Origin of the sequence: Clostridium sp. 1001271st1 H5, from assembly GCF_005845215.1 — a bacterium.
GTDB lineage: Bacteria > Bacillota > Clostridia > Lachnospirales > Lachnospiraceae > Enterocloster.
On sequence record NZ_SPHO01000002.1, the window covers coordinates 173,014 to 288,356 of the forward strand.

General features: G+C 50.6%; 106 protein-coding genes (2 of these 106 only partly in view). 84 read left to right on the forward strand and 22 right to left on the reverse strand.

Annotated features, from left to right (window positions below):
- The 9 genes from FGS84_RS04050 to FGS84_RS04090 form a co-directional block, all read left to right on the forward strand.
- Window positions 1-1,663, forward strand: the 3' portion of a protein-coding gene (locus tag FGS84_RS04050) for a sigma 54-interacting transcriptional regulator (protein WP_138306396.1). Its footprint begins 218 nt before the window's first position; 1,663 of the gene's 1,881 nt are visible here — the last part of the coding sequence; its start codon lies beyond the left edge, outside the window; the stop codon is at window positions 1,661-1,663.
- Window positions 1,664-1,845: 182 nt separating this feature from the next.
- Window positions 1,846-3,036: a CoA transferase gene (locus FGS84_RS04055; protein ID WP_138306397.1), complete on the forward strand. Its 1,191-nt coding sequence runs from the start codon at window positions 1,846-1,848 to the stop codon at window positions 3,034-3,036.
- A gap of 14 nt (window positions 3,037-3,050) precedes the next feature.
- Entirely contained in the window at window positions 3,051-3,953 is a 903-nt protein-coding gene (locus tag FGS84_RS04060; RefSeq protein ID WP_138306398.1) for a hydroxymethylglutaryl-CoA lyase, read from the forward strand.
- A gap of 183 nt (window positions 3,954-4,136) precedes the next feature.
- On the forward strand, window positions 4,137-5,093 hold the full coding sequence (locus tag FGS84_RS04065) for a D-2-hydroxyacid dehydrogenase (RefSeq protein ID WP_138306399.1): 957 nt from the start codon (window positions 4,137-4,139) through the stop codon (window positions 5,091-5,093).
- Between the two features lie 68 nt (window positions 5,094-5,161).
- Complete coding sequence (locus FGS84_RS04070; RefSeq protein WP_171042535.1) at window positions 5,162-6,247, forward strand: DctP family TRAP transporter solute-binding subunit; 1,086 nt, start codon at window positions 5,162-5,164, stop codon at window positions 6,245-6,247.
- 19 nt (window positions 6,248-6,266) lie between these two features.
- The gene (locus FGS84_RS04075) at window positions 6,267-6,728 is read left to right on the forward strand and encodes a TRAP transporter small permease (protein WP_138306401.1); all 462 of its coding nucleotides are present in this window, start codon (window positions 6,267-6,269) and stop codon (window positions 6,726-6,728) included.
- A gap of 1 nt (window position 6,729) precedes the next feature.
- Window positions 6,730-8,019, forward strand: a complete 1,290-nt coding sequence (locus FGS84_RS04080; protein WP_138306402.1) for a TRAP transporter large permease — start codon at window positions 6,730-6,732, stop codon at window positions 8,017-8,019.
- Window positions 8,020-8,050: 31 nt separating this feature from the next.
- A complete protein-coding gene (locus FGS84_RS04085; RefSeq protein WP_138306403.1) occupies window positions 8,051-8,815 on the forward strand; it encodes an N-acyl homoserine lactonase family protein in 765 nt (254 codons plus the stop codon).
- Window positions 8,816-8,874: 59 nt separating this feature from the next.
- Entirely contained in the window at window positions 8,875-9,957 is a 1,083-nt protein-coding gene (locus FGS84_RS04090; protein WP_138306404.1) for an Ldh family oxidoreductase, read from the forward strand.
- 66 nt (window positions 9,958-10,023) lie between these two features.
- Here FGS84_RS04090 and FGS84_RS04095 read toward each other — a convergent pair whose 3' ends face one another.
- On the reverse strand, window positions 10,024-10,653 hold the full coding sequence (locus FGS84_RS04095) for a GntR family transcriptional regulator (protein WP_138306405.1): 630 nt from the start codon (window positions 10,651-10,653) through the stop codon (window positions 10,024-10,026).
- Between the two features lie 263 nt (window positions 10,654-10,916).
- Here FGS84_RS04095 and citD point away from each other — a divergent pair, with 263 nt between their 5' ends.
- Genes citD through citF form a run of 3 tightly spaced genes read left to right on the forward strand, consistent with a single transcriptional unit; the run spans window position 10,917 to window position 13,482 of the window.
- On the forward strand, window positions 10,917-11,204 hold the full coding sequence (gene citD, locus FGS84_RS04100) for a citrate lyase acyl carrier protein (RefSeq protein ID WP_138306406.1): 288 nt from the start codon (window positions 10,917-10,919) through the stop codon (window positions 11,202-11,204).
- Window positions 11,201-12,076 carry a CoA ester lyase gene (locus FGS84_RS04105; RefSeq protein WP_138306407.1) on the forward strand — a complete coding sequence of 292 codons (876 nt, stop codon included), beginning with the start codon at window positions 11,201-11,203 and terminating at the stop codon, window positions 12,074-12,076. Before citD ends, FGS84_RS04105 begins: the two co-directional genes overlap by 4 nt.
- Entirely contained in the window at window positions 12,073-13,482 is a 1,410-nt protein-coding gene (citF, locus tag FGS84_RS04110; protein ID WP_138306408.1) for a citrate lyase subunit alpha, read from the forward strand. The genes FGS84_RS04105 and citF overlap by 4 nt, the downstream gene beginning before the upstream one ends.
- An 84-nt stretch (window positions 13,483-13,566) precedes the next feature.
- Here citF and rpoN read toward each other — a convergent pair whose 3' ends face one another.
- Window positions 13,567-14,952: an RNA polymerase factor sigma-54 gene (gene rpoN, locus FGS84_RS04115; RefSeq protein ID WP_138306409.1), complete on the reverse strand. Its 1,386-nt coding sequence runs from the start codon at window positions 14,950-14,952 to the stop codon at window positions 13,567-13,569.
- 256 nt (window positions 14,953-15,208) lie between these two features.
- On the opposite strand from rpoN, the gene FGS84_RS04120 reads away from it, so the two are divergent.
- Window positions 15,209-16,615 (forward strand): MBOAT family O-acyltransferase, encoded by a 1,407-nt coding sequence (locus FGS84_RS04120; protein ID WP_347563782.1) that lies wholly within the window; start codon window positions 15,209-15,211, stop codon window positions 16,613-16,615.
- A gap of 14 nt (window positions 16,616-16,629) precedes the next feature.
- Window positions 16,630-17,832, forward strand: a complete 1,203-nt coding sequence (locus tag FGS84_RS04125; protein ID WP_138306411.1) for a hypothetical protein — start codon at window positions 16,630-16,632, stop codon at window positions 17,830-17,832.
- Here FGS84_RS04125 and FGS84_RS04130 read toward each other — a convergent pair.
- Window positions 17,829-18,692, reverse strand: coding sequence for a YitT family protein (locus tag FGS84_RS04130; protein WP_138306412.1), 864 nt, complete (start codon window positions 18,690-18,692; stop codon window positions 17,829-17,831). The genes FGS84_RS04125 and FGS84_RS04130 overlap by 4 nt on opposite strands.
- Window positions 18,693-19,027: 335 nt before the next feature.
- Here FGS84_RS04130 and FGS84_RS04135 point away from each other — a divergent pair, with 335 nt between their 5' ends.
- From FGS84_RS04135 to FGS84_RS04170, 8 genes are all read left to right on the forward strand, one after another.
- Complete coding sequence (locus FGS84_RS04135) at window positions 19,028-21,274, forward strand: ribonucleoside-diphosphate reductase subunit alpha (RefSeq protein WP_138306413.1); 2,247 nt, start codon at window positions 19,028-19,030, stop codon at window positions 21,272-21,274.
- 68 nt (window positions 21,275-21,342) lie between these two features.
- Window positions 21,343-22,386, forward strand: a complete 1,044-nt coding sequence (locus tag FGS84_RS04140) for a ribonucleotide-diphosphate reductase subunit beta (RefSeq protein WP_138306414.1) — start codon at window positions 21,343-21,345, stop codon at window positions 22,384-22,386.
- Window positions 22,387-22,478: 92 nt separating this feature from the next.
- Window positions 22,479-23,732, forward strand: a complete 1,254-nt coding sequence (locus FGS84_RS04145; RefSeq protein WP_347563783.1) for a M20 family metallopeptidase — start codon at window positions 22,479-22,481, stop codon at window positions 23,730-23,732.
- A 50-nt stretch (window positions 23,733-23,782) separates the two neighbouring features.
- Window positions 23,783-24,706 carry a sugar phosphate nucleotidyltransferase gene (locus FGS84_RS04150; RefSeq protein ID WP_138306416.1) on the forward strand — a complete coding sequence of 308 codons (924 nt, stop codon included), beginning with the start codon at window positions 23,783-23,785 and terminating at the stop codon, window positions 24,704-24,706.
- A gap of 237 nt (window positions 24,707-24,943) precedes the next feature.
- Window positions 24,944-25,543, forward strand: a complete 600-nt coding sequence (gene yyaC / locus FGS84_RS04155; protein ID WP_330641100.1) for a spore protease YyaC — start codon at window positions 24,944-24,946, stop codon at window positions 25,541-25,543.
- 59 nt (window positions 25,544-25,602) lie between these two features.
- Window positions 25,603-27,063: a LysM domain-containing protein gene (locus FGS84_RS04160; RefSeq protein ID WP_138306417.1), complete on the forward strand. Its 1,461-nt coding sequence runs from the start codon at window positions 25,603-25,605 to the stop codon at window positions 27,061-27,063.
- A gap of 103 nt (window positions 27,064-27,166) precedes the next feature.
- Entirely contained in the window at window positions 27,167-28,456 is a 1,290-nt protein-coding gene (locus tag FGS84_RS04165) for a DUF5711 family protein (protein ID WP_138306418.1), read from the forward strand.
- 33 nt (window positions 28,457-28,489) lie between these two features.
- Window positions 28,490-29,434 (forward strand): ROK family glucokinase, encoded by a 945-nt coding sequence (locus FGS84_RS04170; protein WP_138306419.1) that lies wholly within the window; start codon window positions 28,490-28,492, stop codon window positions 29,432-29,434.
- A gap of 156 nt (window positions 29,435-29,590) precedes the next feature.
- On the opposite strand, the gene FGS84_RS04175 is transcribed toward FGS84_RS04170, so the two are convergent.
- The 4 genes from FGS84_RS04175 to FGS84_RS04190 form a co-directional block, all read right to left on the reverse strand.
- A complete protein-coding gene (locus tag FGS84_RS04175; RefSeq protein ID WP_138306420.1) occupies window positions 29,591-30,634 on the reverse strand; it encodes a hypothetical protein in 1,044 nt (347 codons plus the stop codon).
- 147 nt (window positions 30,635-30,781) lie between these two features.
- Entirely contained in the window at window positions 30,782-32,188 is a 1,407-nt protein-coding gene (locus FGS84_RS04180; RefSeq protein ID WP_138306421.1) for a sensor histidine kinase, read from the reverse strand.
- A complete protein-coding gene (locus FGS84_RS04185; RefSeq protein WP_138306422.1) occupies window positions 32,185-32,895 on the reverse strand; it encodes a response regulator transcription factor in 711 nt (236 codons plus the stop codon). The genes FGS84_RS04180 and FGS84_RS04185 overlap by 4 nt, the downstream gene beginning before the upstream one ends.
- 27 nt (window positions 32,896-32,922) lie before the next feature.
- A complete protein-coding gene (locus FGS84_RS04190) occupies window positions 32,923-35,361 on the reverse strand; it encodes an endonuclease MutS2 (RefSeq protein WP_138306423.1) in 2,439 nt (812 codons plus the stop codon).
- Between the two features lie 189 nt (window positions 35,362-35,550).
- On the opposite strand from FGS84_RS04190, the gene FGS84_RS04195 reads away from it, so the two are divergent.
- The 7 genes from FGS84_RS04195 to FGS84_RS04230 all read left to right on the forward strand — a co-directional run bounded on the left by FGS84_RS04195 (window position 35,551) and on the right by FGS84_RS04230 (window position 42,286).
- Window positions 35,551-36,891 (forward strand): S1C family serine protease, encoded by a 1,341-nt coding sequence (locus tag FGS84_RS04195; RefSeq protein ID WP_138306424.1) that lies wholly within the window; start codon window positions 35,551-35,553, stop codon window positions 36,889-36,891.
- Window positions 36,892-37,088: 197 nt separating this feature from the next.
- Entirely contained in the window at window positions 37,089-38,033 is a 945-nt protein-coding gene (locus tag FGS84_RS04200; protein WP_138306425.1) for an HD domain-containing protein, read from the forward strand.
- Between the two features lie 230 nt (window positions 38,034-38,263).
- Window positions 38,264-39,688: a 23S rRNA (uracil(1939)-C(5))-methyltransferase RlmD gene (gene rlmD / locus FGS84_RS04205; RefSeq protein ID WP_138306426.1), complete on the forward strand. Its 1,425-nt coding sequence runs from the start codon at window positions 38,264-38,266 to the stop codon at window positions 39,686-39,688.
- Between the two features lie 191 nt (window positions 39,689-39,879).
- Complete coding sequence (locus tag FGS84_RS04210) at window positions 39,880-40,530, forward strand: hypothetical protein (RefSeq protein WP_138306427.1); 651 nt, start codon at window positions 39,880-39,882, stop codon at window positions 40,528-40,530.
- 126 nt (window positions 40,531-40,656) lie between these two features.
- On the forward strand, window positions 40,657-40,866 hold the full coding sequence (locus FGS84_RS04215; RefSeq protein WP_138306428.1) for a hypothetical protein: 210 nt from the start codon (window positions 40,657-40,659) through the stop codon (window positions 40,864-40,866).
- A 292-nt stretch (window positions 40,867-41,158) separates the two neighbouring features.
- Entirely contained in the window at window positions 41,159-41,902 is a 744-nt protein-coding gene (locus FGS84_RS04225; protein WP_138306429.1) for a Nif3-like dinuclear metal center hexameric protein, read from the forward strand.
- 39 nt (window positions 41,903-41,941) lie between these two features.
- Complete coding sequence (locus FGS84_RS04230) at window positions 41,942-42,286, forward strand: TIGR04076 family protein (RefSeq protein ID WP_138306430.1); 345 nt, start codon at window positions 41,942-41,944, stop codon at window positions 42,284-42,286.
- A 165-nt stretch (window positions 42,287-42,451) separates the two neighbouring features.
- Here the strand turns inward: FGS84_RS04230 and FGS84_RS04235 are convergent, their stop codons facing one another.
- Window positions 42,452-42,946 carry a DUF6512 family protein gene (locus FGS84_RS04235; protein WP_138306431.1) on the reverse strand — a complete coding sequence of 165 codons (495 nt, stop codon included), beginning with the start codon at window positions 42,944-42,946 and terminating at the stop codon, window positions 42,452-42,454.
- A 154-nt stretch (window positions 42,947-43,100) separates the two neighbouring features.
- Here FGS84_RS04235 and FGS84_RS04240 point away from each other — a divergent pair, with 154 nt between their 5' ends.
- The 7 genes from FGS84_RS04240 to FGS84_RS04270 all read left to right on the forward strand — a co-directional run bounded on the left by FGS84_RS04240 (window position 43,101) and on the right by FGS84_RS04270 (window position 50,366).
- Entirely contained in the window at window positions 43,101-43,730 is a 630-nt protein-coding gene (locus tag FGS84_RS04240) for a DUF3841 domain-containing protein (RefSeq protein WP_138306432.1), read from the forward strand.
- Window positions 43,711-44,424 carry a TetR/AcrR family transcriptional regulator gene (locus tag FGS84_RS04245; protein ID WP_138306433.1) on the forward strand — a complete coding sequence of 238 codons (714 nt, stop codon included), beginning with the start codon at window positions 43,711-43,713 and terminating at the stop codon, window positions 44,422-44,424. Before FGS84_RS04240 ends, FGS84_RS04245 begins: the two co-directional genes overlap by 20 nt.
- Before the next feature lie 211 nt (window positions 44,425-44,635).
- A complete protein-coding gene (locus FGS84_RS04250; RefSeq protein ID WP_138306434.1) occupies window positions 44,636-45,226 on the forward strand; it encodes a DUF3841 domain-containing protein in 591 nt (196 codons plus the stop codon).
- A gap of 150 nt (window positions 45,227-45,376) precedes the next feature.
- Entirely contained in the window at window positions 45,377-46,702 is a 1,326-nt protein-coding gene (locus FGS84_RS04255) for a glycine/sarcosine/betaine reductase component B subunit (protein WP_138306435.1), read from the forward strand.
- A gap of 26 nt (window positions 46,703-46,728) precedes the next feature.
- A complete protein-coding gene (locus FGS84_RS04260; RefSeq protein WP_138306436.1) occupies window positions 46,729-48,048 on the forward strand; it encodes a glycine/betaine/sarcosine/D-proline family reductase selenoprotein B in 1,320 nt (439 codons plus the stop codon).
- 174 nt (window positions 48,049-48,222) lie between these two features.
- Window positions 48,223-49,707, forward strand: a complete 1,485-nt coding sequence (locus tag FGS84_RS04265) for a BCCT family transporter (RefSeq protein ID WP_138306437.1) — start codon at window positions 48,223-48,225, stop codon at window positions 49,705-49,707.
- A 272-nt stretch (window positions 49,708-49,979) separates the two neighbouring features.
- Entirely contained in the window at window positions 49,980-50,366 is a 387-nt protein-coding gene (locus FGS84_RS04270; protein ID WP_138306438.1) for a heavy-metal-associated domain-containing protein, read from the forward strand.
- On the opposite strand, the gene citG is transcribed toward FGS84_RS04270, so the two are convergent.
- A complete protein-coding gene (gene citG, locus FGS84_RS04275; protein ID WP_138306439.1) occupies window positions 50,327-51,733 on the reverse strand; it encodes a triphosphoribosyl-dephospho-CoA synthase CitG in 1,407 nt (468 codons plus the stop codon). The two genes, FGS84_RS04270 and citG, sit on opposite strands and share 40 nt — an antisense overlap.
- 249 nt (window positions 51,734-51,982) lie before the next feature.
- Here citG and FGS84_RS04280 point away from each other — a divergent pair, with 249 nt between their 5' ends.
- The 10 genes from FGS84_RS04280 (at window position 51,983) to FGS84_RS04325 (ending at window position 62,416) form a co-directional block, all read left to right on the forward strand.
- Window positions 51,983-52,600 (forward strand): 5-formyltetrahydrofolate cyclo-ligase, encoded by a 618-nt coding sequence (locus tag FGS84_RS04280; protein WP_138306440.1) that lies wholly within the window; start codon window positions 51,983-51,985, stop codon window positions 52,598-52,600.
- A 142-nt stretch (window positions 52,601-52,742) separates the two neighbouring features.
- Window positions 52,743-53,177, forward strand: coding sequence for a DUF3788 domain-containing protein (locus tag FGS84_RS04285; RefSeq protein ID WP_138306441.1), 435 nt, complete (start codon window positions 52,743-52,745; stop codon window positions 53,175-53,177).
- 159 nt (window positions 53,178-53,336) lie between these two features.
- Window positions 53,337-54,548, forward strand: a complete 1,212-nt coding sequence (locus tag FGS84_RS04290) for an ROK family protein (protein ID WP_138306442.1) — start codon at window positions 53,337-53,339, stop codon at window positions 54,546-54,548.
- A 235-nt stretch (window positions 54,549-54,783) separates the two neighbouring features.
- Complete coding sequence (locus FGS84_RS04295) at window positions 54,784-55,833, forward strand: substrate-binding domain-containing protein (RefSeq protein WP_138306443.1); 1,050 nt, start codon at window positions 54,784-54,786, stop codon at window positions 55,831-55,833.
- Window positions 55,834-55,979: 146 nt separating this feature from the next.
- On the forward strand, window positions 55,980-57,455 hold the full coding sequence (locus tag FGS84_RS04300) for a sugar ABC transporter ATP-binding protein (RefSeq protein ID WP_347563784.1): 1,476 nt from the start codon (window positions 55,980-55,982) through the stop codon (window positions 57,453-57,455).
- A 20-nt stretch (window positions 57,456-57,475) separates the two neighbouring features.
- A complete protein-coding gene (locus FGS84_RS04305; RefSeq protein WP_138306444.1) occupies window positions 57,476-58,459 on the forward strand; it encodes an ABC transporter permease in 984 nt (327 codons plus the stop codon).
- A gap of 23 nt (window positions 58,460-58,482) precedes the next feature.
- A complete protein-coding gene (xylB, locus tag FGS84_RS04310; RefSeq protein WP_138306445.1) occupies window positions 58,483-59,964 on the forward strand; it encodes a xylulokinase in 1,482 nt (493 codons plus the stop codon).
- 35 nt (window positions 59,965-59,999) lie between these two features.
- Window positions 60,000-60,938 (forward strand): nucleoside hydrolase, encoded by a 939-nt coding sequence (locus FGS84_RS04315; protein ID WP_138306446.1) that lies wholly within the window; start codon window positions 60,000-60,002, stop codon window positions 60,936-60,938.
- A 15-nt stretch (window positions 60,939-60,953) separates the two neighbouring features.
- Window positions 60,954-61,829, forward strand: coding sequence for a sugar phosphate isomerase/epimerase family protein (locus tag FGS84_RS04320; RefSeq protein ID WP_138306447.1), 876 nt, complete (start codon window positions 60,954-60,956; stop codon window positions 61,827-61,829).
- A 62-nt stretch (window positions 61,830-61,891) separates the two neighbouring features.
- On the forward strand, window positions 61,892-62,416 hold the full coding sequence (locus FGS84_RS04325) for a GNAT family N-acetyltransferase (RefSeq protein ID WP_138306448.1): 525 nt from the start codon (window positions 61,892-61,894) through the stop codon (window positions 62,414-62,416).
- Here FGS84_RS04325 and FGS84_RS04330 read toward each other — a convergent pair.
- A complete protein-coding gene (locus FGS84_RS04330; RefSeq protein ID WP_138306449.1) occupies window positions 62,407-63,348 on the reverse strand; it encodes a LysR family transcriptional regulator in 942 nt (313 codons plus the stop codon). The genes FGS84_RS04325 and FGS84_RS04330 overlap by 10 nt on opposite strands.
- 19 nt (window positions 63,349-63,367) lie before the next feature.
- Entirely contained in the window at window positions 63,368-65,341 is a 1,974-nt protein-coding gene (gyrB, locus tag FGS84_RS04335) for a DNA topoisomerase (ATP-hydrolyzing) subunit B (RefSeq protein ID WP_138306450.1), read from the reverse strand.
- 95 nt (window positions 65,342-65,436) lie between these two features.
- On the opposite strand from gyrB, the gene FGS84_RS04340 reads away from it, so the two are divergent.
- Window positions 65,437-65,781 carry a hypothetical protein gene (locus tag FGS84_RS04340; protein ID WP_171042536.1) on the forward strand — a complete coding sequence of 115 codons (345 nt, stop codon included), beginning with the start codon at window positions 65,437-65,439 and terminating at the stop codon, window positions 65,779-65,781.
- Between the two features lie 60 nt (window positions 65,782-65,841).
- On the opposite strand, the gene FGS84_RS04345 is transcribed toward FGS84_RS04340, so the two are convergent.
- Window positions 65,842-66,549, reverse strand: coding sequence for a Crp/Fnr family transcriptional regulator (locus FGS84_RS04345; protein WP_138306452.1), 708 nt, complete (start codon window positions 66,547-66,549; stop codon window positions 65,842-65,844).
- Between the two features lie 211 nt (window positions 66,550-66,760).
- Here FGS84_RS04345 and FGS84_RS04350 point away from each other — a divergent pair, with 211 nt between their 5' ends.
- From FGS84_RS04350 to FGS84_RS04500, 32 genes are all read left to right on the forward strand, one after another.
- Window positions 66,761-67,630 carry a DUF3100 domain-containing protein gene (locus tag FGS84_RS04350; protein ID WP_138306453.1) on the forward strand — a complete coding sequence of 290 codons (870 nt, stop codon included), beginning with the start codon at window positions 66,761-66,763 and terminating at the stop codon, window positions 67,628-67,630.
- The gene (locus FGS84_RS04355; protein WP_138306454.1) at window positions 67,627-68,073 is read left to right on the forward strand and encodes a hypothetical protein; all 447 of its coding nucleotides are present in this window, start codon (window positions 67,627-67,629) and stop codon (window positions 68,071-68,073) included. The genes FGS84_RS04350 and FGS84_RS04355 overlap by 4 nt, the downstream gene beginning before the upstream one ends.
- Window positions 68,074-68,137: 64 nt before the next feature.
- On the forward strand, window positions 68,138-69,454 hold the full coding sequence (locus tag FGS84_RS04360; protein ID WP_138306455.1) for an amidohydrolase family protein: 1,317 nt from the start codon (window positions 68,138-68,140) through the stop codon (window positions 69,452-69,454).
- Window positions 69,455-69,493: 39 nt separating this feature from the next.
- Entirely contained in the window at window positions 69,494-70,246 is a 753-nt protein-coding gene (locus FGS84_RS04365) for a sulfite exporter TauE/SafE family protein (RefSeq protein WP_138306456.1), read from the forward strand.
- A gap of 35 nt (window positions 70,247-70,281) precedes the next feature.
- Complete coding sequence (gene xdhA / locus FGS84_RS04370) at window positions 70,282-72,612, forward strand: xanthine dehydrogenase subunit XdhA (protein ID WP_138306457.1); 2,331 nt, start codon at window positions 70,282-70,284, stop codon at window positions 72,610-72,612.
- A gap of 57 nt (window positions 72,613-72,669) precedes the next feature.
- Window positions 72,670-73,560 (forward strand): xanthine dehydrogenase subunit XdhB, encoded by an 891-nt coding sequence (xdhB, locus tag FGS84_RS04375; RefSeq protein WP_138306458.1) that lies wholly within the window; start codon window positions 72,670-72,672, stop codon window positions 73,558-73,560.
- Window positions 73,553-74,035, forward strand: a complete 483-nt coding sequence (xdhC, locus tag FGS84_RS04380; RefSeq protein WP_138306459.1) for a xanthine dehydrogenase subunit XdhC — start codon at window positions 73,553-73,555, stop codon at window positions 74,033-74,035. The genes xdhB and xdhC overlap by 8 nt, the downstream gene beginning before the upstream one ends.
- Before the next feature lie 562 nt (window positions 74,036-74,597).
- Window positions 74,598-74,822, forward strand: coding sequence for a hypothetical protein (locus FGS84_RS04385; protein WP_138306460.1), 225 nt, complete (start codon window positions 74,598-74,600; stop codon window positions 74,820-74,822).
- A 25-nt stretch (window positions 74,823-74,847) separates the two neighbouring features.
- Window positions 74,848-75,942: a BMP family ABC transporter substrate-binding protein gene (locus tag FGS84_RS04390; RefSeq protein WP_138306461.1), complete on the forward strand. Its 1,095-nt coding sequence runs from the start codon at window positions 74,848-74,850 to the stop codon at window positions 75,940-75,942.
- A gap of 44 nt (window positions 75,943-75,986) precedes the next feature.
- Window positions 75,987-77,507 carry an ABC transporter ATP-binding protein gene (locus FGS84_RS04395; protein WP_138306462.1) on the forward strand — a complete coding sequence of 507 codons (1,521 nt, stop codon included), beginning with the start codon at window positions 75,987-75,989 and terminating at the stop codon, window positions 77,505-77,507.
- Window positions 77,488-78,591 (forward strand): ABC transporter permease, encoded by a 1,104-nt coding sequence (locus FGS84_RS04400; RefSeq protein WP_138306463.1) that lies wholly within the window; start codon window positions 77,488-77,490, stop codon window positions 78,589-78,591. Before FGS84_RS04395 ends, FGS84_RS04400 begins: the two co-directional genes overlap by 20 nt.
- Before the next feature lie 3 nt (window positions 78,592-78,594).
- Window positions 78,595-79,500 carry an ABC transporter permease gene (locus FGS84_RS04405; protein ID WP_138306464.1) on the forward strand — a complete coding sequence of 302 codons (906 nt, stop codon included), beginning with the start codon at window positions 78,595-78,597 and terminating at the stop codon, window positions 79,498-79,500.
- Between the two features lie 70 nt (window positions 79,501-79,570).
- Window positions 79,571-80,338: a GntR family transcriptional regulator gene (locus FGS84_RS04410; RefSeq protein WP_138306465.1), complete on the forward strand. Its 768-nt coding sequence runs from the start codon at window positions 79,571-79,573 to the stop codon at window positions 80,336-80,338.
- 6 nt (window positions 80,339-80,344) lie between these two features.
- On the forward strand, window positions 80,345-81,124 hold the full coding sequence (deoD, locus tag FGS84_RS04415) for a purine-nucleoside phosphorylase (RefSeq protein ID WP_227147010.1): 780 nt from the start codon (window positions 80,345-80,347) through the stop codon (window positions 81,122-81,124).
- Window positions 81,125-81,146: 22 nt separating this feature from the next.
- Entirely contained in the window at window positions 81,147-82,100 is a 954-nt protein-coding gene (locus tag FGS84_RS04420) for a nucleoside hydrolase (RefSeq protein WP_138306466.1), read from the forward strand.
- A 283-nt stretch (window positions 82,101-82,383) separates the two neighbouring features.
- Entirely contained in the window at window positions 82,384-84,135 is a 1,752-nt protein-coding gene (gene kdpA, locus FGS84_RS04425; protein WP_138306467.1) for a potassium-transporting ATPase subunit KdpA, read from the forward strand.
- 15 nt (window positions 84,136-84,150) lie between these two features.
- Entirely contained in the window at window positions 84,151-86,223 is a 2,073-nt protein-coding gene (gene kdpB, locus FGS84_RS04430; RefSeq protein WP_138306468.1) for a potassium-transporting ATPase subunit KdpB, read from the forward strand.
- A 55-nt stretch (window positions 86,224-86,278) separates the two neighbouring features.
- Window positions 86,279-86,884, forward strand: coding sequence for a potassium-transporting ATPase subunit KdpC (gene kdpC / locus FGS84_RS04435; RefSeq protein WP_138306469.1), 606 nt, complete (start codon window positions 86,279-86,281; stop codon window positions 86,882-86,884).
- Window positions 86,885-86,987: 103 nt separating this feature from the next.
- Complete coding sequence (locus FGS84_RS04440) at window positions 86,988-88,979, forward strand: DUF4118 domain-containing protein (RefSeq protein ID WP_138306470.1); 1,992 nt, start codon at window positions 86,988-86,990, stop codon at window positions 88,977-88,979.
- A 109-nt stretch (window positions 88,980-89,088) separates the two neighbouring features.
- Complete coding sequence (locus FGS84_RS04445; RefSeq protein WP_138306471.1) at window positions 89,089-89,286, forward strand: hypothetical protein; 198 nt, start codon at window positions 89,089-89,091, stop codon at window positions 89,284-89,286.
- Between the two features lie 208 nt (window positions 89,287-89,494).
- Window positions 89,495-89,932, forward strand: a complete 438-nt coding sequence (locus FGS84_RS04450) for an NAD-binding protein (RefSeq protein WP_138306472.1) — start codon at window positions 89,495-89,497, stop codon at window positions 89,930-89,932.
- A 2-nt stretch (window positions 89,933-89,934) separates the two neighbouring features.
- Window positions 89,935-90,318, forward strand: coding sequence for an NAD-binding protein (locus tag FGS84_RS04455; protein WP_138306593.1), 384 nt, complete (start codon window positions 89,935-89,937; stop codon window positions 90,316-90,318).
- A gap of 62 nt (window positions 90,319-90,380) precedes the next feature.
- Window positions 90,381-91,862, forward strand: coding sequence for an ATP-binding protein (locus FGS84_RS04460; RefSeq protein ID WP_138306473.1), 1,482 nt, complete (start codon window positions 90,381-90,383; stop codon window positions 91,860-91,862).
- Window positions 91,855-92,544 carry a response regulator transcription factor gene (locus FGS84_RS04465; RefSeq protein ID WP_138306474.1) on the forward strand — a complete coding sequence of 230 codons (690 nt, stop codon included), beginning with the start codon at window positions 91,855-91,857 and terminating at the stop codon, window positions 92,542-92,544. Before FGS84_RS04460 ends, FGS84_RS04465 begins: the two co-directional genes overlap by 8 nt.
- A 10-nt stretch (window positions 92,545-92,554) precedes the next feature.
- Window positions 92,555-92,686 carry a hypothetical protein gene (locus FGS84_RS31760; protein ID WP_264469655.1) on the forward strand — a complete coding sequence of 44 codons (132 nt, stop codon included), beginning with the start codon at window positions 92,555-92,557 and terminating at the stop codon, window positions 92,684-92,686.
- Window positions 92,687-92,723: 37 nt separating this feature from the next.
- Entirely contained in the window at window positions 92,724-93,668 is a 945-nt protein-coding gene (locus tag FGS84_RS04470) for a leucine-rich repeat protein (RefSeq protein WP_138306475.1), read from the forward strand.
- Window positions 93,669-93,740: 72 nt separating this feature from the next.
- On the forward strand, window positions 93,741-95,135 hold the full coding sequence (locus tag FGS84_RS04475) for an aminopeptidase (protein ID WP_138306476.1): 1,395 nt from the start codon (window positions 93,741-93,743) through the stop codon (window positions 95,133-95,135).
- Window positions 95,136-95,303: 168 nt separating this feature from the next.
- Complete coding sequence (gene tig, locus FGS84_RS04480) at window positions 95,304-96,437, forward strand: trigger factor (RefSeq protein WP_138306477.1); 1,134 nt, start codon at window positions 95,304-95,306, stop codon at window positions 96,435-96,437.
- A 35-nt stretch (window positions 96,438-96,472) separates the two neighbouring features.
- The gene (locus tag FGS84_RS04485; protein WP_138306478.1) at window positions 96,473-97,057 is read left to right on the forward strand and encodes a xanthine phosphoribosyltransferase; all 585 of its coding nucleotides are present in this window, start codon (window positions 96,473-96,475) and stop codon (window positions 97,055-97,057) included.
- A complete protein-coding gene (locus FGS84_RS04490; RefSeq protein WP_347563791.1) occupies window positions 97,050-97,844 on the forward strand; it encodes an HAD-IIB family hydrolase in 795 nt (264 codons plus the stop codon). The genes FGS84_RS04485 and FGS84_RS04490 overlap by 8 nt, the downstream gene beginning before the upstream one ends.
- Window positions 97,845-97,878: 34 nt before the next feature.
- Window positions 97,879-99,447, forward strand: a complete 1,569-nt coding sequence (locus tag FGS84_RS04495) for a metallophosphoesterase (RefSeq protein WP_138306480.1) — start codon at window positions 97,879-97,881, stop codon at window positions 99,445-99,447.
- 101 nt (window positions 99,448-99,548) lie between these two features.
- Complete coding sequence (locus tag FGS84_RS04500) at window positions 99,549-101,573, forward strand: M3 family metallopeptidase (RefSeq protein ID WP_138306481.1); 2,025 nt, start codon at window positions 99,549-99,551, stop codon at window positions 101,571-101,573.
- A 117-nt stretch (window positions 101,574-101,690) separates the two neighbouring features.
- Here the strand turns inward: FGS84_RS04500 and FGS84_RS04505 are convergent, their stop codons facing one another.
- The gene (locus tag FGS84_RS04505) at window positions 101,691-103,802 is read right to left on the reverse strand and encodes a M13 family metallopeptidase (RefSeq protein WP_138306482.1); all 2,112 of its coding nucleotides are present in this window, start codon (window positions 103,800-103,802) and stop codon (window positions 101,691-101,693) included.
- 386 nt (window positions 103,803-104,188) lie between these two features.
- Here FGS84_RS04505 and FGS84_RS31940 point away from each other — a divergent pair, with 386 nt between their 5' ends.
- The 4 genes from FGS84_RS31940 to FGS84_RS31955 are packed head-to-tail and all read left to right on the forward strand — an operon-like array spanning window position 104,189 to window position 105,719.
- Window positions 104,189-104,587: an RtcB family protein gene (locus tag FGS84_RS31940; protein WP_347563785.1), complete on the forward strand. Its 399-nt coding sequence runs from the start codon at window positions 104,189-104,191 to the stop codon at window positions 104,585-104,587.
- Complete coding sequence (locus tag FGS84_RS31945) at window positions 104,571-105,251, forward strand: RtcB family protein (RefSeq protein ID WP_347563786.1); 681 nt, start codon at window positions 104,571-104,573, stop codon at window positions 105,249-105,251. Before FGS84_RS31940 ends, FGS84_RS31945 begins: the two co-directional genes overlap by 17 nt.
- Before the next feature lie 10 nt (window positions 105,252-105,261).
- A complete protein-coding gene (locus FGS84_RS31950; protein WP_347563787.1) occupies window positions 105,262-105,456 on the forward strand; it encodes a hypothetical protein in 195 nt (64 codons plus the stop codon).
- 5 nt (window positions 105,457-105,461) lie between these two features.
- Window positions 105,462-105,719 carry a peptide chain release factor-like protein gene (locus FGS84_RS31955; protein WP_330641089.1) on the forward strand — a complete coding sequence of 86 codons (258 nt, stop codon included), beginning with the start codon at window positions 105,462-105,464 and terminating at the stop codon, window positions 105,717-105,719.
- On the opposite strand, the gene FGS84_RS04520 is transcribed toward FGS84_RS31955, so the two are convergent.
- Genes FGS84_RS04520 through FGS84_RS04540 form a run of 5 tightly spaced genes read right to left on the reverse strand, consistent with a single transcriptional unit; the run spans window position 105,716 to window position 110,463 of the window.
- A complete protein-coding gene (locus tag FGS84_RS04520) occupies window positions 105,716-106,402 on the reverse strand; it encodes a class II aldolase/adducin family protein (protein WP_138306483.1) in 687 nt (228 codons plus the stop codon). The genes FGS84_RS31955 and FGS84_RS04520 overlap by 4 nt on opposite strands.
- A gap of 22 nt (window positions 106,403-106,424) precedes the next feature.
- Window positions 106,425-107,813 (reverse strand): GntP family permease, encoded by a 1,389-nt coding sequence (locus tag FGS84_RS04525; protein WP_138306484.1) that lies wholly within the window; start codon window positions 107,811-107,813, stop codon window positions 106,425-106,427.
- Window positions 107,814-107,825: 12 nt separating this feature from the next.
- The gene (locus FGS84_RS04530) at window positions 107,826-109,046 is read right to left on the reverse strand and encodes a Tm-1-like ATP-binding domain-containing protein (RefSeq protein ID WP_138306485.1); all 1,221 of its coding nucleotides are present in this window, start codon (window positions 109,044-109,046) and stop codon (window positions 107,826-107,828) included.
- Between the two features lie 10 nt (window positions 109,047-109,056).
- Window positions 109,057-109,854 (reverse strand): N-acyl homoserine lactonase family protein, encoded by a 798-nt coding sequence (locus FGS84_RS04535; protein WP_138306486.1) that lies wholly within the window; start codon window positions 109,852-109,854, stop codon window positions 109,057-109,059.
- A 12-nt stretch (window positions 109,855-109,866) separates the two neighbouring features.
- A complete protein-coding gene (locus tag FGS84_RS04540; RefSeq protein WP_138306487.1) occupies window positions 109,867-110,463 on the reverse strand; it encodes a class II aldolase/adducin family protein in 597 nt (198 codons plus the stop codon).
- A 236-nt stretch (window positions 110,464-110,699) separates the two neighbouring features.
- Here FGS84_RS04540 and FGS84_RS04545 point away from each other — a divergent pair, with 236 nt between their 5' ends.
- Window positions 110,700-111,416 carry a FadR/GntR family transcriptional regulator gene (locus FGS84_RS04545; RefSeq protein ID WP_138306488.1) on the forward strand — a complete coding sequence of 239 codons (717 nt, stop codon included), beginning with the start codon at window positions 110,700-110,702 and terminating at the stop codon, window positions 111,414-111,416.
- On the opposite strand, the gene FGS84_RS04550 is transcribed toward FGS84_RS04545, so the two are convergent.
- The 4 genes from FGS84_RS04550 to FGS84_RS04565 all read right to left on the reverse strand — a co-directional run.
- A complete protein-coding gene (locus tag FGS84_RS04550; RefSeq protein ID WP_138306489.1) occupies window positions 111,413-112,624 on the reverse strand; it encodes a DUF3810 domain-containing protein in 1,212 nt (403 codons plus the stop codon). The genes FGS84_RS04545 and FGS84_RS04550 overlap by 4 nt on opposite strands.
- Before the next feature lie 87 nt (window positions 112,625-112,711).
- Window positions 112,712-113,779 carry a sporulation integral membrane protein YtvI gene (gene ytvI, locus FGS84_RS04555; RefSeq protein ID WP_138306490.1) on the reverse strand — a complete coding sequence of 356 codons (1,068 nt, stop codon included), beginning with the start codon at window positions 113,777-113,779 and terminating at the stop codon, window positions 112,712-112,714.
- 137 nt (window positions 113,780-113,916) lie between these two features.
- Window positions 113,917-114,927 carry a LacI family DNA-binding transcriptional regulator gene (locus FGS84_RS04560; protein ID WP_138306491.1) on the reverse strand — a complete coding sequence of 337 codons (1,011 nt, stop codon included), beginning with the start codon at window positions 114,925-114,927 and terminating at the stop codon, window positions 113,917-113,919.
- A 98-nt stretch (window positions 114,928-115,025) separates the two neighbouring features.
- Window positions 115,026-115,343, reverse strand: partial view of a TRAP transporter large permease gene (locus FGS84_RS04565; protein WP_138306492.1) — the 3' portion only. Its footprint extends 975 nt past the window's final position; only the last 318 of its 1,293 coding nucleotides appear in the window; the start codon falls outside the window, past its right edge; it ends in the stop codon at window positions 115,026-115,028.

A 115,343-nucleotide genomic window follows, 5' to 3' on the forward strand; every position in this document is an offset into this window, starting at 1 on the left:
ATTGGAATATAAGGTGACGCCTCTGGATTATATTACAGCCATACATAAGGGATTTGGCTTAGACTGCAGAGTGTCCCTGGTTCACTATAAATTCCCTATGAATGAAAGAATGAGGGAATGCCTGCGCTATATGGGGATGGAGACAGAGGAAATTGTTTATGAGGACATGGAGGATTTGGAACAGAAAATGTCTTCCAGCGGCTGCAATGTCTTTGTAGGATATGCCCTGGCAGTGGATGTTGCGCGCAGGATGGGAAAAGAGGGTGTCTTGCTGTATTCCGGTGAGGACAGTATTTTGGATACAATTGAAGAGGCCAGAATCCTTATTAAAGAACTGCGCAAAGAAAAGGAAAAGAATGAATTTGTGAGAGCCACTATGGATTACAGTCCCAATGGCCTTATGTTTCTTGATACGGATAAAAATATCATTGACTGCAATCAGAGTATATTCAGTCTGGTTGAAAATTCAGGGGCGGTGCTTAGAGGCAGGAAACTATCGGAGGTATTGCCGCAATGCATGCCAATTCAACAGGAGGAAATAGAGTCTCTGGTTGTTGATATACATGGGCAGAAGCTGTTGGAGCGCTGGGTGCCAATCTGTTCCGGCACAGAGAATCAGACTGGGTATATGATTGTGCTCACCCCGTTTTCAGATTATAAAAAGGCAGAATTGGATTATCGCAAACGGAAATTGGAGCAGAGACAGGCGTGCGGATTTACTGCCAAGCATACGTTCAGGGATATTATTGGGAGTTCCTATAAAATGAAGGCATGTCTGGACGAGGCGGAGCTGTTTGCCCAGAGCAGTGCAGCAGTCTTATTGTCCGGAGAGACCGGGGTGGGAAAGGAGCTGTTTGCCCAGAGCATTCATAATGCAGGCCTGAGAAAGGACGGACCCTTTGTGGCAGTGAATTGTGCGGCTCTTCCCGCCAACCTCCTGGAGTCGGAATTATTTGGTTATGATGAGGGAGCCTTTACCGGAGGACGTAAAGGAGGCAAGAAGGGGCTTTTTGAGCTGGCAGATGGAGGCACACTGTTTTTAGATGAAATTGGAGAGATTTTGCCGGAACTGCAGGCCAGGCTGCTGCGTGCCATCCAGGAGAAAGAAATAATGCATGTGGGCGGCGGACGGGTTATACCCGTAGATGTCCGCATTATCACGGCAACAAACCGGAATTTAGAGCAGATGCAGAATCAGGAATTCAGGAAGGATTTATATTACCGCCTGAGCGTGCTGGAACTTCAAATCCCGCCGCTGAGGGACAGGGAAGATGATGTGATTGAGCTCTTTCTGTTTTATATTAAGAAGAACAGGGGAATTGACGCTTATGGATTCGACCTGACAGAGGATATCCGGGAAATACTTAGAAGATACAGCTGGCGGGGGAATATCCGGGAACTTCAAAATGTATGTGAACGGTTCTGCCTGTACATGGAACGAAGCATCAGATTTGAACCGCTCTACGCTAAGAGATGCATGATTAAATCCATTGGTGAAGAGCGTCTCATAGGGGACATAATGCAGCCTTATAATCAGGACAACAGGGAGCTGGCAGCAGGAGAATTAAAACGTTTGTTATCCTATAATAATGAACAGATAGCAAAGACACTGGGAATCAGCCGCACCACATTGTGGAGAATGATGGGGAATTCAAAAAAGTAAGCCTTATAAAAATGTTTCAGATTTCTATATATTAAGAAGTCTGAAACATTTTTTTTGTTTGGCAGGATTTGTGTATGGCCTGACGCCTAAGAAATGAAAGGATATTTAATCTGTGGGAGGTTGGCATGGTTTTTGCTTTATTAATATGTATCATTAAAAAATATTGGGAAAGGGTGCGGGAAATGAGCAAGGGATTACTGGATGGGGTTAAGGTATTGGACCTGACAAGGGTACTTGCAGGTCCATACTGCGGAATGCTGCTGGCTGATATGGGAGCAGAGGTTATCAAAATTGAGATGCCGGGAAGGGGGGATGACGCCAGAAGAAATGCACCGATTGTAAATGGGGAAAGCGCCTATTTTATGAATCTGAACCGCAACAAAAGAGGGATGACCCTGAACCTTAAAAAGGAAGAAGGAAGGGAGGTTTTCCGTAAGCTGGTTAAAAAAAGTGACATTGTGCTGGAAAATTACCGTCCGGGGGTAATGGAGAAATTAGGATTGGGGTATGAGGACCTGAGAAAGATAAACCCGGCTATTGTATATGGGGCCATATCGGGTTTTGGACATTATGGGCCATATTCGCAAAGAGCGGGGTACGACATTATAGGACAGGCCATGAGCGGTTTAATGAGTACAACAGGATGGCCCGGAGGAAAGCCCACCAGAACAGGGACAGCTATATCAGATGTGATGGGAGGCGTCAGCTGCTGCACCGGCGTGCTTGCGGCTTACATAAACCGTCTTAAAACCGGAGAGGGTGATAAGGTGGATGTATCTTTGGTGGATGCCATGGTGTCCTCACTGGAAATTATTAATATGATATATCTCTGTACGGGACGTATTCCGGACCGGATTGGCAACCGTTATGAAGCGATTTATCCATATGACACATTTGAGTCCTCGGATGGAATGGTGGTTATTGCCTGCGGCAACGACAAATTATACGGAATTTTAAAGAGCGTGCTACAAATTCCCGAACTGGAGAGGGAAGATTTTGACGGTAATATCAAAAGAGTGGAAAATCATGCTAAATTAAAACCTGTCATTGAGCAGTGGACAAAGCAGCATACCATTGACGAAGTGGTTGAGATTCTATTGGCAGCAGGAATCCCTGCCAGCCCTGTCAACACCATTGACCGCGTGGTTAAGGACCCTCACATAGCTGTGGCAAGAGAGATGTTTGTGGAATTGGAGCACCCTGTTGCCGGTAAAATGAAGGTAACCGGGAATCAGCTGAAGTTTACAAATCATAAGGTGCATATTGACAGGCCGTCTCCGCTCCTGGGACAACATACAGAGGAAATATTAAAGGAATATCTGGATATGAACCGGGATGACTATATGGCATTGGCTCAATCAGGCGCCTTTTAAAGGAGGGGATTGGAATGAAAGCAAAAGTGGTTGAAGTGGGACCAAGGGACGGGTTTCAGAATGTAAAATCATTCATTCCCACAGAAAATAAAATTAAGATTATAGATGGGCTGGTAAAAGCAGGGATTAAGAAAATACAGATAACATCCTTTGTCAGCGAAAAGGCAATTCCGCAGATGCGGGATGCCCCGCGGATAGCAGAGGCCGTACTGGGGGCTTATGAAGGCGTGGACTTTTTTGCCCTGGTACCAAACTTCTATGGGGCCAAAGCAGCTGTGGCTGCAGGACTTAAGGAGATATCCCCTGTTATATCCCTGAGCGAAAGCCATAATAAGGCAAATGTAAAAAGAACCAGGGATGAATCAATTGAGGAACTTAAAAGGATACGGCAGTCATTTCCGGATGTACGCATTACACAGGACATTGCATGTGTGTTTGGCTGTCCGTTTGAGGGCGAAATGCCCATACAGGATTTAGTGGATTTGGTTGGGAGGGTGAAGGAAACAGGAATTAATGCATTTACGCTTTGTGATACAGTTGGAATGGCGTATCCGTCACTGATAGAGCGGGTATTTTCAACTATGAAAAAGGAATATCCGGATACAGAGTTTAACGTCCACATTCATGACACCAGGAATATGGGGATTTTAAATAGCTACGTGGCCTTAAACTGTGGGGCCGACAGTGTGCAGACGTCCATCGGCGGGCTGGGAGGATGTCCCTTTGCCCCGGGGGCAACAGGCAACACATCCACCGAAGATTTGGTATATATGCTGAACCAGTGCGGGTATGATACGGGTATTGATTTTGATATATTGCTGGAAACAGCCAAGTATGAACTGTCTGTGATTGATGGAAATTACAGCGGACATCACATCCGTATAGCAGAGAATCCCTGTATGGTTGTGCAGGCGTAAAGGTCCAATATCTGCGTTTATGATATGGCAAATGTGCCAAAAATGAAATCAGAACATGATATGTATTGACAATATATACAAAAAAGTATATCCTTAATCATGTAATGTCAAATGTATCCATTTATACAATATCCAGTTGGACGAGGAAATGCGTAGTAAGAATGGCAGTAAGGAGGTAATGTCATGAAAATTGTAGTATTGGATGGTTACACTTTAAATCCAGGAGATTTAAGCTGGAATGGCCTTCATCAATTGGGGCAGTTAACCGTGTATGAGAGAACTTCAGAAGAAATGGTTTTAGAACGGATTGGTGATGCGGAGGCTGTATTTACCAATAAGACTCCGATTACCAGTAAGGTGATTGAAAATTCTCCCAACCTTAAATTTATCGGTGTACTGGCAACAGGGTACAATGTTGTGGATGTGAAGGCTGCGCGCAGTGCAGGTATCATAGTGTCCAATATTCCTACTTATGGGACAGATGCAGTTGCCCAATATACCATTGCTTTATTGCTGGAGATGTGCCATCATGTGGGAGCTCATGCTGACTGTGTAAAAAGAGGAGAGTGGACCTCCAGTCCTGACTGGTGTTTCTGGAAATTTCCTCTCATTGAGCTGGCAGGAAAAACAATGGGGATAATTGGTTTTGGAAAAATAGGACAGGGAACAGCTAAGATTGCACAGGCTTTGGGCATGAATATACTGGCATATGATGCCTTCAGAAGACCAGAGCTGGAATCAGGTACCTGTCATTATGCGGAGCTGGATGAACTTCTTTCTGAATCAGATGTCGTTGTTCTCCATTGCCCGCTGTTCCCTGACACACAGGGCATCATCAACCGTGACACCATATCTAAAATGAAAGATGGAGTGATGATTATTAATGACTCCAGGGGGCCTTTGATTGTAGAAGAAGATTTGCGGGATGCTCTGATTTCAGGCAAGGTAGCAGGGGCAGCAGTGGATGTTGTATCCGAAGAACCTATTAGCCTGGATAATCCCCTCCTCCATGCCCCCAATATGATTATTACACCTCACATGGCCTGGGCGCCGAAGGAGAGCCGCCAGAGACTGATGAATTTAGCAGTAGGAAACCTGAAAGCATTTTTGGGGGACGCACCAGTTAATGTTGTTAATTAATTTTGTAAAATTGTGAAATAGATTTATAACTGTGGGGAATTACATCAATATTTATGGAGGTATTTATTATGGGATTAAGGAAACAATTCATTGCACTTAGCGCAGTTCTTTCTTTGGCAGTGGGGTTATCAGGCTGCGGAAGCCTTCAGAGCCCGGGTACAGCAAATACAAGCGCGGCACAATCCGGCTCTGAGACAGCCGCGGAGTCAGCAGAGCCGTCCAAGGCCCAGGTGCTGACCTTGACGTTTGCATTGTCTGAAAATTCGGCACATTACGAAGCAGGCAAAAAATTTGCTGAGCTGGTAAACCAATATACAGACGGGGCATATGAAGTAGAGGTTTATCCCAATTCGTCATTGGCCAGCGGGAACCAGTTAGGAGCGATTGAGATGGTGCAGAAAGGAACTATTTCCTGCGGCTGGCTTTCACCATTGGTACAGTGCAGTATAGAACCAAATCTGAATGCTCTGTGCATACCATTTTTATGGAAGGACACGGATGCAATAGACGCTGCCTTAAGGCCCGGAACGGATGTGGATGCGGCACTGAACAAGATTTTAAAAGAAAAGGGATATATTGCAGTTGCATATGCTGAAAATGGGTACAGGGAGCTTACCAACAGCAAGAGGGAAATTAAAACCCCGGAAGATATGAAGGGCATAAAGTTCCGGGCCATTGGAAGCACCATGATTTTTGATGTATTCAAGGCAATGGGAGCAAATCCAATGGACCTGAATTTCAGCGAGCTCTTTACAGCGCTTCAGCAGAAGACAGTTGACGGGCAGGAAAACCCCATATCAACAGTTATTGTTCCGCAGAAGTATTATGAGGTACAGGATTATATGACTATCTGGAACTATGTTTACGAGCCTCATCCACTGATGTTTAACCTGGAGCTGTGGGAATCATTTAGTCCGGAAACACAGCAGGCAATTCAGAAGGCTGCAATTGAAGCATGCGACTACCAGAAGAAATTATCCAGGGATGCATTGGCAGAGAATGTTGAATTGATTAAACAGAGCGGAACAACGGTTACAGAACTTACACCTGAAGAAATCCAGGCATTTAAAGATGTTGCTGTTCCTGTTGTGGAAGGATATTATGCAGACTTTAATCCGGAGTTGATGGGTGCGCTGCAGGCAGCTAACCAGTAAGCAGGGGGGCGCATAGCATATGAAAAAGAAACTGATTCTAGAGGAACACATCATTGCGGGTACATTGCTGATTATGCTGTCAATCCAGGGTATTAACGTATTCTGCCGGTACATAACAGGATGGTCATTCTCCTTCTCAGAAGAGCTGGTTGTGTATTTATTCGCGGTGTCCTCGTTTATCGGGGCCTCCGCGGCCTGCGCCCGGGGCGCCAACATGGGCTTAAGCGCTCTGGTGGATTTATGTCCGCCCAATATTCAGAAGGTCTTTATTTTACTGTCAGCCATTGGCAGCATTCTATTATTCGCACTTTTATTTAAGCAGGGAATTGAAGCAGTCAGAATGATGTTGAAATATGGCCAGAGAACTCCCATATTAAGATGGCCGACATGGATGTTTGAGATTGCTTATCCCATTGGAGCTGTTTTGTATATTTTCAGGACAATCCAGTTTACAGTAAGAAAGCTAAAGGAGGTGGCTTAATTTGAATATTGAGATTGGGCTCATCCTTCTTATCTTATTCTTTCTGCTGGTACTGATGAATATACCGATTGCGGTTTCACTGGGGTTGTCTACCATCATTACTATGATATTATACGGCATTCCTTTAGGGATGTATCTGGACACCATTAATGCCGGCCTTTCAAAGTATACACTGTTAGCCGTGCCGTTTTTCATTTTAGCAGGTTTTATTATGGAAAAATCGGGGATATCCAAACGAATTATTGCATTTGCGCGGTTGTTGACCGGACCGGTTCCGGGAGGTCTTGGAATTATCTCCATTGTGGTTACCCTGTTTTGGGGAGCCATATCCGGTTCAGGTCCTGCTACCGTGGCAGCCCTTGGAAGTATACTTATACCTGCCATGATTGAGGACGGATACGACAAGGGATTTGCAGCGGCTCTCATAGCGGCCAGCAGCGCTGTTGCTGTTGTCATTCCTCCCAGTATTAATCTGGTGGTTTACGGAGTTATCTCCGGGGATTCGATTGGCACGCTGTTTATTTCGGGCATTATTCCGGGAATTTTAATGGGAATCTGTTTTATTGTATATGCATTTATCTACTCAATGAGACATGGATACAGGGGGGAGCGCTTCGGAACTGTCAAAGAGGTGCTTCATGGATTCAGGGAGGCCATCTGGGGCTTATTTTCTCCCATTATTATACTGGGCGGCATATACGGCGGTATCTTTACACCCACGGAAGCAGCAGTGGTTGCAGTAATCTACAGTCTCTTAATTGGTTTATTTGTTTACAAAGAATTTAATGTGAAAGATTTATGGCACATACTTGCGGATGCGGGAGTCAGCTCCGCCAGCATATTGATTATCATGGCAAACGCAGGGGCCATGACATGGTTAATCACATCCCAGGGTATTGCAACCAGGTTCGGGACAGCCCTTCTGGGGGTATCGGACCATCGTATCGTAATTCTTTTGCTGATTGACCTTATGGTTATTATTGCCGGTGTATTTATCGACGGTATTTCCATTGCATATATTTTTGTTCCGCTGTTTCTGCCGGTTGTAACACAGCTGGGAATGAGTTCCATATGGTTCGGCGTTGTATTGACAGTCGGCATTGCCATTGGATTCACAACCCCTCCGGTGGCAGTCAATCTGTATCCGGCCTGCCGCATTGCCAATATAACCTTAGGCAAGATATCAAAAGAAATTATAGGGTTTGTGGCGGCAGGTGTGGTTGCCCTGATACTCATAACAATATTCCCTGATATCGTATTACTGCTTCCAAAGACGTTGGGAATGATGTAAGGGAAGGCGAAAAGAGAGGTTGAATGATTTTATGGAGACATACAAGATATATCCCTTGAAATTAGGAGAGTTTCAGAAGCATGAAAAATCAACACTTTTATATTTGCAGGGGGCGGGTGAAAAACTGATAACACCCATCATCGCATATCTGATACAAGGGAATGGAAGAAATATATTAGTGGATACGGGATGCGGGGACCCGGAGTGGTCGAAGGTGCATCACCATCCCATTGTCCAGACAGAGGATATGCTGTTGTTAAATGTATTGAAGGGCCATGGAGTGTGTCCGGAAAATATTACCTGTGTGGTCAATACCCATCTCCATTGGGACCACTGCTGGAATAATGACCTTTTTCCGGGGAAGAAGATATATGTTCAGAAATCCGAGATGGATTTTGCCATGAAGCCGCTGCCCACACAGTGGGCGTATTATGAGTCGGAGGAGATTGGCTTAAAGCCTCCTTTTAAGAAAACAATGGACCAATACGAATTGGTGGACGGTGATGTGGATTTATATCCGGGGATTCAGCTTACTTTTATTCCCAGCCATACGCCTGGTTTTCAGGGCGTATTAGTTGATACGGATAATGGCCGTTATCTGATTGCCAGCGATTGCCTGGGAAGGTTTGATAATTGGGAAGGAAACGGAGTCATGAGGCATATTCCTTCAGCGATTCATGTGGATTTGAACCAGTGCTACAGGACGTATGATAAGATTGAGAAGATATGCGATTATATCCTTCCCGGACATGACGGCCGCGTATTTGAAGAGCGTGTCTATCCTCCGGAGAGATAAGAAAACTCATGGATATATGAGCCGGGGACAGGAATATCGCTTAGGGGGCAGAAATACCTATGTCTAGTTCAGATTATAAATTTAATGAAAAAAAGATAATTCCATTGCCGAAAGCAGAGGCTTTTGAAAGAGAGCTGTATATGGCGGCAGGTATGTCGGAAAAAGATGCTGCCTGTGTGGCTGAAAATCTGGTGGAGGCTGATGCCAGGGGGGTATATTCTCACGGGATTCAAAGGAACGCTCTATACCTGGCCCGTTTTGAGCAGGGAGGAACGGACCCTGCGGCGCAGCCGGAGACAGTCAGGCAGGTTGGAGCCACAGCTTTAATTGATGGCCATAATGCAATGGGAATGGTGGTGGGAACGTACAGTATGGAAACCGCCATCCATTTAGCCGGAAAATATGGAACCTCCGCAGTATCCGTAACAGGAAGCAATCACTTTGGTACCTGCGCCCATTTTATTGAGATGGCCACAAAGGCAGGCATGATTGGATTCTGCTGGACCATCAACTGTGTCAATATCATGGCGCCATGGGGAGGAACTGACCGGCAATTGGGAAATAATCCGTATGGGATAGGAGTACCATGTTTAGACAGGCCGGATGTTATTCTTGACATGGCTACAAGTGTGGCTGCAAGAGGTAAGATTGTGATGGCAAGAAAGACCCACGCGCCAATACCCGATACCTGGGCTTTGGATGTAAACGGAAAGCCGACCACAAACCCGGAAGCAGCGTATTGGGGAACGGTACAGCCGTTTGCAGGTTATAAAGGATACGGACAGACTTTCATGAATGCTGTCCTTGCAGCTGTATTAAATAATTCCAGCTTTGGGCCGGATATAATAGATTTATATGAGGAGCCCCAAAAAGTTCAGAATTCCGGACATCTGTTTCAGTGCATTGATATCAATGCGGTTGATGATATAAATAAATTCAAAAAAAGAATGGATGAGGCTGTTGGCTACATAAAAAGCGGAAAGAAAGTTGACGGGGTAGAGGAAATATATGTACCCGGAGAAATAGAAGCGCGGAACTATCAGAAAGCCCTTAAGGAGGGAATCGTGTATCCCTGTGAAGTAATAGAGGAGAACAATGAGATAGCGCGCAGATATCATCTTCCGGAACATGTTTTGCTCTAAAGGCTGCTCTGATTAAACGCTGTACCAGAACAAAAAGGCGGGGCCGTAAACTCCGCCTTTTACTGTTTAGGAAAGCCGTGCCATCATGCCTTCGTAGCTCCGGTTGAGATGATTGGCGATGGTCTCGCATCCGGTTTTTTCATCATGGTCTATAATGCTTTGAATAATAATTTTATGTTCTATATTCGACTGGATTGCAGACTCTTTGGCATAGTTATCCACATTCATGGTATGCCAGAGCTGGGACAGAAGCTGCTCTAATTTTATGTTATCCGCGCCATGCCAGATGAATTGGTGAATCATGCCGTTATATGTGTTAAACCGGCTGAAATCATTGAACTGAATCGCCTTCTCAGCCAGTTCATAGTATTCCCACAAAGGTGCCGGGTCAATTTCACGTTTGCAGATTCGGCAGATTGCTTCTTTTTCAAGCAAAAGACGTATTTCAAAAAAGTCCTTTAAAAACTTGCCGGATATCTCGTTAACAGTTGCAACTTTATTGGGCCTGACATGGACCAGACCTTCATTAGCCAATATCTGTAGTGCCTCACGTACAGGCATGCGCGATACATTTAATTCTTCGGCTATTTTATCCTGATAAAGTTCCTGATGGGGCTTAAGACTACCATATAGTATTTCACGCCGTAATTCAGCTACTATTTTGTCGCGGGTTAACAGACTGTCTATCTGACGCATAATTAATGACACTCCCTTCACATAACCGTTTTAATTTAGTATAAATGGAAAAGAATTTGATGTCAATGATATAAGTATAAATGGATAAAATGCAAATGGATATATTTGCACAAAAATATATGTCTTTTTTTATGAATAAACACAATTTTAAAAAAAGCAATTGGCAGCACTTGTATTGATTAAAAATATGAGTTATCATATAAATGTCAAATGGATACATTACAACATTAACACATTACGCAATAAATGGAAGGCGGTCTGGAATGGTTATAGAAAAAACGGCGGTTGCCGGTACATTAGAATCAAGCGATATTATGATTACCGTTGCGCCAAAAGAGGAAGGAATCAATATAAGACTAAATTCAACGGTTGAAAAGTATTATGGAAATAGTATTATCTCTTCCATTCAGGAAGAACTTGAGCGGTTAGGGGTTCGGGGGGCGGTGGTTGAGGCAGTTGACCATGGCGCTCTTGACTGTACAATCCGCGCCAGGCTTATTACCGCGGTCAAGAGGGCGTCCGTATCTGCAAATGAGGGGGGAATAGCATGAGGCGTACAATGTTGTTTTTGCCAGGCAACAGTCCTAACATGATTATGAACGGCGGACTCCTTGGAGCGGACAGTATTATCTTTGATTTGGAGGATGCGGTCGCCCCGGACCAGAAGGATGCCGCCAGGGAGCTGGTGAGCCATGCGTTAAGGCATCTGGACTTCGGTAAATGTGAAATCATTATACGTATTAATGCATTAGGCACTCCTTTCTGGGAAGAGGATTTAGAGGACATGATACCTTTGAAGCCGGATGTGATAATGCCCACAAAGGTCAGCGATGCATCATACATTAAAACACTGTCAGACCGAATGAGCGTCATAGAGGAGAAAAACGGACTCCAGTCAGGGTCCATAAAGCTAATCCCGCTGTTAGAAACAACATTAGGCATTGAGAATGCATATGAGATTGCAGCGGCAAGCAGAAGAATGGAGGCATTATATCTGGGGGCAGAGGATTTGACAGCGGACCTCAGATGCCCCAGGACAAAAGAGGGGGATGAGATTGCATATGCTAGGGGCAGAATGGTATGTGCTGCCAGGGCGGCAGGGATTGAAGCATATGATACACCATTTACAGATGTGGAGGATTTGGAAGGATTGGAAAGGGACGCCCGTCTTGCAAAGGGGATGGGATATACCGGAAAAGCAGTCATTTCACCGCGGCATATTGCATGCGTAAACAGAATATTCAGCCCAAGTCCTAAGGAGATTGCATATGCAAAGGATGTTTTTGAGGCAATCAGGCAGGCCAGGGAGCAAGGGAAAGGGGCTATTTCTTTAAGAGGTAAAATGATAGACGCTCCCATTGTGCAGAGAGCGCGGCTGGTATTGGAGGCAGCTTCTGAAATAGAGGGGGTGGATTATCGATGAGCAAACTTGCAGGGACAATTCGGGAAGCAATCCGCAGGTGCGGTTTAAAGGATGGAATGTGTATATCCTTCCATCATCATCTGAGGAGCGGCGATTATGTGCTGAACATGGTGATGGAAGAGATTGCCGCCATGGGAATCCGGGATATTAAAATCAATGCAAGTTCCATTCATGACGGACATGAGCCTTTGATTGGACATATCCGCAGCGGTGTGGTAACGGGTCTGGAGACGAACTATATCGGACCTGTTGTGGGACGGGCCATATCAGAGGGGATATTGGAGAAACCTGTTACATTCCGTACACATGGCGGAAGGCCCAGCGCCATAGAGCAGGGAGAGTCTAAAATTGATGTCGCGTTTATTGCTGCTCCTTCCTCGGACTCCATGGGGAACTGTTCAGGGAAGTATGGAAAGTCTGCATGCGGTTCACTGGGATATGCCTTTGCAGATGCAATGTGTGCTGACAAAGTAGTGGTGATAACAGACAATCTGGAAGAGTATCCGTTATGGGATTTTTCCATATCAGAGGATTATGTGGATTATGTTGTATGTGTGGAACAAATCGGTAATCCGGCCGGAATTGTATCCGGAACCACAAAGATGCCAAAAGACCCCATTGCATTAAGGATTGCCGAGTATGCAGCAAACGCAATTGCAGCCTCAGGGCTTCTGAAAGATGGGGTTTCATTTCAGACAGGAGCAGGAGGCGCCTCATTGGCAGTTGCTGGTTTTCTCAAAGATATCATGCTGGAAAGAAATATTAAGGGGAGCTATGCATTGGGCGGCATCACAGGATATATGGTAGATATGCTGGAAGCAGGATGCTTTCATGCAATTCAGGATGTGCAGTGCTTCGATTTAAAAGCAGTTGAATCCATTCGTATGAATCCAAGACACCGTGAAATCACAGCCAGCCATTATGCCAGTCCTACAGCTAAAAGCTCAGCGGCATCCTCCCTGGATGTGGTAGTATTGGGGGCGACGCAGATAGACAAAGGGTTTAATGTAAATGTACATACGGATTCGCAGGGATATATTATCGGCGGCTCCGGAGGGCATACGGATGTGGCGGAATGTGCCAAGCTAACCATTATAGTTGCGCCTTTAAGCAGGGCGAGAATGCCTGTTGTTGTAGATAAGGTAGTGTGTGTATCAACGCCCGGCAGCTCCGTCGATATGTTGGTAACACAATATGGAATTACAGTGAATCCGGTTCATAAAGGGCTGGCTGAGAAGATGGAAGATGCCGGGCTGCCCCTAAAGACCATGGAAGAGTTGGTGGAGCTGGCATATAAGATTAATGGAATTCCCAGCCTGTCTGAACGAAATAAGGGCAGGGTAGTCGCACAGGTACTGAACCGGGACGGTTCGCTTCTGGATGAGATATTTGAAGTGAGGGAGTGACAGGCCTATATCTGAGTATAAAAGGTGCTACAGAATTTTATGGTATTCTGCAGCACCTTTTCAGGTATGTGGCCATGAGATTATTTATACATACTCCTTACGCCCGCTGGCATCCGCAATTCCTTCCTCTTCCCTGTATTTGGCAACGGTCCGGCGGGAAATGGATATGCCGCGTTCCGCCAGCTTTTCTCCCAGAAGGCGGTCGCTGTAAGGCTTCTTTTTGTTCTCTTCCTCTATGATTTCACGAAGCACCCGCTTGATATCCGCGGCAGTCACGGACTGGGCGCCGCTTTCATTGCTTCTGCTTTCCTGGACAGCAACGCTGCGGGAGAAGAAGAAGTTCATGGGGTATACCCCCCAGGAGCACTGAAGGTATTTCTTGCTGACAGCCCTGCTGACAGTGGATTCGTGAATGTCCAGTTCCTGGGCAATATCCGCCAGCTTTAAGGGATTCAGATGGGCAGGACCGAAGGTGAAGAATTCCTCCTGGTGCTCAAGGATGGCCCTGGATACCTGCATCAGCGTCTTGCCGCGCTGGGTTACACACTGCTTCACCCACTCGGCCTGACGGATTTTATTGCCCAGGTATTCTTTTAATTCGGAGGATTCCGGATTCTGGTTCATCTGGCGGTAATAGCTGTTAAGCTCAATGGTAGGATACATGGATTCATTTAACAGAATGTCAAAATGGTCCTTGAATTTTACAATGGTCACATCCGGTATGATGTAGCGCAGCTGGTCCCTGCTGCTGAAGGATACGCCTGGCTTTGGATTCAGGGATTTGATTATCTGGCAGTAACCGGCGGTTTCAGTGGGGGAAAGGCGCAGTTTCCTGGCAATGGCCGGAATCTGGTTCTTGGCAACCATTTCAAGGCAGCTGTCAATGATGGATTCCAGTACCGGGGTCAGCATATCCCTGCGTTCCAGCTGCAGCTTAAGGCATTCCTCCAGAGTGCGGGCGCAGACTCCGGCCGGGTCCAGGGCCTGGAGGCCGGACAGGAGGTCTTCCACAATCTCTGCATTGGTTCCAAAATAGGAGGCAATGGTCTCGATACTCTCCTCCAGATAGCCCTTGTTGTCAAGACATTCCAGCATGAACTTAATGATTTCCGTTTCCTGGTCCGTGAAGTTTTCCGTGATGAGCTGGGACCACAGATAGTCCTGAAGGGTCTCGCCGTCGTCCGTATTGATATTCCAGCTGGACTTAAAGTCGTAGTCATCGTCATTATTCTGGCGCTGGTACAGATAGTAATTCTCTTCATTAAAGGAATTGAGCCATTCCTGCTGTTCAATGGACTCGCGCTGTTCCTCCGCCGTGGGAGGTTCTACGATGTCGATTACCGGGTTTTCCAATGCCAGTTCATTGATATAGGTATTCAGTTCCTGAGATGTCATCTGAAGAATCTCAGCTGACTGAATCATCCGCTGTGATAAAGTCTGGGTTTGCTTTACCTGTAATTTTAAATCCATAACACTTCCTTCTTTCGTGATATCTCATATAGCTTTTAATGCATGAGTGGGGAAAAATTTCAATTGAGATAATTATAACACAGATGGCCTTTTGGTACAATGATGCACTTGGGCATTTAGAGCGGTGAAAAGAACCGGAGTAAGTCATCCTTTAAAATCCCCCAAAGGCATGTTATAATATCGCCATGGTCCGGACCGCAGGGGCTGGCCGGAAAAATGAATTCAGGAAGGAAACCATTTCATGCTATTTAGTTCCATGATATTTTTATGGCTGTTTCTCCCCTTTGTGCTGGTCATCAATCTGATGCTGCCAATCAGGTTAAGCAACCTGTTTCTGCTGGCCATGAGCTTTATTTTTTATGCATGGGGCGAGCAGGAATATATATGGCTTCTCCTTTTGTCTCTGACGGTGAACTACGCAGGAGCCATGGGGATGGAGGCCATGCGGGGCAGAGGCAAAGAGGCTGCCGTTACTCCGAACAGGCTGCTCCTTGTCCTGCTGGTGGCGGTGAATCTGGTATTTCTGGGATATTTTAAGTACTTTGATTTCCTGGCAGGACTCGCCAATAAGCTGGCAGGAGGGACTGTGGCGGAGCCAAGGAATCTGCTTTTGCCGGTGGGTATATCCTTTTACACGTTTCAGATGATATCCTATGTGGCGGATGTGTACCGGGGAACCATTGCGGCTGAGCCAAATCCGCTGAACCTGGGGCTCTATATATCCTTTTTTCCCAAGATGATACAGGGTCCCATTGAGCGCTATCAGGGGATGGGGGCATGCATCAGGGACCGCCATGTGACGCCGGAGCTGTTTGCCTGCGGAGCCAGACGGTTTATCTACGGGCTGAGCAAGAAGCTGATACTTGCCAACCAGTTCGGCGGCGTGGTGGACAAGGTGCTTGCCAATCCCATGGACCAAATCAGCGGAGGCTTGGGCTGGTATGTGGGAATCCTGTATACACTGCAGATTTATTTTGATTTTTCCGGTTATTCGGATATGGCGGTGGGCCTTGGAAAGATGCTGGGCTTTGAACTGACTGAGAATTTTAATTATCCGTATCTGGCTAAGACAGTGGGAGAATTCTGGCGCAGGTGGCATATATCCCTCTCGGGCTGGTTTAAGGACTACCTCTATATCCCCCTTGGAGGAAGCAGAAAGGGGACACTGGTAACCTGCCGCAATCTGATGATTGTGTTTTTGTGCACCGGATTCTGGCATGGCGCGGGCCTGTCCTTCATTGCGTGGGGGCTGTATTACGGATGTCTGCAGGTGGCTGAGCGGCTGTTTTTAAAACGGCGGCTGGAGAGGCTGCCTGCCGCCGTCAGCTATGTTTATATGTTCCTGGTCACTGTGGCGGGCTGGACCATGTTCCGGGCGGATTCACTGACCAGGGGCATTATCCTGCTCAGGCAGATGTTTCTTCTGCGCCCGGGTATTTATGATACAGCCATGTATATGAACCATAAAACCACGGTGTATATGATAATAGGAATCATACTATGCGGCCCGCTGCAGGCCCTGGTTCCCTGTTTCAGGAAACATATGCAGGACGGCAGGAATATTTACCTGTCCGAATGCCTGGGACTTATACTGCTGTTTGCCTACTCCATTGTGATGGCTGTGGGCAGCACCTATAATCCATTTATTTATTTCCGGTTTTAGAGAGGAGGATGCAGGTGAGACAACGCACAAAAGCATATATATTTGCAGGCATGTTCCTGGGAATGATGATACTGCCAAGACTCCTGTTTATACCTCTTAAGGATTATGTGGATACGGAGAATTACGAAAACCGGGTTTACCAGGAAAAGCCGGTGCTGGATTTCAGAAATCCCGGGGACCTTAAAGCCTACCCGGGCCGGTATGACGCCTACTTTAATGACCATCTGGCCTTTAAGAACCCCATTGTGGCTTTTGGAAAGCTAACAGATATCCACGTGTTCGGGGAGGTTACATCCGATGCCGTGCTTATGGGAAGGGACGGATGGATGTTCTATAAGCTGAAAGGGGAAATGGAGGACAGCATTGCAGACTACCAGGGTACGAATCACTACAGTGAAGAGGAGCTGGAACGGTTCGCTACACTGCTTAAACAGGCGGATTCAAACCTGGCCTCCAAAGGGATGAGGTTGATTTTTTACATGGTTCCCAATAAGGAACAGGTGTACAGCGAGTACATGCCATGGTCCGTGAAGGTGGTTCATGAACAATCCAAGGCGGATTTGCTGTACGCATATCTGAGAGAGAACACGGACTGCGATGTGTATTATCCCCTGGATGAGTTCCGAAAGGCCAAGGATGACTGGTGCCAGATATACCGGAAGTATGATACCCACTGGAATGATATGGGGGCATTCATGGCGGCCCAGATGCTGATACAGGATATAGACGGGGAGGCATTCACGCCGGAGTCATACCGCGCCTATGACATTGACCAAAGGGGAACCTTCAGCGGGGACCTGGCAACCATGCTGAATCTCCAGAAGTATTATGACGACGACCCATTCCTTAAGGTATCAGGCTACAGGGAGGATGTGTCCTTTGAAATGGATTACCAGAACGAGCATGAGACTGTCACCCACTATTCCTCGGATGCAGCGAGAAAGGCGGGGAAAGTCCTTATTTGCAGGGATTCTTTTGGAGTGCACATGGCTGAGTACTTTGCCAGGAATTACCCGGATGTAACTCTGATGGATTACCGGACAGAGGACTGCGGGGCAGCCGCCCTGGAGATTCAGCCGGACGCAGTGGTGATTGAGGCGGCGGAACGGTATACGGACTATATGTTCGGTCTGCTGGAACGCCTGGGAACCGTTGGGGGCGGGGAAGGGATGCCTAAAGAGGATACCATTTTGGATGAGGGAAATGCCGGGATTTAGCCGGTCAGGAACCCCTTTCCGATGATTTCACTGGAATTGGATATCAGCATGAAGGCCGTGGGTTCAATGGTGCGGATATAGTTGCGCAGCTTTAATGCCTGGCTGCGTTTCATGGTGGTCATAATTACCGTTTTCTCATGATGGGTAAATGCCCCCTGTGCATGGTATACCGTGGCGCTGCGGTGCAGGGTGTTGATGATATAGTCGCAAATCGGCTCCGGATCATCGCATATGATGTTAAAGCATTTGCACAGGTTAAGGTTCTCAATCACATCATCGATAACCAGGGATTTGGCTGCCAGACCAATGGTGGAGAACAGCCCTGTCTCAGGTCCGAAGATGAAGAAGGAGGATGCCGCTGCAGCCACATCCACCAGCATAAGGACTGTTCCTATATTAAGGCTGGTATATTTCTTAAGTATCATGGCGATGATATCTGTACCGCCGCTGGAAGCTCCCAGATGAAAGAGGATGGCTGTGCCCACTGCAGGCAGGAAGATGGCGAACAGCAGTTCCAGCAAGGGCTCTGTTGTCAGGGGCCTGCTTAAAGGACAGACCCGTTCCAGCAGGGACAGGCTGATGGACATGACCATACTGGCGTAAACCGTCTTTATCCCAAAACCCTTTCCCAGGAAAATGAACCCTAATACCAGCAGGGAGGTGTTCACAATAAATGTGAAATCACTGGCAGACCACCGGCTGATTTCACTTACCACAGTGGAAAAGCCTGTGACGCCTCCGAATGCAAAGTGATTGGGGAATTTGAAAAAGTAGATTCCAACCACCATAATCCAGATGCTTACTGTAATGATGCCATATTCGGCTGCTGCGCGCCAAAATGGACTTTTTATCTCGTTCATAATCCATGCTTCCCTTACCTGCTCCGTGTGCCGGATATGCGGGAAGTTTACCCCCTTTGTGACCTGACTGTCACTTAATCATTGTTGTTCCATCCATATAATAGGCTGAAACCACTACAAGTGCAATCACATTTTTTGTTGAAACAGCCACAAGTATATAACTGTAGCCGGGAAAGCCTTGTGAATAAGGGAGAATACTGTATTTGGGGTGCTGGCGGCATAAAAACAGCTTGTAACCACTATATATATGGTTTATAATGGTGTGCGTGGCATCCGGAAAAGGAATAAACGGATGTCAGGAAACAGATGAGAACAGAGGAGAGTGCAGGGACATCATGGCGGATAGGAAAATAGAGATAGATTTGGAATATAAAGGTCTGGAATCATGCCTGGAAGGTATCGGAGCGGATTTCCAGGGGGAGGGATATGGGCTGGAGCGCCTGCTTGACAGGTACCGTTCCTTCCGCAAGCCGGGGATGAAGCCCGCAGAGGCCATGGAAGCGCTGATTCGCTCCGCGGCGGAACTGACTTCCAAGGAAGCGCCCCGGTGGGAATTTGCGGCGGCCAGGCTGCGGTACTGCCGTTTTGCCTGCGAGATGGAGGAACAGCTTAAGGGTCTGGGAATCAGCGGACTCTATGAAAAGATTTCATATCTGACAGACCAGGGGCTGTATGGTGATTATATCCTTAAGCACTACAGCCGGGAGGAAATAGAACAGGCGGAAGGATTTTTGGATGACGGAAGAAATAAGCTCTTTACCTATGCGGGACTGGATTTGCTCCTTAAGCGTTATGTTATCCAGGACCACAGCCACCGTCCGCTGGAAACACCGCAGGAAATGTACCTGGGCATCGCCCTGCACCTGGCCATGGAAGAAGGAAAGGAGTGCAGGATGGAGTGGGTCCGCCGGTTTTATGATATGCTCAGCCGGATGCAGGTAACCATGGCCACCCCCACCTTGTCCAATGCCAGGAAACCATATCACCAGCTATCCAGCTGTTTTATTGACACGGTGCCGGACAGCCTGGAAGGAATATACAGAAGCGTGGATAATTTTGCCCAGGTCAGCAAATTCGGCGGGGGCATGGGCCTGTATTTCGGAAAGGTCAGGGCAACGGGAAGCAGGATTCGGGGCTTCGAGGGGGCTGCAGGCGGCGTAATCCGCTGGATTAAGCTGGTGAACGATACGGCTGTGGCAGTGGACCAGCTGGGAATGCGCCAGGGCGCTGCTGCGGTATATCTGGATGCCTGGCACAAGGATTTGCCGGAGTTTCTTCAGCTTCGGACCAATAACGGGGACGACCGTATGAAGGCACATGATATTTTCCCGGCAGTCTGTTTCCCGGATTTGTTCTGGAGGATGGCCAAGGAGAACCTGGACCAGGACTGGTACCTGATGTGCCCCCATGAGATTCAGACCGTGAAGGGATACTGCCTGGAGGACTGTTATGGGGAGCAGTGGGAAGAACGGTATCTGGACTGTGTGAAGGATGACAGGATATCCAAACGCAGGGTATTGTTAAAGGATGTGGTGCGCCTGATTATCAAGTCGGCGGTGGAAACAGGCACGCCCTTTATCTTTAACCGGGATACCGTGAACAGGGCCAATCCCAACAGTCACCGGGGCATCATATACTGTTCCAACCTGTGCACGGAGATTGCCCAGAACATGTCGCCCATTGAACGTATATCCACCCGTGTGCTGGATGTGGACGGGGAGACTGCGGTGGTCCAGACCACCCGGCCAGGGGATTTTGTGGTTTGTAATCTGGCCAGCCTATGTCTGGGGTCCATTCATGTGGAGGATGCAGGTGAAGTGGAGGAGATTGTGGCAAGCGCCGTGAGAGCCCTGGATAATGTGATTGACCTGAATTTTTATCCCCTGGCCTACGCCGGAATCACCAACCGCAATTACAGGGGAATCGGTCTGGGAGTCAGCGGTTATCACCATATGCTGGCAAAACACGGAATCCGGTGGGAAAGTGAAGAACACCTGGCATTTGCCAATCAGGTATTTGAGCGGATTCATTACGCGGCTGTCAGGGCCAGCGCGGATTTGGCAGAGGAAAAGGGATGTTACCGGTATTTTGAGGGAAGTGAATGGCAGACCGGGGCATACTTTGAAAAGAGGGACCTTGTGAGCAGGGAGTGGAGGGAGCTGGCAGGAAGGGTGGCAGAGCATGGAATGCGCAACGCCTATCTTCTGGCTGTGGCGCCTACCAGCAGCACCAGCATACTCTCCGGCACAACAGCCGGCCTGGACCCTGTGATGAAACGGTTTTATCTGGAAGAGAAAAAGAACGCGATTCTGCCCAGGGTTGCCCCGGATTTGACACCGCGGACCTTCTGGCTGTATAAAAGCGGATATACCATGGACCAGACCTGGACGGTACGGGCGGCAGGCGTGCGCCAGAGGCATATTGACCAGGCCCAGAGCGTGAATCTGTACATTACCAACAATTATACCATGCGGCAGCTGCTGAACCTCTATGTACTGGCCTGGGAGAGCGGGGTCAAGACGCTCTACTATGTGCGCAGCAAGTCCCTGGAGGTGGAGGAATGCGAAAGCTGCTCCAGCTGACAGCTTATGCAGCGCGTTAAGACAGGGCCCATGACCATGGTATTCAGGATTTAGAAAGGATTTTCTTTATGAGCATACTGACAGCAAAACCCCTGTTTAACCCTCAGGGTGATACGGATATGAACAGCCGGAGGATGATTGGCGGAAACACTACCAACCTCAATGACTTTAATAATATGAAATATACCTGGGCCAGCAGCTGGTACCGCCAGGCCATGAACAATTTCTGGATTCCGGAGGAAATCAACCTCAGCGCGGATGTAAAGGATTATAAGAACCTGACTGCCCCGGAGCGCACTGCCTATGACAAGATTCTGAGTTTTCTGGTGTTTCTAGATTCCATCCAGACAGCCAACCTGCCATGTATTGCCCAGTATATCACTGCCAATGAGGTGAATCTGTGCCTCACCATACAGGGATTCCAGGAGGCGGTGCACAGCCAGAGCTACAGCTATATGCTGGATTCCATCTGCAGCCCGGTGGAGCGGGACCGGATATTGTACCAGTGGAAGGAGGATGAACACCTTCTGCGCCGCAATACCTTTATTGGAAATCTGTATAATGAATTCCAGGAGAAGAAAGACGATGTGACTCTTCTCAGGGTCATCATGGCCAATTATATTCTGGAGGGAATTTATTTCTACAGCGGCTTCATGTTCTTTTATAACCTGGGAAGGGGAGGCAAGATGCCCGGCAGCGTCCAGGAAATCCGCTACATCAACCGGGATGAGAACACCCATCTGTGGCTGTTCCGCAATATGATTGGGGAACTTAAGAAAGAGGAGCCCCGGTTATTTACGCCGGAGATGGTGAACATGCTTAAGTCCATGCTGGAGGAGGGGGTGGACCAGGAAATCCGGTGGGGATGCTATGTGATTGGCGACGATGTCCCGGGCCTGACCAGTGAAATGGTTACGGACTACATACGGTATCTGGGAAACCAGCGCTGGAGCGGACTGGGCTTTGGCACATTGTACGAGGGATATGGCCAGGAGCCGGAATCCATGAGATGGGTGAACCAGTATTCCAATGCAAATATGGTGAAAACAGACTTTTTTGAGGCAAAGAGCACGGCTTACGCAAAAAGTGCTGCCATTATTGATGATTTATAGATATGGGGGTATAATGGGGCAGGGATACGGGCGTGAACCGCAGCACCGGATGCCCGGTGCCCAATTATATGAGTAACAGGAGGAGCGAAAACGTGACAGGAGAAGAGGGGGACCGCAGGACCTGGGAGCTTGCAAGACAGCTGGTACAGATTGACAGCTCTGACCCGGGAGCCTATGAGGGCCAAATTGAACAGTGGATATATAAGTGGCTTGCAAATGAGATAGAGGAAAAGGCCGGAGGGCTTAAGAATCAGATTGAACTGGTTCAAAGGGAAGTGCTTCCGGGCCGCTTTAACCTTATGGCCCGCATACCGGGAAGGAAGGGTACAGCGGGAGGAGCAGCCGGAGAAACAGCCGGGGACTCTGCCCTTGTGTACATATGCCATATGGATACGGTGATGCTGGGAGAAGGATGGGAGGAAGAGACGCCTGCTCTGGGAGCAGTGGTAAAGGACGGCCGTATGTACGGAAGAGGGGCCTGCGACATGAAGTCGGGCCTGGCCTGCGCCCTGTCTGCGTTTTCGGCCATGGCTGAGCTGGCTGGAAGTACGGGGCAGCTTCCTGTGAGGCCCTTTGTATTCATTGGAACCGTGGATGAGGAGGATTTTATGCGGGGCGTGGAGTGCGCTGTCCGGGACGGCTGGGTGGGCCGGGAGGATTGGATTCTGGATACGGAGCCCACGGACGGCCAGATACAGGTGGCCCACAAGGGCCGGACATGGTTTGAGCTGACCATGGAAGGAATCACAGCCCATGCCAGCAATCCGTGGAAGGGAGCTGACGCCATTGCGGCCATGGCTGAGGCGGTCAGCTATATCAGGAAGGCCATTGGAAACTGTCCGGTCCATGAGGATTTGGGCATATCCACTGTGACCTTTGGACAGATAACAGGGGGATACCGACCCTATGTGGTGCCGGATTCCTGCAAGGTATGGATTGACATGCGTCTGGTTCCGCCCACAGATACCGCGGCAGCGAGGAATATAGTGGAGGAGGCTGTGAAGGCGGCAGAAGCTGAGATTGCGGGAGTCAGGGGCAGCTACCGCATCACGGGGGACCGTCCCTATGTGGAAAAGGACAGCAGCTCCCCGCTTCTGGCCAGCCTTAAGTCTGTCTGCGACCGCGTGACAGGGGCGGACACACATGTGGGGTCCTTTAACGGCTATACGGATACAGCGGTCATAGCCGGAACCCTGGGCAGCCATAACTGTATGTCCTATGGACCCGGCAGCCTGGAGCTGGCCCATAAGCCCAATGAGTATGTGCCGTATGAGGATGTATGCCGGTGCAGGCGTGTGCTTACCGAACTGGCACGGCAGGAGGCATTCTTTCCCTTTGCCTTTTAATGTCAAATGTGCTATAGTGTAACCAGTTTAAATCAAAGGAGAAATTGAGGATGAAAGATACTGCATTGGTAATCATGGCAGCCGGTATCGGAAGCCGTTTTGGCGGCGGAATCAAGCAGCTGGAGCCGGTGGGCCCGGGCGGTGAGATTATTATGGATTATTCAATCCACGATGCCATGGAAGCGGGATTTAATAAGGTCATATTCATTATTAGGAAAGACCTGGAAAAGGATTTTAAGGAAATCATAGGAAACAGGATAGAGAAGCTGATTCCTGTGGAGTATGCATACCAGGAACTGGAGGACCTTCCGGCCGGATATGAGGTGACACCCGGGAGGACCAAGCCATGGGGCACAGGCCAGGCAGTCCTGTCGGTAAAAGGGATGGTGGACGGCCCCTTCCTTGTGATTAATGCAGATGATTACTATGGGCGGGAAGGATTCCGCAAGATTCATGATTACATGGCAGAGCGTATGGACTCACAGTCCGATGTCTATGATATCTGCATGGGCGGTTTTGTGCTTTCAAACACACTGAGCGATAACGGCACGGTTACCAGAGGCGTGTGCCAGGTGGACGAACAGGGTATCCTGACCAATGTGACGGAGACCTATAACATCCAGATGAAGGAAGACGGACTGCATGCCACGGACGAGAGCGGCGCACCTGTGTCAATCAGCCCGTCCCAGCCGGTTTCCATGAACATGTGGGGGCTTCCTGCCGGCTTTGTCCAGGAGCTGGAGAATGGATTTCCTGCATTTTTAGACAGTCTGAAAGAAGGGGATATCAAGTCAGAATACCTTCTGCCTAAAATCATAGACAACCTGGTGCAGAATAAGAGGGCGAGAGTGACCGTCCTTGACACACCGGATAAATGGTTTGGGGTTACCTATAAGGAAGATAAGCAGGCCGTGACGGATGCCATCAGAGGTTTGATAGAAGCAGGGGTTTATAAGGAAAAGCTGTTTGAATAAGGAGATTTATAATCTGAAGATATAAATAATACAAAAGTAAATACAGCCCTACCGGAACATACCGGGAAGGCCCTGGTTTGGCTATAATATGGCGGCCAGGCTGGCAGGGACATGCGGATACTGTCAATCCGTGTGTCCTTTTTTCATGCATAATTTCAAATACCCAAGCCTATACTATAAAAACAGCCCACTTAAGCCGGGCGATGATTATAACATGTTTGGGTGGACAACTTAGCTATGAAATTATGGAAAACATTTAACGTACAGAGACGGGAAGACATATCTTATTATAATACATCAGAAGGTTTTGAGACAGAGGGTTTTGCCATGCATCTGGACCGGCTTATAAGGGAGGAGATGGCGGCCAAGGGAAAGGATGGAATCATGTTCCTTTGTATCGGCACAGACCGGTCCACCGGGGACAGCCTGGGCCCTCTGGTGGGACATATGCTGCGCAGCCGGAGGCTTAAGGGCGCAGCGGTCATCGGAACCCTTGATAAGCCGGTCCATGCCATGAACCTGGACCTGTATGCCAGATATATACGGCTTCATTATCCCGACTATGTGGTGGTGGCCATTGATGCTTCTGTGGGCAGTCTGGACCATGTGGGATATGCTACCCTGGGACGGGGAGCCCTTCAGCCCGGATTGGGCGTGTCCAAGGAACTGGAGGCCGTAGGCGACATAGCCATAACAGGAATCGTGGGCGGGGTGGGGAGCCGGGACCCGGTTATGCTCCAGAGCGTGCGCCTGTCCATGGTGATGAAGATGGCGGACTGCATTTGCGAAAGCATTTTTCTTGTCGAACGATTATGGGAAAATGCCGCCATAATATGACAAATTCTGCGCCGGGAATCTGCTATGCTTGTTTGGATTAAAAACAGCGGGGTGATTCTATGGGAGAATTATATGAACCCTTCCCTAAGCTGCCGAAGAACTTCCGGCAGATAGGTGAGAGGGACCAGGTTTTAAAATTGTATCTGGAAGATTATGTAAATACTTATTTAAAACGCCTCCAGCCGGCCAAGGGGGCTGATTTGCGTGTGGGGCTGCTTTTGGGAAGCAGGGAGACCCATGAAGACATACCTTTTGTTTTTGTGGACGGAGCCCTGGAGATGGATTCAGTCACCGAGGAAGGCGGTAAGGTGGTATTCACCGAGGACGCCTGGAAAAAGGCTTACCAGGATGTGGAGCAGATGTTTCCCAAGCGCACGGTCCAGGGATGGTTCCTATGCGCAGGGCCCGGCTGTACCTTAAGTCCCCTGACCTACTGGAAACAGCACAGCCAGTATTTTACGGGAAAGAACCAGCTTATGTATCTGAACTGCGGGCTGGAAGGTGAAGAAGCTGTTTACATAACATCCTCTGACGGATTTTATAAGCTGAGAGGATACAGCATATATTACGAGCGCAACCAGATGATGCAGGATTACATGATACTGCGCAAGGATGTGCCAAGGGCTGAGACAGGGGTGGATGATAAGGTCATCCAGAACTTTAAGCAGAAAATGGACGAGCGCAGAGTGGAGGCAGGGCGCCACCGGAGTACGGTGGGAGTGCTGTCAGGCCTGTGCAGCGTACTGGCGGTCACTGTACTGGCAGGCGGCGTGGCCATGTTCAACAACTACCAGAAAATGCACCAGATGGAAAGCGTCATTGCGTCCGTGGTGCCGGAAGGCAACATAAAGGACGGCCTGATGGCCTTTGCGGGAAAGGGCGGAGCCGAGAATCCCTCCGGAAAGGGCTGGTCCGCTGCGGACGAGCCTGATTATGTGATAGAGGAGGCGTCGGGAAAGGTATATCCCACCACGGCCCCGTCACCGGAAAACGGGAATGAGATGCCTGCCAAAGTGACTCCGGAGACACTGGCCCCGACACAGGGCAGTCCGGCGGGCTATGAAAATAACAGCCAGACGGGCGGAGCGGGCCAGGGAAGCAGCCAGACGGCCGGCACGGGCCAGGGAAGCAGCCAGGCGGGCGGAGCGGGCCAGGGAAGCAGCCAGGCGGGCGGCGCAGGCCAGGGCAGCGGACAGGCATCCGGCCAGGATGGATTCCAGCCTGAATCAGATTCAAAGGGCACTGGTCAGACTGAATCCGGCCAGAGCCAGGCAGCAGCGGAGACAAAGGCTCCGGCTGATGAGTCCACGCTTCCGCCGACAGGAGGAAGAGGGGACGGTGAGGACCAGACCGTGTCCGCGGCCAGCTATAAGGTCTATACTGTGGCGGACGGTGAGACATTGTATGGAATCTGTTTTAAACTGTATCATAACCTGCAGCATATAGATGAAATCTGCCGGGTCAACTCCCTGGCAGATGAAAATAATATATTTGCAGGTCAGAAGCTTCTGGTTCCGTAAGCACATGCCTGGAAACTTCTGGCGGAAAAAGATAATGCGTTTTATCCAAAATTGTTGTATACTATTGCATATACGCAAAAGACGAAATTTGGGAGAACGCAGGATGGGCAGTACCAGTTCAATGAGCCGTGAAAATAAAAAAAAGCAGCTGAAACGCCAGATTGTGCCTTCCGGCAGTCCCTTCCAGGACGAGGAGGACAGCCGGGAAATTGTCCATAAGGCGCACCGGCGCGTGGTCAGGAAGCGCCTGATTATCCTGGCTGTGTTCATTACCCTGGCAGCCATAGCAGCCCTGGTGCTGTTCCGGTATGACCGTTACCACACCTTTACGGACTACCAGACGGTCTGGGAACGGGACCTGGTGGCTGAAGCCCAGGAAGCAGCAGCCCAGGGTGAGGGAAGCTTCTGCGGGTACAGGGATTTCGGGGACGGAGTCCTTAAGTACACCAAGGACGGGGCAACCTATGTGGATGCCCAGGGCAAGGTGGTATGGATGCAGAGCTATGAGATGAAGTCCCCCGTTGTATCGGTTAACGGTGACTTTGTGGCAATCGGAGACCAGCAGGGCAACAGCATCTACATATGCGATAAAAGCGGGACCCAGGGACAGGCCACCACACTGCTGCCCATATTGAGGGTCACGGTGTCCGCCAAGGGCGTGGTGGCTGCCCTTCAGGAGGATTCAAAGGCAAGCTATATCTATCTATATAAAAGGGACGGAACCTCCCTGGACATCATGGTCAAGTCGCTTCTGTCCGGCGACGGGTATCCGGTGGACTTAAGCCTGTCGCCTAACGGGACACAGCTTATCACATCCTATATGTATCTGGACCAGGGTATGATAAAGTGCAAGGTGGTATTTTATAATTTCGGCCTGGGCAAGAATGACCCCAACCGTGTGGTCGGCATATTTTTCCCAAAGGACCTGGGGGACGCCATGGCGGGAAGGGTAAGGTTTCTGGATGAAAGTCATTCCGTTATATTTACGGATAAGGGAATCCAGTTCTTTTCCACCAGGGTGGAGACATCTCCGGAGCTGGTGAGCCAGATTCCCGTGGAGGAGAATATCCGCAGCATCAGTTATACTCAGGACAAGGTCGGCCTTGTCACGGATAACGTGGAAGGCGGCGACCCTTACAGGCTGAAGCTTTACGATAAAGAGGGAAACCAGATATTTGAAAAGTCCTTTAACTATCAGTACACTGGATTTGATATTGACGGTGATTTGGTTCTTTTGTATAATGACAGTTCCTGCAAGGTCTACAATATGACAGGTACGGAGAAATACAACGGAACATTCGACTTTACCGTCAGCAAGGTATCCGCAGGAAGGTTCCCGGGAACCCTTCTGGTCATGGGACCGCAGAAGATGACGGAAATTAAGCTGCAGTGATGCAGGAATAAAAGCGGAAAGGAAGTATATACCATGGGGATGAAATGTATCGGAGTAGATGTAGGAGGAACTTCGGTAAAAATCGGTCTTTTTGAGACCACAGGAGAACTTTTGGACAAGTGGGAAGTAAAGACCCGTAAGGAGGAAGGCGGAAGGTATATCCTTCCTGATGTGGCACAGTCCATCCGGGCAAAGATGGAGGAAAAGGGTCTGAGCCTTAAGACGGATTTGGCCGGAATCGGGCTGGGAGTGCCCGGGCCGGTTCTGCCGGATGGATTCGTGGAGGTATGCGTGAATCTGGGATGGCGCCAGATGAATCCCCAGGAGGAACTCAGCAGCCTGCTGGACGGAGTTACTGTAAAGAGCGGAAATGACGCCAACGTTGCTGCACTGGGAGAGATGTGGCAGGGCGGAGGCAAAGGATATAAGGATTTGGTTATGATTACCCTTGGGACCGGCGTGGGCGGCGGCGTTATCATTGATGAGAAAATCATTGCCGGCCGTCACGGTCTGGGCGGAGAGATTGGCCACATTCACGTAAGGGATGAGGAGTGGGAGCACTGCAACTGCGGCGGAGTGGGCTGTGTGGAGCAGATTGGTTCAGCCACCGGCATTGCCAGGGAAGCCAGGAGGAAGATGGAGGCCAGCCATAAGCCCTCTGCTCTGCGGGAATTCGGCGGGAATGTCACGGCAAAGAATGTGCTGGATGCAGCCAAGGCAGGAGATGAGCTGGCCAACGAGGTAATGGATGTGGTGGGACGCTATCTGGGACTGGCATTATCCATGGCTGTCATGATTGTTGACCCGGAAATTTTTGTCATAGGCGGAGGCGTGTCCAAGGCAGGTCAGTTCCTGATTGATGTCATCCAGAAGCATTATGACTATTTTACTCCAATATCCAAACATAAAGGTAAGCTGGGGCTTGCCACCCTGGGAAATGACGCGGGCATATACGGGGCGGCAAGACTGGTGCTGTAGGATGTGTTCAGGATACCTTCCGGTGCATGCACTGCCGGATGTTTATGTTCATTAAAAAGGAGCAGGCACTGTGCCTGCTCCCTCTTTATCTTTTTGCCTGCTGACGCAACAGTCTGTTAATTGTAAAATAGCAGTCTATCCTATCCAGTGAGCCAGCTACATACCGGGAATCCATACGCCGGATTCATCCACCCAGCAGTTGTCAGGTGTGCGCGTGTTGGCATACATGGCTCCTGTGGAGGTATCCAGGTAATAGTGCTTACCATCTAATTCAATCCATCCTGTGACCATATACCCCTCTGGGTCGAAGTAGTACCACTGGCCGTCAATCTGCTGCCAGCTGGATACGGGGTAGGAACCGTCCGCATTGCTGTACCACCAGCGCTGGCCGTCCGCTGCTCTCTGCCAGGAGCCGGCCGTAGGCTGAGAATTGTCTGTGACAGCGTTGCCCAGGGCAGCGATGTCTGCCTCGCTTACGGTCCATGAGCCGGATGTGTTCCAGCTGCTCTTGGCGCTGTTGCTGGACTTGACGGAGCGGACCTTAAACTGATAGGTGCCCGGTGCCGTAATCTGGTCCTTGAAATTATAGGAGGTATTGTAGATATCCTTGATTTCACCTATGGCAGCCCCGTTTTTAATCAGCTGGGTCTGATAGTACTTGGCGTTTGAAACATCGTTCCAGGAACCGTTTCCATTATGAGCGGAATCCCATTGAAGGTTGGATGGGGCAGTAGCTGAGCTGGTATCAGCATCCTTGTCAAATATGAGCTGGACTGTAAGTATCAGAGTGGCATTGCTGTCCCTGCGCTTTGCGTTTACGAACTTAATCTTATCAAAACGGTATTTGCTGGAGGAACCTAAGGTCAGCTTAAAGTTGCTGGCAGAGGTATTGGTAAAATAATACTCCTCCTCGTCCTCCACGCCCAGGGTAATGTCCACCTGAGGCGGCTTGGAACTGCTCCAGGTGTCTCCGTCATCATTGGTGACCTCCCAGGAGTCCACATAATAGAGACTGGTATTGTCTCCGGTAGCAGTGACCTCCACGTCTCCGCCGTCCCGTCCCGTACGTATATCGGAGTCAATGGTGAGGTAAATCTTTCCCACCTTCTTCTTGCTTGCTGCCATGGCCGCAGGAGCCAGGACGGAAGAAATAAGGGAAGCAACTAACAATGCGGTGCCCACTTTTTTCCATGTAATCATGTCTGCCTGTCCTTTCTTTTTCAAATCATTTTGGAATGAATCATGTGTCTCTCCACTTATAACTATAGCACAATTTCCTGGCAAATGTCTTACGATATTATGAAGCATTCCTGTATTGTAAAATATTGCCAGGCACGCAGATTTTTTTTAAAGACTGGTGGAACGGGGCAGCGAAAAAATGAACTCGGTTCCCACGCCTTCCGTGCTGACCACGTCAATGTTCTCGCCGTGGGCCTGTATGATTTCCTTTACAATGGACAGTCCCAGTCCGGTGCCTTTTTTATCCTTGCCCCGGGACAAATCAGTCTTATAAAAACGTTCCCAGATTTTCTTTAAGCTGTCCTTGGGAATACCGATTCCCGTGTCCTTTACTGAAATAAATATCTTTTCATACCGTCCCGATGCCTGGATGTAGATGGTGGAATCGTGATGGCTGAATTTGATGGCGTTGTCTATGAGATTGTACATGACCTGCTGTATTTTTCCCAGGTCGGCAAAAACCATCTGGATGTCATCTGAGAAGGTGAGCTCAAATCTTACATTCTTTGACTCGCAGGTGCCCTCAAAGGAGGCCGCCGTATCCTTTATCACACGGTTGATGTCGAAATTGGTCCTGGATAGATAGCCTTTTGCATCCAGGGAGTTGAGGGTGAGCATGCTTTCTGTCAGCTTATGAAGGCGCTCTGTCTCGGATATGACCCTGGACAGGTATTTTTCATACATATCAGCCGGTATGGTGCCGTCCAGGATGGCTTCCAGATATCCCTTGATGGAAGTCAGGGGAGAACGGAAATCATGGGATACATTGGCGATGAAATTTTTCTGGTATTCCTCCATTTTATTCAGCTCATCGGACATGTAATTCAGGGTATCGGAGAGATAGCCCATCTCATCGTGGGTCTTAACGTCAATCCGGTAATCCAGGTTTCCGGCCGCATATTCATTGGCGCCCACTGTAATCTTGCGCAGGGGCAGGTACACGGTCTGGGTAAACACCAGAAGGATAATGAGGGACAGGCCGAACAGGACTGCGGATGTGATGTAAAGTATGCTTAAGATGCCGTTCTGGGACTGGTTGATTTCGCTGATAGGAAGGTGAATCAGCACATAGCCGTAGGTGTTGTAATTTCCTGTAATGGGGGCTGATACGCTGAGTACATTCCCGTTAAACATCCCGTAGTAATCCCCTATGGTATAGGACCGGTTCCCAATGGACGCAGGGTCAAAGTCGCTGATGCTGGACTGGACCCGGGTACCGCCCAGACTGTCCATGACCACGGTGCCCTGGCGGTTGACCACCCATATCTCTGCCCTTAGGTAGTGGGACAGCGCCCGTATTTGGGTGGAAACCTCCTCGGAATCCAGGCGTTTCCCCTGATACATGGTGCTGCATGACGAGGCAATGATATTTGCCTCGTCATATAGGGCGTCCGCCTTACTCTGAACCAGATAGTCGCGGGTCATTTTGGATGAAAATGTGGCAATGGCGATAAAACCCAGAAGACCGAAAATCAGATATCCCAGTATGAATTTGGAATAAAGAGAACGGGTCATCGTTTCACCTCGAATTTATAGCCGATTCCCCAGACCGTGGTAATGGCCCAGCTGTTGTGGTCTTTTATCTTTTCCCGCAGACGTTTGATATGTACATCCACGGTGCGGGTATCCCCAATGTATTCATAGCCCCAGATATGGTCCAGAAGCTGTTCCCTGGTAAATACCTGGTTGGGGGAGGCCGCCAGGAAGTACAGAAGCTCCAGCTCCTTTGGCGGCATCTCCACGGAATGGCCCATGTAGATAACGGAATAATTGGTAAGGTTTACAATCAAATCCGGGTACTCCACGTATTCGCCCTGCTGCTCAGTGGACGATGGGGCCGGGGCCGGAGCTGCCTGGTAACGGCGCAGCACTGCCTTGACACGGGCTACCAGCTCCTTGGAATCAAAGGGTTTAATCATATAATCATCCGCCCCCAGTTCCAGTCCCAATACCTTGTCGAAAATCTCTCCCTTTGCGGACAACATGATGACCGGCACCTGGGAGGAAGCGCGAAGCTCCCTGCACACCTGATAACCGTCCATACCCGGAAGCATCAGGTCCAGCAGTACCAGGTTGGGCCTGAATTCCGGAAATACCTTAAGGGCTTCCTCGCCGTCCCCCACAATCATTGTCTCATAACACTCTTTCATCAGGTAGAGGGAGATTAATTCTGCAATATTTGCATCATCATCCACAATCAGAATCCTCTGCTTCTCTGCCATGCTTTTGTTCCTCCTTGCTGCTGGTTTCTACTTAAATGTCACAACGGTTACGCCTGAATCACCTTCTCCGAACTGGCCCAGGCGGAATTCCTTTACATATTTGAGCTGGCGCAGGCGCTTGTGACAGGCGTTTTTAAGCGCTCCGGTGCCCCGGCCGTGGACCACACGCACGGTCTGCAGATGGGCCAGATAGGCATCGTCCAGATATTTTTCCATGGCAGGCACTGCCTCGTCCACTGTCATTCCTATGAGGTTGACCTCGGCAGATATGGTAGAGGATTTGGACATCTTAATCTGGCTGCTTCCGCTGCCCTTGCTCTTGGCGGTCTTTCCGCCGTAGCTCAGGGAGCTTCCGTCTCCCAGGGTGGCGCTTATATCCTTCTCATTCAGAAGCTCCAAATCCCTGATGTTTACCAGGGAACGGAGAATACCCATCTGTACATACAAATCCCCCCTGGCATTGGGAAGGGTGCTTACGGTGCCTTTCAGGTTCATGGACAGCACCTTGACGCCGTCCCCTATTTTCAGTTTCTTGGGTGAAATGGGCTGGCTGGGTCCCTTGGGCTTCACGGCCAGCTTTTCATCTGTTTTCTTCAGCTGGTCCCTGAGCCTGGCCCGTTCAGCTTCCAGCTCCCTGCCCACGCCTGAACTGGCGGCCAGCCTGTTAATCTGCTTAATGGTCTGGTCCGCTGTCTCCTTGGCCTCCCGCAGGATGCGCTGGGCTTCCTCGGTGGCATTTTTAAGAATCTTATCCTTGCGCTCGTCCAGACGCTCTTCCTTCTGGGTCAGACGGTTCTTCAGGGAGGCTATTTCATCCTTATAGGCATTGATTTCAGCCTGCTCCTTCTCAATGGTCAGCCGGCTGGATTCCAGGCTGGTCAGCAGGTCCTCAAAGGATTCATCTTTGGCCTCCAGATGGGATTTTGCATCGTCAATGATATAGCCTGGGAGCCCCAGCTTCTGGGAAATGGCAAAAGCATTGCTCTTGCCGGGAATACCGATGAGTAACCGGTAAGTGGGCTGCAGGGTTTCCACATTGAATTCACAGCATGCGTTTTCCACTCCGGGCGTGCTGAGTGCAAATACCTTCAGTTCGCTGTAATGGGTGGTGGCCATGGTGCGGCACTTCATGTTGTGCAGGAAGGAGAGAATGGCAATGGCCAGGGCGGCTCCTTCTGTTGGGTCCGTACCCGCACCCAGCTCGTCAAAAAGACAGAGGGACCGGGAATCGGCTTCATTTAAAATGCGCACAATATTAGTCATATGGGCGGAAAAGGTACTTAAGCTCTGCTCAATGCTCTGTTCATCCCCAATGTCGGCAAATACTTCGTCGAACACAGCCAGCTCCGAGCCTTCCCATGCAGGGATGTGAAGCCCGGACTGCCCCATAAGGGTAAACAGGCCAACTGTTTTTAAGGACACGGTCTTGCCGCCTGTATTTGGGCCGGTGACAATCAGCAGGTCGAATTCCTTTCCCAGCCATACATTGGTAGGAACAACGGTCTGGGGATTCAAAAGGGGATGGCGTCCGTCCTTGATATGGATGTAGCCTCTGTTATTGAACACAGGGGCGCTGCACTTATAATGGCGGGCCAGTCCGGCCTTGGCAAATATAAAGTCCAGCTGTGCCAGAAGCTCCATGTCCATGCGCAGCTCTTCGGTATAGGGCGCTGCCTGGTTGCTTAAGGAGGCCAGGACTGCTTCGATTTCCTTTTGCTCCTGTATTTCCAGCTCACGCATCTCATTGTTCAGCTTGATGATGGCCATTGGCTCGATGAAAAGGGTGGAGCCTGTGGCGGACTGGTCATGGACCATGCCGGATACCTGGTTTTTGTACTCTGACTTAACCGGCAGGCAGTACCGCCCGTCCCTCATGGTGATGACCGCGTCCTGCAGATAGGAACGGTTGGAGTTGAGGATGGAGTTCAGCTGGGTGTGGATGCGGTCAGCGGTCACCTTCATGGAACGGCGCACATGGGATAATCCCGGACTGGCATCATCCGCCACCTCGTCCTCGGAAAGGATGCAGCGTTTGATTTCGCTGTTCAGGGGGGTCAGGGGTTCCAGCCCCGCAAACAGGGGCTCCAGGGAGTCAAAATCATCCTCCGCCTGGCCGTTTCCCCTTCCGTCCTCATCGCCGTCATGGCGTCCGTAGGCCTTGGCCCTGGCTGCCACGGTCAGGAGGGAGCTCATGGAGAGAAGCTCGGGTATGCTTAAGGAACTGCCGATATCCAGCCGCTTCAGGGAGTCTCCAATGTCCCTGATGCCGGAAAATGACACGGAACCCTTAAGACGGATTCGTGTCACTGCATCCGTGGTTTGCGCCTGCCAGGTGCGCACTTCTTCCAAATCAGAGGAAGGGGAGAGGTTCCGGCAGAGGGCCTTTCCAAGGGGAGAGGCCGCGTATTCGGTCAGCTGGTTTATGATTTTATCGTATTCTAAAGTTTTTAACGCTTTCTGATTCATTGATTTCACCTGTGTTTTTCGTAAAAATGCTGGATTTAAAAGGACTTTTTCCCAAAAGCCGACATTTAAATTATACCATAAAAATCGATATTTACTATCTTTTTTACTATCTTTTCATATATAAAATCTTGCATAATACTGGGAAGAAACGTATAATAGAGGGTAAGAGTCTTCGCAAGGAGGAGTACTATGGCGGATAAACGTGCTGACCAGCATAGAGATTTAGACCGGCAGGACCAGACTCCGGACAAGTCCCATCGCTTTATCAATGAGAAGATTGTCCGGCAGCCCATGACCCGGAGGCAGATTGCCCGGAAAATCCTGCTGACCATTTTTTGTGCCGTTCTGTTTGGCGTGTTGTCGGCCATCTGTTTTGTGGTGAGCAAACCCATGGCGGAAAGGATTTTAGGCCAGGAGACTCCTGAGGAGAGCAGCCAGATTACCATACCAAAGGATGAGCCGGAAACAACGGCTGCCGTGGCGGCGGAGACAGAGCCCACAGAGCCGGCCATGACCGAGGCAGTGGATGAGATGGTGCGCTCCGAGATGGAGAAATACCGCTATTCCATTGATGATTTAAATAAACTGTACAGCAACCTGCGCACCATTGCCAGCGACGCGGACGACAGTCTGGTGGTGGTCCATTCCATCCAGCATGAGAAGGACTGGTTTGACAATCCCATCGAGACATCGGGACAGTTCTCCGGGGTGGTTATAGCCAGGACACGCACCGAGATTCTGATTCTCACGCCGGACAAGGCCGTGGAGGCAGCTGATTCCATTGAGGTGGCATTCCCGGACGGAACCATGATGGCTGGAATTGTGAAGCAGAGCGATACCATTATGGGATTGTCCGTGGTCAGTGTGGACGCGGCCCAGATGGACAGCGAGCAGTTTAAAAAGGTGGAGGCCATCAAGCTGGGCAACTCTTATGGAGTGAAGCAGGGCGACATGGTGGTGGCCATCGGTGCGCCGGCCGGTATTGTCCATTCCAGCGATTACGGAAACATATCCTATGTGGTGCGCAATGTCCATACGGTGGACGGCAGTTCCAGGGTGTTCTATACCAGCGCCAGCGGTGATGCGGAGGCTGGAACCTTTCTCCTGAACACTTCAGGCGAGCTCATTGGATGGGTTACGGACAAGTACGACGAGGATGGTGTCTGTAGGATGACCACAGTGGTGGCTATATCAGATTATAAAGGCATATTGGAAATGATGAGCAACGGTATTCCGGCCCCGTACTTCGGCATCAAGGGCCAGGAAGTGAGCCAGGCCATGGCGGACAGCGGAATGCCTTCCGGTATCTATGTGATATCGGCAGTGACAGACGGCCCTGCGTACAACGCAGGCATACAGCCAGGGGACATCATCACCTGGATGAACGGCGAGAAGGTAGGAAGCCTGAAGGATTTCCAGAACCAGGTGGAAGGCTTACACGCAGGCGATAAGATTAAGGTGGCGGTTCTGAGAAACGGCAAGGATGAATATAAGGAAATTGAGTTTACAGTAACAGTTGGAGCCAGGTAGCGGCTGGAGGTCCGGAGAGATTGGGCCATGAGGCAATCAGAGCCAGGCGGCAATGGAAGCAGGGAAATGTATGAAGTCAGGCAAAGAGGCCAGGCAGCGTTGACGCCTGGCTGCGTTGTTGTCAGGGGCTTGATTGACAGTGTTATAAATGGGTTTATTAATAGGTTTATAAAATAGAAAGATGAGGAAAAAAGAGCATGAGATATATTGACACCTTCAGGGAAGGTATGCACATTGCAGATGTGTACCTGTGTAAAAACAAGCAGATTGCCCTGACTAAGAACGGCAAGGAATACGGCAATCTGGTGATGCAGGACAAGACAGGTACCATTGACGCCAAAATATGGGATTTGGGTTCCCCGGGAGTGGGGGAATTTGAGACCATGGATTACGTTCATGTGGAGGCGGACGTGACCCTGTTCCAGAATTCCTTCCAGTTGAATGTGCGCCGGATTCGCAGGGCCCAGGAGGGCGAGTATATGGAAGCAGATTACCTGCCGGTGTCAAAGAAGGATATAAAAAACATGTACGAGGAGCTTCTGGGCTACATAAAAAGTGTGAAGAATCCTTACCTTCAGAAGCTGCTGTGCAGTTACTTTGTGGAGGATGCGGCATTTGCAAAGGCATTCCAGTTTCATTCCGCGGCCAAGACCGTGCATCACGGATTTGTGGGCGGTTTGCTGGAACACACGCTCAGCGTAACAAAATTGTGCGATTACTACGCCGGATACTATCCGATGCTGAACCGTGATTTGCTGCTGACAGCAGCTATTTTCCACGATATCGGTAAGACCAGGGAACTTTCACGCTTCCCGGAGAATGACTATACTGACGATGGACAGCTTCTGGGCCATATCATCATCGGTACGGAGATGGTAGGAGAAAGCATCCGCTCCATACCAGGATTCCCGGAAAAGCTGTCCACAGAGCTTAAGCACTGTATACTGGCTCATCACGGGGAATTAGAGTACGGCTCACCCAAGAAGCCTGCGCTTTTGGAGGCACTGGCCCTTAATTTTGCCGATAATACGGATGCCAAGATGGAAACCATGATAGAGGCGCTGCAGTCCGGCGGTGAGAATAAAGGATGGCTGGGATATAACCGGTTGTTGGAGTCTAATATCAGGAAAACAACGGAATAGAACGTTGGCGCTGGTTGATAAAGAGAAATAACAGGACCGAATAAATAAGGCTGAAAACATTTAGTTTGGGTACGGGATTGCGGGATGTGTCCTTGACCAGTGTGTTTTCAGCCTTTTGTGATAATGGGGCGGGATGGAAGAACTATATTGGCGTGATGGGGCAGCGCAGAGCAGCAGCAGAGAGCAGCAGATTATAATAACAGATTGAATGACAGGACAGGTGAAAGGGTATGGAAAAGAATCAGGAATTTATTGTGACAATAGAGGATATGAATGAGGACGGAGCAGGCGTGGGGAAATTGGATGGCTACATCTGGTTTGTCAAGGACGCAGTGATTGGCGATGTGGTGCGGGCAAAGGCCATAAAGATGAAGAAATCCTATGGATTTGCCAGACTGATGGAGGTATTGGAGCCATCCGGGTCCCGAGTGGCACCTCCATGCCCGGTGGCAAGGCAATGCGGGGGCTGTCAGCTTCAGGCCATGAGCTATGAGGAGCAGTTGAAATTCAAAGAGCGCAAGGTGATGAATAATCTGATGCGTATTGGCGGATTTGCTGAGGATGAGATTCATATGCTGCCGATTATGGGGATGGAGGAACCGTGGAGATACAGGAATAAGGCTCAGTTCCCATTTGGAAGGGACAAGGACGGAAACGTGATTGCCGGCTTTTATGCCGGGCGGACCCATGCCATCATTGAGTCCGAAGACTGTTTGCTGGGAGTTGAGGAAAACAGGGACATTCTGAATATAGTAAAACGCTTTATGGAGGAAATGAAGATTGAACCTTATGATGAGACATCGCATAAGGGATTGGTGCGCCATGTCCTGATTCGGAAGGGTTTTAAAACGGGTGAGATAATGGTCTGTCTGGTAATCAACGGAAAGAAGCTGCCCGGAGGGAAACGCCTGGTGGAGATGCTGTGCGGGGGCGACAGGCGTGAGAGAAAAGGAGAGAAAGTAAAGAGGGAGGAAATACAGGGGCATGGGATAAAAGGCATGACCAGTATTTCTTATAGTGTAAATCAGGAGAGAACAAATATAATTATGGGGAAAGAGATAGTTAATCTCTATGGACCCGGGTTTATTACAGATTACATTGGAAATGTGAAATATCAGATTTCTCCCCTTTCCTTTTATCAGGTAAACCCTGTACAGACAGAACGGCTTTACGGCACAGCGCTGGAGTATGCCGGGCTTACAGGGGATGAGACTGTCTGGGATTTGTATTGTGGAATTGGCACCATTTCTCTGTTCCTGGCCCAAAAGGCGGGAAAGGTGTACGGCGTGGAAGTTGTGCCTCAGGCCATAGAGGACGCCAGGAGAAATGCGGAAATTAACGGCATAAATAATGCGGAATTTTTTGCGGGAAAGGCAGAAGAAGTACTGCCGGAACAGTTTGAGAAAAATAAGGTCCACGCGGATGTGATTGTGGTGGACCCCCCAAGAAAAGGATGCGATGCGGTCTGCCTGGATACCATACTTAAGATGAGGCCGGAACGGGTGGTTTATGTGAGCTGCGACTCAGCTACACTGGCCAGGGATTTAAGGTATTTGGCAGATGGGGGGTATGAGGTGGTGCGGGTTAGGTGTTGTGATATGTTTCCTGGGACGGTGCACGTGGAAACCGTCACGCTTCTCGTGCGCAAACCCTGATTCTAGGCGGGCTAGCGGGATTATTTAAAGAAAACAGAGTTGCGTTTTTAAAGGAATAGAGATAGATAAGTTCCCGCAGATAGGGGCACGGGGATAACGCCTGATAGTTCAAAAATGAAGGTTTTGTTATGTGAATTAAACTATGTAGACCTATATATGCAGGGCAACAGACTATACCCCGGGAGGACTGTATGAATCTTAAAGAATACCAGTACTTATGGCAGGAAGAAAGCATATACTATGCGGAGCGTGTCAGCCGGTACAGCTACGTCATTACAACCCGTCCTCAGGAGGCCGGAGAGGACCGCAAGGTACTAATTATAGAGGATGATGAAGTATATAAAGCAGTCATACAGAAAATGCTGGATGCGGGCCGTGCGGTTGACTGCGGACGATGGAAAGAGGATGAATGCGCAGAGTGTGCCCTGAGGGATGGGAAGAAGGACAAACTGCTTCTCTGTCCTGACTGTAATCAAAAGAGCCTGCACTATAAAGCCGTATTAGGCGAGGTAAGCTATCTGTGCGATTCCTGCGGGGCTGGGGTGGTAACCAGTTATTTTCCTCCATGTTATACGGACGGTGAGACATACCATCTGAAGGTGCTGAATCCCATGGAACTATCATTAAAACAAATCAGGGAGACAGGTAAGATATTCAGTAGCAGATATAATCTGATTTATAGCAATATACACGCAGAACAGCCAATAACCACTAGGGGAGGTCTGATGGAACTGGCGGAAATGGAATATGCCTTGGAGAAGAAAGGTATCGTCAGCAGGATTGAGCCTGAGCCGCCCTACCCCCTGTATCGGTGTTGCAGAGAAACGGTGTGGAAAGAATAATATCATTTAAAAGGTAATCGCTAATTGAAAGCAGCTTTTCATTATAAGGGAATTCCATGGAATCAGATTCGTAGTCCGCAGAGGAACTGGACCGGCATGCGGCAAAACTGAAAAGGCGGGAGTAAAATGAGTAAATACAATAATTTGTGGAAATATGTGCAGGAAAACGGAAGCCAGTCATTCAAGCTGACGTTTGATGAAATTGCTGAAATTGCAGGTATAGAAATTGACCACTCTTTTTTGAAATTCAAAAAAGAATTAACAGAGTACGGTTATGAAGTCGGTAAAATATCCATGAAAGAACAGACAGTTATTTTTAATAAAATAGATTGCTGAAATTTTGTTTGCAGTGTTGGCTTTTGTATGGTTTTGCATATATATGGTTCGGTTTTCCGCGGATGGAAGGACAGAAGAGGTGATTGTAAACAGAGACAAAGAACCGTATAAGGAATCTGATATTGAGCGGGATAAAATCCAGGTGATGAATCGGATTAATCGCTTATGCGGGCGCACAGGAAATGCAGAACTAATGTTAAAATACATAAAATCAGGGCAATAAAGGAAGCGGGAGGCAAGAGAAAAATACGAAAAAAGTTGATTAAACTCAGAGGGAGAAGTGGAAAAAATAATGGATTATAGACACCTGAAAGAGCGGTTGATAAATATGTTTGACCCCGAAAAACTGCGTTCTCTTCCGGAAGAATGGGGCTTTTATAATGAGACAGAAAGAGATATAAGGCGCATCGGATATGCCACCAATCTAACAAATGAAATCATAGAAAAAGCGGAGGAAGAAGAGGTGGATTTCCTTCTCACACACCATGATTCATGGGAATTCATATATGGACTTAAGGCGCAGTGCAACGAAATGCTTCAAACATCCGGTATCACCCATGCCTTTTTTCACGCACCATTAGATGATGCAGACTTTGGCACAAGTGCATCGCTGGCGAAAGCCTTGGGAATGAGAAATTGTAAAAAAGTAATGCCGTACAGGGAGTTGTATTATGGGGGAATTGTGGGTGAAATAATACCCATGGATTTTGATTCTTTTGCAGTAACGCTTACTGAGATATTGCAGGAAAGTGTGCGCTGCAATCGGAACAATGACAGGCCAATCCGGCGGATTGCTGTTGCTGCGGGCGGGGGAAACATGACCGGTGATATGAAGGCAGCGGTGGAGCTGGGATGTGATACATATGTCACAGGGGAATATGCTCTGTATTCACAGCAATATGCCAGGTTTTGCGGGATGAATCTCTTTGTAGGAAGCCATACCAACACAGAGATTTTAGGTGTGAAAAACATGGCGGAACAGCTGGCCGGCGGAAACCAGGTGGATTTAATCAGAATCAAGGAACCAAATGATTAGTTTTTAAACATAACCCATTGACAAAAGGAGGTTCAGAATATGAAGAAAGTAAAGATAACTGTTTTAAAAACCACCCTGGACAAAGAACTGGCCCTGGAATACGGGGCAGAGGGCCTGACAGCCTGTCCCATGATGAAAGCAGGACAGGTATTTTATGCGGACTATGCAAAGCCTGAAGGGCTTTGTGATGAGGCATGGAAGGCCATTTACCAATATGTGTTTGCCCTGGCCCATGGCGCTGGAAGTGAGCTGTTCTATTATGGTGATTGGATTAGAAAACCGGGAGTCGCCATATGCAGCTGCAATGATGGACTGCGGCCTGTTATATTCAAACTGGAGTCTACTGACCAGGAATCTGCTATGGATTACGAGCCGGTCCGGTAAGAAAACTGCAGCAGTTTAAACCGTTTAAAGGGTTCATATCAGAAGAACAATGCCCGCCCGCCATACTGTACTTAGAGATGATACAGCATGGCGGGACGGGCATTACTTTATGGAAATTTACTTATCTGCGCAGTATATCACACGTCAATCCGACTGTTCCTGCCATCATTTTTCCGGACTCTGAAAAATAGAAAAACCAGGAGGAAAATAGGTAAACAGCAGAAAACAAAGCAGCAGAAGGAACACGGCCATGGATGTTACGTGACTGTATTTTCCCAAAAGGCAGTTTCCCGACAGCCTGCGGTATATGAGAAATGCAGCAATCACGGAACTGTAAAATAAGGCTATATCCAACACAAGAAAGTTACGCCCCAGCAATTTTGTATAGGAGTAAAACAGGACTGGTATCAGGAGGGTTCCCATGAGCAGTCCGGCATGAAATGCAGATGTGCGGCAGGGGTCGGTCACACCCTTCAGGCTCCATAGTCCAAACAGGAGCATTGGGAAAAACAGCAGTTTCATATGTTCCCAAACAGATTCATTGACAGGGGAAATGAGGCCGATAAGGGAATTGCAGCCGGACCAGCGGTAGGTGAAATGGAGAAGCGTCCCCATCAGGGCTACGGACAGAATCCCGGCAGTTGTTAGTGAAGTATTCATATGCACCTCCTGTTACACTGTATGAAACCAGGTCATATGATAGAACATTGGACAAAGATTGGAAGGGCTTTCGTTTTCTTTTTGACAAATATTATAAAACAATGTACACTGAAAGTATAACTTTAAGTCATGAATATGCCTATGGAGGGATAATATGCTGAGGGATGGTATGGAAGACGGATTCAGCCCGGGTTCCATGCTGCATTTGTGGACAGCCCAGACAGATGCAGTCCTTGATTGTATCAGGGAGAATGGATTTTCACAGGTTAAAATGGAGTTTATTGACAAAAAGTATGAGGAGAGCGCCTGGGTGTTTAAGGAGGCGTACGGCTTTTTTAAACAGAGGGCCAGGCTCATGGTGGAACCGCCTGATGGAGCGGAGTCTCCTGTCTGGCTTTTTTTTGACCCGAACTGGGTATATTTGTCCCAGGACAGTTATCTGCTGGAGCTGTCCGTTCCCAGGGAGCGGGTTGTTCTGTTTGACCGTGAAAAGTGGCAGAAGGTACTGAATCTTTCCTATGTGGGTAAGAGTCAGGAGGACGAAGCCAGGTTTGAACAGAAAATGAACCGGATGGGAGTGTCTACATACTGGGAAGTTTTTCAGTCGGCCTTTTATCCGTACCTGAAGTCGGAAATCAGGAAGAGCTGGGACCGCATATTTGATATAGACAATACGGAACAAATCAATCTGGGAGCTGCTGTGTGGCAGCTCAGGCAGGAGGATGTGGTGGGGATAAATTCTCATTCAGCTTCAGAAGAAAGGGATGGTTTTAGTGGAAAATGAACGAGTGAGGAGAAAATATTTTAAGGATTTAAACCGAAAAGTTTACATAGAAAGGGCTTTGGAAATCATCCGGGATGAGGGGACCGAGGCCATTTCCATACGAAGGATGGCCAAGGAATTCCAGTGCAGTACCACCAGCATGTACCGGTATTTTGAGAATGTGGAGGAGCTGCTTTATTATGCCAACCTGGGGTATCTGGACGAGTACCTGGAGGAGCTGAACATCCACGAAAAGGAGTGGCATGATATCTGGGACATGCACATTGGCATATGGGAATGCTACTGCCGCATTGCCTTCCGCTATCCCCAGGCCTTTGATATCATTTTTTTCAGTTCCGCCAGCCGGAACCTGACCACGGCCATCCGTGAGTATTATGACATGTTTCCGGAGCGAATCAACATAGTCAGCCCCTATCTTCAGGTTATGCTTCAATCCACGGACCTGTTTGAGCGTGATATGGTCATGGCGGAGCGCTGCGCGCAGGCAGGCGTGATTACGGAGGAGAATGCCGTGAAGATGAACCGTATGGTCTGCCTTTTGTATAAGGGGTACCTGAAGGACATCCTGGATTATGGCCTGGAGCCGGAAGCGATTGAGGATAAGGTCCAGGAGTTTAAGCGCGATGTGGAAGTTATTGTAGGCATATATGCCAGCGACACCCTGGGCCATGATTATATGGCAAATGCCAGATAGAAAACCACCAGAAATAAAATGAATTGCCGCGGCCGTCAGAAGTGATTTCCGCGGCTCATTTTTTATGGAGCCGGAGCGTGTTCAAAATTTATTTCTGCCCGGATGTTGGAACGTGATTTTCAGATGCACTCAGAAGAATGTAATTTTCAGACGCACTCAGAAGCTTCATGAGAAAATAGTAAATATAAAATGCCAAACAGGAGGGATTGATATGAGCAAAAAAACAGAGAACGGTTTTTACACGGTTTACACCAGGCAGTCCGGAAAGGTCCTGGAGGAATTGGAGAAAACAGGGTCCTACCGGGTGAAGGAGGAATATATCAGGATGAAGAATGACTCTATTTCAGAGTACTACCTGAAACTTTACCGGTGGTTTGCTGAACGGTGCAGGGAGAGGATTGATGTTCCGGAGGGCTGCTCATTTCCCATATGGCTGTCCATGCATGACGAATACAGATTGAGGAACACGGAGGACACCGTGTGCTTCACGCTCAGGATACCGGAGGACAAGGTCCGCGTCATCTCCGAGTATGCCTGGGGGTTCCGGGTCAATTATATGTATGTGCCGTTAAATCTGGAGGACGAGCGCGCCTTTAACGAGGAGCTGAAGCGGTATGGGATTGAGAATGAAATGGCCCTTGTGACAGAGGCGTTGGGCAACTATTATCCCATGCTGAAAAAGAGAATCATAGCCAGCTGGGACCGGGTGTTTGAGCTGGAGCCCAACTCCCCGGCGGACGAATTAGGGGTATGTTTTGAGATTAAACAGGAATGGATTCAGACAATTGAGACTCTTACATGATGCATAAAGTTACCATGGTATTATCCAACAATGTTCTGAAAATCGTCAAAATGCACAAAAAGGCTTGCAAACCGGGCAGTTAATGTTAAAATATTAACTGTTAATAGCCGGAACTATAGAAAATTTCTATAAGAAAGGAGCAGTTCATTTATGAAACTGGAACTCGGTAATTTTTATGTAAAGGATATCGTTTTTGGTGACAAGACCAAGTATGAGAATGGTGTCCTTACGGTAGACAAAGAGGATTGCCTTGCCTTTGTCAAGAAAGACCCGCACATTACGGAGGCAGATTTAAGAATTGTAAAGCCTGGCGATATGGTGAGGCTGGTACCTGTTAAAGAGGCAGTGGAGTGCAGGGTAAAGGTAAACGGGGACGCATTGTTCCCAGGTTATACAGGACCGCTGTCACAGGCTGGAAATGGAAGGACACACTGTCTGAAGGATATGAGCCTTTTGGCTGTGGGCAGACACTGGGGAGGTTTCCAGGACGGGCTCATTGACATGGGAGGGGAAGGCGCTAAATATACATATTTCTCCCAACTTAAGAATCTGGTGCTGGTTGCGGATACAGATGAGGATTTTGAGAAACGGGAGCAGCAGAAGAAGAACAGGGCCATCAGGGAAGCTGTTCACAAACTTGCTGAATACATTGGTTCCTGCGTAAAGGATATGGAGCCGGAAGAGGTTGAAAGCTACGAGCTGGAGCCGGTCATTAAGAGGGCGCCTGAGACTGAGAAGCTTCCATCCGTTGTATACGTGATGCAGCCGCAGTCCCAGATGGAGGAGATGGGCTACAACGACCTCTGCTATGGATGGGACTGCAACCACATGCTTCCCACCTTTATGAATCCCAATGAGGTATTGGACGGAGCCATGATATCCGGAAGCTTTATGCCATGCTCTTCCAAGTGGGCTACCTATGATTTCCAGAACTGTCCTGTCATCAAGAGACTGTACAAGGAACACGGCAAAACCCTTAATTTCCTGGGCGTTATCATGTCAAACCTGAATGTTGCCCTGGAGCAGAAGGAGCGTTCCGCATTATTTGTGGCACAGATTGCAAAATCCCTGGGAGCAGACGCAGCCCTGGTGACAGAGGAAGGCTACGGCAATCCGGATGCTGACTTTACAGGCTGCATCGTTGCGCTGGAAGATGCCGGCGTTAAGACCGTAGGTCTTACAAACGAGTGTACAGGCCGTGACGGCAAGTCCGACCCGCTGGTTTCCATGGATGAGAAGGAAGATGCCATTGTATCTACCGGTAATGTTTCTGAATTGATTGAACTTCCGCCAATGCCTGAGGTAATCGGCGAGCTGGAAGCCCTTGCCAGGGACGGCCTGTCAGGCGGCTGGGCCGGGGATGAGATTTTAGGACCGTCAGTGAGACCGGATGGCTCCATCATCATGGAAAATAACGCCATGTTCTGCGGAGACCAGATTATCGGCTGGTCCACCAAGACTGTCAGGGAATTTTAAGGAAAATCAGTGAAAGGAGTTTCGTTATGAAGAACGTTATCTGTTATATCAACCAGTTCTTCGCAGGCATTGGCGGCGAAGACAAGGCTGATTTTGAACCGGAAATCAGAGACGGCGTCATGGGACCTACAGCAGCTATCAACCAGATGCTGGCAGAGCTTGACGCCCAGGTCACCACAACCATCATCTGCGGTGACAACTTTATGAGCACACACAGGGATGAAGCCATTGAAAGGATTCTGACTGCATTAGAGGGCAGGGAGTTTGACCTTTTCCTGGCCGGACCAGCCTTCCAGGCCGGCCGTTACGGCGTTGCCTGCGGCGAGATTGGAAAGGCGGTTGCCGCCAAGTTCGGCGTACCGGTTATCACATCCATGCACGCAGAGAACCCTGGTGTTGAGATGTTTAAGAAAGAAATGTATGTCATGATAGGAAGCCATTCTGCAGCCAGCATGAAGAAGGATGCAGGCGCTATGGTAAAGCTGGCGGATAAGCTGTTAAAGGGCCAGGCACCGGAAGGACCGGATGCAGATGGATATTATGCAAGAGGCATCCGCCATCAGGTATGGCGCGGGGACGGCGTGACTGCTGCTGACCGTGCAGTGGATATGCTGATTGCCAAGGCATCCGGACAGCCGTACCAGTCTGAGCTGATTATTCCCAAGAAGGATTTGGTTCCCATTGCACCGGCTCTTAAGGATTTAAAACATGCCAGGATTGCGCTGGCCAACACCGGCGGTATTGTTCCTGTGGACAATCCGGACAGGATTCAGTCCGCGTCCGCAACACGCTGGGGCAGATATGACATCTCCAAGATGGACCGCTTAGAGAGCGGCGAGTTTAAGACAATCCACGCCGGCTTTGACCCGGCTGCTGCCAATGCAGACCCCAATGTCATCATGCCTGTGGATGTTATGAAAGAATTCCTGAATGAAGGCAAATATGGTTCTCTCCACGACTATTTCTATTCAACCGTAGGAACCGGAACCACACAGGGAGAAGCCAGAAGAATGGCTAAGGAAATCATACCGCTTCTGAAGGAGGACCATGTGGATGCCGTTATCATGGTCTCCACCTGAGGGACCTGTACTCGTTGCGGGTCAACGATGGTAAAAGAATTTGAGCGCGCAGGATTCCCTGTTGTACTTATGTGTAACCTTCTTCCGGTTGCCCAGACGGTTGGCGTAAACCGTATGGTTCCAACCATATCCATTCCATATCCTCTTGGAAATCCGTCAACCTCCAAGGAGGAACAGCATCTGCTCCGCCGCTCCAGAGTGGAAGCAGCACTGGATGCGCTGGCTACGGATATTAAAAAGCAGACCATTTTCAAAGTAGGAATCTAGGATACAGGCCGGTACGAAATAGGGTTCTGTATGCCATGAGTGATGAGTGGCTTTGTGTGCCGCCTGACAGGGGGGCCTGTCAGGCGGCAATTTGTTTGCTTGAAGCTTTTGTCTGGCTGTCCAGAATCATTTTGCCGGCTGTCCGCATGCTTTTAGGAGAAGGAGAGGGCCTATATGAAAGACAAAAATCAGGTATTCGTGGTTTCATTAGTGATAACCATTATCATGGCAATATGGGCGGTTGCCTTTAATGCCAATTTTACAGTTGTATCAAATGCTGCATATTCATTTCTGACCAATAACTTTGGCTGGCTTTATCTCATGGCCATGACCGCATTTGTTATTTTCTCCATTGCCATTGCGTTCAGCAAATGGGGAAAGATTAAACTTGGACCAGATGATTCCAAGCCTGAATATTCCACCATATCCTGGTTTGCCATGTTGTTTGGCGCCGGTATGGGTGTGGGACTGGTATTCTGGGGAATCTCTGAACCGCTGGCACATTTTTCAAATCCCATTCCGGGAATAGAGGCTGGTACGGAAGCAGCCGCAAATTTTGCCATACGGTCCAGCTACATGCACTGGGGGCTGCATCCGTGGGCTAACTATTGTATCATCGGACTGGGTCTTGCCTATTTCCAGTTCCGCAAGGGAAAACCAGGACTTATCAGCTCCATTTTTGAACCCCTTATCGGTGAAAAGGGAATCAACGGATGGGTTGGAAAGACCATCGACGTACTGGCAGTGTTCGCCACGGTAGCAGGCGTTGTTACCTCCCTTGGACTGGGCGTTATGCAGATTAATGCAGGCCTTAATTACCTGTTCGGCATTCCTACGACCCTGGTGATTCAAATCATTATCATAGCGGTAATAAGCGTTATCTATATATGGTCTGCTGTTGACGGCATCAGCCGCGGCATCAAGATTATTTCCGACGCTAACTTATATATTGCCATTGGCCTGATTATCGTTACATTCCTGGTAGGGCCAAAGCTTGAGATTCTTAACAACCTGACAAACGGGCTGGGACAGTATCTGCAGAACTTCTTTGGAGACAGCCTTATGATTAACAATTACGGCGACAATACCTGGGTGGGAGCATGGAGAGTGTTCTACTGGGCATGGTGGATTGCATGGGCTCCATTTGTGGGTTCCTTCATTGCACGTATCTCCAAGGGCAGGACCATTCGGGAATTCATCGCAGGCGTGGTGCTGGCACCGGCCCTGGGTTCCATTCTCTGGTTTGCCATTATGGGAAGCCTGGGACTGCATCTGGGTATGGACGGCACACTTTCCGTTGCACAGATTGCGGATATCGCAAGCAAGCCTGAGACAGGACTGTTCATTGTTATGGGCAAGTACCCTCTGGGAATGATTCTGTGCGTGGTATCTCTAGTGCTGTTATGCACATTTTTCATTACCTCGGCAAACTCCGGTACCTTTGTGCTTGCCATGTTCTCATCCAAGGGTGACCTGAATCCGAAGAATGGAAGAAAGGTGCTGTGGGGCGTGGTACAGTCTCTTCTGGCTGTTGGCCTTCTGATTGCAGGAGGTTTGAAACCCCTTCAGACCATTTCCCTTGCAGCGGCATTCCCCTTTATATTCATCATGCTGTTTGCAGGGGCTGCCCTTGTAAAGGCCCTGATGAAAGAAAAATAGTCAGAAAACAGTTATGTGTTAGGAAAAACAGATAAGGAATATGCGGGTGCAGAGCCCGCAGAGTAAAATTGGATGTCCTGAAAGCAGCCTTATAATAAAAGGCAGGCTTTCAGGGCATTTTTGTTTTCGGGGGTGAAGGACTTCAGAAGCATTGGTAGAATATTAAATAAGGAAGGAATTGACATTTTGGTTAGTGGATGCTAATCTTATCATATAAACAGATAAATGGGTACAATGGTAATAATGCAGATGAGTAAAAGGGAGATGAAATTATGTCAACAGCCATTATATGTACAGTCCTGATTGTCATTGCAATCATCGGAATCAAGAGCTACACCAAAAAACTTACCTCCGGGTGCTGCGGCTCTTCTTCCCAGCCATCGGTGAAAAAAATCAAGGTAAAGGATAAGGATAAATCCCACTATCCTTATACCCGGATTCTCAAGGTGGACGGTATGTCCTGCGGCAATTGCGCCAGCCATGTGGAAAATGCCCTCAACAGCCTGGAGGGAGTATGGGCCCAGGCGGACCTGGAAAAAGGCGAGGCCCTGGTGCGGATGAAGCAGGAATATGAAAACAATGAGCTTAAACAGGCTGTTAAGGACGCGGGATATGTGGTCTATAAAATAGAAGAAAGTCCTGTGTGTTCAAACAGGTAAATGAAGAAGGTAAGGGCCAGCAGGTCGGCGCTGCCTCCGGGGCTTATGTTGGATTTTATAAATTCCGCATCCAGTGATTCGATATAAGGAATCGGGTCTGCGTCTGCAAATGCCGGGTCGTTTAGCTTGCCGCGAAGGGCGGCCTGTATTTCCTTCATGGCCTCATAGGAGGAACGGTTGACAATATTGGTGTCCTCAGAATAGGCCATGATGTACAACAGGGTCATGGCTCCCGCATCGTTGAGGGAGAGTCCCCTGCCCACATGGTGCTTCAGTACGGGAAGCGCTACCTTAAGTACGGTATGGTAACCGGACAGGGCCTCGCCCCTTGCGCCTTTCATACCGTACAGGGCGTATAGCCGTTCTCCGTTTGTACGGGCGTTTTCAGCAGTCACATGATTAAAATCCTCAAGCACGTCCGCCACCAGCTTCTGGTTTATCTCCAGAAGGGCATCCGGGGAGTATGGAATATGGTTGGCATACATGTATCCCAGGGAGCCGTTCATGATGGCCAGGGAAAATATAAGTCCCTTATGTGTGTTTACCTGGTTGGTGGCCCGGAACATGGTTTCCTCGGCCTGGATTCCCAGGGAACGGAGTCTGGAAAAGATGCGGGAAAATGGTTCGTGTCCGTTTTCAATGCCGCACAGGGCAAATTTTTCAAAGTAGTGATTCAGAGAAACAGCGCTGGCCTCAAAGGTAAAGATGTCCATATCCTTATGGGCTCCCGTATTGTTCCGGTCCACCAGCCCTGGCTTGGGAGTGACACTGACTTCATATAAAAGAGCCTGCATGGACAGGGAGGACAGCCTCTTGGCATGCTGTTCAGCAAAATAGCTGCTCATAATCCTGCATTCCTGTTCCAGAAGCTCCTTTACGGAGTGGGTTCTGGCACGGCTGCACACAAATGCATCCTGGTTGCAGATAAGACATTTCCGGCCGGAAAAACCCAGGTCTGTCCTGGATATTTTCATACCGTCTGTCTGAATCACATCAATGTCAAACAGCCTGCCAAAAGCAACAGAGTCTTCTAACAAACAGAGGATTTCTTTCACAAACCGTACATCCCCGTCTACCACCCAGAAATACTCATGCCCTGTATGGGATGTGACGGTATGGGTTGCAAGGATGGGGATTTTCCATGCATGGCACTGGGTTTCTATGAGACGGATGCCCTCATGAAAGGTCCGCAGAGCCAGGGGAAAAACCTTGACGGGTCCTACTATGTTCAGGGTAAAGGAGATTACAGGCAGGTGATATTGGGACAGAAGCATTCTCTGGATATCCTGCCGGTGTTCCCTGGCGTCCAGCATGTCTTCAAGTGAAACCTCCCTGCCTGTGACCAGGGTTGAAAGATTGATGTTCATGTGCAGCCTCCTGTGATTGGTATGTCGGTTTGATACCATTGTATCCGGTAATAGGAAAAAACACAAGGCAGGGAGGACGGTTGTTTCCCGGGACGTTTTTCAGGCTGTTTTCCGGGCGGCGGCTTTCATGGTGGTTGTCTTAACATCCGGGGAAGTGTATAATGGGGGAAATAATGACAATGAAGGATATAATGGCATTGAGGGATATAATGGCAATGAGGAAAATAACGACAGGGAGGGGAAACATCCATGGCTTCAGAAGCGTTTAAAACACCGGAGGACCAGAAGAAAGCACTGCGTCATGAAATAAAAGAGGCGGTTGCAGCACTGGATGAGGGTTATACAAGGGAGGCGGACACCAGGATATTCCGGTATGTGACCGGTCTGCCGGAATTTGAGCAGGCGGGAACCCTGTTCTGCTTTGTGGGAACCAGCGGGGAGATAGATACAGCCCCCATATTGGAGGAGGCTTTAAGACTGGGGAAACGGGTGGGTGTTCCACGGTGCATTGCCAGAGGCGTCATGGAGGTGGGGGAAATCAGAAGCCTTCAGGATTTGGAGCCGGGAAAGTACGGCATCCTGGAACCGGGGGTCCATGCCCCGGTCATACAGCCGGAGGAAATCAGCCTGGCTATTGTGCCGTGCATGTCATGCAGCCATGACGGCAGGCGTCTGGGGTACGGCGGCGGTTACTATGACCGCTATCTGGACAGGACCCGGGCCGCGAAGGCTGTCATATGCAGGGAACGGGTCATGCGCCACGATATACCGGTGGAGCCCCACGACCAGATAATGGATATGGTGATATCCGAAGATGGAGTCAGGCGCCTGGGGTCAGATGCCTGCCGGACCCTGACAGAGTCATAGGCGTATCTGCCGGATGCCGGAAAACATGACATGCAGATGTCATGTTATAGATGGTATAATCCTGGAATGACAGTTGTGTGATACAGCGGTATACCGCACCGGGCAGGCAGAGGCGCGGGCGTGATGAAAAGGAGGTACGGCAATGACGTGGATGGAGGTGTACCCAGCTCACAGGCAGCCGGATATGGAGCAAATCGGAGAGTATATAGCCAATCCCTGCTGGCAGCAGCTTTTGGACTGGCTGGAGGAAACCTTTCATCTCTCCCCCAGGATTGAATACAGCAGATGTTCCATGCAGGGCGGATGGAATGTAAAGTATAAGAAGGGGTCCAGGGCGGTTTGTACATTGTATCCGGAAGAAGGGTATTTTATCTGCATGGTTTCCATTGGGGCAAAGGAAGCCCCGGAGGCGGAGCTGGCGCTGAATGGCTGTACTGCGTATGTCCGTCAGTTGTATCATGATACCACTCCGTTTAATGGGGGAAGGTGGCTGATGATTGAGGTAAGGGACAGGGATGTGCTGGAGGATGTGAAGGAACTGATTGGAATCCGGATGAGGAAGAAGCGGGCTGTTTAAAAATCATCTGCAGCAGCAACGGCTGCAACAGCAGGAAGAGGAGGGACATAAATCCCCCCTCTTCCTTATTTTTGTCTTGACAATCCGTTCATTGCAACGTATGATGAATATATTAATTGGATTAATTCATTAAAATCAATTAATGAATAGGGAGAGTGTATGAACAGAAGCATAAGGGGTTTTAATCAGGAGAATATACAGGACATGAACCGGACGCTGCTCCTTAACCTTCTCAGGAAGGAAGGAATTTGTGCAAGAGCCCATCTGGCCAATCTGTCCCAGTTAAAACAGGCAACAGTGACTAACATTGTCAGCGATTTTATTGACTGGGGACTGGTGAAGGAGGTCGGCTTTTTAGTTGGGAATAAGGGACGCAGGTCCATAGGCATTTCCATTAATAACGATGATTTTGGGGTTTTGGCCATAAGGCTGGCCAGAAAAAATTATACGGTAGGAATTTTCAACCTGTCCGGGAATCTGCTGGATAAGAAGCGGGTGGAGCTGGATGTGAACCAGCCTCCAAGGATAACCTTTGAGGCCATAATCGATGCAGCCGGAAAGCTCATCAGGTCGCCTGAACCAAGGAAAATCATAGCCATAGGCATGGCCATACCAGGCCCTTACAGTGAGAAAAGAGGGCGTATTGAACTGATGACAGGCGTCCTTGGATGGAATGAGATTCCGATTCAGGAAAAGCTTCGGGACATTTTCAGAATACCGGTATTTCTGGAGCAGGATGCAAATGCAGGCGCCCTGGCCCAGTACTGGCATAATGATGAGGACTATAAAAACGGAGTTGTGGTATATATTGCAGTCGGCCAGGGCGTGGGCGCCGGTATCATCAACAACGGTGAACTGCTCAAGGGCTGCATCGGGGTTGCAGGGGAGGTGGGGCACACCTCGGTCTGCTACAATGGTCCCAGATGCGCATGCGGCAACTACGGGTGTCTGGAGAATTACTGCTCTTCCATTGCCTTTACCAAGGAGGTTAACCGCGTACTAAAGCCTGAGACGGAATATAATTTCCGGCAGGTGTCCCAGCTCTTAAAGGACGGCAGCCAGGAGGTTATGGAGATTTTCCTGGATGCCTGTGATAAACTTTCCGTTGGAATCGTAAATATTATCAACAGTTTCAATCCATCGGTCATTGTAATAGGAGATGAGATGTCCCATATCCTTCCGTCGGTTATGCTGGAAAGGGTTAAAAGCAGGGTAAAGGAGAGGGTGCTGCCGGAGATTTATGCCAACATGGATATAACCATGAGTGTGGTGAGCAATGATTCCATGGCCCATGGGGCGGCCATTGTGGCGATAAATGATATTTTCAATCATCCCTTAACCTATTTTGAGAGCAGACAAAAGAACGATTGAGACAGGTATAAGAAGGCAATACAAAAGAAAGTCATATTTACAAGGCTGTGGTTTGTCAAAGTGCACAAACCACAGCCTTGTTTTTGTGCAAAATATCAAATAATGAAAATGAAATACTGCATTTTTAAAAACTTATTGACAAAACATTCAATTTGTTGTAATATAAAGTCAACTTATTAATTAATCCAATTAATGAATATATTCAAAAAATGATTATCTTGGAGGAGGAAAAGTCATGAAGAAAACATTAGCAGTTGTTCTTGCAGCCATGATGGCAGCCAGCCTGACAGCATGCGGAGGTTCTGCAGCCAAGGATACCACGGCTGCCGCCGCAGAAGCTCCGGCAGCAGAAAGCACAGCAGAAAAAACCAGTGAGGACGCAGGGGCGGCCGAAACGGAAAAAACAGCAGAAAAGGCAGAGAAAAAGCAATATAAATTTGGCTTTACGGAGATGAGCGCCGGTTCTTTCTTTGATGCCTGTTACGGCGGCGTTGAGGAAGTGGTCAAGGCCAACGGGGACGAGGTTGTCCATGTGGAAGGAAAAGCCGACAGTGCTTACCAGCTGGGCGTAATCGAAGATTTTATTTCGCAGGGATGCGACCTGGTGTTCTACAACCCGTCAGATGCAGCGGCATCGGCAGCAGCAGTGAAGGCCCTTAATGATGCGGGTATTCCCATTGTAAACTTCGACTCAGCTGTCAGCGACCTTTCCAAGGTGAACTGCTTTGTGGTAAGCGACAGCTATTCCTGCGGTCAGATTGCAGGCGAGGAATTGGTTAAGAATCATCCTGAAGGCGGAAAAGTGGCTGTATTGGATTTCCCTGCATCGGCAGCAGCAGCGGACAGGGCCAAGGGATTTGTGGACACAGTGACAGCCGACGGTTTATTCGAGGTAGTGGCCCAGATGGATGCAGGGGCAAAGCCTGAGAAAGGCCTGACCGTGATGCAGGATTTACTGCAGGCCCACAGTGACCTGACGGCCGTGTTCTGTATTAATGACGAGTGTGCCCAGGGCGCCTATTCTGCCATCACAACAGCAGGCGACAAGATTGAGATTTATAGTGTCAATGCAGGACCTGAGGCAAAGGCAGCCATGACAAAAGACGGCGTGGACGGCATTTGGAAGTGTACTGCTGCCCAGAGCCCAATCGGCATAGGACAAAAGAGTGCAGAGGTTGCGTATCAGATTTTAAATGGCGAATCTTATGAGTCTGAGATTAAGATTCCATCCTTTGCTGTAACACCTGAGAATATTGAGCAGTATAACAAGACGGACTGGCAGTAAGCAGGAGGAGGCATTAGATGCTGTATTGGCAGGAACGTGACAGTACAGCATCGGCCCGGAGCGTTCTGAGGAGCGCTTCGGGCCGGCCTCCCTTTATTTTATAGTACGAAGAGAGCGGGGTGCCAATGGTGAGCGCGGTTTTGGAAATGAAACACATAGCAAAGAGTTTTTCCGGCAACAAGGTGCTGCTGGACGTGGACCTGACGGTAGAGGAAGGGGAGGTCCATGCTCTTCTGGGAGAGAACGGTGCCGGAAAGTCAACTCTCATGAAAATTCTTGGCGGAATTTACACCAAGGATGCCGGCAGTATTTTCATAAATGGCAGGGAAGTCCAGATACACAGCGTGGCAGATGCCCGTGCTAACGGCATCAGTATCATCCACCAGGAGCTGATGCTGGCCAGACATATGACCATAGCGGAAAATATATTCATGGGCAGGGAACAGAAAAAAGCCGGAGGGTTTGTGGACCTGGCCAGGCAGGAAACTGAGACTCAGAGATTCCTGGACCAGTACGGCATAAAGTTAAAGGCTGATACAAGGCTGGACCGTCTGACCATTGCCCAGCAGCAGATGGTGGAAATCATACGGGCCGTGTCCTTCGGTTCAAGGATAATCGTAATGGATGAGCCCACTTCCTCGCTGTCAGACGCAGAGGTGGATATTCTCTACGGTATGATTGGCATATTAAAGGAACAAAAGGTATCTATCATATACATATCCCACAGGCTGAATGAACTCTATGACATTGCTGACAGGACCACGGTGCTCCGGGACGGGGAACATGTGGGAACAGTCAGGATGAAGGATACGGAGAGGTCTGAGCTTATCGCCATGATGGTGGGACGGGATTTGGCCAGCTATTATACGAAGAATGACAATGCAGAGGATGAGGTGGTCCTGGAGGTAAAGGATTTGTCTGACGGCAAACGGGTGAAAAAGGTAAGCTTTGACCTGCACAAGGGCGAAATCCTGGGAGTGTCCGGCCTGGTGGGGGCGGGAAGAAGCGAGACAGTGGAATGCCTCTTCGGAATCAGAAGAAAGGTCCGGGGGACCGTCCGGTTTAAAGGCAGGGAAGTGGATTTCAGGAATCCCAGGGAGGCCATGGCCAATGGATTCGGACTGGTTCCGGAGAGCAGGAAGGAACAGGGGTTATTCCTGCAGTCCGGTGTCAGGTTTAACACCACCATCAACGTTATTCCCAGATTCCTCAAGCATTTTATCTGGAACAGGCAGGCGGAAGACGACATCGTTGAAGGCAAAATAAATGACATGCACATTCGGGTCACTGGGCCGGAACAGGTAGTGGGTAAGCTCAGCGGCGGTAACCAGCAAAAGGTTTTAATCGGAAGATGGCTGTGCTCCACCAAGTCCGTGCTTATACTGGATGAACCTACCAGAGGTGTTGACGTAAAGACAAAATCTGAGATATATGCACTTATCGACCAGCTGGCTGCCGGCGGAATGTCAATTATCATGGTATCCTCGGAGCTCCCGGAGATTATCAATATGAGCGACAGGGTACTGGTCATGTGCAACGGATACAGTACAGGCATACTAAACAGGGATGAACTGACCCAGGAGCGGATTATGACTCTGGCTACCACAGAAATAGGCGCTTAAGTTCGAAACAGGAGGATAAAATGGAAGCAAAGAAAAATGACAGCATTTTGCCTGGCTTTGGCAGGAATGTGGTTTCAACAGTTAAATATAACGGCGGAATTATTATTGGCCTTTTCATCATTTGTCTGTTGCTCAGTGTTATGACGGACTCATTTTGTACGGTGAGGAACCTTTCCAATATCATGCGGCAGATATCCATCAATGTGATTCTGGCATGCGGAATGACCATGGTAATTATACTGGGCGGAATCGACCTTTCGGTTGGGTCGGTCATAGCAGTATCCGGGTGCCTTTGCTGCGGACTGATTACCAATGTGGGCATTCCATCCATCATAGCCATCCCTGTTTCCATCTGCGCAGGGACCCTGGTGGGCGTGTTTAACGGATTTGTTATATCCAGAACCACCATTCCTCCCTTTATTGTGACCCTGGCCATGATGAACATAGGAAGGGGGTTTGCCCGTATATATACCAAGGCAACCACAATATTAGTGGATGACCCATTGTTTACTTTTATTGGAAGTGGTAAAATTCTGGGAGGGGTGCCTATCCAGTTTGTGTATATGCTGGTAGTAATTGTCATTTCAGGTCTTATACTCAACCGGACAAAATTCGGAAGGAATATCTATGCAGTAGGGGATAACCGGCAGGCAGCCTCCTATTCAGGCATTAATTCCAGAAGAGTAACCATGATGGTATTTGTGATTATGGGAATCTTTGCGTCCTGTGCGGGAATCCTGAGTTCCGCCCGTACTTTTTCCGCACAGTTCAATGTGGGAGAAGGCTCGGAGATGGATGCCATATCAGCCGTTGTATTGGGAGGCACCAGCATGAGCGGAGGCGTTGGCCGCCTTAGCGGGACCATTATCGGCTGTATTGTAATCGGAGTATTGAACAACGGTATGAATATCCTGGGAATCGATTCCTCCTGGCAGTATGTGGTAAAAGGTGTGGTGGTCCTCATAGCTGTATTTATTGACTATATCAAGAAGATGAAAGATTAATGTTTCACCGGAAAGGATGAAGTATGTCAGTTATTCTGGGAATTGATTTGGGGACATCAAGTATAAAGGCAATGCTCCTGGACAGCGGCAGGGGTGTAATATCAGTGGAGAGCAGCCCTTATGAGGTATCCATACCATTGGAGGGATATGCGGAGCAGAATCCGGAGACATGGTGGCTGGAGACAAAGCGGGTCCTGGGACGTCTGAGGGATAAAAACAGACAGGAATTCAATGAGATTCAGGCAGTGGGTTTTTCAGGCCAGATGCATGGAATCGTTGTGGTGGACCGTAACGGGCAGCCCCTCCGCCCTGCCATCCTCTGGCTGGACCAGCGTTCCAGGAAAGAGCTGGAGTCCATTAATCATGTGCTGGGCTTCAGGGAGATGGGAGAGGTATTCAGGAACAGGGCATTTACCGGTTTTGCGTTCCCCTCCCTTATGTGGCTGAAGGAGCATGAGCCGGATGTGCTTTTAAAAGCCGGGGCAGTGCTGATGCCAAAGGATTATATCCGTTTCAGGATGACCGGCAGGCTTGCTTCGGATGTGACGGATGCTTCGGCCACTGCTTTGTTTGATACAGCTAACAGAAACTGGGCCTTTGGCATCATTGAGAAATTCGGACTTCCCAGGGAGATATTTCCGGCCTGCGGGGAGTCCATGGAGGTGGCCGGGACAGTCACCGGGCATTGCCATGAGGAATGCGGGCTTAAGGAAGGCATTCCGGTTGTATACGGCAGCGGGGACCAGATGGCGCAGAGCATTGGCAATGGCGTGTTCAGGGAAGGGGAGGTCATTTCCAACATAGGTACCGGCGGTCAGATTTCAGCCTATATAAAGGAACCAAAGTATGACAGGAAGCTGAGGACCCATACCTTTTGCCATGCTCTGGATAAGGCATATACCATATACGGGGCCACCCTGTGCAGCGGTATGTCCTTAAACTGGCTGAAGAATAAAATCCTGGATATAGAGGACTTCAACCGCATGAGCTATATGGCCCGTGAGATAGAACCAGGCTGCAAGGGCCTGATATTCCTCCCGTACCTGTCCGGGGAAAGGACTCCGCATATGAATCCCAGCGCAAAAGGAATGTTCTTTGGGCTGAGCTTATGCCAGGACAGACGCTATCTGACCCGGGCCGTCATGGAGGGAGTAACCTTTAGTCTCAGGGATTCACTGACTATTTTTGAGGAACTGGGAATTCAGTGCGAAACAGTCATTGCCTCGGGCGGAGGCTCCCACAGCGATGTGTGGCTGCAGATTCAGGCGGATGTATTTAACAAAAAAGTAAAAGTATGCGAGGTGGACGAGCAGGCCTGCCTGGGCGCATGTATTCTGGCAGGCACGGGATGCGGGATATTCGGCAGTGTGGAGGAGGCGGCCCGCAGGTTTGTCAGTTTCCGTGAAAAGGTATATGCGCCAATTCCGGAACATGTGGATATTTATGAAAAACAGTACAGGATATTCAGGGAACTGTATATAGCCAATAAGCGGTTCATGATTTGATACATGCGGGTTCGGGAAGCATAAGGAGAATACATATGGGAAGAGAAAAGATATTACTGGACACAGATATCGGCACGGAGGTGGATGATGCCATTACTCTGGCATATCTTCTGGCCAATCCGGATGCGGAAATCATGGGAATCACCACGGTTACCGGAGAAGCGGCGGAGCGGGCAAGGCTGGCAAGCGTATTGTGCCGCATAGCAGGGAGGGCGGATATACCCATTTATCCGGGATGTGAAACGCCTGTTTTTGTTCCCCAGATTGAGCTGTATGCGCCTCAGAAAAAGGTACTCAGCAGATGGGAGCATCAAAAAGAGTTTCCGGCCAACCGGGCGGTTGCATTCATGCAGGATGTAATACGGAGAAATCCAGGGGAGATTACGCTGGTATGCATTGCACCCCTCACCAATGTGGGATTGCTTTTTGCAATGGACCCTGAAGCTGCACTGCTGCTTAAGCGTATTGTGCTTATGTGCGGCTCGCCTACGTATACCAGATACGACAATACAGGAGAAACAATGAGCGCAATGGAAAAAAGCGATGTCATTGTTTTGGGAAGCAAGGGCGTAATTGAAAATAATGCGTTGATTGACCCCCATGCGACAAAAATTGTCTATGGGGCGGATGTGCGGGAACATATTACATGCGGTTTAAATGTAACCAGTCAGCTGATAATGAAACCTGAGGAGGCGGAAGGGCTGTTCCGCCACCCCCTTCTGGAACCTGTATTGGACATAGCCAGGGAGTGGTTTAAGGACGAAGAGAGGGTGACATTCCACGACCCATTGGCAGCCGTTTCGCTGTTTCACGATGATGTGTGCGTGTTTGAGCAGGGAGACTTGTCCATAGAGACAGACAGTCCTTTGCTCTCCGGATTTACGTACTGGAAGAAAAATGCCGGCGGGCGCCATAAGGTGGCCATGAAGGTTGATAAAGAGATGTTTTTTAAACATTTGTTTGAGGTATTTTAAAGAGGAGGTAATGGGATGAAATACGGTATTTATTTTGCTTATTGGACAAAAGAATGGTTTGCTGACTATAAGAAGTACATGGATAAGGTATCTGCATTGGGGTTTGATGTGCTGGAAATCTCCTGCGCAGCGCTCAGGGATGTATACACAACCAGGGAGCAGCTGATTGAACTGCGGGAATATGCCAGGGAAAAGGGACTGATTCTCACGGCCGGCTACGGACCTACCAAAGCGGAAAACCTGTGTTCTGAAGATCCTGAGGCAGTGAGGCGCGCCATGACATTTTTTAAGGACCTGCTTCCAAAGCTGCAGCTGATGGATATCCATATTCTGGGAGGCGGACTGTACTCCTACTGGCCGGTGGATTTTACCATCAATAATGACAAGCAGGGAGACCGGGCAAGGGCTGTCAGAAATCTGAAGGAACTGGCTAAGACAGCAGAGGAATGTGATGTGGTTCTCGGCATGGAGGTGCTGAACCGCTACGAGGGTTATATTCTCAATACATGTGAAGAGGCGGTTGACTTCGTGGATGAGATTGGAAGCAGCCATGTAAAGATTATGCTGGATACCTTCCATATGAATATCGAAGAGACCAATATGGCCGATGCAATCCGCAGAGCAGGTGACAGGCTGGGACATCTTCATCTGGGAGAACAGAACCGTCTGGTGCCGGGGAAAGGCAGCCTGCCATGGGCGGAGATAGGACAGGCGCTCCGGGATATAAATTATCAGGGAGCTGCTGTTATGGAGCCGTTTGTTATGCAGGGAGGAACCATTGGCTCTGAGATAAAGGTATGGAGAGATATGGTACCGGACCTTTCAGAGGAAGCACTGGACAGGGATGCAAAGGGTGCGCTGGAATTTTGCAGACATGTATTCGGCATTTAGTACTGTACCGGGACGGGGCTGAATGAACGGGTAAACCATTTGGTGAAAGAAGGCGGACAAACATGAAGTTAAGAAAATACCGCAGTTTTGACTGCCCGGAAATGGCCCGGCTGTTTTACGATACAATCCACTCAGTAAACAGTCGGGACTACACGCAAGCACAGTTAAACGCCTGGGCAGACGGAAATGTGGACATAGAGGCCTGGAACCGGTCGTTTACGGAGCATGAGACCATTGTGGCTGTGGACGGAGAGAGAATCGTGGGTTTCGGCGATATGGACGGAAACGGCTACCTGGACCGTCTGTATGTGCACCGGGATTACCAGGGGCAGGGAGTGGCCACCGCCATATGTGATTGTCTGGAACAGTGGGAGAAGGACCAATGGATGCAAAACCAGAAGCATATGGCTGGCGGCGGGGAACCGTTTCCTTCCCCGCTGCGGTTCACAGTCCACGCCTCCATCACGGCCCGTCCCTTTTTTGAGAAAAGGGGATATAAGGCAGTGAGGGAGCAGCAGGCGGAGCGGAAGGGACAGAAACTTGTAAACTATGTGATGGTAAAGACTGTGGAGAACAGCTATGATTGAATTGCCGCAGCCTGTTTCCTGTGGAGATACTCCTTCAGAAGTTCTGTAAAGAGAGTCATGTTTTCCAGCGATATTCTGGAAGGAGAATTGTGTTTCAGCATATAGAGCGTGCGCCGGGGCGGCGCAGGTGACAGAGGCAGTATCCGTATGGGATACTGCCTTTTTAATCCGATGGCAGTGGTGGAGGGCATGATGGTCCAATAATCCTCTGCCTCCAGAAAATCATTGAGAATGGAAATACTGGTGGCTGTCACAAGGGGACGGCTGCCGGGCCTGATATACCGGTCATGCCACAGCTTGAACTGGGGGCCCCATCCAATGTTGCTGTTGGCGGGAGAACCGGTCAGCAGCTCTCTGTGGGGCGGAAGTGAGGAAGGGTGAACCGGTGATGCAGGGGAAATATCCGGAGGCACCAGCCCGGAGCTTTCTGGAATGACCAGCACCATGTCATCCTCTGACAGAGGCGCTGCATTTACATGGGGGGTGCTGATGTCATAGAGGGCAAATCCCACATCGGCCTGTTTGCTGCTGACAAGGGAATAAATCATATCCGCGGGATAACACTTAATATCCAGTGAAAAGCCGTGGAGGGAAATAAGTTCCCTGTAAAATGGCGTCAGGTTGTAGTCCAGGAAGCTGTCTACCGTGGCAATGGTCAGGCAGGGGGAATCGCTCATGCCTCCTATCTGGTCCGCTTCATTCCAAAGGGCCAGCATCTGGGCTGCAACATGGGAAAAGGCCAGCCCCCTGGATGTGGGAAGGGCGGACCTGACTCCCTTTCTGCGTTCAAAAAGCGGGTAGCCAAGCTCCTCCTCCATGGCCCTCAGCCTGGACCCGGCTGTAGAGGGAGAGAGATAGAGCTGCTCCGCTGCCTTTATAAGGTTATTTTCTTCCAATATGGTCATAAAAAGCTGCAAATCATCCCGGTTCAAAGCAAAATATCCCCCTTTATCAGATATCCAGCATGGAAATGTACTGCGCATGTTCCAAAATGAAATTTTTCCGGGGCTCCACTTCATCGCCCATAAGGATGGAGAAGGTCTGGCAGGTTTCATCGTACATATCCATGTCATCAATGGTGACACGCAGGAGCGTACGCCTGGAAGGGTCCATGGTGGTTTCCCATAGCTGTCCGGCATCCATTTCACCCAGGCCTTTGTAGCGCTGTATTTTGCAGGTGCCGTCCCGCTGGATGTCGTTTAAGGTCTGCGCCAGCTCGCTGTCACTATAAGCATACCAGAGTTTCTTTCCTTTTTCTACCCGGTAAAGAGGGGGCCTGGCCAAAAATACGTGTCCCTCCTCAATAAGCTTTGGCATGAAACGGAAGAGGAATGTCAGCAAAAGGGTGGTGATATGGGCTCCGTCCACATCTGCATCCGTCATAAGGATGATTTTGCTGTACCGCAGGTTTTCAAGGGAGAAGGTGTCCAGCACGCCTGTGCCGAAGGCGGAAATCATGGCCTTGATTTCTGCATTGGTACTGATTCTGTCCAGGGATGCCTTCTCCACGTTGAGTATCTTGCCCCGGAGAGGGAGCACTGCCTGGTTTTCGCGGCATCTGGCCAGCTTGGCGGAACCGCCGGCTGAGTCGCCTTCCACAATGAACAGCTCGCATTCACCGGGATTTTTGCTGGAACAGTCCGCCAGCTTGCCGGGAAGGGAGAGTCCGGACAATGCGGTTTTACGGCGGGCCATCTCCCTGGCAGTCCTGGCAGCGGTTCTGGCCTTCCTGGCTAAAAGCGCCTTGTCACAGATGGCTTTGGCCGCTGCGGGATTCTGTTCCAGGAACAGGGTGAGGCGCGTATACACCATTTGCTCCACCACCGGGCGTACATGGCTGCTTCCCAGCTTTTGTTTTGTCTGGCCTTCAAACTGGGCGTCCTGAAGGCGGACGCTTAGGACAGCGGTCAGCCCCTCGGAGAGCTCATCACGGCTCAGGGAAGAATCCGTGTCTTTCAGAAGCTTTGCATTCCTGGCATAGTCATTGACCGCCCTGGACAGTGCCTGGCGGAATCCTGTTACGTGGGTGCCGCCTTCGGGTGTGGAAATGTTATTGGCAAAGCTTAAGAGCTGTTCCCCGTAAGAGGAATTGTGTACCAGGGCAAATTCTGCCTGCACGCTGTCTGTCTCATGATGGCCGGAAATGATTCCCGTATAAAGGGGGTCATCATCCTGGCTCAGCCAGGATACAAAGTCCTTAAGTCCGTTCTGGAAGCAGAAGGTGCAGGACCAGGGGGATTTTGGATTTGATGCCCCGCTGCCGGAATCCGGCCGCAAATCATACAGGGATATTTCCAGGCCCTGGGTCAGGAAGGCAGTTTCGCGCAGCCTTTCCTCCAGAACATCCCTGTCCCAGGCAATGGATGGGAAAATATCCTGGTCCGGCATAAATGTCACCGTGGTGCCATGACTCCGGGGACTGCACGGGCCCAGTTGTTTTACCGGGGTTACGGGTATGCCCTGTTCATAAGACTGGGAGTATGAGAAACCATCCTGGTCCACCTGTACATGCAGCTGGGAGGAAAGCGCATTGACCACAGAAGCACCGACACCGTGAAGGCCGCCTGATACCTTATAGCTGCTGTCATCAAATTTTCCGCCGGCATGGAGAACCGTGAATACCACCTGGATGGCGGAAAGACCGGTTTTGGTCTGGATTCCTGCCGGAATACCCCGTCCATTGTCACGGACGGTTACGGAACCGTCCGCGTTCAGGTACACCTGGATGGAGGTACAGTGGCCTGCCAGGGCCTCATCAACGGCATTGTCCACGATTTCGTAAACCATGTGGTGAAGCCCCTGGGAAGAGGTGCTGCCGATGTACATGCTGGGGCGTTTGCGCACTGCCTCCAGCCCCTCCAGTATCTGTATCTGGGCAGCGCCATAGTCTTCTGTTACCGGGGATAGGGATGATGTCTGATTCATAAGGCAATTCTCCTGAACTTAGTTAGAGTATCAGTAACATTCTGCCATTATATCAGAAAGAGACGGGGAAACATTGGTTGATTTCCTGGGATTATATGGCGGGAAAACCGGCATTGCATTATGAAATAGACCCACAAACAGGAAAACCAGAGAGAATATTGAAAAAAGAGAAGAAGTGCGGTCTTATCGTAACCATGAATGTGTCAGAAGAATATGCTCATAATGGTTATGGAAATACGATGGAGTCAATCGCTGGTTCTATGGGCATGGTACTTGGCGGCTGTGAGATTTTATACTCCTGCGATACCTACCAGTTTAAGGACTATTCCAAGTATTATGCTGGAATGTGGGACGAACGCCAAAAGGCAGAACACAGAGAGCAGCAGTTCCCTGTTGATATGAAAAATGCCTACGAACTTGGAAAAAGACTTGTTATGTAAGAATGATACACAGGGGACTTGGATTTTTCAAATCCCCTATTACGTTTGTCAGCCGCCCCATTATTTATCCTTCGCCGCCTCCAGCCATTCCATGGCCATCCCATACTGTTCCCTGGTAAAGGTTATCTTCCCCTTGCACAATGAAAAAAATCCCTCCTCCTTCAGCTGCCGTATGGTCCGGTTCAGGGTCTTTACGTTGACGCCGATTTCTTCCTGCAGCATCTGGCGGGTGCGCAGCACGGTGATGGTCTTTGGGGGCCGGGATGACTCCATGCCGCTCTGGCGGCCGTACTTCACCATATAATCCAGCAGAAGATAAGAGGGCGGGTAAAACAGCTTGGCCCCGTTGTTATAAGAAGAACGGTAGAGCTTGAATGCGGTGTGGCGGGCAGTCAGGTGCAGTATGTTCATGTCGGAGGCCAGCCAGCGCTCGGCGTCCTTGCGGCTTATGTAGGCCACAACGTTGTCGGTTACGGCCTCTATGGTTACGGAGGTGCGGCTCATTCCGGCCAGAATCGTGACCTCACCGATGAAATCAATGGCCTTGTTGCTCTCAATCATATAGACATTTCCATTTTCAAATTCATTGATGACGCGGTTTTCACCCTTTGCCACAATTCCGAAATACCCCAATTCCATATTTTTCTGGTGGATAATGGAGCCTGCTGCATGGGTCCTTACGGTACAGCGGCTCCGGATATCCTCCGGCATATTCTTTGTATATTCTTTCAGAGCGGGCACGGCCGCTTCCAGTTCTGTCAGTGTCATTTGTATTCTCCGCTTCAATCAGTCTTATTTTATCAATTGTAAGTATATCATCTTACATTTCTTAAAATCAATGGATTTTCTTGTTAAAAGTGCTCATTTGTCCTTTTTTAATCATAAGATTTTGTCTAAAATATTCAATACAAGGTGATTGTAACAGCCGGCTGGGGTAAAAATAAATGAAAATAAAGCCGGCTGGAAAGGAGGGGCTCTTATGAGCGGCAAGAAAGAAACATATGTGTATGGTTCCCTTAGGGAACGGTTTGCGCTGGAATGGAAGATTTACGCCCTGGCATTTGGATTTATCCTCATAGCGGATAATATCGGGCAGATTAAGATTCCGGTAGGGAAAGGAATGTTTATCCTGTTCCCGATTTTCTATGCAATTATTCTGGGGGTATTAAGCGGGCCGCAGGTACTTAAAATCGTGGATAACAGACACGTAAAGGCGGCTTCAAAACTGGTGGTGGTGGGTATATGCCCCTTTATCGCCAAACTGGGGATTACGGCAGGTGCGAACATCGACACCATTCTTCAGTCCGGTCCGGTTCTTCTGCTCCATGGGTTTGGGAATCTCCTGGGGCCGCTCCTGGCACTGCCCGTTGCAATCCTTCTGGGCATGAAGCGGGAAGCCATCGGCTCCTGCCATTCCATCAACAGGGAGTACCACATGGCATTGATTAACAACATCTACGGCCCTGATTCGGCAGAGGCAAGAGGAAGCCTTTCCATCTACATCGTGGGCGGTATGGTGGGCACCATCTACTTTGGGCTTATGGCCTCGGTGGTGGGAATGACGGGGTGGTTCCATCCGCAGGCATTGGGACTGGGGTCCGGCGTGGGCGCCGGCATTATGATGGCCAGCTCAAGCGCCAGCCTGTGCGCCATTTACCCGGAATGGACCGATACCATTTCAGCCATGGCCAGTGTGGGTGAAACCATTGCCGGAATCACAGGTATGTATATCACCATGTTTATAGCAATACCAATGACAGACAAATTATATACGATTCTGGAACCAAAGCTGGGACGTTTTGCCCTAAAGAACAAAGAGGGCAGGGATATTAAGGAGGAGACGGTATGAGATACATAGAATGGCTTGTATTGTTTGTATTGGCGGCATGCGGAACGGGCCTTGCCAATCTGATTGGCTACGGGGTAGGAATCACGGATTCCCTTCCCGGACTGGCGGTACTGATTGCAATATCCATGGTGGCGGTGTTCCTTACAAAGGTGCTCCCCCTGAAGCTTCCCATTGTGGCTTACTGCTCCATCATAGGACTGCTGTCCGCGTCCCCCATTTCACCGGTCAGGGACTTTGTGATTCAGGCAGCCTCCAACATCAATTTTACAGCTCCTTTTACCATGGTTGGAGCATTTGCCGGCCTGGCCATCAGCGACCAATTAAAGACATTTATCAGCCAGGGCTGGAAGATACTGATAGTGGGTATTTTCGTCATGACAGGTACGTTTCTTGGCTCCTGCCTCTGGGACCAGATGCTTCTTAGCCTGGCAGGCGTTATCTGACAGCATGAAGAGACGGCGGGTTTTGATACCCGGCAGGCCGTCCAATTGAAAAGGAGAAGATAAGATGCAGACATGTGATTTGTTAATAAAAGACGGTTCCCTGTTGATAAAGCATGACCAATTGGAGGAGCATGTGGATATGGCGGTTTCAGGGGGAAGGATACTGGAAACCGGCAGGGAGCTGTGGAAAAAGTATCAGGCCGCCGAGACAATCAGCGGAAAAGGCAAGCTGTTCATGCCGGGTCTGATTGACAGCCATATGCATACAGGACAGCAGCTGTTAAAGGGGCTGGTGCTGGATGCAAAGCCCATTATCTGGACCAGAATCATGCTGCCCTTTGAGAGTACGCTGACCCCGGATAAGATGCGTCTCTGCGCCCAGGCAGCTGCCCTGGAGATGATAAAATGCGGTACCGCGGGATTCGTTGACGCAGGCAGCTACCATATGGAGACAGCGGCGTCCGTCTATGAGGAAAGTGGCCTTCGCGGGGCCCTGTCCTACTCCACCATGGATGAGGAGGGACTTCCCCAGTCCATTGCCATGGATGCAGAGGAGGCGGTAAAACGCACGGATTCCCTCTACGACAGGTTTCATGGAAAGGGAAACCTTAAGGTCTACTATTCCCTCCGCGCACTGAATTCCTGTTCCGGCCGGCTGGTAGAGCTGGAAGCAGAGAGGGCCAGGGAGCGGGGAACCATGCTTCAGGCCCATATGAACGAGTACATGGGCGAAATCAACGGTATTGTGGACCGTGAGGGAATGCGCCCCTATGAATATCTGGAAAAAATGCATGTGCTGGGAAGCAACTTCCTGGGGGCACACAGCCTGATACTTTCTGAGCAGGAAAAATCCCTGGTAATGGAGCGGGGCGTAAAGACCTGCCACTGTCCTTTCAGCAACTGCGGCAAGGCAGTGCCGGATACACCCCAGCTTCTGGAAATGGGAATCCCGGTGGGCCTGGGCTCGGACGGAGCAGCCCACGGTGGCTTAAGCCTTTGGAATGAGATGAAGATATTCCGCTCTGTCATGAATATATACCACGGTGTTCCCAATGGAAATCCCAAGGTGATGCCGGCTGAGACAATCCTTAAAATTGTTCTGGAAGGCGGGGCGGCAGCTCTGAATGAGGAAGGAAACCTGGGCCGTCTGGAGGCCGGATACAAGGCTGATATCATCAGCATCAATATGGACCAGCCCCATCTGTGCCCAACCGGAAACAAGCTTCACACACTGTTTGAATGTGTAAATGCCGGTGATGTGGAGGATATGATTGTAGGCGGCCGGATTCTCATGAAGGACAGGGAGGTCCTGTCACTGGATGAGGAGCGGATTATGTACGAGTCCAGGAAGTATATGGAAGACAATGCAGTCACATTATAAATGATTATATAAAGATATTTCAAGGAGGAAAACTGGTTCATGGTATTCTGGATGATTGTTATGGCAGCGAACCTGGTAGTTGGCGCGTTTGTAGGACTTACGGGGGTGGCGGGTTTCCTGCTTCCCATTGTGTATACAGGTCCCCTGGGAATGGGTGTGACGGAGGGGCTGGCCCTGAGCTTTGCGGCATTCATTGTGTCAGGAGCGCTGGGCTCTGTGAATTATAACAAGGCGGGAAACCTGGATGTCCCATTCGGCATCCGTCTCAGCCTGGGGAGCCTTGCAGGCGCTGTCCTGGGAGTGAAGTTAAACCTCATCATTCCGGAATCCACTGTAAAGATTATCCTGTATGTGGTGGTCCTCCTGTCCGGTATTTCCATTCTGCTTCGCAAGGATAAGAGCCAGGAGGCAGGGAATAAGGGATATGTTATCTCAGAGCATCTGGCAGCCACCCTGATTCTTGGATTTGCAACCGGTGCAGTGTGCTCCCTGTCAGGAGCAGGAGGGCCGGTGCTGGTCATGCCCCTTTTGGTGGTCCTGGGTATCGGTATCAGGACCGCGGTGGGGGTGGCCCTCTTTAACTCGGTGTTTATCGGCATACCTGCCTGCATCGGATACATGATGCAGTGTTCCATAACCGACATCCTGCCTGTGATGGGGGCGGCCCTTGTGTTCCACGGCATAGGAGTTGTATTCGGAAGCAGGAATGCGGTTAAGATTAATCAGATTCTTCTGAAAAAAGGCATTGCTGTATTTTCTATATTGATAGCTATATGGAAGCTGGCCCTCTAAAGAGGCAGGAAAATGGAAAAGAGGACGGATTTGTGATGAATAATATAGTAGGAAAAGGCGTTGCCCGTGTTGACGCCTATGGAAAGGTCACAGGAGAGGCAAAGTATACATCGGATTTGGAACCCAGGGACTGCCTGTGCGCCAGGGTGGTCCATTCCACCATTGCCAATGGACTGGTTAAGAGGTTTGACCTTGAGGACGCCCTTAAGGTGCCGGGAGTCGTTAAGATAGTCACCTGTTTTGATGTGCCGGATTACCAGTTTCCCACAGCAGGCCATCCGTGGAGCGTGGAGGCTGCCCACCAGGATATCGGGGACAGAAAGCTTCTGAACCAGCGGGTCAGGCTCTATGGGGATGATATTGCGGCGGTTATTGCCATAGATGATGTGGCCTGCCAGCAGGCGGTCCGTCTCATCAAAGTGGAATACGAGGAATACAGGCCAATGGTCACAGTGGAGCAGGCCATGGCAGAGGATGCCACGCCCCTGCACCCTGACCTGAGAAAGGATAATGTAATTGTCCATTCCCACCTCACCATGGGACCAAAGGATTTTACCTTTGAGGAAGGACTCCGGGCGGCGGAGGAAACGTACGGAAAGGAGAATCTGGTGGTCCTGGACCGGGAGTACCACACTCCGCGCATTTCCCACTGCCACATTGAACTGCCCGTATCCTGGGCATACCAGGAGCCGGGCGGCAAGGTAACAGTCACATCCTCCACCCAGATTCCCCATATTGTCCGCAGGGTTATTTCCCAGGCCCTGGGTATGCCCATTGGAAAGATAAGGGTTATCAAGCCCTATATCGGCGGCGGCTTCGGCAATAAGCAGGATGTGCTTTATGAGCCCTTAAATGCCTATCTGACCACCGTGGTGGGAGGACGTCCGGTCCGCCTGGAAATCAGCAGGGAGGAAACCATCTACGGGACCAGGACCCGCCATGCCATTGACGGAAAGTGCAGGGCCCTTGCCACAAAGGACGGGAGGATGCTTGCCAGGAAGCTGGAGGCCTATGCCAATAACGGCGGCTATGCTTCCCATGGCCACGCCATTTGTGCCAACTGCGGCAATGTTTTCAAGGATATTTACCAGGACCTGCTGGGAGCGGAAATTGACTGCTACACGGTATGGACTTCCACTGCCACCGCCGGGGCCATGAGGGGATACGGCATTCCGCAGGCAGCCTTTTTATCGGAATGCCTGACCGATGATGTGTGCCGGGCTATCGGCGCAGACCCTCTGGACTTCCGCATGAAGAACTGCATGGGAGAAGGATTCGTGGACCCGGCCAATGGCATTACCTTCCATTCCTACGGGCTTAAGAAGTGTATGGAGGAAGGAGCGAAGTACATTGGCTGGGAGGAGAAGCGCAGGGCTTATGCCAACCAGACAGGTCCCGTGAGACGGGGAGTGGGAATGGCAATCTTCTGTTATAAGACAGGCGTATACCCCATTTCCCTGGAGACTGCCTCCGCAAGGATGATACTGAACCAGGACGGTTCCATGCAGCTGCAGCTGGGGGCCACGGAAATAGGGCAGGGCGCAGACACTGTGTTCAGCCAGATGGCGGCAGAGACAACGGGAATCTCCTTTGAGAAGGTATATATTGTATCCACCCAGGATACGGATACAGCGCCCTTTGACACAGGCGCATATGCATCCCGCCAGACCTATGTGACCGGCATGGCTGTTAAAAAGTGTGCCCGGCAGCTGAAGGCCCGGATTCTGGATTATGCCAGCTTTATGCTGGAGGGCCGCCCTGCAAAAGAACTGGATGTGGTCCGCGACCATATAGTGGAAAAAGCCACGGGAAAAGAGCTTCTGGACATGGAGACTCTGGCGCTTACCGCCTTTTACTCCCTGGAGCGCTCTGAGCATATTACAGCAGAGGTTACAAACCAGTGCAGGGACAATTCATTTTCATCCGGCTGCTGCTTTGTGGAGGTGGAAGTGGATATGCCCTTGGGACAGGTGACGGTAAAGGACATTGTGAATGTCCATGATTCCGGTATGCTGATTAATCCTAAATTGGCGGAAGCGCAGGTACACGGCGGCATGTCCATGGGCCTGGGATACGGCCTGTCGGAGGAATTCCTATATAATGACGCAGGCAGGCCCCTGAACGACAACCTGCTGGATTATAAGATTCCCACAGCCATGGATACGCCGGACCTGCATGTGAAGTTCATCCAGCTGGAGGACCCAACCGGCCCTTATGGAAATAAGTCCCTGGGCGAACCGCCGGCCATCCCGGTGGCGCCTGCCCTGCGCAATGCAGTGCTCCATGCCACGGGAGCTGCCATGGATACCATTCCCATGACGCCTCAGAGGCTCATAGAGGCATTTCAGGCAAAGGGCCTGATATAGAGCTGGCTTGGACAGCGGCTGATATAGTACGGCAGGTAAGGATAAAGGAGAGTCATCATGTTTGATATCAAGTCATTTTACGAAGCAAATTCAGTGGAGGATGCCATTGCTGCCCTCACTGCGGACCCCCAGTCCCAGGTTATCAGCGGCGGAACGGATGTGCTCATACGGGTCAGAGAGGGAAAGGATGCGGGCAGGAGTCTGGTATCCATCCACAATATACCGGAATTAAAGGGCGTCAGCCTGGAGGAGGACGGGACCATCATCATTCGGCCGGCAACCTCCTTTTCACATCTGACCAATGACCCCATTATAAAGAAGCACCTGAACATGCTGGGAGAGGCGGTAGACCAGGTGGGCGGTCCGCAGGTAAGGAATACGGCCACCATTGGAGGGAATATCTGCAACGGAGCCACCTCTGCGGACTCTGCCTCCACCATGTGCGCCCTCAATGCCATAGTGGTGTTAAAGGGGCCCAAGGGGGTACGGGAGTTGCCGGTGACGGAATTTTATACAGGTCCCGGACGTACGGTCAGGAAACAGAATGAAATCTGCACTGCATTTAAGATAACCAGGGAAAATTATGAGGGATGGGAAGGTCATTATATTAAATACGGCAAGCGCAAAGCCATGGAAATCGCAACCCTTGGATGTGCGGTAAGGGTGAAGCTGTCCCCTGACAAAACAGTTCTGGAGGATGTGCGGCTGGCTTACGGCGTGGCGGCCCCCACTCCGGTGCGCTGCCATGAGGCGGAGGAGGCCCTTCGGGGTAAACAGGTGTCAGATGCATCCATCTATGACCTGTTTGTCAAAAAGGCCCTGGCCCAGGTAAATCCGCGTACATCCTGGAGGGCCAGCAGGGAGTTCCGTCTTCAGCTTATAGGAGAGCTGGCCAGGCGCGCCCTTAAGACATCCATCACACTGGCAGGAGGTAAGACAGATGCTTAAAGTAATCAGGCTTAAGATTAATGGAAAAGAACAGGAGACAGCTGTGGACGACAGGGAATCCCTTCTGGATACCCTTCGCCGCCTTGGCTTTACATCCGTAAAAAAGGGATGTGAGGTAGGTGAATGCGGGGCATGCACGGTCCTTGTAAACGGGGAAGCCATTGATTCCTGTATTTATTTGTCCATGTGGGTGGACGGCAAGAGCATTATGACCGTGGAAGGCCTGAAGGGGCCGGACGGCGAACTGAGTCCCATCCAGAAAGCCTTCATAGAGGAGGCAGCCGTGCAGTGCGGATTCTGTACTCCCGGACTTATCATGTCCGCGGTGGAGATTGTGGGTACGGGCAGGAAGTACAACCGGGAGGAACTGAAAAAGCTGATATCCGGACACCTCTGCCGCTGTACCGGCTATGAGAATATTCTCAATGCCATGGAGCGCATTGTGGAGGAGACTTACAGGGTAGTGGGAGAGTAGGATGCAGAAAGCAGTTAACGGATAGTGTATAGATTTATCAAACTGTCATGAAAAAACTAAAAATTTATACAATATATACGAAATAAACTATTAAAATCAAAATAAATTCAAAAAAGTATTGACAAATGACCTCCTTTTGAGTATACTAAAACTATCAAAAAGAACGAAATACAAAGAAGGAGGTACAGACCACCAGAAAGTGTTTTTTAGTTTTCATATAATCAGATGATTATATAGAAAACAAAGAATAAGTAATCTGCCTGATGAAATGTTCATAAAGGAAACTGATACAATACGAATCCGGTTATATTTTCAAATACCAAGTAGATTATCAAGGAACGGGAACATTTATAATGATATGACGAGAAAGTATCATTAAAATGTACTTGATAATGAAAGGTGAAAATAAACAGAACGTATATGTAAAGGAAATCCAAAAGAACAGAGTAAAGAGAGCAGAAAAACAAAAAGCAGGTATCGGGGAAGAGAAATATGAACCGGTACCTGTTTTTTGTCTGTATGGACATTACATATATTCCATCAGCCGGCCGGATGGTTCTCAATGGATGAGAACCATCCGGTTTTCTGCGTTGTGCAGCATAAAAAGCTAAAAAGTAAGAAACAGGAAAAACATATAGGAAATATAGACAGAAACAATCAGTTGATTTTGGCAAAATCTAACGATTCTATAGGCAAACATGAAATTGGGATTTACAAATATAATAAAACATGCTACATTTTAGATAACTTGTTAAACAAGTTAAGAAACATATACATACTAAAATAAAACAGGTATAAAAGTGGAGGGGAACATGATGAAGAAAAGAATCAGACAGTGGGCAGCATTATGTGTGGCAGCGGGAATTGCAGGCACTACAGTGATGGGGTGCGGTTCATCTGCTGAAACGTCAGACGCAGGAAAGAGACAGACTTCCCAGGAGGCCAAAGCAGCAGATGGCGCTGGAAATGCTTCCGGAGGAGGCGCCCACATAGGAATCATTTTCACGGAAGCGGGACTGGGCGGAAACTCATTTAACGACCTGGCCCTGGAAGGTGTAAAGAAGGCTGCCGCGGATTACGGAATCACCTACGACGAAGTGGAGCCAAAGTCTGTGTCAGATGAGGAAATCATCCAGGATGAGATGGCTGCATCCGGGGATTACGATTTAATCATCTGTGTGGGAGCGGAGCAGGTGGACGCCCTGACCAATGTGGCCTCCACATATCCGGAGCAGCGGTTTGCCCTGTTAGACGCCACGTCCGACCTCTCCAATGTGGCCTCCTATTCCTGTAAGGAGCAGGAGGGTGCATTTCTTGCAGGCGCCCTGGCAGCCCTGGCAAAACAGGAAAAGACAGACGGCAAGGTGGGGGACGGAAAGACCATCGGATTCATCGGCGGCGTGGATAATCCCCTTATCAACCGCTTCGCAGCAGGCTACAAGGCAGGAGCCGAGTATGTTGAACCGGAGATGAAGGTACTTGTGGATTATGCAGGCGGCTTCAATGACCCCACCACCGCCAAGACCATTGCCAATACCTTTGTGGAGAAGGGGGCCGACGTTATCTTCCACGCAGCCGGTGCTTCGGGAATGGGCATGTTCCAGGCTGCTGAGGAAAAAGGATTTGTTGCCATGGGCGTGAATTTAAACCAGAACAGCATTGCACCGGACTACATCATGGCAAGCATGCTTAAGAAGCTGGATTCCTGTGCATACCATGCAATTACCAGTATTGTGGAGGATACCTACACAGGAGAGAACCAGATGCTGGGACTCAGCGACGGAGGCGTGGACGTGACGGTGGAGGGCAGCAATATCAAGGTCTCAGACGATATCCTGGCGCAGCTTGATGAGCTGAAGCAGAAGGTCATATCAGGAGAGATTCAGGTTCCCTCTGAGCTTAACTAATCTGGACCGGGCTAATCTGAGCTGAATGAATATAGGAGGAAGATATGGACGCAATCAGAATGATTGGAATCGTCAAATGTTTTGGGCCGGTACGGGCCAATGACGGGATTGACCTCATTGTGGGGCAGCAGGAAATCCACTGTCTCCTGGGAGAGAACGGAACTGGAAAGAGCACACTGATGAACATTCTCTTCGGCCTGTACCATCCGGATGCAGGAGAGATATTCATCAATGAGAAAAAGGCAGCCATAGCCAATCCAAATGATGCCTATGCCCTGGGAATCGGAATGGTCCATCAGCACTTCATGCTGGTGAACCAGCTGACGGTCCTTGAGAACATCATTTTGGGAAAGGAGTCCGGCGGCTTGTTCCTCAACCGGAAGGAAAGCCGGAAAAAGGTGGAGGAACTGGTGGAACGGTTCGGATTCAGGATTGACCTTGAGGAGAAGGTGGTGAACCTGTCCGTGGGCATGAAGCAGCGGGTGGAAATACTTAAGACTCTGTACCGGGGAGCTGACATCATCATACTGGATGAACCAACCGCAGTTCTTACGCCCCAGGAGGTGGATGAGCTGTTCAAGATACTGCGCCAGTTAAGGGCAAACGGCAAGACCATCATATTCATCACCCATAAGCTGAACGAGACCATGTCCCTGTCTGACCGGATTACTGTTATCAGGAAGGGAAAGGTGGTGTTCCGGTGCGACACCGGCTCCACCAGCGAAAAAGAACTGGCCACCCAGATGGTGGGCAGGCAGGTGGAGAGCATTGTGGCAAAGAGAGGGCAGCAGACCGGTGAGGCCGTGCTGGAGCTGAAAGGCGTGCGGCTTCACGAGAGAGCAGGGGAAACCGTCAGTCTGAAGGTCCGGGCCGGAGAAATCCTGGGCATTGCCGGGGTGGATGGAAACGGGCAGCAGGAGCTGGAGGAAATGATTGTGGGAAACCGCAGGGTAAAGGAAGGCGAGATTCTTATCAATGGAATTCCGGTCAGGAACATGGCTGTCAAGGACAGGAAGGCCATGGGCCTGGGATACATCCCGTCGGACCGTCACAAGAATGCAATGATACCCAGCTTTTCCATTACAGAGAATTTTCTTCTGGGTTATCAGGAAACGCCTGAGTATTGCAGGAAGGGATTTATTGATTATGAGAAACTGAGGCAGGATGCCAGGAAACAGGTGGAGGAGTTTGAAATCAAGGTAGCGGGCGTGGACCAGGAGATTGGACAGCTTTCAGGCGGCAACCAGCAGAAGGTAATCCTGGGAAGGGAAATCAGCCATGACCCCAGTCTTGTGCTGGTGGCCCAGCCTGTAAGGGGACTGGATATCGGAGCCATTGAGCGGGTACATAAGACACTGCTGCAGCTGAAGGAGCAGGGGAAGGCAATCCTGCTTATATCGGCAGAGCTTTCAGAGGTCATGAACCTGAGCGACCGCATTGCCGTCTTCTACGAGGGAGAGGTCAGCGCTCAGTTTGACAACGGGGAATATACAAAAGAAGAAATCGGACTGTTCATGGCAGGAAAAAAACAGGAGGTGCGGGCTCATGAAATGGAACAGCAGTAAAAAAGCCCAGGCAGACGGAAACGCCCAGGCAGGCAAAACGGCCGGGGCAGATGAAAAAAGCCGCAGCAGCAGACACACGGCGGAAATAGGCAAATCCTTGGCATCCATAGGGCTTGCGCTTCTTATAGGAGCCCTTTTCATCCTCCTGGCAGGTGAATCGCCTGTTAAAGCCTATGGTTCCCTGATTCAAGGGGCACTGGGAACACCGCAGTCCCTGGCCAATACAATCAGCAAGAGCATTCCCCTGGCCTTCACGGGCCTGGCCGTGGCAATGGGGTCCAGGTGCGGCATGTTAAACATCGGAGCAGAGGGACAGCTCCATGCGGGCGCCATGGCCAGCGTCATCACGGCCCTTTGCTTCCGTTCCCTTCCCGCGCCCCTGCTGCTTGTAATCAGTATTCTGGCAGGAATCGCGGCAGGCATGATTGTGGGCAGTGTGCCCGGCATTTTTAAGGCCAGGTTCAGCACCAATGAAGTAATCGTGGCCATTATGCTCAACTATATCTGCACACTTTTTACATCCTGGCTGGTAAACGGGCCCTTTAAGACAGAGGGCTCCACGGCCCAGACAGAGCTTATAGCCGAAGGAATCTGGTTCGGCAAGCTGCTGCCCAGGACCCAGCTCACCTATGCCCTGTTCCTGCTGCTCTTTGTGGCGGCAGCCATGTACATATTCCTGTGGAAGACTTCGGTAGGGTATCAGCTGAGGGCGGTGGGAGCCAATCCCTTTGCCTCCGGAACAGCCGGCATCCGTGTCAATATGTTCCTCATTATGTCCATGACCATCAGCGGCGGAATCGCTGCTCTTGCAGGCATCACAGAGGTGTTTGGGAAATACCACCGCTTTATAGAGGGATTTTCCCCGTCCTTTGGCTTTACGGGAATCGCCGTGGCCATATTGGGAAGGAACCATCCGGCGGGCGTGCTTTTGACTGCGCTGCTTTTTGGAATCATGGATATGGGGTCGCTGCGTATGAGCCGTGAAACCATGGTAAGCACCAACATGGTGACGGTGATACAGAGCCTGGTGATACTTCTGGTAGCAGCTCCGGAACTGATTAAGTGGAGCAGAAAGAGAGGATGACATATGGACATGATTAATAATTTTATCGGACTAACCCTGCAGCTTTCAGTACCCATCATACTGGGCGCCCTGTGCGGCACCATTGCCGAGCGCGGAGGCATCATACTCCTGGGCGTGGAGGGAATCATGCTGATAGGCGCATTTGCCGGGGCAGCCGGGTCCTACGCCGCAGGCTCAGCCATGGCAGGGGTGCTTCTGTCCGTGGTCCTGGGCGGTATGATTGGCTGGTTCTATGCCCTCTTCTGCCTGAAATGGAAGGCTCACCAGTCCGTGGTGGGCGTGGGCATCAATCTCTTTGCCAGCGGCATCACGGCCGTGATGCTTAAGGCAATCTGGCAGACGGAAGGAATGTCGGAATCCGTTCCATCCATTTCCAATCTGACCATACCCGGCCTTTCCGGTATTCCGGTTATTGGAGCCCTGTTTAAGGACCAGTCCCCCTATCTCTATGCCATGTTCCTAATTGTGGCCGGGGTGTGGATTGTGTTTTATAAGACCAAGTTCGGCCTCAGGTACCGGGCCATCGGGGACCAGCCCTATGCGGTACAGACAGCCGGTGTGCAGGTGAACCGTTACCGTTACATTGCCATGATAGCGGCGGGAAGCATCGCCGGGCTGGCCGGTTCCTACCTGTCCATATCCCAGAACAACCTGTTCGTGTCGGATATGACGGCCGGAAGGGGATTTATGGGACTGGCGGCCAATATCTTCGGCGGCTGGCAGCCTCTGGGGTCCATGGGAGCCGGAATGATATTTGCAGTGGCCCAGGCCGCCAGGTTCTATCTGACGGACGCATCCATCCCATCCCAGTTTGTCCAGATGCTCCCCTATGGGGTGACGCTGCTGGTACTGCTGTTTGTGGGAAAGCGGGTGAAAGGTCCGGAGGCACTTGGCAAATTGGTGGATTAGTTCTATACTAATCTATAGTGAGCTATAGTGAGAGCAGCCCGCCGGGCGCACGAAAGGAGCAAGCAGACCTGTGAAGGACAATGTGATAAATGAGAAGAATGTAAAAATACCGTTGTATGTGACTGCCTATGAGACCATCAGCCAATGGCTGAAAGAGGGAAAGTACAAGGCTGGGGATAAGCTGCCCGGAGAGAACATCCTGGCAGAACAGCTTGCAGTCAGCAGAGGCACATTGCGGCAGGCCATGCTGCTTCTTCAGGAAGATGGTTTAATCATAAATCATCAGGGAAAGGGCAATATTGTGCTTTCCAACCAGGATATGAGCAAAAGCGGGCTGGAGAAGGTGGGAAACCCCATTGTGGATTTCTGCAGCCGGCCCATTGATAAAGTAGTGACCACCATAGGGTTTCAGCCGGCAACACAAAAGCACCAGCAGGTGCTTAAGCTGCGGCCCTCCAGTGTGGTGGCAGTTATTGACATAACCTATTACTGCGGCGATACGCCGGCTGGATTTGCCATGGTGTATATGCCCCATGAGGTGCTGGACAACAGCGATGTGGACCTGGAGAATACGGATACAGTATACCAGTACTATACCGGACTGCTGTCCGAGGGCGGCCTTTACAGCGATACTAAAATCCGCCTGGGGCAGGCCAGGGAGCGCCTGGCCAATATACTGAACATGCAGGAGGGGGACCCGATTCTGATACTGGAAGAGGTGCTGTACTCCGAGTATGATACGCCGGTGCTGTCACAGAAGCTGTTCTTTGGTTCCGAGCAGCATGAGCTGAGCATACGCAGGAAGAATGACAGGAATATAATAAAGAAAACGGAGTAATCAAATATGAAAACCTTCCATAATGAAGCGGGACCAGGGCAGATTGGCAAGGCTGTCCTGATGCCGGGTGACCCTTTGCGCGCAAAATACATTGCAGAGACCTATCTGACCGATGTATTCTGCTACAACCGGGTAAGGGGCATGAACGGATATACGGGTTATTATAAAGGCAGTAAGATATCGGTCCAGGGCAGCGGAATGGGTATTCCCTCCATGGGTATCTATGCGTACGAGCTTTACCACAATTATGATGTGGATACAATCATCCGGGTGGGGACTGCCGGCGCGGTTCACCGCGATGTGGAGGTGGGAGAACTGGTGCTGGCCATGGGATGCTGCACCAACTCGAATTTTCCGTCCCAGTACCATCTTCCGGGAACCTTTGCGCCCATAGCGGATTTCGGGCTTCTGGAAGCAGCAGCAGCCCAGGCCAGGAGCAGCCGTACGCCCTTCCGGGTAGGCAATGTATACAGCTCGGATGTGTTCTATGAGGACAGCCTGGGAGAAAAGGGGCAGTGGGAAAAAATGGGAGTGCTGGTCCAGGAGATGGAGACATTGTCCCTCTATTGTACGGCTGCCAGGGCAGGCAGAAGAGCCCTTGGCATGCTGACCGTGGGAAGCAGCATCCACCATGACAGGGCCCTTACCAATGAGGAAAGGGAGCAGAGCCTGGACAGCATGATACGGTGCGCCCTGGAACTGGCGGCAGAGTGCGCCGGGGAAGGGGGAACAGCCGGGAGGGCAGAGGATGAGTGCCCGGCGCAGGAGCAGGGATGTTCTGCATGATGCATTGGAAAAGGAGAGACAGATGAAGGTTTTACTGGATGTGGATACAGGGGTGGATGATTCCATCGCCCTTCTGTACGCGCTTTTTAATCCTGAAATAGACATAGTGGGCATATCAACGGTGTGCGGCAATGTGGAAGCGTGGCTGGCAGCGGAGAATACCATGAAGATACTGGACCTGGCAGGCGCGCCCGACATACCGGTGGCAGTGGGGGAGGAGAAGCCCTCATGCCGGGAGTGGGACGGCCGGGTTGCCTTTATACACGGCGCCAACGGGCTGGGGAATGTGGAACTGCCTCCCAGCCGCCGCAGGGCAAGGGATGTGGACGTGAGCCGGTTCCACATGGAGCTGGCAGAACAGTATGAGGGGGAGCTGGTGGTCATCACCCTTGGCCCGCTGACCAACATAGCCCGTACGCTCAGGGAATATCCCGGATTTGCCAAAAAGGTAAAAAGACTTGTAATGATGGGCGGAACCCTGAACATGGGCGGAAATGTATCTCCTGTGTCAGAGGCCAATGTGGCCTGCGATCCCCGGGCCTGCGATGAAGTGTTTGTCTCAGGCATGGATATCACGGCAGTGGGGCTGGATGTCACCATGAGGACCAGGCTTAAGATGGAGCATCTGGACTGGCTGGCCGGCTGCTGCAGGCCCGCCTGCCGTCCGGCAGTGGATTATATGAGGCAGGCCATGGTCCATTATCTTAAGGGGAACCAGACCCAGAATTACTGTATGGGTGACTGTCCTCTCCATGACCCTCTGGCCGTGATGTGCGCTGCGGTGCCCAGTCTGGTCCGGACCGAGAGCAGGAAGGCCAGGGTGGAGTGCGGCGGCACCTACTGCCGCGGCATGATTGTGACGGACCTGAGGGAACATCCTTTCCAGGCAGAGTATGTGCGCTTTGCAGTGGAGGTGGACAGCGGAAGGGCTGTCAGGGAGCTTATGTCCGTGTTTTGGGAGTCACAGAGTCTGTGATACCGCTGTATAACGGTTGGAAAAGTCATAGTATGAATACCCCTGTCTTTGGAGATTCTCCGGGGACAGGGGTATTCTTTTTGTGATTCTGCCAGCCTTAATACTATTTTTATACCGGACCGCCAGCTCTTATATAGAATCTTTATTACCATATGTGATACCATACCCCTATCTTGAAAAGAGGAGGAAAATAATCCATGCTGTTGCTGTTAGGTATCATAGGAATAACCGCAGTTGTCATACTGGCTTACCTGGTAATCATTCTATTGAGAGGTGACAAACAATGATGAATGTAGCATTGCAGATGATTGTTTACTGTGTCATACTGGTAGTATTGGCAATACCCCTTGGGGCCTACATGGGAAAGGTGATGAACGGGGAGAGGGTGTTCCTTTCAAGGCTTCTGCTTCCCGTGGAAAACCTGATATACAGGGTTCTGAGGATTGATAAAGAGGAGGAGATGGACTGGAAAAAGTATTCCGTGTGCACGGCCGTGTTCAGTGTGCTGAGCCTGGCGGTGCTCTGGTCCATCCTCTGTTTCCAGAACCTGCTTCCCCTTAATCCCCAGGGAATGGACGGAATGAGCTGGCATCTGGGCTTTAATACGGCATCCAGCTTTGCCACCAACACAAACTGGCAGGCATATTCAGGAGAGTCAAGTTTGAGTTATTTCAGCCAGATGATTGGACTGAATTTCCAGAACTTCGTGTCTGCTGCGGTGGGAATTGTGGTATTGTTCGCATTAATCCGCGGATTCGTCCGCGTGAAGGAGAGGGGACTGGGAAACTTCTACGCCGACATGACAAGGACGGTTCTTTACATACTGCTGCCGTTGTCTGTGGTGGTATCTCTTGCCATCGCCTCCCAGGGCGTTCCGCAGACCTTCAGGCAGTATGACGAAGTTCAGCTGGTGGAACCGGTGGTCGTGGAACAGGAGGACGGAACTGCCGCAGAGGTCACAAAGGGAGTCGTTCCTCTGGGGCCGGCTGCCAGCCAGATTGCCATTAAGCAGCTGGGAACCAACGGCGGCGGTTTCTGGGGCAACAACTCGGCGCATCCATTTGAGAACCCCACTCCGTTATCCAACTTATTTGAAATGATTTCCCTGCTTCTCATACCGGCGGGCCTGTGCTTTACCTTTGGAAGGAATGTGAAGGACAGGAGACAGGGCATTGCGGTGTTCCTGGCCATGTTCATCATGCTGGCGGCAGCACTGGCCATCGTGGGCTGCAGTGAGCAGGCCGGTACTCCGCAGATGGCCCAGGACGGCGCAGTCTATATGGGGACTGAGGGGCAGGCAGGCGGTAATATGGAAGGCAAGGAAACCAGATTCGGCATAGCCACATCCGGTACATGGGCTGTATTTACCACGGCTGCTTCCAATGGCTCGGTCAATTCCATGCACGACAGCTACACTCCTTTTGGCGGCCTTGTGCCCATGCTGCTGATGCAGCTGGGAGAGGTGGTATTCGGCGGTACGGGCTGCGGGCTCTACGGCATGATTGGGTTTGCCATCCTTACTGTGTTTATAGCGGGACTGATGGTGGGGCGTACGCCGGAGTACCTGTGCAAAAAGATAGAACCCTTTGAGATGAAAATGGCTGTTTTGGTCTGCCTGGCAACCCCTGTGGCTATTCTGGCGGGCAGCGGTATCGCCGCACTGCTTCCTTCCACCCATGACAGCCTGAATAATCCGGGAGCCCACGGACTTTCAGAAGTCCTGTACGCCTATTCATCCGCAGGCGGCAACAATGGCTCCGCATTTGCAGGATTTAACGCAAATACGCCATTCCTGAATGTGAGCATCGGACTGGTTATGCTGTTTGTAAGGTTCCTGCCCATGTTTGCCACACTGGCCATTGCAGGCAGTCTGGCGGCAAAGAAAAAGGTAGCGGTCAGCTCCGGCACCCTTCCCACCCATAATGCCATGTTCATCTTCCTTTTGATTTTCGTGGTACTGCTGGTAGGGGCTCTCAGCTTTTTCCCGGCCCTGTCCCTTGGACCGGTGGCTGAGTTTTTCCAGATGATAGCATAGGGAGGTCAATGAGACATGAATGAACCAAAAAAGAATATATTTTCCAATCATGAGATTATGAGCAGGGCCCTTAAGGATTCCTTCATTAAACTGAATCCGGGGACCCAGATAAAGAATCCGGTCATGTTCATGGTTTTTGTATCCGCAATACTGACCTTTGTGATGTTTCTGTTTTCCCTGGCAGGCGTCAGGGACGCGCAGCCGGGCTACATACTGGCCATATCCGTTATCCTCTGGTTTACGGTTCTGTTCGGCAACTTTGCAGAGGCCATAGCGGAGGGCAGGGGAAAGGCCCAGGCAGATGCCCTGCGCGCAGGCAGAAAGGATACCATGGCGTCCAGGATTCCATCGGCTGACCGCAAGAGCGAGGTCACAAGAGTGAAATCCACTGAATTAAAAAAAGGCGACCTTGTCTACATTGAGGCGGGGGAGCAGATACCGGCAGACGGCGATGTGGTGGAGGGCGCTGCGTCAGTGGATGAGAGCGCCATTACCGGCGAGTCCGCCCCTGTAATCCGGGAAAGCGGCGGCGACAGATGCGCTGTCACCGGAGGCACCACGGTCATATCCGACTGGATGGTGGTGAGGGTCAGCAGCAATCCGGGCGAGGGCTTTATGGATAAGATGATTGCAATGGTGGAAGGGGCTTCCCGAAAAAAGACGCCAAACGAGCTGGCACTGCAGATTTTTCTGGTAGCATTGTCCATTATATTTGTCCTCGTGACCATGTCGCTGTACTCCTACTCCGTGTTCTCCTCCGTGGAAGCAGGGACAGCCAACCCCACATCCGTCACCAACCTGGTGGCCCTCTTAATCTGTCTGGCACCCACCACCATTGGCGCCCTCCTGTCCGCCATTGGCATTGCGGGAATGAGCCGGCTGAACCAGGCCAATGTGCTGGCCATGAGCGGCAGGGCCATTGAGGCAGCCGGGGATGTGGATACCCTTTTGCTGGATAAGACAGGTACCATAACACTGGGAAACCGCCAGGCAGACGCGTTTATTCCGGTGGACGGCAACAAGGAAATGGAGCTGGCTGATGCGGCCCAGCTGTCATCCCTGGCGGACGAAACGCCTGAGGGGCGCAGCATCGTGGTCCTGGCAAAGGAGCGTTTCGGCATACGCGGAAGAAATATGGAGGAGCTTCAGGCAACCTTCGTGCCCTTCACTGCCAAGACAAGGATGAGCGGCATTGACTACAAGGGAAATGAGATTAGAAAGGGCGCGGCAGACGCCATTAAAGCTTATGTGGCCCAGCGTGGAGGCACGTTCAGCAGGGAATGCGGGGACATCGTAAAGAGGATTGCAAACCAGGGCGGAACGCCTCTGGTAGTGGCAAAGAACGGCCGTGTCATGGGTGTGGTGGAGCTTAAGGACATTGTGAAGCAGGGCGTGAAGGAAAAGTTTGCGGATTTAAGGAAAATGGGAATCAGGACCATTATGATTACGGGCGATAATCCGCTGACAGCCGCCTCCATTGCAGCGGAGGCTGGTGTGGACGATTTCCTGGCAGAGGCAACACCGGAGGCAAAGTTAGATATGATACGGGATTACCAGGCCAGAGGCCATCTGGTAGCCATGACAGGAGACGGTACCAATGATGCGCCGGCCCTGGCCCAGGCAGATGTGGCGGTGGCCATGAATACAGGCACACAGGCAGCCAAGGAAGCCGGCAACATGGTGGACCTGGATTCCTCGCCCACCAAGCTGATTGAGATAGTGAAGATAGGCAAGCAGCTTCTCATGACAAGAGGGTCCCTGACCACCTTCAGCATTGCCAATGACGTTGCCAAGTATTTTGCAATTATTCCGGCACTTTTCATGGGACTCTATCCCGGGCTGTCGGCTCTCAACATCATGGGACTTCACAGCGCAAACAGCGCCGTGTTTTCAGCCATCCTATACAACGCCCTGATTATCGTGGCCCTGATTCCCCTGGCGTTAAAGGGGGTCAGATACAGGGAGGTTTCCGCGGCCAGAATGCTTTCCGGGAATCTGCTGGTCTATGGTCTGGGAGGAATCATTATCCCGTTCATAGCAATCAAGGCAATCGACGTGCTGATTACAGCCACAGGGCTGGTGGCGTAATGTGTGAAGGAAACCGGGACAGGCGGCACAATCAGTCAAAGTGAGGAGAATGTTCATGAATACAGTAAAAGCAGTATTACCAAAAATGGTTGGTTTTTTCCTGGTCATGTTAATCATAACCAGCGTGATTTACCCGGCAGCCATCACGGCTGCCGCCAATGTGGCATTTGGCTATGAGGCCAATGGTTCGGTCATTGTGGGCAGGGACGGCACAAAATACGGAAGCGCCCTGCTGGCCCAGGAGTTTACCGGAAACCAGTATCTGTGGGGCAGAATCATGAATGTGGATACAGGAACATTTACAGATGAACATGGAGAGCCTCTGGCATATGCCGGGGCCTCCAATAAAACACCGGCAGGCAGCGAGCTTGAAGCCATGATAGCTGACCGGGTGGAGAAAATCAGGGCAGCCCATCCGGAAAAGGGGGAGGAGCCCATTCCTGTGGACCTTGTAACCTGTTCGGGAAGCGGGCTGGACCCGGAAATCTCTCCGGCGGCAGCTGCTTACCAGGCGGAACGGATTGCCAGGGAACGGAATATGACAACGGAGGATGTGGAGGCAGTCATAAACAGATATACCACGGGCAGGTTCATGGGAATCCTGGGAGAGCCAAGGGTAAATGTGCTGAAGGTGAATCTGGCGCTGGATGGGTTGATTTGAAAATGATTGGAACCAGGACTGCATTGTATACAGGGTTGCCGCATTTTGCGGCAGCTCTACCGTTGTTTTCAGGACCGGGATATATGGAAAGGAGGAATGGCTTATGGGCGGGGAAAGGGACGAGAGGCCGGACCCGGAGCAGCTTTTAAAACAGAATTTTCCCAGGGACAATGACAATGGAAGGGGAAAGCTGAAGATATTTTTCGGATATGCGGCCGGAGTGGGGAAAACATACGCCATGCTGGAGGCTGCCCGCCAGGAAATGGTAGCGGGCCGGGATGTGGTGGCCGGATACATAGAGCCCCACGACAGGCCGGAGACAATGGAGCTCCTGGCCGGAATGGAGCTGCTGACCCCGATGTCGGTAAAATATAAGGGAATCACCCTGAAGGAATTTGACCTGGATGCCGCCCTTATGAGGAATCCGGACCTGGTGCTGGTGGATGAGCTGGCCCACACCAATGCCCAGGGCTGCCGCCACAGGAAGCGCTACCAGGACGTGATTGAGCTGCTGGATGGGGGAATCAATGTGTACACCACGGTTAATGTCCAGCATCTGGAGAGCCTTCATGACATCGTTGCTTCTATCACCCATGTGCGGGTCAATGAGCGCATTCCGGATGATATATTTGATGATGCCAGCCAGGTGGAACTGGTGGACATTGCCCCGGAGGAATTGAGGCAGCGGCTGGAGGACGGCAAGATTTACCATAAGGACCAGGCGGATAAGGCGTGTGTCCGTTTTTTCACAGCGGAAAACCTGTCCGCCCTTCGTGAGATTGCCTTAAGACGCACCGCGGACCGGGTCAACCGGGAGGTGGTCAGGGAACGGGATGCGGCGGGCAAGGACTATTATACGGGTGAGCATGTGCTGGTCTGCCTGTCCCCATCCCCCACCAATGCAAGGGTAATCAGGACAGCAGCCAGGATGGCGGGGGCGTTCCACGCGGATTTCACGGCTGTTCTGGTGGAGACAGCGGACATGAAAAGGAACCATGCAAAAATCAGCAGGAGCATGGAGGCCAATATTAATCTGGCCAAGCAGTTCAGGGCCAATGTAATTACCCTTTACGGGGATGACATTGTACAGCAGATTGCAGGCTATGCCAGAAGGAACGGCATTTCCAAGATAGTCATAGGCAGGACCGTGAGGCAACACAGTGTCCTGCACGTAAAGCCCACCATCATTGACCGTCTCATCAAGGCAGTCCCCAATATGGATGTTTATGTGATACCGGACGCAGGAGCCAGGGAGAGCAGGAAGGGCAGGAAACCGGAAAACAGAAGAAAATACGGCATGGATATCCTGAAGACAGCCCTTATCATGGCCGGATGCACCCTGCTTTCCCTGGCACTGGACCATTACAGCCTGGGCATTATCAATGTGGCCATGATTTATATGCTGGGGACCATGCTGGCAGCCTATGTTACCAGGGCCGGGCTATACGGTTTTCTGGCCTCCGTGGCCTCGGTGCTTCTGTTTAACTTCTTTTTTACGGCTCCCCGCTATACTTTCCAGGCGGACGGCAGGATTTATCCCTTTACCTTTGCAGCCATGCTGGCCTGCGCTCTGGTTACCAGCTCTATGGCAGCCAGGCTGAAGCGGGAGGCAGAGAAAAGCGAGGCAGAGTCAGGGTATATGCAGATACTGTTCAATATCAACCGGAATCTGAGAAAGGGAGGCACCGGGGAAGAGATACTGGATATATGCGGAAGGCTGGTGCAGAGCCTTTTAAAACGCAACATTGTTATCTATGACATGCTGGATGGGAAAATGGACCGGATGAAGATATATCCTGCCTCGGAGGCAGAGGATGCATCCCGGCTTACGGCCCTGTTTAAGAGCCCTGACGAGATGGCTGTGGCGGCCTGGGTCTATAAGAACCGTCATAAGGCCGGGGCTTCTACGGATACACTGCCGGGGGCCAGGGCCAGGTACACGCCGGTATATAAGGACGATACGGTTTATGCGGTCATAGGCGTGGAGATGAGGGGAGGGGATATCATTAAGGCCAATGACAAGAATGTCCTGAATATCATTGCCGAGGAGACATCCTACCGTTTAAAGGATATGGGAGGAAGGGCGGTGACATAAGCCCCCCTTAACCATGTATTCGCAAATAATTTATACAATTGCCCCAACCATGGATGGAATCTTTACGGCAGCAGGCAGTATCCTTTAAGCAGGAAGAGAGGGAACTGTCATGATGGCTAAAATAATAGTCAGGTTAAAAAGTCCGGTGGGACAGAAAATAGATGATGCGTGTGAACGTTTTCCGCTGATTTCCAGCGTGGTTCTGCAGCTGGCGGCAGCTATATTCATGGTGGGGGTGGTAACCTCCGTGGGACTCATAGGCGGGACAGTCATATGGCTCTTTTATAAGGCATTTGGAGTCATGTAGGAAAAATGAACGGATATCATGACTGGGAGCAGCCCTGCAGGTTTGGTTTGACACAGCCCCCATTCATGGTATAGTATTTAGTATAAAGAGGGGGATGAAGATATCTTTATAGAATCTTTATGCCCTCTTTATACATTTTCTCTAGTTTCTTTATATGGTTCTCTTTTACAATAGAATTGGGAACATATAGATGGAAGGAGGAGATAGTATGTTATTCCATAAGAACAATCGTATTGTAATCGCAGGCTGCGGGCCTTTAGGGGCAGCGCTGGCAAAGTCATTATATCATAAAGGCCACAGAGTCGTTGTGCTGGATAAGGACAGGGAGAGTTTCCGTTATCTGCCGGAGGAGTTTAGGGGGTATGAGATGGAAGGGGACCCAACGGACCCGCAGGTGCTGAAGGCGGCGGGGATTGAGGATGCCGGCCTGTTCATCGCATCTACCCAGGATGACAATACCAACCTCCTGCTGGCCCAGATTGCCAGCTGTATTTTCCATGTGGGCCAGGTATATGCCCGTCTGGATGACACAGGAAGGCATCAGCTGGTCACGGACCTGCCTGTCAAACCCATCAGTCTCTATGATTTGTCGGCAGATGACTACGGACGCCTGGCAGAGACTGTAAGTCAGGAGGTGGCTGTGTGAGCATGAAGATAGCAGTGGCGCGGGGAGGGGAGTATGCGGATTTCCTTATCAGCCTGCTGATGGATAAAAAGTATAAGGTAACTGTGATAGACCCGGATGAGGCGTTTTGCGAACATCTCTCTGCTTCCTACAATGTGAATGCAGTGCTGGGAGACCCGTGCAGCCAGTTTATCCTGGAGGAAGCGGGCATCCGCAATTACGATGTAATCATGGCCCTGGGCCGGGAGGACACGGATAATTTTGAGATATGCCAGATGGGCAGGAAGGTGCTGGGAATCAAACGCTCCGTGTGCCTGGTGCACAACCCCAGGAACGCGGCTCTGTTTGAGGAGCTGGGAGTGGACCGGGCGGTAAACCTGCCCATGATACTTGCACAGGCCATTTAGAGCGTGCTGCTGGTCCGTGTACAGACAGCACAGAGACAGGAAGAGGGAGCGTAAGAGGATTTATGTCATATAGTTGGGACTGGGTGCTGGATTTTGTAAAGGCCTGCGCAAAGATGGCTGTCATATGGGTGATATCCACCATACTGGCCATTGTTCTGGACAGCTGCGGAATCAGGGCGGAGAACCTGCTTTTGGTATATTTGCTGGGAGTGCTCATCAGCATACTGGCCACCAGCAGCCTGGCATGGGCCCTGTGCGCTGCCATTGTTTTTACATTTACATTCAATTATCTGTTTACGGAGCCAAAGCTTACGTTCCATATGGATGATGTGAACTACGTGGTGTCGTCCATTATCTTTGTGGCAGCGGCTTCCATTGTGGCCACCCTGGTGGTGAAGCTGCAGAAACAGATGCAGATTGCCAACAAGAAGAGAGAGATTACAGCCAGGATGAATGAGATAGGAAGCGGATTCCTGAACCTGTCCGGCTACCAGCAGATTAAGGAGTACAGCGAGGAAAGCCTGTCTAATCTGACGGGGAAGCCGGTGAGCGTCCTTTTGAAGGAGGACGAGAAGGAAGAATTTTCTGATTATATGGCTGAGTGGTGCTGCCGCCAGTCCATTCCGTGCGGCCATGGTGAATGCCAGTTTCCGGATGACAATGGCCTGTACGTCCCCATCCGCAACCGGGAAAAGACCTACGGCGTGATTATATTTGACTGTGAGGGCTGGACCCTGAGCGAGGAAGAAAAAATATATGTGGATACGGTCATTTCCCAGCTTACGCTGGTCATTGAGCGGGAACTGCTCAGCCGTGAGAAGGAAAACACCAGGATTCAGGTGGAGCGGGAACGGTTAAAGAGCACTCTTTTAAGAAGTATTTCCCACGACCTGCGCACGCCCCTTACGGGAATCACTGGCAGCGCCGGCTTCCTTTTGGATAATCTGGGAATCATGGATGAGGCCACCATTAAAAGCATGCTGAAGGATATATGCTCGGACTCCGAATGGCTCAGCACCATGGTGGAAAACCTGCTGAACCTGACGCGAATCCAGGAGGGACGTCTGGATATCAATAAGAAGAAGGAAGTGGTGGATGACCTTGTGTCCTCCGCCGTGCGGCTGGTGTCCAACCGGGTGGGAAACCACACCCTGAGGATGGAGACGCCGGAGGACATCCTGCTGGTAGCGGTGGACGGAAGACTGTTTATCCAGGTTCTGGTCAATCTCCTGGACAATGCGTTCCGCCATTCCGGGGCCAATACCACAGTGACCCTCAGCGTGAGGCAGGATGGAAATTGTCTTAAGTTTGTGGTGGCGGATAATGGGATAGGACTTCCGGACGGTAAGATAGATAAGATTTTTGATAATTTTTTTACCACGGCCTATGAAAACGGCGATAAGCAGCGGGGCGTGGGACTGGGGCTTACCATATGCAAGGCCATGGTGGAGGCCCAGGGCGGGACCATCCGGGCTTACAACAGCCCCAAGGGGGGCGCTGTATTCGAGGTATCAATGCCAATGGAGGACAAGAAGGATGAATGAGACAACAATCCTTGTCATTGAGGATGACAAGAGCATACAGAATTTTATGAAAATATCCCTGAAAACAAGGGGATACTCCTATATACTGGCTGATAACGGACTGTCCGGCATATCCCTCTTTTATGCGGACCATCCGGACCTGATACTTCTGGATTTGGGATTGCCGGATATTGACGGCATGGAGGTGCTGCGGCAAATCCGGCAGAAGTCCGATGTGCCTGTTATCGTGGTTTCCGCCAGGGGGCAGGAACGGGAGAAAATCAATGCCCTGGACCAGGGAGCGGACGACTATGTGACCAAGCCCTTCAGTGCGGAGGAGCTGCTGGCCAGAATCCGCGTGGGGCTGCGCCATAAGAGTTCCTCGGTAAACCGCCAGGAACAGGAATTCTGCCTGGATTATTTCCGGCTGGATTTTGAAAAGCGCAAACTGTACGTCCATGACCAGGAGGTGCATCTGACTCCCCTGGAATACAAGATGGTGGTCCTTCTGGTAAACAACAGCGGCAAGGTGCTGACCCACCACTATATCCAGCAGGAGGTGTGGGGATATGACACAACGGACGATTACCAGTCGCTGCGGGTGTTTATGGCCAATATACGGAGAAAGATTGAGGATAACACAGCCAATCCCAGGTTCATACTCACAGAGGTGGGCGTGGGGTACCGGTTTGTGGATGAATAGGAGGGCCCGAATGGGACGAATCGGGCCGGGCATGGCGGAATACTGTTTCCGTACATGTTCCGGGATATACCGGGAAGCAGGCATCGGAAGAGGCAGGCGTCCCGGTATATTTTTTGGAATATTTTTTCTGGAAGTAAAATAGTCTTGAAAAAATCCCCTAAACTGATTAAACTGATACCATGAGATTATTATATGAAAAGACGCTGGATGGGGTCTGCCTCCAGCGTTGTTATGGTTTGGACAAGATTCTGGAGATTCCGGACACAGCGGGAGGACTGCCGGTGACAGAGCTGGCAGGGTACATTTTTTCGGATACGGTCCGCAGGCGGGAACCGCCGCCCGGTGAGTACCGGGGAGAGCCGGAGCTTTGCGGCAGCCAGGTAGAGGAAATCAGCCTGCCGGATACCGTCAGGAAGGTGGGGGCTTATGGCTTCTACAACTGCTGCGGGCTCAGGAAGCTATCCTGCAGCAGTGCGGTGGAGGACTGGGGAGCCGGGGTGTTTACAGGCTGTACGGGCCTGGAATACCTGGATATCCGCATTGCAGAGGGCCGGAAGTCCTGCTTTAAGGACATTCTGTCGGAGCTTCACCAGACCCTGATTGTGAATTACAGGGACAGTTCCGGGACGCTTCTGGCAAAGCTTATATTTCCGGAATTTTTTGAGGAGTCGGTGGAAAATACGCCGGCCCGCATCATTATGAGGGAGATGCACGGCTGCGGCCACATGTACCGGTACTGTTTTGAGGGAGGGGATTTCCGCTTCGATGAGTATGACAGGCTGTTTCCCAATGTAAAGGTCCAGGAAAAGCCGGAGCTGTCCGTGCGCCTGGCCCTGTACCGCCTGTACTGGCCCTATGGTTTAAGGGAACATGCAGAGAATGAGTACTGGGAGTATGTGAGGCTTCATGCCGGGGAAGGCGCAGAGGGACTGATTCAGCGCGGGGAGCGGGATATTCTGGGCTTCATGGCCCGGTCGTCCCGGCTGGGAGACGCTGAGATGAAGAAAATGGTAGACGCGGCTGCCAGGGCCGGGGACGCCCAGTCCTCCGCCCTTTTGCTGGATGCGAGGCACGGCGGCAGTCCGGGCCGGGGCCCAGGGCGCAGGCGCACATTTGAGTTATAGACAGAGGAAGGGTCATAATATAAGTCAGCAAAGCATCAGATTATATAAATAAAGTATACCAGGAGGATAATAATGGCTAAGAAGACAAAAGGACAGGAATTACAGGAACAGCTATCATGGGCGTTCCCTCATATTGGAAAGGATAAACCGGAGCAGACGGAAAAGGCGTTTAAATACTGCGAGGGTTATAAGGCGTTTCTGGATGCAGGAAAGACAGAGCGGGAGTGTGTAAAGGAAGCGGTAAAAATGCTTAAGAAGGCTGGCTATAAGCCCTTTGACTCCGGTGAATCCTATGAGCCGGGAGACAAGGTGTATTATGTGAACCGCGGCAAGTCTCTGATTGCCACCACATTTGGCAAAAAACCTCTGGACCAGGGGCTGAGAATCAACGGAGCCCATATTGATTCCCCCAGACTGGATTTAAAGCCCAATCCCCTTTATGAAAAGGAGGATATTGCGTATTTTAAGACCCATTATTACGGCGGCATCCGCAAATACCAGTGGGGAACCATTCCGCTGGCTATGCACGGCGTGGTGGTGAAGAAAAACGGAGAGATTCAAGAGGTTTCCATAGGAGAGGATGAGAAGGAGCCTGTGTTCTGCGTAACGGACCTGCTTCCCCATCTGGCCGCCAAGCAGAACGAGCGCCCGTTAAAAGACGGGCTTAAGGGCGAGGAGCTGAATATTGTGGTTGGCTCTCTGCCGTTCCAGGATGAGGAGGTAAAGGAGCCCGTGAAGCTGATGGCCTTAAGCCTTCTGAATGAGAAATACGGCATCACGGAAAAGGACTTTTTCCGGGCTGAGATTGAAATGGTTCCCGCTGTAAAGGCCAGGGACGTTGGGTTTGATACCAGCATGATAGGCGCTTACGGCCAGGACGACAGGGTATGCGCGTACACGGCCCTGACAGCTGAGATAGATGCAAAGAAGCCGGCCCATACAACAGTGACCATTCTGGCTGACAAGGAGGAAATCGGCTCCACCGGCAACACGGGCCTGAATTCGGATTTTGTGCTTCATTACATAGAGGATTTGTCGGAACAGGCAGGCGTCAGCCCAAGGGAGGTGCTGCGCAAATCCCTGTGCCTTTCCTCGGATGTGAACGCTGCGTTTGATCCCGGTTTCCCGGATGTGTACGAAGGCCGCAATACCAGCTATATCAACAAAGGCTGTGTGCTGACCAAGTATACGGGGGCCAGGGGAAAATCCGGTTCCAACGACGCCAGCGCCGAGACCATGGCAAAGGTCATTGCCATTATGGAGGAGGAGGGCGTGTACTGGCAGGCCGGTGAGCTGGGAGCCGTGGATGTGGGCGGCGGCGGAACCATTGCCCAGTTCGTGGCCCACATGGATGTGGATACCGTGGATTTGGGAGTGCCCATCCTGTCCATGCATTCTCCGTTTGAGCTGGCTTCCAAACTGGATGTCTATAATACGTATAAGGCCTTTAGGGCGTTCTATAAATAGCCTTCATAAAGCGGTACTTAAATTTTCATGAAATTGGTGGAAAGTCTTTTTTTTCACGGACAGGTATGATATAACTATGTACAGCGCACGCTTTTTGGGGATGACTGGAAAAATAAGGATAATTTGACGCCCTGCGTGTGAAATCAGGATAGAAAAGGGATATGTAAAATGAAAAAATTAGCACTCATATGTTTATGCGGACTGGTTGCAGCCTCCATCATGACAGGCTGCGGGGCCGGCCAGACAGAAGGAAAGGAAAACCTGGGCACAGTCGAGCTGGCAGAGTATAAGGGCGTGAAAGTCAATGTACCGGCTGTCATGGTAACCGATGCAGAGGTGGAGTCAAGAATCAACCAGGTGCTCAGCCAGAATCCGAACATTGTGGAAGTGGACAGGCCGGCGGCGGAAGGCGACATTGTCAATATTGATTATGTGGGAAAACAGGACGGAGTGGAATTTGCAGGCGGCACCGGCCAGGGACAGGACCTGACTCTTGGCTCCGGCAGGATGATTGCCGGATTTGAGGACGGACTGGTTGGCACAAAGAAGGGCGATAAGAAGGAACTGAACCTGACATTCCCGGAGGATTACAGTGAGAAAGCCCTGGCAGGCCAGGCGGTTGTATTTGAGGTTACTGTGAATTCAGTGAAGGAAAAGCAGTCAGCTGTACTGGATGATGCATTTGTACAGAGTGTATCTGATTTTAAGACCGTGGACGAGTACAGGGCCAGCATTAAGGAAGACCTTTTAAAACAGAAGCAGCAGTCCGCAGACCTTCAGATTCAGCAGTTTGTACTTAAGAACGTGGTTGAAAATTCCAAGTTCAAGCTGAACAAGAATACTCTTTCCAGACGCTATAATGACCGTATTAAGCAGTATGAAGAGCAGGCCAAGATGTATGGAACCAACCTGGCCGGTATGGCTAAGGCCAACGGCATGGATGTGCCGGGATTACAGGAAGCTGTCTATGCATCCGTGAAAGACGATGTGAAAAACCAGCTGGTCATCCTTAAGGTTGCCGAGCTGGAGGGCATCACCCTGGAGGATGCGGACCGTCAGGCGTTTGCTGAGATGAACGGACAGACCCTGGAGTCAGCTGTGGAATATTTCGGCCAGGAGACCCTGGATGAGATGGCCCTGAACCAGAAGGTTATGAAGTTCATGGCAGACAACGCGGTCAATGAAGCCCAGGATACATCTGCGCCCGCAGAGGAGACAGCTGCCGCAGAGGAAACCACAACCGCAGAGGAGACAACGGCTCCGGAAGAAACAACAGCTGCAGAGACATCTGCCGCACAGTAAAGAAGGATTGCCAAAAGAAGAAGGAGGACTCGTACATGCAGATTTTAAAGGACAGGATACGCAGGGATGGCAAGATAAAAGCCGGAAACGTTCTGAAGGTGGACAGTTTCTTGAACCATCAGATGGATATTAAGCTTTTTGGAGAGATTGGAAAAGAATTTAAGCGCAGGTTTGCTGATGTGGAGGTCACGAAGATTCTTACCATCGAGGCCTCCGGAATCGGAATTGCATGTATTGTGGCCCAGTATTTTGATGTACCGGTTGTATTTGCCAAGAAGACCCAGACCAAGAATATTGCAGGTGAAGTTTATACCACCAAGGTGGAGTCCTACACCCACGGCAGGGTCTATGACATCATCGTGTCAAGGGAGTTTCTGGGAGCCGGCGACAAGGTGCTGCTTATCGATGACTTCCTTGCCAATGGAAAGGCCCTGGAAGGCCTGGCTGCCCTGGTACGGGATTCCGGCGCAGAGCTGGTGGGAGCGGGCATTGTGATTGAGAAGGGATTCCAGGTAGGCGGAGATTTGCTCCGTTCAGAGGGTATCCGGCTGGAGTCACTGGCAATCGTGGAAAGCATGGATGAGGAGAAACAGACCATTGTGTTCAGAGATGATGAATAAAAGAACAAAGGCTTTATTTTACGATATTGACGGAACCCTCCTGTCTGAGAAGACGCGGAGGGTTCCTGAGAGTGCGGTACAGGCGCTGAAGGAGGCACGGAGACAGGGACATCTGGTGTTTATCAATACGGGCCGCGTATATGCCCACCTGGGCGATATTAAGGACCTGGTGGAGGCGGATGGTTATCTGTGCGGCTGCGGGACCTATATACTTGCAGAGGGCCGGGTGATGTACAGCTACCACATTCCCCATGAGAGAGGGCTGGAAATCAAGAGGCATATTGATGAATGCGGACTGGACGGAGCCCTTGAGGCATGGGATGGAATTCATGTCCACAGGTCCCTGTCGCCCATTCCAAGGGTGGAGGAGCTGAAGAACGCTCTCAGGAAATCGGACTGTCTGTCCGAATATGACTGGGAAGACGATGGTTATGATTTTGATAAATTCTATCTTCTTTCAGGTGAAAACAGCAGGCCCAAGGAACTGTTTGGACGGCTCAGGGATATGGAAATCATAGACCGCGGCGGCGGGGAATATGAATGTGTGCCCAGAGGCCATTCCAAGGCAACGGCCATTGATTTGGTATTAAAACATTACGGCATCTCCCTGGATGACGCGTATGTGTTCGGTGACAGCGGCAATGACCTTGCCATGTTTCGCTACGCCAGGAACTGTATCCTGATGGGAAAGCATGACGAAGTGCTGGAGCCCTACGCAACGTTTGAGACAAAGGATGTGGATGAGGACGGAATCGCGTATGCCATGAAGGAACTGGGCATAATATAACACAGCAAGACTTGATACGAAAAGAGCAGACTGCATGAAGAGAAAGACCTGGATGATAAGTGCCCTGATGTATGCCATGGTATTCATGGCATGCTTCGGGGTACTGCACGTTTTAAAGACATTAATGGAGCCTTCGGGGCCTGTACCGGTTGAGAGCAGGGAACGCGCAGAGGTGCCTGAGAGCACCGGAGGAGGGGGAAACGGAGAGGAACAGGGGGAACAGGCCGGGCCGGCAGTTGCTACGGATTCCCAGGCCCGGGAACCCCAGGATGAGGTAATCAGGCAGGAGGGCTATAAAGAGTGGAAGAGGACATTCCCCGGCATGTGGACTCCGCCGGAGGCGCCGGAGGAACCCTACATACCGCCCAAGCTAATCCTGGCAACAGACTTACACTACCAAAGTGCCTCGGCGGGAGACGGCGGGGAAGCCTTCCGGCTGTTTGTGGAGCGGAGTGACGGAAAGGTGGTGCAGTATCTGCCCGAGCTTCTGGAAGCATTTCTGGATGAGGTCATCCGGGAGCAGCCGTCCGCCCTGGTTCTCAGCGGGGACATTACCATGAACGGGGAGCGCATAAACCATGAGGAACTGGCGGCAAGGCTTAAGAGGGTCCAGGATGCCGGTATACAGGTCCTGGTGATTCCGGGAAACCATGATATCAATAACCATAATGCCGCGGTTTACTACGGCGCCCAGAAGGAGCCTGCTCCCTATATTGACGGACCTGAATTTTACGAGATTTACCATGAATACGGTTATGACCAGGCGCTGAGCCGGGACAGCGGTTCGCTGAGCTACGTCTATGCCCTGGATGACAGGAACTGGCTCCTGATGCTGGACTCCTGCCAGTATGAGCCGGATAACAAGGTGGAGGGAAGGCTGAAGGACAGCACCATGGCATGGGCCGATGAACAGCTGGCCAGAGCAGAGGAGGAGGGCGTGTTTGTGATACCCATTGCCCATCATAACCTGTTGGCCCAGAGCAGGATGTATACCACCCAGTGTGCCATGGACAACAACGCGGAGGTGATTTCCCTCCTCCAAAAGCACCGGCTTCCCCTGTTTTTCAGCGGACATCTGCATGTGCAGCGTATCCGCAAGCATAAGAGCGAACCAGGAGTGCCGGATGGGGATTACGGCATACAGGAAATAGTGACGGACGCCCTCAGCATACCTCCCTGCCAGTACGGAGAGGTGTTATGGGAGGAGGACGGAAGCATTTCGTATGCAACCAGGTCCGTGGATGTATCGGCATGGGCCGGGAAAAACGGAAGCGCTAATCCGGACCTGCTGGATTTTGAGGACTGGTCCTACCGGTACATACAGAAGCTCATTAGCGACCAGATAAGGGGCGTTGTGAAGAACCTTGGTGCGGATGTGGAACATTCCATGGCAGCCACCTATGCGGGTGTGTACATTGATTACTATGCTGGGCGGGAGATTGACACCAGGGGTATAAAGAGCACTAAGGGATACCGGTTCTGGGAGAGGAACATGCCGGACAGCTACCTGATTCGGGAACTGGATGCCATGATTGCCGACTCGGACAGGGATAACAACTATTTCCTGCTTCCTGAGGAGGAAGGCTGGCTGACCGGGGATTAGGCGGCTGTAATGAATGGCCAAACATACTTATATTCACCTGGCGGTAAAGCGCCGGGGATGTTACAATAGACATATACCATAATATGTAAGGAGGGCCTGCTGTGAGTAAAGAGAAGTGGAAACGGAATATAAGGCGCTGGCCAGCACTGGCCCTGACATTGGTGATGACACTGTCCATTGCCGCCTGCGGCGCTGCCCGGGGAAGTCTGGCAGGTCAGGCAGCCGGCCGCTGCTCAGACAATCTCTATGGCCCGGCAGCTTCTTTTGGAGACAGCGGGAAGGTCCATGAAGGTGTTCCCTATTCCGAAAGGCCGTATGAGCACTATGACCCGGCTGTGATGGAACAGGCCATGGCTGATTTTGAACAGGCCTGCGCCGTGGACGGGCAGGACGAGGAGGTGCTGAGGCTCTATGATGCCATTGTGGATGAGTACGACCGTCTGGCTACCCTGACCTATATGGCCCAGCTGAAATACGACAGGGATGTATCGGATGAAGCTGCCGCTGCAGAGCAGGCATATACCACGGACATTTACTCAGAGATGGGGGATAAGGCCGCGGCCTGCCTTAAGAAGGGAATGAACTCCTCCTATAAGAAAATCCTGGCGGATAGGATGGGGATTGAAAATGCGCCTTACATCGAATATTACAGGGAAAATTCCGGTGAACTGACTGAGCTGAACCGGAAGGAGCAGGAGCTTCTAAGGGAGTATGACAAACTGGCTGCCGGTGACTTTACAGTGGAGCTTGAGGACGGACAATGGAGCTACAGCCGTCTGGAACGGGAAACAGACCTGGACACCAGCCGGTACTCAGAGGTGGAGGATGCGCTGGTCAGGGAAAAGAACCGGGTGCTGGGCACCAAGTTCAGGGAGCTGGTTCAGGTGCGCCGCCAGATAGCCGGGCTTAAGGGCTATGATAACTATGCCCAGTATTCCTTTGAGGCTGTCTATGGAAGAGACTATACCCTTCAGGATGCGGAAGGGCTTTGTTCAGATGTGAAGACCAGTATTGTCCCGCTGAATAATGACATCTGGTATAAGGATGTGGCCCAGGAATCCTATGATTCCCTGGACCTTCTGGAAGAGAGCTCTGCGGAGGACATACTCAATGCAGTTGGCACGGCTATGGGGTCCGTGAGTCCTGAACTGGGTGATATTTTTCAGTACATGAAGGAAAATGAGCTGTATGACATCCAGTCCGGGGAAGACGGCCAGGACCGGGTGGACAATAATTATACCGTAGGGCTTCCAAGCTATGGTGACGCATTTATTTTCATTAACAGAACCCATACATTTACGGATTACCAGTCCCTGATTCATGAGTTCGGGCACTTCAGCGCCTATTATTATAATTCGGTGCCTGAATTGTTCCAGGGATACAGTGTGGATGTGTGCGAGGTCCAGTCCCAGGGGCTGGAAATGCTGGCCAACCAGTATGCAGCGGATATGCTGGGGCAGGGGGCGGAGGCTTTTGAGTTTGAGTCCGTTACGGATATGCTGTATGTGACAATCATGTCCTGTATGCTGCAGGAATTTGAGGAAGCTGTTTACAGGGAGCCGGACATGAGTCTGGAGGACATGAACCGCACCTTTAAGGAGATACAGGACTCCTATCATGGATGGTATTATGATGTCTACGATGATGGTGTGTGCTATGACTGGGTGGATGTGTCTCATCTGTTTTACAGTCCCCTGTACTATATGGGATATGGAACCTCGGCCCTGTCAGCCCTTGACCTGTGGTCCATGTCCCGGAGGGACTGGGATAGCGCTGTGGACACCTACATGGCACTGTTGAATGAAGGACTGGATGCCTCCTACCGCGATACCATGTACCGCTCGGGGCTGCGGGATGTGTTTGACAGCAGGGACCTGGAATCCCTGGCAGGGGACGTGCGCAGGCTCCAGGGACTGGAGCAGGACGGCCAGGGCGCCGATGCCCTGCCGCAGGGGGAGACGGGCCGGGAAGAGAGGAAGCCCGGGGAGAGCTCTGACAGCGGTTTAAGGGCGGTGGGTCTTCTGGTACTGGGAGGCATTTGTGTCATCCTTGTTGTTCAGGTCATGATTTTATGTACCGGGTTTGTAATTATCTGGCTGATTGTCAGGAAGAAGAAAGAAGAGTGAAGAGGATAACAGAGGACCGGAAGGCAGCCGCCTTCCGGTCCGTGATATTTATGGGTGTATTTACGGGAATATCTGCAGGTACATTTACAGGCATATGGACAGGCCCATAAAATTTTCCTACCAGATGTGAGGCCGGTCCTCCGGCCTGCGGTACATGCCGTCACCCTCCTTTACGCCAAAGGCAGCATAAAAGCCGTCGGTGGCGGACAGCACGGCGTTTACCCTGGTGATGCCCGGTGAATGGGTATCGTTGGTCATGATATAGGAAAGGTATTCATCCCTGTATTTGGTGGCCCATATGACACCGTAGGCGTGATACAGCTCCTTCAGGTCATAGCCCTTTTCCCGGGCTATTTCAGTGATGCAGGAAACGCCGCCCAGGTCAGCGATATTCTCCGTGACGCTCAGGGAGCCGTTTACTTTGATGCCGTTTACTTCCATGGTATCATAGTAGTCAATGACCTTTTGGGCCAGCTCCCTGAAACGCTGTTTATCCTGGGCGGTCCACCAATCCCGCAGGTTGCCCTTTTCATCATACTGGGAACCGCTTGTGTCAAAGGCATGGGTTATTTCATGGCCGATAACAGCTCCGATGCCTCCCAGATTAGTGACCGGCGCAGCCTCCGGGTCATAAAACGGGGCCTGAAGGATTCCGGCCGGAAATACGATTTCGTTGTTTCCGGGGTTGTAATAGGCGTTGACTGTCTGGGGAGTCATGCCCCATTCTTCCCGGTCCACCGGGTCATGCCGGGTCTTAAAGGCGTAATCCTGGGATGCCTTTAAAATATCCATGATATTGTCAATGTAGACCCCGCCCTCATCCGGTGTTTTCAGAGCAAGGCTGTACTTGTCCTGGGGCCATTCGTCGGGATACCCCACCTTGACCGTGATGGCCCTCAGCTTCTTCCTTGCCTCCTGGCGGGTGGATTCGGTCATCCAATCCATATGGGCAAGGCGGTTGTCATATACATCTATGATTTGCCGGATGATGGAGGCCGCATCCTGTTTGGCCTCCTCGTTAAAATAGGCATCACAAAATACACGGCCGCACTGGAAACCCAGTTTTTCCTGGACTGTTTCAGACACTGTCCGCTCAACCCCCTTTTTCTTTTTAATGCCTCCTGCTGCGGTCTGGTACTCCTGGGCAGCGGCCAGAGAGGCGGTGTCTGTTATCATGGACAGGTCTGAATAGAGACAGGTTTTCACATATTCTTTCAGCAGGGGAAGATTTTCTTCCCTGAGATAGCTTCCAAGCTTTATGCAGGCATCCGGCTGGGACACAACTGTTTTTTCATCTTCCTGTATGCCGAATATACTGTCCAGCAGGCTGAAGGGAAGGGCGCCGGAATACAGGTCCGCCGCCTGGGCGGCTGTGTACACATTGTATGTTTTTTCCGCATCATAGACTTCTTCTATTTTAAGGGCGGAGGATGCCAGCTCCTTCATCATATCCGTTACCCGGGCAACGGTTTCCTTTGCCTCATCAGGGCTCAGGCCGTTGATTTCATGGAGCTTTGCCAGATATTTTTTGTATTCCTCCACCCGCTTCTGGTTGGATGCATCTTCGGAAAACCAGACTTCCCTCCTGAGACCGGAATCCGGCTGTGCAAGACAGAGAACCTTTACTGCGGAGTCCCCGCTGTCACCGCCATAATACCAGCCCATAAGACTGGACAGACCCGTATCCCTCTGGAACCGGAGGCATGCGTTCAGAAGCTCCGCCACAGAGCCCGCTGCATCCACTTCCTTTCGAAAGGCTCCGGCAGTCCGGCCGTATCCCTCCCTGTCCCTGGTTTCCCTGTCAAGGCCGGTCAGGTTCAGAGCGCGTATGTTGTACAGGTCGCTGCCTGTCTCCTGCCCTGCCTGCCCTGCTGTGGATGAGGCCTGGCTTATCAGGTCATTTACCTTTATATAATTGTCCTCCCGCGCTTTCCTGAACCAGCTCATATCAGCCTGTTCATCCGGTATTTCCCAGCTTTCCAGGGTGGTATGGTTTACCGCGTCATAGAAATTATCCGTATAGTCTGCCGGACCTTCAGAGATTTGTCCGCTGTCAGGCTGCTTCTGGTTTTCCTGCTGATGGCCGGCCGGTCCGGCCGTGATTTGGGCCGGGCTTTCCGTCTCTGTTTGTGTCTGTCCCGGGCCGGAGCATCCGGTGATGGTTACGGCGGATGCCAAAGTAAGGGCCGTTAAGGCTATGGCTGTGCGGCATTTTCCTCTTCTCTTCATAAATTCCTCCTTGCTTATTTGCGTTTCATACACAGCATTTAATATACCCTGGTATGTGCAATGATATAAAATATCGTTTTCAACGTCTTCCGGCAGGAATGGCTGGGCCTGTGAATATGGGATTGACATTTTGCCGGGTTACGATTATAGTATAATACAGAATACGGGGGAAGCAAATCCTTCATAAGAAAAGGAGTGGTTGTTATGTTGGCAGAGCGTAATGGCAGAACAGAGGTAAAAACAGTATAACAGAACCATAGGACAGGAAGCGGCATACTATGTTTTTTTGATGCGCACGGCTTGTTGTCGTGTTTTTTTGTACCCTTTTTTAGGGAAAATGACAGACGTATAAGGCCGCGCTGTCAGCTTATGAAGGAGAATTTAATTTGGAAAAAGAAAAATGCATATTAATCAGCAGCAGCAGGAATTGGGTGGAGCAGGCGGCAAAGGACCAGCTTTTGGCGGTGAGCCGGCTTCCGGGCGTGGTGAAGGCAGTGGGACTTCCGGACCTGCACCCCGGACGGATACCTGTGGGAACCGCTGTCCTGACCAGGGGAATCTTATATCCCCATCTCCTGGGAAATGATATTGGCTGCGGTATGAGTCTCTTTGACACAGGGATAAAGGAAAAGAAGTTCAGACAGGAAAAATGGGTATCCAGACTGGAGGCCATCCGGGAGCTGGAGGACATTCCATTTCCCAATCCATATGGGGAGGAGTGCCCCATACGGGATTTAGGGACCAAATCACTTTGCAGAGTTTCAATGTGTGGAGCGGATTTATGATAAAGACGCGGCAGGGGACCTGGGACTTTGCACAGGCCGGATTCTGCTGCTAATCCATTGCGGCTCCAGGGGATACGGCCAGGATATCCTGTCGCGTTTCTTTGAGCCCGCGGGGCTGGAGGATGGCTCTGTTCGGGCGGAGGAGTATATGGCAGAGCATGACCGGGCTTTCATGTGGGCAGAGCGGAACCGGATGTCAGTGGCGGAAAAGCTGCTGACATGGCTGGGAAGCTCCTCTGAGCCGGGTCTGCTTATGGACAGCTGCCACAATTATCTGGAAAGGACGGAGGCCGGTCTTCTGCACAGGAAGGGCAGTGTATCGGCCCGTAAGGGGGCTGTGGTGATTCCGGGGTCCAGGGGGAGCCTGGCTTATGTATGTATCCCAAGGGAGGACACGGCTGTGTCATTAGATTCCTTATCCCATGGCGCAGGAAGAAAATGGGCCAGGAGTATCTGTAAAAGCCGTATAGACCAAAAGTACGACAGGTATTCCATCCGCTGCACAGGACTTAAGAGCCGGGTGGTCTGCCACGATACCAATCTGCTGTTTGCGGAGGCGCCGGAGGCATATAAAAATGTGGAACAGGTTATGGGAGTATTGCAGGAGTACGGACTGATAGATATAGCAGCCACCCTGCGCCCCCTGATTACCTTTAAGGGATAGGAGGGTGCCCATGAGAGTACAGATTAGTTCCGGCCAGGGGCCGGCGGAATGCGAGCTGGCCGCTGCCATGCTCTATGAAGAACTGAGAAGGGAAGCAGGGGATGTGCGCCTTGTGAGCTGTGTGCCCGGTAAGAAACCAGGATGCATGGCCTCTGTGGTGTTTGAGACGGACCGGGATTTAAGGGGGCTGGCGGGCAGCATGTAAATAAGGTGGAGACAGGGGTTCGGGCCATACACATACCCACGGGCACGGCCGTGGTGTCAACCCAGGCCAGGAGCCAGCATATGAATAAACAGATTGCCATGAACCGGCTGTGCTGCATACTGGCGGAGATGAACGCCCGGAACCGGCAGAAGGAAAAAAGCCTTGCGCGGATGGAACACGCAAGGCTGGAACGGGGGAATCCGGTCCGTGTCTATGAGGGGATGCGGTTTGTGAGGCGGTTTGAACATAGCCGGAACAATTAATTCTCCGGGGTTCCCCCTGTATGGATTCCCATTCCTTCCCGGATTTGCACCAGGCCGTCCAGGGCTTCCCCGGAGAGATACGGAACTTCGCGGCCCGTGATATGGGCCAGGATAAGAGAGCGGAACAGGATGCCGGCCTGGTGTTCCAGGGCCTCCATGCGGTAAAGGGCCTGGTAAAGGTCCTTTCCCCAGCTCAGGGCGCCGTGGTTGGCCAGCAGGACAGCGTTGTAGCGGCTGATAAAAGGCGCGATGCTGTCTGGTACGCCGTAGGTTCCGGGCTTGGCGTAAGGTGCAATCAGGATGTTGCCTGTTACCAGCACGGCTTCTGCCACAACCGGCTTTTTCATCTCCATTCCCATGACGGAAAAGCTGGTGGCAGCTGCCGGGTGAGCGTGGACCACGCCTGTTATATCGGGATTTTCCTGATAGACCCGCAGATGCATCTTTACTTCTGAGGATGGTTTTCCTCCGTCCAGGACCGTTCCGTCCAGATTCATTTTTACCAGTGCATCCGGATGCATGAACCCTTTGGAAACACCTGTGGGCGTCACCAGGATAGTGTTGTCATTGATTCTGCAGCTGATATTGCCGTCATTGGCAGCCACATAGCCTCTGTCATAGATACGTTTTCCCACATCCAGGACAGCCCTTCGGGCCTCCTGTTCAGATAAATAGTTATTCATTGTCATTTCCTCCGGATACGGTCTAACATCTCAGGCCCAGTGTTGCCAGAGCCACGATGACCAGTGCGGTGGCAATGGGAATAATCACGGAGGTCACAAACATATCCAGGTATCCCTCTTTATGGGTAATGCCGCACAGGGACAGGGTGGTCACAGTGGCCCCGTTGTGGGGAAGTGAGTCCAGGCCGCCGGAAGAGATGGAGGCAATCCTGTGCAGTACCTGGGGCCCGATTCCTATGCGGGCGCCCTGTTCCAGGAATGTGGGGGCAAGGGCTTCCAGGGTGGCGCCCAGTCCGCCGGAGGCAGATGCCGTCATGCCGCATAGCAGATTCACTGCCAGAACCTCAGTAATCAGAGGATTGGCTGATATGGAGAGAATGAAGGCCTGTACAATGGCAAAGATGGCCAGTCCCTTGATTACAGAGCCAAAGCCCACAACGGCACAGGAGTTAATAAGCGGCATCAGGGAATTGCCGGCAGCTGATTTCAGGTTGTCCTTCAATGCCTTAAAGCGGGGCAGGCCGGTTATAACCAGGTAAATAATGGCCACAAGCAGGGCGATGAGGACAGACCAGTTGCCGGAAACAGCACTGATTTTCGTGTTGTACTGCTCCAGATAAGCTGTGTTCACCCGGGGGTATATGACTTTGGAGCATAATAGGTTAACCGCTACAATCAGGAGGAAGGCAATGACCGGGTGGACAATGCCGGGAAGGTCGGATTCCGATATCTCCTTTTTTTCATCGTTATGGTCCCCGTAGCCCTCTTTTGCCTGTTTCGCCTTTTTGGCCCTGTAGTTAAGCCAGACCATGCCAAGAGAGAACATCATGACGGCTGCGATAATGCCCAGAACAGGGGCTGCAAACGCATCTGTACCAAAGTAGGTCATGGGGATGGTATTCTGCACCTGCGGAGACCCGGGAAGGGCTGTCATGGTAAAGGTAAATGCACCAAGGGCAATGGAGCCGGGAATCAGCCGCTTGGGAATGTCGGCTGCCCTGAAAAGGGAGATGGCTATGGGAAGGACCACGAAGGTCACTACAAAGAGGGAAACGCCTCCATATGTAAGCACTGCGCAGCAAAGCACAACTGCCAGTATGGCTCTGTCCTTTCCAAGTTTGCTGGCGATAAGGTGGGAGATGGCGTCTGCATATCCGCTGACCTCCATTAATTTTGCAAAGACTGCCCCGAATAAATACAAGGGAAAATAATTCCTTGCGTAGTTCGCAAAACCTGTCATGTAAACTTCGGTATAATTTGCCATGAGATGGGAATCAAAGCCAGCAGAAAAAATTACAGCTACCATGGCAACAATTGGTGCGATGATTATTACACTGTGTCCCTTAAAGGCCAGGTAAACCAGCAGGAACAGAGCAAGGAACAAACCGGCAACGCTTATGGTTGTAGTCATAAATCCACCCTCCTATACAAGATTCATTATAGCTGCGGCAACCGCGCTCTGGCAGTTGTCTGAATTGATATTGCCCTCCACATCAATGATTGTTATATGCTGGTCCAGCAATGGTTTTATGGTGCTTATAAACGCCTTATCCACCTCCGGGTCATACATGGGGCCGCCCCTGGCCGCTGCCTCGCAGAAGCCTTCATCCGGCAGTATAAGGGTTACCGGGGCAGTGGTCTTGTTCAGGCGTTCAGCCAGAATACGGGCCAGCCTTACCGCCTCGTCCCTGTAAATTTTAGTGTGGGCAATACTTGAATTGTGATAGACCTTCTTTCGCCGGTCAATGTCATCCGGCAGCCCCCGCCCGTCCTCATCAATGAAAAAGTCAAGCATATCCAGGGCGCCGGGTACAACAACCATGGGAATATGGTGCTCAATGGCTGCCTGCAGCCGGTTATTTGCCCCGGTGCAGTATCCGCCCAGGACCTCGCAGGTCAGCTCATGAAGCGTCATGTCTGCAATCAGGTCAAAAGCGCCTTCCGAAATCAGCTTTTCCATGCAGCGTCCCCCTACGCCGTTTGCATGGAAGCAGGTTTTCTCATAGGTGTCGTCAGGCAGCAGGCGCAGCGCGCCCTCCACGCCTTTGGATGTGATGCCCAGCATTGTGGCGGCAATCTTTTTCCGGGTGTCGGGGACCACCTGCTTCTGATAATGAAGCATGCCCAGGGCGGCGTGGCAGACATTGTGAATCACGGTTTTTGTGGTATAATTGAGTCCGGAAATATCGGCAACCGTGTGGACAACCATGATATCCTTGTCCCCCACATACTGTTCCATGGTCCGTTTGCCGCAGGCCAGCGAGGAGGCTACGATTTTAGGAACCCCAAAGGGCAGGGATTTCATGGCGGCAGCGGCCATCCGGGCATTCTGGCCGCCTCCGATGGAGATGACGGCATCAAACAGCCCTTCCTCATACAAAGCCGGCATGGCGGCTGTCAGTGCCCTGGACATGGTTTCGATGCTCTGGGCCTTATCCAGGGGCCCGAATTCTTCCCAGGTCATCCCGCAGCGGGCCAGGATATCGGCAGGCCCCACCGCAGCGTCTGCGTCCACCAGGGTTTTGGTGCTGATGTCAATTATGATTCCGCGGCCGCCCCATGACTCAATTTCATGTTTGGCATATAAGGTTTCCGGCAGCTTGGTGTCAAGGGAGGCGATGAGGGCAATTCTGTTATGTTCCATGGGACCTCCTTTATCTACCGTACACTCTGTTGGATTCCACGATTTCAATCATCTCAGGAGCGTGTGTGGGAAGGATGAACTCCTGGCTTTTCGCCCGTTTCTTCAGTTCCACAATGCTGTTCCATTCATCCACAATATCTAAGAAACGTCCTGGCGGTGTGATGTCATAATGCATTTCCGGTACAGGCTTCAGGTTGTCATAGGTGAAGATAAGGTCGCCGCAGCAGTGGTACTGTCCCTCGCTGGTATTGACAACAACAGTCTGGTGGCCCACGGAATGGCCTGGCGTGGGATATACGCTGATACCGTCGAAAATCTCAGCCTCCCCGTCATAAAGTTTAAAATTCCTGCCGTCAAACTGGGGTTTGAGTCCCAGCACAGGATACTCATAGGATTTATAGTAGAGGGGAATGGGATTAACGGCAAACTCATATTCGGTTCTCTGGACATGAAGGGAGGCATTTACAAAACGGTCCAGATAATAGACATGGTCCCAGTGGAGATGGGTAAAGATAATGTCTGTTATCCCGCTGCACCTGACACCCAGCCGTTCCAGCTGTTCATAAACAGCATGGCCCTCGGGCTGTACGGAACCGGGATGATGGTATTTTCCTGCAATCTCCGTGTCAGACATTCCTGTGTCAATCATGATGTTTCTCCCCCCACCCTGCACCAGGAAAACGGTGACGGGAAGCTTTACAAAGCCCTCCACATCATAAAATTTGTGTACGCTGTGGTGATATAAATACTGTCCCTTGCTTGTATTGGTGAATCCTGTATTAATGGGTGTAATGGTATAGTTTGTCATAGCGGTTCTCCTTTATTTTCTGAGTTTTTTCTGCTCCCACGCAATCATGGCGGTTTCTTCAATCAGCTCTGCAATCTGCCCTGCCTTCACTGCGCTGGAGGATATGGCAACAATGCCGTGTCCCTTTAAGATAATGGCCGCTGTCTCCGGTTCTGAATCCAGCACCTTAAATACCTTGGGAAGTTCCTCCCGGGTTACGGCCTGTGTGGCAACGTCCACTATCCTGACCGGTTTTTTCAGCTTGAGCTGGGAATGGAGGGTGATTAACTCAAGCTGTCTGTCATTCAGTGATATAAGGATGGAATAGGGGCTGTGGGTATGGACAATGCCCCCTATTTTAGGGTATCTGGCATACAGACTGCCGTGAAGGGTGGACTCCCTGGTGGGTTTATACAGACCCTCCTGCAGGTCGCCCTGGAAGTCGGTTATGGTTATGTTTCCCTCGCTGCACTGCCCGTAGGAAAAACCGCTGGGCTTGACAATCATCAGGTCAGTGCCCGGAATCCTGACACTCAGGTTTCCGCCGGTTCCGGTTTGAATCCCGCTCTCATAGGTGCGGGAAGCGGCAGCTAGGAAATCATCTTTTGCTTTTAAAAATTCCCTGTACATCGTATCTCCTTTTCATATGGTTTCGCGCGCTTTTTATACCAAAAGCATATATATTTTTGTATAAAAAATCAATATAATAAAGATAAAAAGACCAGAAAATATATAAGTTATACAAAATAAGATGGAATATTGGTATAAAATTTAAAAATTGGTATGAAAATTAGGGAAGGGGTGGTATAATATATACCAAAATACACCGATGCGGGATGGAGAACATACCGGGAGGGGAGGAAAAGATGGCAAGACAAAAACTGAGTGAGGTTATATTAGAGGATTTAAAGAAGAAAATATTGACTGGAGAGTACCGGACGAATCAGAAGCTGCCCACGGAGCGGGAGCTGGCAGAATATTATGATACCAGCCGTATTCCGGTGAGGGAAGCCTTAAGGCAGCTGGCAGATGCCGGGATTGTGAGGACATCAGCGGGTTCCGGGACAGTGGTGATATCCTCCGGCAGCACCCTGTCCGATACTTCCTATGGAACGCCCTTTATGGAAAATGTTACGGTATTAAAGGAGACTATAATTTTAAGAAGACTGATTGAGTCCCAGGCGGCCAGAGAGGCGGCCCTGAACCGGTCGGCGGATGACATAAAAGAGCTGCAGAATGCACTGTTTGACAGCATTAACCAGATACGCAAGCTGAAGGCAAAGGAGAACAATTCATTTTTTGAGGCAGACGCCTGGTTTCATAAGGCCATAGCAAAGGCATCCCACAACCGGTTTCTTGTGGAATGCCTGGACGCCATTCCCTATATCACCGCCAACCATCAGTTTCTTTCCCTTAAATACACGACTCCCAGGGATGAGGTGGTATCATACCATACACAGATATATGAGAATATTCTGGATATGAATGGAGAGCGCGCCTATGAATCCATGTACAACCATCTGTACCGGGTGGAGACGCTGATGATGAACCATAAAGAGGAAGTGGGGGAGGATTTGTCCTAATCCTCCCTCAGCTGTTCCTTGTAATATGCCAGCATCAGGTCCACCATCCGCCCATAGCTGCGAACGCCGTCCTCCTGGCTGTGGGCCTTAAGATACCTGTCATTCATCTGTGTGGAGGCCTGGGCCACCGGGCCTTCAAAGCGCTCCCAGAACTGGTTGTTCCAATCCAGGTCCCGGACTGCCTGGGGTGACAGCTTTGTATAGAGGTCATAATAGCTGTCCGGGTCCACCCTGGCCAGAGCATTGCCGGCATAGACCCAGCCGGTCAGGTAGCCGCTGTAGCGGAAGTCCGGGGAATCGGAGCCGATACATGCCAGATATCCGATGAAGTTGGCCTCATCCTCACGCATAAAGCCTTTCAGATGGGACAGCTCATGGCAGATGGTATGCGGGATGTTATAGTAGGGCATTTCCCTGTTGTAGTTCGCCTCTATGGTAAAGGGAGAGTAAATGCCGCAGAGCTGCTGTACGGACAGCAGTCTGGAATTGATAAGGGGCTTGGGATAGGGATAATATCCAGCCAGCTGGGGATAGGAATCACCCAGCCGAATCATGGCTACCCTGCCGTCCTTTCCCAGTCTGGAAAGCTCTCTGGCCGAAGGGGCGGGGGTAGCCTCTGTCTGCCCTGGATACAGGCCGTCCAGGTAATCCCCGGAATGGTCTGTTTCCGGCAGGGTGCGGTTGATTTGGTTTGTAAGATAACGGCACAGCGCCAGCAGCTCTTCTGTGGAGGATTTTTCCGGGGCAATTCCCGCCTCATAGGAAAAGGGGGTGCGGTAATAGTTGATTCCGCAGTTTACCGTGAAGATACATAACAGGGCGGAGCAGAGAAAAAAGGCACGGGAAAGCAGCACAAGAGGCTGTCTGATATGGAGAACCAGATAATAGAGGCAGAACAGGCAGAGGGAATACAGCCCGGCTTCGGACAGGGAAAATGGAAACAGGCTGCAGAACCGTCCAATGGTACCGGCCAGAATGGGGTACACGGTGACGGAATAAAACTGGGCAAAGCCAGGCACTGTCCGGGCACAAAGTCCCAGCAGACCGGAGACAGCGGCCAGAGCCAGGCCGGCTGTGAAGGCCCGAAGGGGGCGGCATTCTGAAGCGGCATTTTTAGGGGCAGGGGGCCCCGGACTTTGTGCTTTCTCTGCGGTTTCGGAGGAAACCGCCGGTGAAAACCTGGCTGTAAGGTTATGGTAGAACTTCATATACATCACCTGCCTTTGGGGTATGGTTGTGTTCCTGCCTGGAGGGACGCTGTGGCTGGGGATAGTACGGCTTAGGAAAGCGCCGGGTCAAGCTTGTTCCCGGGAGGGATGGGCAGTGCCGCTGCGCAGTTCTGCCAGAATGGCGGCGGCTATGGGAAACAGGAAGATACCGGTCAGGCCCAGCAGTTTGCCGCCTGCAAATATGCACAGCAGGGTTGCTGCGGGGGAAAGGCCCATCTGAAGGCCGATGATTTTTGGCTCCAGGGTCTGGCGGACCACTGCTATGAGCAGATACAGGCACACAAGTCCCAGGGCCAGGCTTTTGGACCCGGTCATCCAGGCTATGAACGCCCAGGGAAGAAGCACGGTGCCCGTGCCCAGCACCGGCAGAATATCCACCAGCGAGGTGATGCAGGCCAGGGTGAAGCCTGCCGGAATGCCAAGGACCAGGAATCCGATATAAAGTTCCGTAAATGTCAGAAGCATCAAAAGCGCATAAGCCCTCAGAAGCCGGCAGGCAACATCCCTTACATGGAGGAATATCTGCAGGAGCATCTGCCGTCTGCCGTCCGGAATCTGGCACAGCAGGAAATCCAGTGTCTCCCTGTAGCTGCCTGTCAGGAAAAATGAGGCTATTACGGCGATGATGAAATCAAGGAACAGGGAGGGAATGCCGCTTATGGCAGAGGCGCCCCAGCCAAGCAGTGCGGAGGAGATGCCCATGGAGGCGTTCTCCATGAAATGCTCCAGGCTTTGCCCCAGGGCGGATATGTGGATGCTGTGGCCTGGGAAGCTGTTCTCCAGTAAGGAAAAGAAATGGGACAGGCCTGGCTCAATGGTCTGGCTGTAGATGCCGGGCAGTTTTTTTGCCTGCTCCTGGATGGAGGCCAGAACGTGGCTGCCGGACACGCACATGATTGTCAGGATGGAACCATAAAAAACCACCAGCACTGCGGCGGCGGCCGCTCCCTTTCCGCCCCTCATGCGTCTGTCCAGAAAGCACACTGCCGGTTCCAGCATGGCTGCAATGGCCATGGCTGCCATGAAGGGAATCAGTATGGGAAGGAGTTTTTTTAACCCTATATAGCAGAGAACACCTATGATTCCAAAGTAAATAAAACTGATGATGAACGTCCTGCGTTTTTGAATGTCCATGATATGTATCCTGTTGTTTGCTTAGTTCCATTATAGGCTCAGGAAACCGGTCAGTCAAGAAAGAATCCCCAGAAAATGGGGGACATGCACTGGAATATATTTCCGGGGCAGGGCCATGTTCCGGGGAAGGGCTTGAATCAGGGGGACTGTCTAGCTGGTTGGCTTACAGATGCATTGTTGATAAGTTCGGAAGGAATGGTTATCTGACGTGGTTCCAGGGTTTGGTCAAATGATTCCTGTATGGCTTCGACCAAAAGCTGTCCAAGGAGATCATGCATATCTTCAAGATAGGTAAGCCGGGGTTCAATCAATTTGCCGGATGAGAAATCGCCAAATGATATGAGGGATAACTGACCAGGGATGACTATGTCGTGTTCCTTACAGTACAAAAGAACACCGGCAGCAAGAACCGCACTGCCAACAATAACTGCAGAGGGCGGCTCCTTTTCTCTCAACAATTCATCCATGACGGAATAACCGTATTCTTCCGAAAAAGAGCCAAAATAGTAGCTGATAGAATTGGGATTTATCTCCTTTTCATATACAAAATCCATGATGCCCATATACCGGTCATAGTTGGTTGACAATTGTCGGGGACCTGATATAAATGCTATTTTTCTGTGCTCCATTTGATACAGATATTCCAGAGCATGGTAGATGGCCTTCCGTTTGTCAACGTAATAGGTAGGGAATAAATGGTCTTTGGAACGTCGGTCAAAGAAAATAACGGATATTCCCTGTTCCTGGAGTTGCGCCAGATAATCTTCATTTTCTCCGGTAGAACAGATGAGTATGACATCGGCCTGCTTTTCCACCATGAACTGGATACCCTGTTTTTCAGTTGCCGGATTATCATACGTATTAACAAACAGAACCAGGTGTCCCTTGCTTCTGAAGGTTTTTTCGATTTGTTTAATAATTTTTTCGAAAAATGGAACAGAAAAATCAGACATAATGACGCCAATTGTCCGAAAGGTTCTTTTTTTCATGGAGCGTGCTACTGCGTTTGGCTGATAATTTAATTCCTCAATTGCCTTTTGTACGGCAGTCTTGTATTCTTCACCTACGTTATCTACATTGTTCATGACCCTTGAGACGGTAGCAATCGATACTCCGGCCTGCAATGCAACATCTTTTATGGTAACCATATGATACCTCTGTCATTTCCTGAAACATAATTACTTACATTTTAATATAATCTGTTTGAAGCGTCAAGAAATACCAAAACTGGATAAAAACGGATATACTATTTAACCAAACCTGCCATTCTGGGTAAAAGTGTGGTTAAGGGCGGAATATAAGAAACCATCAGTAAAACAGCAATTTCAGCAAGAATAAAAGGAAGAATCTTTTTTGCACCCTGCCATAAGGTGATTTTACCGATTCCACATCCGATGAATAGACATACGCCAACAGGAGGGGTGGCGTTTCCAATTACGGCATTCATACACATAATCAAGCCAAACTGTACAGGATGAATTCCAAGGGAGCCGGCAATTGGAGCCAGGATAGGGGCCAGTAGAATGATAGTGGCACTACCTTCCATAAACATACCCATGAAGAG

Bases quoted from the DNA above. Each gene is read 5' to 3' on its own strand.
- ytvI (WP_138306490.1), bottom strand. From the start codon at position 113,779: ATGGACATTCAAAAACGCAGGACGTTCATCATCAGTTTTATTTACTTT.
- FGS84_RS04215 (WP_138306428.1), top strand. From the start codon at position 40,657: ATGAGTAAATACAATAATTTGTGGAAATATGTGCAGGAAAACGGAAGC.
- FGS84_RS04305 (WP_138306444.1), top strand. From the start codon at position 57,476: ATGGAAGCAAAGAAAAATGACAGCATTTTGCCTGGCTTTGGCAGGAAT.
- FGS84_RS04400 (WP_138306463.1), top strand. From the start codon at position 77,488: ATGAAATGGAACAGCAGTAAAAAAGCCCAGGCAGACGGAAACGCCCAG.
- FGS84_RS04055 (WP_138306397.1), top strand. From the start codon at position 1,846: ATGAGCAAGGGATTACTGGATGGGGTTAAGGTATTGGACCTGACAAGG.
- FGS84_RS04470 (WP_138306475.1), top strand. From the start codon at position 92,724: ATGAGATTATTATATGAAAAGACGCTGGATGGGGTCTGCCTCCAGCGT.
- xdhB (WP_138306458.1), top strand. From the start codon at position 72,670: ATGTTTGATATCAAGTCATTTTACGAAGCAAATTCAGTGGAGGATGCC.
- FGS84_RS04505 (WP_138306482.1), bottom strand. From the start codon at position 103,802: ATGAAGAGAAGAGGAAAATGCCGCACAGCCATAGCCTTAACGGCCCTT.
- FGS84_RS04235 (WP_138306431.1), bottom strand. From the start codon at position 42,946: ATGAATACTTCACTAACAACTGCCGGGATTCTGTCCGTAGCCCTGATG.
- FGS84_RS04175 (WP_138306420.1), bottom strand. From the start codon at position 30,634: ATGATTACATGGAAAAAAGTGGGCACCGCATTGTTAGTTGCTTCCCTT.
- FGS84_RS04490 (WP_347563791.1), top strand. From the start codon at position 97,050: ATGAATAAAAGAACAAAGGCTTTATTTTACGATATTGACGGAACCCTC.
- FGS84_RS04160 (WP_138306417.1), top strand. From the start codon at position 25,603: ATGGGAGAATTATATGAACCCTTCCCTAAGCTGCCGAAGAACTTCCGG.
- FGS84_RS04325 (WP_138306448.1), top strand. From the start codon at position 61,892: ATGAAGTTAAGAAAATACCGCAGTTTTGACTGCCCGGAAATGGCCCGG.
- FGS84_RS04075 (WP_138306401.1), top strand. From the start codon at position 6,267: ATGAAAAAGAAACTGATTCTAGAGGAACACATCATTGCGGGTACATTG.
- FGS84_RS04440 (WP_138306470.1), top strand. From the start codon at position 86,988: ATGGGCGGGGAAAGGGACGAGAGGCCGGACCCGGAGCAGCTTTTAAAA.
- FGS84_RS04320 (WP_138306447.1), top strand. From the start codon at position 60,954: ATGAAATACGGTATTTATTTTGCTTATTGGACAAAAGAATGGTTTGCT.
- FGS84_RS31950 (WP_347563787.1), top strand. From the start codon at position 105,262: ATGAGAGTACAGATTAGTTCCGGCCAGGGGCCGGCGGAATGCGAGCTG.
- FGS84_RS04165 (WP_138306418.1), top strand. From the start codon at position 27,167: ATGGGCAGTACCAGTTCAATGAGCCGTGAAAATAAAAAAAAGCAGCTG.
- FGS84_RS04345 (WP_138306452.1), bottom strand. From the start codon at position 66,549: ATGACACTGACAGAACTGGAAGCGGCCGTGCCCGCTCTGAAAGAATAT.
- FGS84_RS31760 (WP_264469655.1), top strand. From the start codon at position 92,555: ATGGGACGAATCGGGCCGGGCATGGCGGAATACTGTTTCCGTACATGT.
- FGS84_RS04465 (WP_138306474.1), top strand. From the start codon at position 91,855: ATGAATGAGACAACAATCCTTGTCATTGAGGATGACAAGAGCATACAG.
- FGS84_RS04280 (WP_138306440.1), top strand. From the start codon at position 51,983: ATGGCTTCAGAAGCGTTTAAAACACCGGAGGACCAGAAGAAAGCACTG.
- FGS84_RS04250 (WP_138306434.1), top strand. From the start codon at position 44,636: ATGAGCAAAAAAACAGAGAACGGTTTTTACACGGTTTACACCAGGCAG.
- kdpC (WP_138306469.1), top strand. From the start codon at position 86,279: ATGAATACAGTAAAAGCAGTATTACCAAAAATGGTTGGTTTTTTCCTG.
- FGS84_RS04530 (WP_138306485.1), bottom strand. From the start codon at position 109,046: ATGGAACATAACAGAATTGCCCTCATCGCCTCCCTTGACACCAAGCTG.
- FGS84_RS04385 (WP_138306460.1), top strand. From the start codon at position 74,598: ATGGATGAGAACCATCCGGTTTTCTGCGTTGTGCAGCATAAAAAGCTA.
- FGS84_RS04550 (WP_138306489.1), bottom strand. From the start codon at position 112,624: ATGAAGTTCTACCATAACCTTACAGCCAGGTTTTCACCGGCGGTTTCC.
- FGS84_RS04195 (WP_138306424.1), top strand. From the start codon at position 35,551: ATGGCGGATAAACGTGCTGACCAGCATAGAGATTTAGACCGGCAGGAC.
- FGS84_RS04450 (WP_138306472.1), top strand. From the start codon at position 89,495: ATGTTATTCCATAAGAACAATCGTATTGTAATCGCAGGCTGCGGGCCT.
- FGS84_RS04230 (WP_138306430.1), top strand. From the start codon at position 41,942: ATGAAGAAAGTAAAGATAACTGTTTTAAAAACCACCCTGGACAAAGAA.
- FGS84_RS04105 (WP_138306407.1), top strand. From the start codon at position 11,201: ATGAGGCGTACAATGTTGTTTTTGCCAGGCAACAGTCCTAACATGATT.
- FGS84_RS04315 (WP_138306446.1), top strand. From the start codon at position 60,000: ATGGGAAGAGAAAAGATATTACTGGACACAGATATCGGCACGGAGGTG.
- FGS84_RS04120 (WP_347563782.1), top strand. From the start codon at position 15,209: ATGATATTTTTATGGCTGTTTCTCCCCTTTGTGCTGGTCATCAATCTG.
- citD (WP_138306406.1), top strand. From the start codon at position 10,917: ATGGTTATAGAAAAAACGGCGGTTGCCGGTACATTAGAATCAAGCGAT.
- FGS84_RS04130 (WP_138306412.1), bottom strand. From the start codon at position 18,692: ATGAACGAGATAAAAAGTCCATTTTGGCGCGCAGCAGCCGAATATGGC.
- FGS84_RS04455 (WP_138306593.1), top strand. From the start codon at position 89,935: ATGAAGATAGCAGTGGCGCGGGGAGGGGAGTATGCGGATTTCCTTATC.
- FGS84_RS04245 (WP_138306433.1), top strand. From the start codon at position 43,711: ATGGTTTTAGTGGAAAATGAACGAGTGAGGAGAAAATATTTTAAGGAT.
- kdpA (WP_138306467.1), top strand. From the start codon at position 82,384: ATGATGAATGTAGCATTGCAGATGATTGTTTACTGTGTCATACTGGTA.
- FGS84_RS04140 (WP_138306414.1), top strand. From the start codon at position 21,343: ATGAGCATACTGACAGCAAAACCCCTGTTTAACCCTCAGGGTGATACG.
- FGS84_RS04475 (WP_138306476.1), top strand. From the start codon at position 93,741: ATGGCTAAGAAGACAAAAGGACAGGAATTACAGGAACAGCTATCATGG.
- FGS84_RS04395 (WP_138306462.1), top strand. From the start codon at position 75,987: ATGGACGCAATCAGAATGATTGGAATCGTCAAATGTTTTGGGCCGGTA.
- citF (WP_138306408.1), top strand. From the start codon at position 12,073: ATGAGCAAACTTGCAGGGACAATTCGGGAAGCAATCCGCAGGTGCGGT.
- FGS84_RS04525 (WP_138306484.1), bottom strand. From the start codon at position 107,813: ATGACTACAACCATAAGCGTTGCCGGTTTGTTCCTTGCTCTGTTCCTG.
- FGS84_RS04135 (WP_138306413.1), top strand. From the start codon at position 19,028: ATGGCGGATAGGAAAATAGAGATAGATTTGGAATATAAAGGTCTGGAA.
- FGS84_RS04085 (WP_138306403.1), top strand. From the start codon at position 8,051: ATGGAGACATACAAGATATATCCCTTGAAATTAGGAGAGTTTCAGAAG.
- FGS84_RS04545 (WP_138306488.1), top strand. From the start codon at position 110,700: ATGGCAAGACAAAAACTGAGTGAGGTTATATTAGAGGATTTAAAGAAG.
- FGS84_RS04270 (WP_138306438.1), top strand. From the start codon at position 49,980: ATGTCAACAGCCATTATATGTACAGTCCTGATTGTCATTGCAATCATC.
- FGS84_RS04445 (WP_138306471.1), top strand. From the start codon at position 89,089: ATGATGGCTAAAATAATAGTCAGGTTAAAAAGTCCGGTGGGACAGAAA.
- citG (WP_138306439.1), bottom strand. From the start codon at position 51,733: ATGAACATCAATCTTTCAACCCTGGTCACAGGCAGGGAGGTTTCACTT.
- FGS84_RS04520 (WP_138306483.1), bottom strand. From the start codon at position 106,402: ATGAATAACTATTTATCTGAACAGGAGGCCCGAAGGGCTGTCCTGGAT.
- FGS84_RS04540 (WP_138306487.1), bottom strand. From the start codon at position 110,463: ATGTACAGGGAATTTTTAAAAGCAAAAGATGATTTCCTAGCTGCCGCT.
- FGS84_RS04210 (WP_138306427.1), top strand. From the start codon at position 39,880: ATGAATCTTAAAGAATACCAGTACTTATGGCAGGAAGAAAGCATATAC.
- FGS84_RS04360 (WP_138306455.1), top strand. From the start codon at position 68,138: ATGCAGACATGTGATTTGTTAATAAAAGACGGTTCCCTGTTGATAAAG.
- FGS84_RS04420 (WP_138306466.1), top strand. From the start codon at position 81,147: ATGAAGGTTTTACTGGATGTGGATACAGGGGTGGATGATTCCATCGCC.
- FGS84_RS04255 (WP_138306435.1), top strand. From the start codon at position 45,377: ATGAAACTGGAACTCGGTAATTTTTATGTAAAGGATATCGTTTTTGGT.
- xylB (WP_138306445.1), top strand. From the start codon at position 58,483: ATGTCAGTTATTCTGGGAATTGATTTGGGGACATCAAGTATAAAGGCA.
- FGS84_RS04090 (WP_138306404.1), top strand. From the start codon at position 8,875: ATGTCTAGTTCAGATTATAAATTTAATGAAAAAAAGATAATTCCATTG.
- FGS84_RS04185 (WP_138306422.1), bottom strand. From the start codon at position 32,895: ATGGCAGAGAAGCAGAGGATTCTGATTGTGGATGATGATGCAAATATT.
- yyaC (WP_330641100.1), top strand. From the start codon at position 24,944: ATGAAATTATGGAAAACATTTAACGTACAGAGACGGGAAGACATATCT.
- FGS84_RS04390 (WP_138306461.1), top strand. From the start codon at position 74,848: ATGATGAAGAAAAGAATCAGACAGTGGGCAGCATTATGTGTGGCAGCG.
- FGS84_RS04340 (WP_171042536.1), top strand. From the start codon at position 65,437: ATGGCGGGAAAACCGGCATTGCATTATGAAATAGACCCACAAACAGGA.
- FGS84_RS04170 (WP_138306419.1), top strand. From the start codon at position 28,490: ATGGGGATGAAATGTATCGGAGTAGATGTAGGAGGAACTTCGGTAAAA.
- FGS84_RS04200 (WP_138306425.1), top strand. From the start codon at position 37,089: ATGAGATATATTGACACCTTCAGGGAAGGTATGCACATTGCAGATGTG.
- FGS84_RS04190 (WP_138306423.1), bottom strand. From the start codon at position 35,361: ATGAATCAGAAAGCGTTAAAAACTTTAGAATACGATAAAATCATAAAC.
- rpoN (WP_138306409.1), bottom strand. From the start codon at position 14,952: ATGGATTTAAAATTACAGGTAAAGCAAACCCAGACTTTATCACAGCGG.
- FGS84_RS04300 (WP_347563784.1), top strand. From the start codon at position 55,980: ATGAAACACATAGCAAAGAGTTTTTCCGGCAACAAGGTGCTGCTGGAC.
- rlmD (WP_138306426.1), top strand. From the start codon at position 38,264: ATGGAAAAGAATCAGGAATTTATTGTGACAATAGAGGATATGAATGAG.
- FGS84_RS04535 (WP_138306486.1), bottom strand. From the start codon at position 109,854: ATGACAAACTATACCATTACACCCATTAATACAGGATTCACCAATACA.
- FGS84_RS04485 (WP_138306478.1), top strand. From the start codon at position 96,473: ATGCAGATTTTAAAGGACAGGATACGCAGGGATGGCAAGATAAAAGCC.
- FGS84_RS04355 (WP_138306454.1), top strand. From the start codon at position 67,627: ATGAGATACATAGAATGGCTTGTATTGTTTGTATTGGCGGCATGCGGA.
- FGS84_RS04290 (WP_138306442.1), top strand. From the start codon at position 53,337: ATGAACAGAAGCATAAGGGGTTTTAATCAGGAGAATATACAGGACATG.
- FGS84_RS04285 (WP_138306441.1), top strand. From the start codon at position 52,743: ATGACGTGGATGGAGGTGTACCCAGCTCACAGGCAGCCGGATATGGAG.
- FGS84_RS04060 (WP_138306398.1), top strand. From the start codon at position 3,051: ATGAAAGCAAAAGTGGTTGAAGTGGGACCAAGGGACGGGTTTCAGAAT.
- FGS84_RS04180 (WP_138306421.1), bottom strand. From the start codon at position 32,188: ATGACCCGTTCTCTTTATTCCAAATTCATACTGGGATATCTGATTTTC.
- deoD (WP_227147010.1), top strand. From the start codon at position 80,345: ATGAAAACCTTCCATAATGAAGCGGGACCAGGGCAGATTGGCAAGGCT.
- FGS84_RS04295 (WP_138306443.1), top strand. From the start codon at position 54,784: ATGAAGAAAACATTAGCAGTTGTTCTTGCAGCCATGATGGCAGCCAGC.
- FGS84_RS04265 (WP_138306437.1), top strand. From the start codon at position 48,223: ATGAAAGACAAAAATCAGGTATTCGTGGTTTCATTAGTGATAACCATT.
- tig (WP_138306477.1), top strand. From the start codon at position 95,304: ATGAAAAAATTAGCACTCATATGTTTATGCGGACTGGTTGCAGCCTCC.
- kdpB (WP_138306468.1), top strand. From the start codon at position 84,151: ATGAATGAACCAAAAAAGAATATATTTTCCAATCATGAGATTATGAGC.
- FGS84_RS04150 (WP_138306416.1), top strand. From the start codon at position 23,783: ATGAAAGATACTGCATTGGTAATCATGGCAGCCGGTATCGGAAGCCGT.
- gyrB (WP_138306450.1), bottom strand. From the start codon at position 65,341: ATGAATCAGACATCATCCCTATCCCCGGTAACAGAAGACTATGGCGCT.
- FGS84_RS04560 (WP_138306491.1), bottom strand. From the start codon at position 114,927: ATGGTTACCATAAAAGATGTTGCATTGCAGGCCGGAGTATCGATTGCT.
- xdhC (WP_138306459.1), top strand. From the start codon at position 73,553: ATGCTTAAAGTAATCAGGCTTAAGATTAATGGAAAAGAACAGGAGACA.
- FGS84_RS04070 (WP_171042535.1), top strand. From the start codon at position 5,162: ATGGGATTAAGGAAACAATTCATTGCACTTAGCGCAGTTCTTTCTTTG.
- xdhA (WP_138306457.1), top strand. From the start codon at position 70,282: ATGAATAATATAGTAGGAAAAGGCGTTGCCCGTGTTGACGCCTATGGA.
- FGS84_RS04495 (WP_138306480.1), top strand. From the start codon at position 97,879: ATGAAGAGAAAGACCTGGATGATAAGTGCCCTGATGTATGCCATGGTA.
- FGS84_RS04365 (WP_138306456.1), top strand. From the start codon at position 69,494: ATGGTATTCTGGATGATTGTTATGGCAGCGAACCTGGTAGTTGGCGCG.
- FGS84_RS04225 (WP_138306429.1), top strand. From the start codon at position 41,159: ATGGATTATAGACACCTGAAAGAGCGGTTGATAAATATGTTTGACCCC.
- FGS84_RS04405 (WP_138306464.1), top strand. From the start codon at position 78,595: ATGGACATGATTAATAATTTTATCGGACTAACCCTGCAGCTTTCAGTA.
- FGS84_RS04350 (WP_138306453.1), top strand. From the start codon at position 66,761: ATGAGCGGCAAGAAAGAAACATATGTGTATGGTTCCCTTAGGGAACGG.
- FGS84_RS04460 (WP_138306473.1), top strand. From the start codon at position 90,381: ATGTCATATAGTTGGGACTGGGTGCTGGATTTTGTAAAGGCCTGCGCA.
- FGS84_RS04065 (WP_138306399.1), top strand. From the start codon at position 4,137: ATGAAAATTGTAGTATTGGATGGTTACACTTTAAATCCAGGAGATTTA.
- FGS84_RS04240 (WP_138306432.1), top strand. From the start codon at position 43,101: ATGCTGAGGGATGGTATGGAAGACGGATTCAGCCCGGGTTCCATGCTG.
- FGS84_RS04095 (WP_138306405.1), bottom strand. From the start codon at position 10,653: ATGCGTCAGATAGACAGTCTGTTAACCCGCGACAAAATAGTAGCTGAA.